At 57.9% G+C, this 113884-nt stretch carries 105 protein-coding genes and 1 pseudogene (2 of these 106 only partly in view); 60 read left to right on the top strand and 46 right to left on the bottom strand.

Annotated features, from left to right (window positions below; genetic code table 11):
• On the bottom strand, positions 1–1302 hold the 5' portion of the coding sequence (locus OXR61_RS11105; protein ID WP_021509084.1) for a VENN motif pre-toxin domain-containing protein. Its footprint begins 165 nt before the window's first position; the window shows 1302 of its 1467 coding nt (coding positions 1–1302); the start codon lies at positions 1300–1302; the stop codon falls past the left edge of the window.
• A 186-nt stretch (positions 1303–1488) separates the two neighbouring features.
• Between OXR61_RS11105 and OXR61_RS11100 the strand changes: the two genes are divergently transcribed.
• Genes OXR61_RS11100 through ugpC form a run of 6 tightly spaced genes read left to right on the top strand, consistent with a single transcriptional unit; the run spans position 1489 to position 7495 of the window.
• Positions 1489–2199, top strand: a complete 711-nt coding sequence (locus OXR61_RS11100) for a FadR/GntR family transcriptional regulator (RefSeq protein ID WP_021509083.1) — start codon at positions 1489–1491, stop codon at positions 2197–2199.
• Entirely contained in the window at positions 2186–3352 is a 1167-nt protein-coding gene (locus OXR61_RS11095) for a PLP-dependent transferase (protein WP_021509082.1), read from the top strand. Before OXR61_RS11100 ends, OXR61_RS11095 begins: the two co-directional genes overlap by 14 nt.
• A gap of 21 nt (positions 3353–3373) precedes the next feature.
• Positions 3374–4645, top strand: a complete 1272-nt coding sequence (locus tag OXR61_RS11090; RefSeq protein WP_021509081.1) for a sugar ABC transporter substrate-binding protein — start codon at positions 3374–3376, stop codon at positions 4643–4645.
• 24 nt (positions 4646–4669) lie between these two features.
• The gene (locus OXR61_RS11085; RefSeq protein WP_021509080.1) at positions 4670–5590 is read left to right on the top strand and encodes a sugar ABC transporter permease; all 921 of its coding nucleotides are present in this window, start codon (positions 4670–4672) and stop codon (positions 5588–5590) included.
• A gap of 9 nt (positions 5591–5599) precedes the next feature.
• Positions 5600–6424, top strand: a complete 825-nt coding sequence (locus OXR61_RS11080; RefSeq protein ID WP_021509079.1) for a carbohydrate ABC transporter permease — start codon at positions 5600–5602, stop codon at positions 6422–6424.
• A gap of 3 nt (positions 6425–6427) precedes the next feature.
• Positions 6428–7495, top strand: coding sequence for a sn-glycerol-3-phosphate ABC transporter ATP-binding protein UgpC (ugpC, locus tag OXR61_RS11075; RefSeq protein WP_021509078.1), 1068 nt, complete (start codon positions 6428–6430; stop codon positions 7493–7495).
• 16 nt (positions 7496–7511) lie between these two features.
• Here the strand turns inward: ugpC and OXR61_RS11070 are convergent, their stop codons facing one another.
• Positions 7512–13490 (bottom strand): autotransporter outer membrane beta-barrel domain-containing protein, encoded by a 5979-nt coding sequence (locus OXR61_RS11070; protein WP_267412127.1) that lies wholly within the window; start codon positions 13488–13490, stop codon positions 7512–7514.
• Positions 13491–13790: 300 nt separating this feature from the next.
• Positions 13791–14927, bottom strand: coding sequence for an acyltransferase family protein (locus OXR61_RS11065; protein WP_230857108.1), 1137 nt, complete (start codon positions 14925–14927; stop codon positions 13791–13793).
• Between the two features lie 561 nt (positions 14928–15488).
• On the opposite strand from OXR61_RS11065, the gene OXR61_RS11060 reads away from it, so the two are divergent.
• The 3 genes from OXR61_RS11060 to OXR61_RS11050 all read left to right on the top strand — a co-directional run bounded on the left by OXR61_RS11060 (position 15489) and on the right by OXR61_RS11050 (position 17249).
• Positions 15489–16289, top strand: a complete 801-nt coding sequence (locus OXR61_RS11060; protein WP_071813634.1) for an SGNH/GDSL hydrolase family protein — start codon at positions 15489–15491, stop codon at positions 16287–16289.
• A gap of 113 nt (positions 16290–16402) precedes the next feature.
• The gene (locus OXR61_RS11055) at positions 16403–16867 is read left to right on the top strand and encodes a GNAT family N-acetyltransferase (RefSeq protein WP_021509074.1); all 465 of its coding nucleotides are present in this window, start codon (positions 16403–16405) and stop codon (positions 16865–16867) included.
• Positions 16868–16877: 10 nt separating this feature from the next.
• Positions 16878–17249 carry a RidA family protein gene (locus OXR61_RS11050; protein WP_021509073.1) on the top strand — a complete coding sequence of 124 codons (372 nt, stop codon included), beginning with the start codon at positions 16878–16880 and terminating at the stop codon, positions 17247–17249.
• A gap of 234 nt (positions 17250–17483) precedes the next feature.
• On the opposite strand, the gene OXR61_RS11045 is transcribed toward OXR61_RS11050, so the two are convergent.
• A complete protein-coding gene (locus OXR61_RS11045) occupies positions 17484–18428 on the bottom strand; it encodes an AraC family transcriptional regulator (protein ID WP_021509072.1) in 945 nt (314 codons plus the stop codon).
• Positions 18429–18527: 99 nt separating this feature from the next.
• On the opposite strand from OXR61_RS11045, the gene OXR61_RS11040 reads away from it, so the two are divergent.
• Complete coding sequence (locus OXR61_RS11040) at positions 18528–19274, top strand: SDR family oxidoreductase (protein WP_021509071.1); 747 nt, start codon at positions 18528–18530, stop codon at positions 19272–19274.
• Here OXR61_RS11040 and OXR61_RS11035 read toward each other — a convergent pair.
• Together OXR61_RS11035 and OXR61_RS11030 are read right to left on the bottom strand one after the other, a co-directional pair.
• Positions 19271–19699: an NUDIX hydrolase gene (locus tag OXR61_RS11035; RefSeq protein WP_021509070.1), complete on the bottom strand. Its 429-nt coding sequence runs from the start codon at positions 19697–19699 to the stop codon at positions 19271–19273. The genes OXR61_RS11040 and OXR61_RS11035 overlap by 4 nt on opposite strands.
• Positions 19700–19779: 80 nt before the next feature.
• The gene (locus OXR61_RS11030) at positions 19780–20928 is read right to left on the bottom strand and encodes an MFS transporter (RefSeq protein WP_031280004.1); all 1149 of its coding nucleotides are present in this window, start codon (positions 20926–20928) and stop codon (positions 19780–19782) included.
• Positions 20929–21038: 110 nt separating this feature from the next.
• On the opposite strand from OXR61_RS11030, the gene OXR61_RS11025 reads away from it, so the two are divergent.
• Complete coding sequence (locus tag OXR61_RS11025) at positions 21039–21527, top strand: MarR family transcriptional regulator (RefSeq protein WP_021509068.1); 489 nt, start codon at positions 21039–21041, stop codon at positions 21525–21527.
• Positions 21528–21614: 87 nt separating this feature from the next.
• Positions 21615–22154, top strand: a complete 540-nt coding sequence (gene cybB, locus OXR61_RS11020; protein WP_031280003.1) for a cytochrome b561 — start codon at positions 21615–21617, stop codon at positions 22152–22154.
• A 72-nt stretch (positions 22155–22226) separates the two neighbouring features.
• On the opposite strand, the gene OXR61_RS11015 is transcribed toward cybB, so the two are convergent.
• From OXR61_RS11015 to OXR61_RS11000, 4 genes are all read right to left on the bottom strand, one after another.
• A complete protein-coding gene (locus OXR61_RS11015) occupies positions 22227–24167 on the bottom strand; it encodes a methyl-accepting chemotaxis protein (protein ID WP_021509066.1) in 1941 nt (646 codons plus the stop codon).
• Between the two features lie 463 nt (positions 24168–24630).
• Positions 24631–24960, bottom strand: a complete 330-nt coding sequence (locus tag OXR61_RS11010) for a YebG family protein (RefSeq protein ID WP_021509064.1) — start codon at positions 24958–24960, stop codon at positions 24631–24633.
• 76 nt (positions 24961–25036) lie between these two features.
• Positions 25037–25831 (bottom strand): SIR2 family protein, encoded by a 795-nt coding sequence (locus OXR61_RS11005; protein ID WP_010618046.1) that lies wholly within the window; start codon positions 25829–25831, stop codon positions 25037–25039.
• Complete coding sequence (locus OXR61_RS11000; RefSeq protein ID WP_010618047.1) at positions 25828–26388, bottom strand: non-canonical purine NTP pyrophosphatase; 561 nt, start codon at positions 26386–26388, stop codon at positions 25828–25830. The genes OXR61_RS11005 and OXR61_RS11000 overlap by 4 nt, the downstream gene beginning before the upstream one ends.
• A 372-nt stretch (positions 26389–26760) precedes the next feature.
• Here OXR61_RS11000 and OXR61_RS10995 point away from each other — a divergent pair, with 372 nt between their 5' ends.
• Positions 26761–28119, top strand: a complete 1359-nt coding sequence (locus OXR61_RS10995) for an EAL domain-containing protein (protein ID WP_267412120.1) — start codon at positions 26761–26763, stop codon at positions 28117–28119.
• 120 nt (positions 28120–28239) lie between these two features.
• Here the strand turns inward: OXR61_RS10995 and OXR61_RS10990 are convergent, their stop codons facing one another.
• The 8 genes from OXR61_RS10990 to OXR61_RS10955 form a co-directional block, all read right to left on the bottom strand.
• Entirely contained in the window at positions 28240–29151 is a 912-nt protein-coding gene (locus tag OXR61_RS10990; protein ID WP_021509062.1) for an ABC transporter substrate-binding protein, read from the bottom strand.
• Entirely contained in the window at positions 29151–29945 is a 795-nt protein-coding gene (locus OXR61_RS10985; RefSeq protein WP_021509061.1) for an amino acid ABC transporter ATP-binding protein, read from the bottom strand. The genes OXR61_RS10990 and OXR61_RS10985 overlap by 1 nt, the downstream gene beginning before the upstream one ends.
• On the bottom strand, positions 29929–30855 hold the full coding sequence (locus tag OXR61_RS10980) for an amino acid ABC transporter permease (protein ID WP_021509060.1): 927 nt from the start codon (positions 30853–30855) through the stop codon (positions 29929–29931). Before OXR61_RS10980 ends, OXR61_RS10985 begins: the two co-directional genes overlap by 17 nt.
• Positions 30856–30866: 11 nt before the next feature.
• Complete coding sequence (locus tag OXR61_RS10975; protein ID WP_021509059.1) at positions 30867–31379, bottom strand: GNAT family N-acetyltransferase; 513 nt, start codon at positions 31377–31379, stop codon at positions 30867–30869.
• Between the two features lie 9 nt (positions 31380–31388).
• Positions 31389–32321, bottom strand: a complete 933-nt coding sequence (locus OXR61_RS10970; protein ID WP_021509058.1) for an ABC transporter substrate-binding protein — start codon at positions 32319–32321, stop codon at positions 31389–31391.
• Positions 32322–32338: 17 nt separating this feature from the next.
• Positions 32339–33655, bottom strand: a complete 1317-nt coding sequence (locus OXR61_RS10965; protein WP_196368261.1) for an LLM class flavin-dependent oxidoreductase — start codon at positions 33653–33655, stop codon at positions 32339–32341.
• Between the two features lie 76 nt (positions 33656–33731).
• Positions 33732–34868 (bottom strand): amidohydrolase, encoded by a 1137-nt coding sequence (locus OXR61_RS10960; protein WP_021509056.1) that lies wholly within the window; start codon positions 34866–34868, stop codon positions 33732–33734.
• Between the two features lie 12 nt (positions 34869–34880).
• Complete coding sequence (locus OXR61_RS10955) at positions 34881–35876, bottom strand: MsnO8 family LLM class oxidoreductase (RefSeq protein ID WP_021509055.1); 996 nt, start codon at positions 35874–35876, stop codon at positions 34881–34883.
• A gap of 417 nt (positions 35877–36293) precedes the next feature.
• On the opposite strand from OXR61_RS10955, the gene OXR61_RS10950 reads away from it, so the two are divergent.
• Genes OXR61_RS10950 through OXR61_RS10915 form a run of 8 tightly spaced genes read left to right on the top strand, consistent with a single transcriptional unit; the run spans position 36294 to position 44701 of the window.
• Positions 36294–37916 carry a TIGR04028 family ABC transporter substrate-binding protein gene (locus OXR61_RS10950; protein WP_021509053.1) on the top strand — a complete coding sequence of 541 codons (1623 nt, stop codon included), beginning with the start codon at positions 36294–36296 and terminating at the stop codon, positions 37914–37916.
• Between the two features lie 10 nt (positions 37917–37926).
• Entirely contained in the window at positions 37927–38871 is a 945-nt protein-coding gene (locus OXR61_RS10945; protein WP_021509052.1) for an ABC transporter permease, read from the top strand.
• Entirely contained in the window at positions 38868–39725 is an 858-nt protein-coding gene (locus OXR61_RS10940) for an ABC transporter permease (protein ID WP_021509051.1), read from the top strand. Before OXR61_RS10945 ends, OXR61_RS10940 begins: the two co-directional genes overlap by 4 nt.
• Positions 39722–41332 carry an ABC transporter ATP-binding protein gene (locus OXR61_RS10935; RefSeq protein ID WP_021509050.1) on the top strand — a complete coding sequence of 537 codons (1611 nt, stop codon included), beginning with the start codon at positions 39722–39724 and terminating at the stop codon, positions 41330–41332. Before OXR61_RS10940 ends, OXR61_RS10935 begins: the two co-directional genes overlap by 4 nt.
• The gene (locus OXR61_RS10930; protein WP_021509049.1) at positions 41329–42333 is read left to right on the top strand and encodes a putative FMN-dependent luciferase-like monooxygenase; all 1005 of its coding nucleotides are present in this window, start codon (positions 41329–41331) and stop codon (positions 42331–42333) included. Before OXR61_RS10935 ends, OXR61_RS10930 begins: the two co-directional genes overlap by 4 nt.
• A 12-nt stretch (positions 42334–42345) precedes the next feature.
• A complete protein-coding gene (locus OXR61_RS10925) occupies positions 42346–43449 on the top strand; it encodes an alkylhydroperoxidase domain protein (protein ID WP_021509048.1) in 1104 nt (367 codons plus the stop codon).
• A gap of 2 nt (positions 43450–43451) precedes the next feature.
• Positions 43452–43829, top strand: coding sequence for a peptidase dimerization domain-containing protein (locus tag OXR61_RS10920; protein ID WP_031280000.1), 378 nt, complete (start codon positions 43452–43454; stop codon positions 43827–43829).
• Between the two features lie 23 nt (positions 43830–43852).
• Entirely contained in the window at positions 43853–44701 is an 849-nt protein-coding gene (locus OXR61_RS10915; RefSeq protein WP_021509046.1) for a VOC family protein, read from the top strand.
• Positions 44702–44855: 154 nt separating this feature from the next.
• Here OXR61_RS10915 and OXR61_RS10910 read toward each other — a convergent pair whose 3' ends face one another.
• Entirely contained in the window at positions 44856–45122 is a 267-nt protein-coding gene (locus OXR61_RS10910; protein ID WP_021312866.1) for a YdgH/BhsA/McbA-like domain containing protein, read from the bottom strand.
• 621 nt (positions 45123–45743) lie between these two features.
• Here OXR61_RS10910 and OXR61_RS10905 point away from each other — a divergent pair.
• The 10 genes from OXR61_RS10905 to OXR61_RS10860 are packed head-to-tail and all read left to right on the top strand — an operon-like array spanning position 45744 to position 55810.
• A complete protein-coding gene (locus OXR61_RS10905; RefSeq protein WP_267412104.1) occupies positions 45744–47327 on the top strand; it encodes an arylsulfatase in 1584 nt (527 codons plus the stop codon).
• A 48-nt stretch (positions 47328–47375) separates the two neighbouring features.
• Positions 47376–48671, top strand: a complete 1296-nt coding sequence (locus OXR61_RS10900) for an anaerobic sulfatase maturase (protein WP_166710413.1) — start codon at positions 47376–47378, stop codon at positions 48669–48671.
• A complete protein-coding gene (locus tag OXR61_RS10895; protein WP_021509043.1) occupies positions 48668–49669 on the top strand; it encodes a MoxR family ATPase in 1002 nt (333 codons plus the stop codon). The genes OXR61_RS10900 and OXR61_RS10895 overlap by 4 nt, the downstream gene beginning before the upstream one ends.
• Positions 49666–50595, top strand: a complete 930-nt coding sequence (locus OXR61_RS10890; protein ID WP_021509042.1) for a DUF58 domain-containing protein — start codon at positions 49666–49668, stop codon at positions 50593–50595. Before OXR61_RS10895 ends, OXR61_RS10890 begins: the two co-directional genes overlap by 4 nt.
• Complete coding sequence (locus tag OXR61_RS10885) at positions 50576–51013, top strand: DUF4381 family protein (RefSeq protein WP_267412101.1); 438 nt, start codon at positions 50576–50578, stop codon at positions 51011–51013. Before OXR61_RS10890 ends, OXR61_RS10885 begins: the two co-directional genes overlap by 20 nt.
• Entirely contained in the window at positions 51006–51983 is a 978-nt protein-coding gene (locus OXR61_RS10880) for a VWA domain-containing protein (protein WP_021509040.1), read from the top strand. The genes OXR61_RS10885 and OXR61_RS10880 overlap by 8 nt, the downstream gene beginning before the upstream one ends.
• A complete protein-coding gene (locus OXR61_RS10875) occupies positions 51980–53482 on the top strand; it encodes a VWA domain-containing protein (protein WP_267412100.1) in 1503 nt (500 codons plus the stop codon). Before OXR61_RS10880 ends, OXR61_RS10875 begins: the two co-directional genes overlap by 4 nt.
• A complete protein-coding gene (locus tag OXR61_RS10870) occupies positions 53479–54495 on the top strand; it encodes an oxygen tolerance domain protein (RefSeq protein WP_267412099.1) in 1017 nt (338 codons plus the stop codon). The genes OXR61_RS10875 and OXR61_RS10870 overlap by 4 nt, the downstream gene beginning before the upstream one ends.
• A complete protein-coding gene (locus tag OXR61_RS10865; protein WP_021509037.1) occupies positions 54492–55514 on the top strand; it encodes an HAD family hydrolase in 1023 nt (340 codons plus the stop codon). The genes OXR61_RS10870 and OXR61_RS10865 overlap by 4 nt, the downstream gene beginning before the upstream one ends.
• A complete protein-coding gene (locus OXR61_RS10860; protein WP_021509036.1) occupies positions 55511–55810 on the top strand; it encodes a YicS family protein in 300 nt (99 codons plus the stop codon). The genes OXR61_RS10865 and OXR61_RS10860 overlap by 4 nt, the downstream gene beginning before the upstream one ends.
• Positions 55811–55893: 83 nt before the next feature.
• Here the strand turns inward: OXR61_RS10860 and fetB are convergent, their stop codons facing one another.
• Both fetB and fetA read right to left on the bottom strand, forming a co-directional pair.
• Positions 55894–56655, bottom strand: coding sequence for an iron export ABC transporter permease subunit FetB (fetB, locus tag OXR61_RS10855; RefSeq protein WP_021509035.1), 762 nt, complete (start codon positions 56653–56655; stop codon positions 55894–55896).
• A complete protein-coding gene (fetA, locus tag OXR61_RS10850) occupies positions 56642–57310 on the bottom strand; it encodes an iron ABC transporter ATP-binding protein FetA (protein ID WP_021509034.1) in 669 nt (222 codons plus the stop codon). The genes fetB and fetA overlap by 14 nt, the downstream gene beginning before the upstream one ends.
• Before the next feature lie 160 nt (positions 57311–57470).
• On the opposite strand from fetA, the gene OXR61_RS10845 reads away from it, so the two are divergent.
• Positions 57471–58370: a nickel transporter gene (locus tag OXR61_RS10845; RefSeq protein WP_031279999.1), complete on the top strand. Its 900-nt coding sequence runs from the start codon at positions 57471–57473 to the stop codon at positions 58368–58370.
• 100 nt (positions 58371–58470) lie between these two features.
• Here OXR61_RS10845 and fhuE read toward each other — a convergent pair whose 3' ends face one another.
• Positions 58471–60669 carry a ferric-rhodotorulic acid/ferric-coprogen receptor FhuE gene (gene fhuE / locus OXR61_RS10840; RefSeq protein ID WP_267412098.1) on the bottom strand — a complete coding sequence of 733 codons (2199 nt, stop codon included), beginning with the start codon at positions 60667–60669 and terminating at the stop codon, positions 58471–58473.
• Positions 60670–61381: 712 nt separating this feature from the next.
• Between fhuE and OXR61_RS10835 the strand changes: the two genes are divergently transcribed.
• A complete protein-coding gene (locus OXR61_RS10835) occupies positions 61382–61783 on the top strand; it encodes an H-NS family nucleoid-associated regulatory protein (RefSeq protein WP_021509031.1) in 402 nt (133 codons plus the stop codon).
• A gap of 143 nt (positions 61784–61926) precedes the next feature.
• Here the strand turns inward: OXR61_RS10835 and OXR61_RS10830 are convergent, their stop codons facing one another.
• The 3 genes from OXR61_RS10830 to OXR61_RS10820 are packed head-to-tail and all read right to left on the bottom strand — an operon-like array spanning position 61927 to position 65546.
• The gene (locus OXR61_RS10830) at positions 61927–63126 is read right to left on the bottom strand and encodes an aminotransferase class I/II-fold pyridoxal phosphate-dependent enzyme (RefSeq protein WP_021509030.1); all 1200 of its coding nucleotides are present in this window, start codon (positions 63124–63126) and stop codon (positions 61927–61929) included.
• Positions 63127–63142: 16 nt separating this feature from the next.
• Positions 63143–64441: an LLM class flavin-dependent oxidoreductase gene (locus tag OXR61_RS10825; RefSeq protein WP_021509029.1), complete on the bottom strand. Its 1299-nt coding sequence runs from the start codon at positions 64439–64441 to the stop codon at positions 63143–63145.
• A 34-nt stretch (positions 64442–64475) separates the two neighbouring features.
• Positions 64476–65546 (bottom strand): iron-containing alcohol dehydrogenase family protein, encoded by a 1071-nt coding sequence (locus OXR61_RS10820; RefSeq protein WP_021509028.1) that lies wholly within the window; start codon positions 65544–65546, stop codon positions 64476–64478.
• Positions 65547–65798: 252 nt separating this feature from the next.
• Between OXR61_RS10820 and OXR61_RS10815 the strand changes: the two genes are divergently transcribed.
• The 9 genes from OXR61_RS10815 to OXR61_RS10775 all read left to right on the top strand — a co-directional run bounded on the left by OXR61_RS10815 (position 65799) and on the right by OXR61_RS10775 (position 73153).
• On the top strand, positions 65799–66344 hold the full coding sequence (locus OXR61_RS10815; protein WP_021509027.1) for a GNAT family N-acetyltransferase: 546 nt from the start codon (positions 65799–65801) through the stop codon (positions 66342–66344).
• On the top strand, positions 66341–67492 hold the full coding sequence (locus OXR61_RS10810; RefSeq protein ID WP_021509026.1) for an amidohydrolase: 1152 nt from the start codon (positions 66341–66343) through the stop codon (positions 67490–67492). Before OXR61_RS10815 ends, OXR61_RS10810 begins: the two co-directional genes overlap by 4 nt.
• Positions 67489–68805 (top strand): MmgE/PrpD family protein, encoded by a 1317-nt coding sequence (locus OXR61_RS10805; protein WP_021509025.1) that lies wholly within the window; start codon positions 67489–67491, stop codon positions 68803–68805. Before OXR61_RS10810 ends, OXR61_RS10805 begins: the two co-directional genes overlap by 4 nt.
• Positions 68806–68845: 40 nt before the next feature.
• Positions 68846–69550, top strand: a complete 705-nt coding sequence (locus OXR61_RS10800; protein ID WP_021509024.1) for a YafY family protein — start codon at positions 68846–68848, stop codon at positions 69548–69550.
• A gap of 117 nt (positions 69551–69667) precedes the next feature.
• Complete coding sequence (locus tag OXR61_RS10795; RefSeq protein ID WP_071813632.1) at positions 69668–69910, top strand: ParD-like family protein; 243 nt, start codon at positions 69668–69670, stop codon at positions 69908–69910.
• Positions 69873–70214, top strand: coding sequence for a type II toxin-antitoxin system RelE/ParE family toxin (locus OXR61_RS10790; protein WP_021313439.1), 342 nt, complete (start codon positions 69873–69875; stop codon positions 70212–70214). Before OXR61_RS10795 ends, OXR61_RS10790 begins: the two co-directional genes overlap by 38 nt.
• A 72-nt stretch (positions 70215–70286) precedes the next feature.
• Complete coding sequence (locus tag OXR61_RS10785; protein ID WP_021509023.1) at positions 70287–70670, top strand: VOC family protein; 384 nt, start codon at positions 70287–70289, stop codon at positions 70668–70670.
• A 499-nt stretch (positions 70671–71169) separates the two neighbouring features.
• Positions 71170–72324, top strand: a complete 1155-nt coding sequence (locus OXR61_RS10780; protein ID WP_021509022.1) for an MFS transporter — start codon at positions 71170–71172, stop codon at positions 72322–72324.
• 34 nt (positions 72325–72358) lie between these two features.
• The gene (locus OXR61_RS10775; protein WP_021509021.1) at positions 72359–73153 is read left to right on the top strand and encodes a hypothetical protein; all 795 of its coding nucleotides are present in this window, start codon (positions 72359–72361) and stop codon (positions 73151–73153) included.
• Positions 73154–73278: 125 nt separating this feature from the next.
• On the opposite strand, the gene OXR61_RS10770 is transcribed toward OXR61_RS10775, so the two are convergent.
• The 5 genes from OXR61_RS10770 to OXR61_RS10750 form a co-directional block, all read right to left on the bottom strand.
• Positions 73279–73986, bottom strand: a complete 708-nt coding sequence (locus OXR61_RS10770; protein WP_021509020.1) for an isochorismatase family cysteine hydrolase — start codon at positions 73984–73986, stop codon at positions 73279–73281.
• Positions 73979–75289 carry a cytosine permease gene (locus tag OXR61_RS10765; RefSeq protein WP_021509019.1) on the bottom strand — a complete coding sequence of 437 codons (1311 nt, stop codon included), beginning with the start codon at positions 75287–75289 and terminating at the stop codon, positions 73979–73981. The genes OXR61_RS10770 and OXR61_RS10765 overlap by 8 nt, the downstream gene beginning before the upstream one ends.
• Positions 75282–76730 (bottom strand): amidase, encoded by a 1449-nt coding sequence (locus tag OXR61_RS10760; protein WP_021509018.1) that lies wholly within the window; start codon positions 76728–76730, stop codon positions 75282–75284. Before OXR61_RS10760 ends, OXR61_RS10765 begins: the two co-directional genes overlap by 8 nt.
• 253 nt (positions 76731–76983) lie before the next feature.
• Positions 76984–77622: a leucine efflux protein LeuE gene (gene leuE, locus OXR61_RS10755; protein ID WP_021509017.1), complete on the bottom strand. Its 639-nt coding sequence runs from the start codon at positions 77620–77622 to the stop codon at positions 76984–76986.
• 201 nt (positions 77623–77823) lie between these two features.
• Positions 77824–78705, bottom strand: a complete 882-nt coding sequence (locus tag OXR61_RS10750; protein WP_021509016.1) for a LysR family transcriptional regulator — start codon at positions 78703–78705, stop codon at positions 77824–77826.
• Between the two features lie 123 nt (positions 78706–78828).
• Here OXR61_RS10750 and OXR61_RS10745 point away from each other — a divergent pair, with 123 nt between their 5' ends.
• Positions 78829–79683, top strand: a complete 855-nt coding sequence (locus OXR61_RS10745; RefSeq protein WP_021509015.1) for a Vmh family MBL fold metallo-hydrolase — start codon at positions 78829–78831, stop codon at positions 79681–79683.
• 48 nt (positions 79684–79731) lie between these two features.
• On the opposite strand, the gene OXR61_RS10740 is transcribed toward OXR61_RS10745, so the two are convergent.
• The gene (locus OXR61_RS10740; RefSeq protein ID WP_021509014.1) at positions 79732–80739 is read right to left on the bottom strand and encodes an alpha/beta hydrolase; all 1008 of its coding nucleotides are present in this window, start codon (positions 80737–80739) and stop codon (positions 79732–79734) included.
• A gap of 315 nt (positions 80740–81054) precedes the next feature.
• On the opposite strand from OXR61_RS10740, the gene yddG reads away from it, so the two are divergent.
• Complete coding sequence (gene yddG / locus OXR61_RS10735; protein WP_021509013.1) at positions 81055–81969, top strand: aromatic amino acid DMT transporter YddG; 915 nt, start codon at positions 81055–81057, stop codon at positions 81967–81969.
• 47 nt (positions 81970–82016) lie between these two features.
• Here the strand turns inward: yddG and OXR61_RS10730 are convergent, their stop codons facing one another.
• On the bottom strand, positions 82017–82985 hold the full coding sequence (locus OXR61_RS10730) for an AraC family transcriptional regulator (protein WP_031279996.1): 969 nt from the start codon (positions 82983–82985) through the stop codon (positions 82017–82019).
• 112 nt (positions 82986–83097) lie between these two features.
• Between OXR61_RS10730 and OXR61_RS10725 the strand changes: the two genes are divergently transcribed.
• From OXR61_RS10725 to OXR61_RS10715, 3 genes and pseudogenes are all read left to right on the top strand, one after another.
• Positions 83098–83739, top strand: coding sequence for an HD domain-containing protein (locus OXR61_RS10725; protein WP_021509011.1), 642 nt, complete (start codon positions 83098–83100; stop codon positions 83737–83739).
• Between the two features lie 556 nt (positions 83740–84295).
• Positions 84296–85972: a DUF4041 domain-containing protein gene (locus OXR61_RS10720; RefSeq protein WP_267412079.1), complete on the top strand. Its 1677-nt coding sequence runs from the start codon at positions 84296–84298 to the stop codon at positions 85970–85972.
• A 62-nt stretch (positions 85973–86034) separates the two neighbouring features.
• Positions 86035–86166, top strand: a pseudogene (locus OXR61_RS10715) (cytochrome c); the annotation flags it as partial.
• Between the two features lie 113 nt (positions 86167–86279).
• On the opposite strand, the gene OXR61_RS10710 reads toward OXR61_RS10715, so the two are convergent.
• From OXR61_RS10710 to OXR61_RS10700, 3 genes are all read right to left on the bottom strand, one after another.
• Positions 86280–87347, bottom strand: a complete 1068-nt coding sequence (locus OXR61_RS10710) for a mechanosensitive ion channel domain-containing protein (protein ID WP_031279995.1) — start codon at positions 87345–87347, stop codon at positions 86280–86282.
• A gap of 417 nt (positions 87348–87764) precedes the next feature.
• Positions 87765–88343, bottom strand: a complete 579-nt coding sequence (locus OXR61_RS10705) for a YceI family protein (protein ID WP_021509006.1) — start codon at positions 88341–88343, stop codon at positions 87765–87767.
• Between the two features lie 281 nt (positions 88344–88624).
• Positions 88625–89002: a helix-turn-helix domain-containing protein gene (locus OXR61_RS10700; protein WP_021509005.1), complete on the bottom strand. Its 378-nt coding sequence runs from the start codon at positions 89000–89002 to the stop codon at positions 88625–88627.
• 101 nt (positions 89003–89103) lie between these two features.
• Here OXR61_RS10700 and OXR61_RS10695 point away from each other — a divergent pair, with 101 nt between their 5' ends.
• A complete protein-coding gene (locus OXR61_RS10695; RefSeq protein ID WP_031279994.1) occupies positions 89104–89832 on the top strand; it encodes a 3-oxoacyl-ACP reductase family protein in 729 nt (242 codons plus the stop codon).
• A 58-nt stretch (positions 89833–89890) separates the two neighbouring features.
• Here OXR61_RS10695 and OXR61_RS10690 read toward each other — a convergent pair whose 3' ends face one another.
• Positions 89891–90670: a MipA/OmpV family protein gene (locus tag OXR61_RS10690; protein ID WP_267412063.1), complete on the bottom strand. Its 780-nt coding sequence runs from the start codon at positions 90668–90670 to the stop codon at positions 89891–89893.
• A 125-nt stretch (positions 90671–90795) separates the two neighbouring features.
• On the opposite strand from OXR61_RS10690, the gene OXR61_RS10685 reads away from it, so the two are divergent.
• The 4 genes from OXR61_RS10685 to OXR61_RS10670 all read left to right on the top strand — a co-directional run bounded on the left by OXR61_RS10685 (position 90796) and on the right by OXR61_RS10670 (position 96991).
• Positions 90796–91491 (top strand): response regulator transcription factor, encoded by a 696-nt coding sequence (locus tag OXR61_RS10685; RefSeq protein WP_021509002.1) that lies wholly within the window; start codon positions 90796–90798, stop codon positions 91489–91491.
• Positions 91488–92660, top strand: a complete 1173-nt coding sequence (locus OXR61_RS10680; RefSeq protein ID WP_021509001.1) for an ATP-binding protein — start codon at positions 91488–91490, stop codon at positions 92658–92660. Before OXR61_RS10685 ends, OXR61_RS10680 begins: the two co-directional genes overlap by 4 nt.
• Positions 92661–92757: 97 nt before the next feature.
• Complete coding sequence (locus tag OXR61_RS10675; protein ID WP_021509000.1) at positions 92758–93927, top strand: efflux RND transporter periplasmic adaptor subunit; 1170 nt, start codon at positions 92758–92760, stop codon at positions 93925–93927.
• Entirely contained in the window at positions 93911–96991 is a 3081-nt protein-coding gene (locus OXR61_RS10670; RefSeq protein WP_267412060.1) for an efflux RND transporter permease subunit, read from the top strand. Before OXR61_RS10675 ends, OXR61_RS10670 begins: the two co-directional genes overlap by 17 nt.
• A 131-nt stretch (positions 96992–97122) precedes the next feature.
• On the opposite strand, the gene OXR61_RS10665 is transcribed toward OXR61_RS10670, so the two are convergent.
• The 3 genes from OXR61_RS10665 to OXR61_RS10655 all read right to left on the bottom strand — a co-directional run bounded on the left by OXR61_RS10665 (position 97123) and on the right by OXR61_RS10655 (position 100989).
• On the bottom strand, positions 97123–98319 hold the full coding sequence (locus OXR61_RS10665) for a cupin domain-containing protein (RefSeq protein WP_031279991.1): 1197 nt from the start codon (positions 98317–98319) through the stop codon (positions 97123–97125).
• 336 nt (positions 98320–98655) lie between these two features.
• Positions 98656–99864, bottom strand: coding sequence for an FAD-dependent oxidoreductase (locus tag OXR61_RS10660; protein ID WP_021508997.1), 1209 nt, complete (start codon positions 99862–99864; stop codon positions 98656–98658).
• Between the two features lie 90 nt (positions 99865–99954).
• Entirely contained in the window at positions 99955–100989 is a 1035-nt protein-coding gene (locus OXR61_RS10655) for an aldehyde reductase (RefSeq protein ID WP_021508996.1), read from the bottom strand.
• A 108-nt stretch (positions 100990–101097) separates the two neighbouring features.
• Here OXR61_RS10655 and OXR61_RS10650 point away from each other — a divergent pair, with 108 nt between their 5' ends.
• On the top strand, positions 101098–102030 hold the full coding sequence (locus OXR61_RS10650) for an AraC family transcriptional regulator (protein ID WP_021508995.1): 933 nt from the start codon (positions 101098–101100) through the stop codon (positions 102028–102030).
• Positions 102031–102058: 28 nt separating this feature from the next.
• Here the strand turns inward: OXR61_RS10650 and mgrA are convergent, their stop codons facing one another.
• Positions 102059–103093 carry an L-glyceraldehyde 3-phosphate reductase gene (gene mgrA, locus OXR61_RS10645; RefSeq protein ID WP_021508994.1) on the bottom strand — a complete coding sequence of 345 codons (1035 nt, stop codon included), beginning with the start codon at positions 103091–103093 and terminating at the stop codon, positions 102059–102061.
• Positions 103094–103262: 169 nt separating this feature from the next.
• Here mgrA and OXR61_RS10640 point away from each other — a divergent pair, with 169 nt between their 5' ends.
• Positions 103263–104162 carry a LysR family transcriptional regulator gene (locus tag OXR61_RS10640; RefSeq protein ID WP_021508993.1) on the top strand — a complete coding sequence of 300 codons (900 nt, stop codon included), beginning with the start codon at positions 103263–103265 and terminating at the stop codon, positions 104160–104162.
• A 165-nt stretch (positions 104163–104327) separates the two neighbouring features.
• Here OXR61_RS10640 and OXR61_RS10635 read toward each other — a convergent pair whose 3' ends face one another.
• Positions 104328–104654, bottom strand: coding sequence for a helix-turn-helix domain-containing protein (locus OXR61_RS10635; RefSeq protein WP_021508992.1), 327 nt, complete (start codon positions 104652–104654; stop codon positions 104328–104330).
• Positions 104647–105030, bottom strand: a complete 384-nt coding sequence (locus OXR61_RS10630; RefSeq protein ID WP_021508991.1) for a type II toxin-antitoxin system RelE/ParE family toxin — start codon at positions 105028–105030, stop codon at positions 104647–104649. Before OXR61_RS10630 ends, OXR61_RS10635 begins: the two co-directional genes overlap by 8 nt.
• A gap of 305 nt (positions 105031–105335) precedes the next feature.
• Between OXR61_RS10630 and OXR61_RS10625 the strand changes: the two genes are divergently transcribed.
• Entirely contained in the window at positions 105336–105626 is a 291-nt protein-coding gene (locus tag OXR61_RS10625; RefSeq protein ID WP_021508990.1) for a hypothetical protein, read from the top strand.
• A gap of 24 nt (positions 105627–105650) precedes the next feature.
• Here the strand turns inward: OXR61_RS10625 and OXR61_RS10620 are convergent, their stop codons facing one another.
• Positions 105651–107078, bottom strand: a complete 1428-nt coding sequence (locus OXR61_RS10620) for a trehalose-6-phosphate synthase (protein WP_031279989.1) — start codon at positions 107076–107078, stop codon at positions 105651–105653.
• 172 nt (positions 107079–107250) lie between these two features.
• Entirely contained in the window at positions 107251–108114 is an 864-nt protein-coding gene (locus OXR61_RS10615) for a substrate-binding domain-containing protein (protein WP_021508988.1), read from the bottom strand.
• A gap of 234 nt (positions 108115–108348) precedes the next feature.
• Here OXR61_RS10615 and OXR61_RS10610 point away from each other — a divergent pair, with 234 nt between their 5' ends.
• The 3 genes from OXR61_RS10610 to OXR61_RS10600 all read left to right on the top strand — a co-directional run bounded on the left by OXR61_RS10610 (position 108349) and on the right by OXR61_RS10600 (position 110202).
• Positions 108349–109044: a hypothetical protein gene (locus OXR61_RS10610; RefSeq protein ID WP_021508987.1), complete on the top strand. Its 696-nt coding sequence runs from the start codon at positions 108349–108351 to the stop codon at positions 109042–109044.
• A gap of 98 nt (positions 109045–109142) precedes the next feature.
• Positions 109143–109673, top strand: a complete 531-nt coding sequence (blc, locus tag OXR61_RS10605; protein WP_021508986.1) for an outer membrane lipoprotein Blc — start codon at positions 109143–109145, stop codon at positions 109671–109673.
• 232 nt (positions 109674–109905) lie between these two features.
• Positions 109906–110202, top strand: coding sequence for a hypothetical protein (locus OXR61_RS10600; RefSeq protein ID WP_071813630.1), 297 nt, complete (start codon positions 109906–109908; stop codon positions 110200–110202).
• Positions 110203–110539: 337 nt separating this feature from the next.
• Here OXR61_RS10600 and OXR61_RS10595 read toward each other — a convergent pair whose 3' ends face one another.
• On the bottom strand, positions 110540–111328 hold the full coding sequence (locus OXR61_RS10595) for a sulfite exporter TauE/SafE family protein (protein WP_021508984.1): 789 nt from the start codon (positions 111326–111328) through the stop codon (positions 110540–110542).
• Between the two features lie 107 nt (positions 111329–111435).
• On the opposite strand from OXR61_RS10595, the gene OXR61_RS10590 reads away from it, so the two are divergent.
• Entirely contained in the window at positions 111436–112203 is a 768-nt protein-coding gene (locus tag OXR61_RS10590; protein WP_021508983.1) for a helix-turn-helix transcriptional regulator, read from the top strand.
• A gap of 199 nt (positions 112204–112402) precedes the next feature.
• On the opposite strand, the gene OXR61_RS10585 is transcribed toward OXR61_RS10590, so the two are convergent.
• A complete protein-coding gene (locus OXR61_RS10585) occupies positions 112403–113299 on the bottom strand; it encodes a LysR family transcriptional regulator (protein ID WP_021508982.1) in 897 nt (298 codons plus the stop codon).
• Positions 113300–113408: 109 nt separating this feature from the next.
• On the opposite strand from OXR61_RS10585, the gene OXR61_RS10580 reads away from it, so the two are divergent.
• Positions 113409–113884, top strand: partial view of an alpha/beta fold hydrolase gene (locus OXR61_RS10580; protein ID WP_021508981.1) — the 5' end (the start) only. The gene runs 688 nt beyond the window's last position; 476 of the gene's 1164 nt are visible here — the first part of the coding sequence; the start codon lies at positions 113409–113411; its stop codon lies off the right edge, out of view.

Raw genomic sequence — 113884 nt, 5'->3', positions numbered from 1 at the left:
TTTGGATATTCTGTAACCCGGCCCCACCCATGCTTCTCCTAATATATTGGCTTCATTAGTTGTTGCATTTCCTAAGCCAAAGTTTCCTTTATTTCCTTTAGCTGCATCACGTAACATCCCAATTTGTTCTGCAATATTTAATGTTTTGGAATTACTAGCTAATTGACTATTTTTCGCCGTATTAGCTGCTACAGCTTCAGCCTTCGCTGCCATCGCTTCTACCGCTGTCTTACCAACCCCGATGGCGCCAGCAACACCTACGCCCCCTGGTGTCACAGCTTCAGCAACCTGCAAACCAGCATTATTCAGGCATATCCTTGGAGCTACTTTACATCCTTCCAGTGCAGCCTTAGCGAGAGCAGCAATTTCAGGAGTGGCGGCAACAATCGTTGCCCCTCCTGCCACAGCACTTACGCCAGCAGAGACAACAAGGTTACCCTCTGCAACCCCTTTGGCTATCCCGGCCTTACACGCTGTATCACACTCTGGTGTTTTACCCAGCCAGAACCCAAGGTCTGAGCCAGCCATTGCACCCAGCGCATTATTCTCAACCGCATTCTTCCCTGCCTGAGCGCCAGCCAGCGCACTGGCGCTACTGCCGCCGGTCACGCCGCCTGCCAGACCTGCAGCCAGGGTACTCAGTGCACTGATGATCTGCTTATCCGACTCCTTCAGGTCACTGACCTGTTTACCCGGATACATCGAATGCATGATCAACTGACCCATCAGCTCTCCGCTGACCGCACCGGCCGCGCCTGCTGCCGCGCTGTTGCCTGCCGCCCACGATGTTACCGCACCTACCACTGCATGAGCCATCGCTTTTGCGGCCTGATTGTCGGCGGTATATTTGTGTATCTGCTCGGCCAGATACGGTGCCGCTGCGCCGCTGGCTGGCTGCGCCAGATTGCCACCCGCCAAACCCTGAATCGCCGCAGTCGCCGCCTGAATCCCCTTCTGAGTATCGCTGCCGGTGCCCCAGAGTGCCATGGCCTTCTTATAATCACTGCTGTTTTCCAGCGCTTCCTGATACGCTTTCTTTTCAGCCGCAGGAGCGTCGGCATCCGGCTGGTTTATGTTGTTTTTTGCCAGTTCCTTCTTACCTGCTTCCGTCGCCTCAATCTGCCCCTGCGTCCGGGCGATATCAGCAACCTGGCTGCCTGGTTCACCGATCAGCTGAGCCGTCTGCAGGCGTTTCTGCTCCTTCTCTTTGTCGAAAATCGGGCTGATGCTGTCATTAGCGTGCTCGGTGTCGCGGCTAAGTGCAGCAACATCCTGCTGCTGATTTGCCTGGTCGCGCACCACTATCGTTCCCTGGGCAACGGCTGAGTACCGCCACACCACGGTGCACCCTGGCGGTTTTTGCACCAGCAGATCTCATAATCTGCACTTATTACGGCATCAAATCTCCTGCTGAATCAAAGCTCCATGATTCTGGCATGCGGGTTGCTAAGCCTTTGGTAGAGATGTTGGACCAATTAAGGCAAAGCGATGCATGACCCGGCTGAACTCCATCCCATTATTCCGACGCGCAGCGATACGCTGATTCTTGATGCGCTCACGCGCTACATGGCGCATGCCGGCGCGCAGCCGGGCAGTCGCCTGCCGCCGGAGCGCGAGCTGGCGGAGAAACTGGGCGTCAGCCGTAATACGGTGCGCGAGGCGCTCAAGCGCTGGGAAGCACTCGGCATCATTGTGCGCAAAAAAGGCAGCGGCACTTTTCTGCAGGCAGAAGTCGGTCTGCATGACAGCTTTCTCTCTCTGCGCTTTAAAAACGACTCCGCCAACATGCTTCATGCGCTGGAAGTGCGCCGCATCATTGAGTCCGAATCCTGCGTGCTGGCCGCGCAGCGCGCCAGCGCCGACGACCTGCTGGAAATCGAACGGCGGCTGGAAGAGATGGAGCGTGTGCACCTGGCTATCGGTTCCGCCGGGCCGGAGGATTGGGCTTTCCACACCAGCATCTACCGCGCCGCCGGTAATCCGCTGCTGTTGCAGATGCTTAACGGCGTCTACGACACGCTGCACGCCTTTTTCGAATCCCCGCCGGAGCAGGCACTGTTTTCAGACTCGTTTCCCCTGCACCGTGAACTGTTTAACGCCATCCGCGCCCGCGACAGCCAGGCCGCGCGCGCCCTCTGCCACCAGATTCTTGATATTACCGAACGCGACATGAAGGACGTGATCCATGCCAAACGCTAAACCTATTGCGCAACAGACACTGCTGACCCACGACCAGCGCCATGAACAGGGCGCCGTAACGCCACCGATTTATCAGTCTTCGCTGTTTACCTTCAGCGATTACGACAGCATGATCGCCCGCTTTCGCGGCGAGAGCGACCAGCCGCTCTATTCCCGCGTTGATAACCCGACGGTCAAAGCGCTACAGGATAAAGTCGCCGCGCTGGAAGGCGGTGACGCCTGCCTCGCCTTTGCCAGCGGCATGGCCGCCATCAGCAACGCGATTTTGAGTGTGGTTCAGCCAGGCGCGAAAGTGGTCTGCGTCAATCATGTCTATCCCGATACTTACCGCTTTTTGCGCGGCTTTTGTCAGCGTTTCGGCATCACGACGCAGTTTGTTGATGGCGACGATGAAGCGGCGGTGGCCGCCGCGCTGTCCGGCGCCAGCCTGCTCTATCTGGAAAGTCCCTCCAGCTGGGTGATGAGTGAACAGAACCTGCGGCAGCTGGCCACGCTGGCGCGCGATGCGGGCGTCGTCACGTTGATTGATAACAGCTGGGCTTCGCCCATTTTCCAGCAGCCGCTGCTGTATGGTATCGACATCGTGGTGCACTCCGCCTCGAAGTACATCAGCGGCCACAGCGATGTGGTGGCCGGCCTGGTGATTGCCAGCCACCAGCACATCAACAACATTGCCCGTCACATTAGTCCGTTCCTTGGCGGCAAACTGTCTGCAAACGAAGCGTCTTTGCTGATGCGTGGCCTGCGCACGCTGCCGTTGCGCATGAAGCAACATCAGCAAAGCGCCCTGCAGCTGGCGGAAAAGCTGCGCGACCATCCGCAGGTCAGCGCGGTTTGCCACCCCGGGCTCAATCCCCCTGCATGGTCCACGCTGCGCGGTTACAGCGGGCTGTTTTCCTTTGCCGTGACCGAACAGGTCGACATACCGCAATTCTGCAACGCCCTGCAACTGTTCCACATGGGCGTCAGCTGGGGAGGTTTCGAGAGCCTGGTCATGCCGGCGATTTCGGTCATTAATCAGGCCAGTGAATTTAATTCAGCCCAGGATTTTGGTGTCTCGCCGCGCCTGATCCGTATCTCTGTTGGCCTCGAAGAGACCGACGATCTTTGGACCGATCTGAATCAGGCACTTGCTGCCGCCACTCACCGTTAATCACGCTCCGGAGAACCAGCCATGACAACACGTTTCGCCCTGAAAGCCCTGGTACTCGCCGTGGGTTTAGGCAGCGCCTTTTGCAGCCTCGCCGCCAAACTCACCGTGGTGGAAGTTATTACCAGCCCGCCACGTACCGCGCTTCTGCAAAAAATGCTCGACGAATACAAGACGCAGCATCCCGGTACCGAGATTGAGCTGATTTCGCTGCCGTGGGGTCAGGCATTTGAAAAACTGGGCACCATGTTACAGAGCGGACAGGTTCCGGATGTGGTGGAGATGCCCGATACCTGGCAAGGCTTATACGCCAGCAACAATATGCTGGAGGATCTTGAACCCCGCCTGAAAAGCTGGCCTGAAAGCGCCCAGCTGACGGACAAAACGCTGGCAATGGCGCGGGCCGCGAACGGCAAAGCCACCATGGTACCGTACGGTTTTTACCTGCGAGCACTGTTCTGGAATAAAAAGCTGTTTAAGCAGGCAGGACTGAGTGAGCCGCCGAAAACAATGGACGAGTTTGCCCGTGATGCGAAGCGTATTAGTCAGTCAGGTAACGGCATCAGCGGCTACTGTATGCGCGGCGGTGTCGGGGGAACCAATGCGTGGATGATGTTTATGGCGGCGATGAACGGTTCGCCTGCCTTCTTTGATAAAGACGGCAACAGTACTTTAACCCAGCCGGGGGCGATAAAGGGGGCACAACTGCTGGTCGATTTGTATCAGCAAGGTGGCGCGCCTAAAGACAGCGTGAACTGGGGCTTTAACGAGATTGTCTCGGGCTTTTATTCCGGCAAATGCGCCATGCTCGATCAGGATCCGGACGCGCTGATCGCGATTAAAAATAGCATGGCGGCTGAGGATTTTGCTGTGGCGCCCATGCCGGTCGGACCGTCCGGTAAAGCCTTCCCGACCATCGGCTATACCGGCTGGGCGATGTTCAAACAGGGTAAACAAAACGATGTCGCCTGGCCGCTGATTACCTTCCTCAGTAATAAAACCAACAACCTGGCGTGGGCGAAGTTTGTCGGCACCCTACCCATCTATAAAGGTGCGGAACAGGACCCGTTCTATCAGACGCCGCAGTTTGCCGGCTGGTTTAAGGAGCTGAACGATCCAAATTATGTGCCGCTCACCATGCCGACCCACCTCAAAGGCTGGGGCTATTTCAATTCAGTGATCGTGAAAGAGAGCAGCCAGGAGACGTTACTGGGCGAAAACGACACCAAAGATATGGTGCAGGACTGGGCCAGCTATCTGAGTAAAGAGCAAAAAGCCTGGCTCGCCAGCCAGTAATCCCGCGTAAACCGGAGCCCTGAAATGATGCCTGAGATCTCTCTTCCTGCCAGCCCGGCGCGCCGCCGCTGGCGCTGGACCCGGCTTGCTGAGCCATGGTGGTATCTGTCACCGGGCCTGTTGCTGATCGCCCTGTTCATCTTCGTGCCGATGGCGATCGGCATTTCTTACGCTTTTCAGAGCATGAACCTGCTCAATCCGCTGGAGAGCGGCTGGGTTGGCTGGGCGAACTTTGCGCAGATGCTCGACGATCGCCGCTTCTTTCGCGCGCTCGGCCATACCCTTAACTGGACGCTGAGTTCGCTACTGCTGCAGTTCTTTTTCGGCCTCGCGCTGGCGCTGCTGCTTAACCGCGAGTTTCGCTTTCGCCGCTGGGTGCAGGCGCTGGTGTTTTTACCGTGGGCGGTGCCGGCGTTTCTTTCCGGCCTGACCTGGTCCTGGCTGCTCAACCCGGTTGTGGGTCCGCTGCCACAGTGGCTCAGCGACGTGGGCATTCTCAGTGAACCTTACAATATTCTTTCCGATCCGCAACTGGCGATGTGGGGGGCGGTGATTGCTAACGTCTGGTTTGGCATCCCGTTTTTTGCCATCACTTTACTGGCGGCACTGCAGTCGATTCCCAAAGATTTGTATGAAGCAGCAGCCATTGACGGTGCCAGCGGCTGGCAGCAGTTTCGCCGTGTCACCCTGCCGTTTCTCGCCCCGATGATCGCCATTACCGTGATGCTGCGTACCATCTGGATCGCTAACTTTGCCGATTTGATCGTGGTGATGACCGACGGCGGTCCGGCCGGTTCAACCTCGATTCTTTCCAGTTACATCTTCACCACCGCTTATCGCAAACTGGATTTTGGTTATGCCTCGGCGATGGCGGTGTGTCTGTTACTGCTGATGACCTGCTATGCGCTGGTACTGCTGCGCATCCGCCATCAGTTACTCAAGTAAGGAGTCCACATGCGCCTGTTACCGTTGATCGGTCATCGTCTCAGCATCGCCGCCTATTTGCTGTTTGCGCTGTTTCCGTTGTACTGGATCATTAAAATTGCCGTCACGCCGGACAGGTTACTGTTCAGTCAGGGCGTGACGCTGTTACCTGGCGGTTTCACCCTGAGCCACTTTGCGAAGGTATTGACCGACAGTGATTTCCCCACGTTTTTTATTAACAGTCTCATTGTCTCCTGCAGCACTGCCGCGCTGACAACCTTGATTGCCGCGGCTGCCGGCTATGCCTTTTCCCGCTTTCAGTTTCGCGGCAAGATGGTGATGGCGGCCCTGCTGCTGTTTACGCAGATGTTTCCGCTGGTGATGATCATTGCGCCGATTTACCGGGTGATGGCCCCGCTGGGACTGACGAATAGTCTGCTGGGGCTGATTCTGATTTACAGCGCCTTCAATGTTCCGTTCGCCACCTTCCTGATGCAGTCATTTTTTGATGCCATCCCGAAAGATCTCGAAGAGTCCGCCATGCTGGAAGGCTGCACCCGCTTTCAGGCGCTGTACCGCGTGCTGATGCCGCTGACGCTGCCCGGCATGGCAGCGACGCTCGGCTTTGTTTTCACCGCCGCGTGGAGTGAGTTGCTGTTCTCACTGATGCTGATCAACAAAAACGAAGTCATGACCTTTCCGGTCGGGCTGCTCAGTTTCGTCTCCAAATTCGCCGTTTCGTGGGGCGAAATGATGGCTGCCGCCGTGCTGGCATTAATTCCAGCCTGTCTGTTCTTCGCTTTCATTCAACGCTACCTGGTTCAGGGACTCACCGCCGGTGCGGTTAAGGGGTAAATAATGGCTGAAATTACGCTGGCGCAAATTGAAAAGCGCTATGGCAACGTTGAGGTTCTGCGCGACATCAATCTGACCATTAAAGATGGTGAGTTCGTGGTGCTGGTCGGCCCGTCCGGCTGTGGTAAATCCACCCTGCTGCGCACCATTGCCGGCCTGGAGTTAGCGACGGGCGGTAATATCCATATCGGCAGTCAGCTGATGAACGAGGTGGCGCCGAAAGACCGCGATATTTCGATGGTGTTCCAGAGCTACGCGCTCTATCCGCATCTGACAGTCGCGCGCAACATGGGCTTCAGCCTTGAAATTCAGAAACGACCGCGTGCTGAGATTGAGGAGAAAGTCCGGCGAGCGGCGGAGATTCTCAGCCTGACACACCTGCTTGATCGCCGGCCAAAAGAGCTGTCGGGTGGACAACGGCAGCGCGTGGCGATGGGCCGCGCCATTGTGCGTCAGCCGCAGGTGTTTCTGTTTGATGAGCCACTTTCCAACCTCGATGCGCAACTGCGCGGCCAGATGCGCGTGGAGATCAAAAAGCTGCATCAGCAAATGCACAACACCATCGTTTATGTTACCCACGATCAGGTTGAGGCCATGACGCTGGCTGACCGCATCGTGGTGCTCAACCACGGCGTCATTCAGCAGGTGGGCACACCACTGGAGCTGTACGACACACCGGCCAATAAGTTCGTCGCCAGTTTTATCGGTTCACCGTCGATGAATTTTATCAACGGCGTGATGACCCCCAGCGGCGTGCGTATCAGCGACAGCGCTCAGTTGCCCCTGAATACGCACTGGGCGGCACAGGCCGCTGGCCGTGACGTCATTTACGGCATCCGTCCGGAAAACATCAGCCTGGCGCAGCCGGGTGAGCAGCATGCGCTGCCCCTTGAAGTGTCGCTGGTGGAGCCGACCGGCCTGTCCGAACTGATTCACGGTTCACTGTTTGGCCACCCGGTGATGCTGTTTACCACCCAGCGTTCCGGCGCGCGCGCCGGTGATATTTTGCCGGTCACGCTCGACAGCGAACGTGCGATGCTGTTCGACGCCGCATCACAGCGCCGCCTGTAATTGCACGTTTAAGCGATCAAAACGACCAGCGCACCCCGGCATTGTAGCGCCAGCCTTTGACGCCGTTGCCGGCAATCTCTTTGCGGTAATCCGCCTCGGCATACAGCGCCACGTTGTTGATAAGGGTCGCCGTGCCGCCGAGGCCGACGTCCCACATCTGGCCAAATTTGCCGCTGCTGAAGCTCTGGCTCAGGTCGCTGTCGCTGGTGCCGACCCTGACCTGCGCCGTACCGCCCCAGCCGCGATAGTAGTTAGCGCGCAGATACGGCGTGTACTGGTTCTGACTGCTGTCCTGCCAGCTGCGCGCCACACGCGCGCCGAGCCGGCCAATGGTTTGATCGTAATCGTTATAAGAGACGCGCGCGCCGTCAGCATCGGTAAAACTGTCCATGTTCATACGCAGCCAGCTAACCTGTGCCTGCGGTTCCAGGCGCACATCACCCGCCAGCATCAGCGGATAGCCAGACTCGACTGACGCCGTCCAGCCGTGCCCTTTGGGTTTGGCGACCGCTTTCTGCCGCGCAATGTCGGTTTCGCCACGGTAGTCGCTCCAGCTCAGCGAACCATCCACATACCAGCCACTGCTGCGCAGCCAGGTGCCATAAAGTGACAACGTATCGCTATCAAAGCTGGTGGAGCTGTAACCGTCAGCGGCATGCGGGCGAATGCGCGTGTTGCCGCGCGTATAGGCGACGCCGCCACGTACGCTATCTTCAGCGCCATCGGCGCGCAGCAAATTGCCGCCGAGCTGGACGGCGCTGTAGTTGAGGTCGAAATCATAACCCCAGGCGTCCAGCCCGCGATTGCTTCGATACTGCAAATCCGAACCGAGGTAGCGGATAAACATCTCTGCGCTGTCCGCCGGCTGCTGGCGCAGTTCGCCGAGACGCTTATGCAGATCGTCAGTGACTGCCAGCGAGTAGTACGCCAGCCCGACCGGTGCGGAGATCCAGGACGGCACCTGCGGCGTAACCGCCGGACGCACCGCCTTAACCGCACTGCCCGCCTGCGGCTGGCACAGCGAGCCATCGCTGCAGATGAAATTGTTTGCCAGACGATAGTCCCTTACGTTGCCGCCTGCGCTGCTGCCCGGTGCAAAGCTGTACAGACCATACTGCCACGGCCCGGCTGCCACATAGCCATTGCTCAGCCTGAAGCTGTCGGCGCTGGCGCTGCTGGTCACCTGCACCAGCGAGACGCCTTCGCTGGCCGCGATGACATTGTCGCGATTGCTGTCCAGCAGCCCGCCGCCCTGCAGGCGGTCATCTACCCAGGTGGTGCCGCTGGCGTTACCGTTAACACGCAGCACGTCGCTGTGGGTGGCTGTCGAATTGAGCTTCAGACGGCCCTGCGCAGAGGCCAGATTGCCGTCGATGGTCAGGGTATTCGCGGCCACGTTGCCACCGTTGGTCAGGTCGAGCGTGCCGGCATTATTCACCACCAGCGAATCATTGCTGGCCCCCTGCAGCCGCGCGTTGACGCCATCGCCGGCGAACAGCGTGGACCCGGCATCGATATTAATGGTGCTGTGCGCCAGTTTAATGTTGTCGCTCAGCGTCCACTGCGTATCGATGAAGTTCAGCGTGCTCCAGCCCGCGCCGAGGTTGGTGCCTTTGGTAAGGTCGTCCTGCCGGAACGAACCGCCGCGCGCAGTGAGCTGGCTGAGGTTCAGCGTGCTATCCGCGCCGCCGCTGGTGATATGACGGGTCTGGTTCAGGCTGATAGCCTGCACCGTCGCCTGATTCGCGCTGCCGTCACCCATACTCAGGCCGCCATCCAGCGTGCCGCCCGTAACCAGCAGCGTATCGCTGCCGTTGCCGGTGTTCACTTCGCCCGTGACTTTGCCCGCCAGCAGTGCCACCACATCACGGGTCGCGCCGCCCGCCACTACCACCTGATCGGCGTACGGCGCAACCAGCGTGCCCTGGTTGATAAACACCGTCTCGCCGCCGCGCAGATCAATAAGCGGTGCGACGCGGCTTTGTGAACGGATGGTGCCCTTGTTGATCACCTGGCTGGCGCTGCGGGTGACAATCGCCGAACCGCCATCGGCATCGCGGATATCAATCAGGCCCTGAGCGATCACCCGTCCACGGGTGTTGGCACGCACGCCGGTGCCGCGGCCATTAACTTCAATACGGTAGTCGCGCCCAATCACTAAATCGTTGCCCGTGGTCGATCCATCTGCGTTTTCAAAGCGATAGCCGGTACCGCCTGCGCCGACGTGAATCTGCGCGCTGCCCGCCGGATCGAATGAGGTGGCAGAGCGAATGCCGGTGCCACCATTGGCCTCGAAGCGCACATTACTCAGCGAAATATCACTGATGCCGGCGCGATTGTTCAGCGCAGTGCCGCTGCCGTAAGCACCGATGATGATGTCGTTGGCTTCAAAGCGCTGCGCACCGCTGTCGAGCAGCAAACCATCGGCTTTGCCGTAAGCCGCCAGCGTGCTGGCCCCCTGCCCGTCGCCGTAAATTTTCATCGCGCCGCCGGAGCCCACGCGCAGCGCGGCGGTGCCGTCATTCACACGTAAGGTACTGTCGACCGGTACATACTGGCCATAACCGCTGCTGACATCCACGCCGGTGCCGCTGGCGACGCTAACCGTGCCGCGGTTGATAAAGTTACCGCCATCGTGCACCCGGGCCCCGGTACTGTTGCGGCCACGCAAATCCACTACGCCCTGCTGCTGATTAAACAGGCGCGCGTCGCCGCTGACATCAAACGCCGTGGCGTTGCGCCCGGTGCCAGTGATAAGTGAGGCGGCGTAGACCTCGGTGCCATCGCCTGTCGCCTGCGCGCCGAGGGTGTTTTTGCCGTTCAGCGCGATTAGGCTGGTAATAATCCCCTGCGCGCGATCGCTGGCGCGCAGCACGGTGGCACCCTTACCGGTGACCTGATAAACATCGGTGCTGGATACCAGCGCATCCGTCCCGCTGACTACGATGCCGGTGCTGTCCCTGCCGCTCAGCGTGACGTTGCCAAAGCCCTGGTTGTACAGCCACGCGCCGTTGCGGATTTCATACAACGTCGAGTTGCGACTGCTGACATCAACCGGGCTGCCGTTGACGATCAGGCGTGAGCCGGGATCAAAAGCCTGATAGCCGATCTGCTGTGCATCGTGGAACACCACACGGCTGTTCGCGCCCAGCGTAATACGACCGCCGGCAAAGGCTTTCGCGCCGACCACGTTATCGCCGTACAGATTAATCGTACCGTTCTGGTTAATCCGCCCCAGTTGGTGATACGAGACCGCACCGAAGGTGGTGGTTTGCTGGGTGCTCTGACCGCTGTAGAGATTAAGCGTGCCGCTATTGTTAATCTCCGTCAGGGTTTTGCCGTCGCCGGCGCCCGGATAGCCATCGGCGAACAGCGCCCGGCCATTACGCAAAATGTTGATATCGCCGCGGTTGTCGACCGTGGCGCCATACTGCGCGTAGATACCCGTTACGCCTTCCCCCCGCAGGGAGATCGCGCCGCGATTCACCAGCCGCGCATGATTCATTACGGTAAACGGCTGCTGATTATTGGCGCGGCCGTCTATCGCTGCCTGATTGATCAGTAAAGTGTTCGGATCGAACTGCGTATTAGGGTTAACAACGTTACCCTGCAGCGTATAGCGATTACCGTCAGCGATGGCGACGCGCGCATCAGACCCGTTGAGGTGAATACGCGTTGCGGCATCAATGGTGGCGCGGGCGCCATCAGTGATAGTCAGTCCGCTGGCAAAGCTGGCGATGTTCAGCGTCGCGCCGTGGGTATCAATGTCGGTGCCGGCACCGCTGCCGTACACACCGGTCGCAAACGGGCTATTCATCGACAGGGTCAGGCCGCGCCCGTCAAAATCCGCGCCCTGCTCGACGCGAAAAATCGTGCCGTTCCACACGGAGGCGCTGTAGCGGCCGTTGGCCGGCAGATTAATGCGCGCATCCGGGCCGATACGGTAGAAACTGATCTGTCCGCTATCCAGCATACTGTCGCTGCCGCTGGAGGTGGGAATGGCGCGGGCGCTAACGTTGACCGTTGCCTGGCCTTCAGCACGAATCCCAATGCCCGCTTTACCGCTGAGCCGGATTGGGCCGGTGATATCTGCACTGGCGTGACCGCCCGGTTCGCCAGTTACCCACACCGCCGTATTGTTGGTGCCGCCAAAGCGGTCGGCGTCACCCGCCACGTTGATCGCCCCGCTGGAGAAGGCGTGCGCCTGATTGCCCGCCGTGGCGATCACTTTCAGGCCGGTGCTGTTATAGCCATTCAGATTGAGGGTACCGCGGTTGCCCACCTGGCCGCCGCTGCCGGAATCAATCGCCAGCATGGCGATATTTTCGCGCGGTAGCGCCTGCGCCATACCGTTGACGTTGATAACACCGTTATTCAGTGACACCGCGTTGGGCCCGGCCTCGATGCGCATGCCAACGGCGTTCTCGACTTTTGAGCCGATAACAATACGGCCATCATTGATGGCACGCGAGTCGAGCAGGCCGGAAATGGCGCTGATGCCACCGCCGAGGCTGACCGCGACATCCTGCGTGACGTCGCCCTTATGATTTTGCGGTGTGCGGCCGAGATAAATCGTGCCATCGCGCGCGTTGACGAAGCTGCCCTCGCCGCTGAAACTCACCGCCGCTGCTGAGGAGCCGTTCGCCACATCGTGAATGCCGATGTTAATATTGCCGTGGTTGACCGCACTGCTGCTGCCGAGGAATAAGCCGGCGGTGCCCCACGGCGCATCACCGATATGCACATTGAGCACGCCGTTATTGCGGAAGTCGCTGTCATAAATCGCTGACACCGCCGTGCCCGCATAGCCGAGAGAGTCTTCTGCCACGCCGCGCCCATTGGCGGCATTAAAAAAGCCACTGTTGATGACGCCATTATTGATACCGCGCGCGCCGCTGACCAGCTCCAGCGCGCCCGCTTCGGATGAGAGCGCGTTACTGGTCGCCAGTTTTCCGGCGATAATCGCCGTTGCACCGTTGCTGGCGCGCATCACGGCGCTGGCGCTGTTGGCCACTTCCAGCGTTTTGCCGCGATTGATTTTCACACTGGCTTTCGCGCCATCGGCACTCAGCACCACCTGATCGCCGAGTGCGGCAGCCACTTCATCATCGTAATTACCGGTGCTCATGCGGTAAACCACACGACCGTCGCGCAGGCTGAACGCCCGGTTCAGCGCGGCGTTATAACTTTCCGGGCTCAGGTTGCCGCCGCTAATCTGGTCAATCAGCCAGTCGTTATAGTTACGCAATTCATTGAGGTTACTGACGTAATAGGCGTTGCTGCTGCCATCCTTAAGCATGACATCAAACAGACCGGCGTAGGTCACCACACCTCCGGCATCAAATGCCAGCCGATCGCCACCGTACGGCGGCGTGGCGGCGGTAAAGCGGATGCGGTTATTACTGTCCCAGTTAATCTGGCCGTTATTACTGCTGGCAAATAACTGACTCTGTTTGGCCGCCATTGACCAGCGATTGGTGCTGGCGTTAGCGGTTGCGCCTTGCTGACCAATATTGATATTTAACCGGCCATTGGTGACTGTCGCCACGCGCGCATCAATATATTGTTTATCGTTCACATCATAATAATCTGGCACTACAGTAGCGCCATTAATTTCCGCTGGCGCAATCATTTCCGCACTATTATAAACCTGATAGACACGATAACTGCCTGTTTCTTCATCCGGAATACCAATAGCGTAATTTTGTGCGCCGAGTTGCAGGCGGGGCTCGCCGATTAAATTGTCATTAATAATACGCCCAATCTTTTGTAGTTCACCCAGCGTGACGCTGCTCATGCCACTTTCTCCAGCGGTAAAGCGCGGCACGCCGCTCAGCGTCTGGGTGGAACCATTACATAAGCAATAAGCGCCAACTTTATTGTCGTTACGTTCGGGAGTGAAAGGGTTTAATACCACCGCCGATACCGGTGTGGCAGACAGCATTAAGCCCTGCGCAGCAAGCAGGCTCAGTAACAAGGGATTTAATTTAAACACACTATTTTCCTCACCAGAGAAAAGACAAATGCCGCACAGCGAATGCGCAGTGCGGGGAAATAGCGAAGCGAAATATATTGTCGTAATAGCTTACGGCTGGAAATCCGTTGAAATGAGTATTACCGCGATCAGGTTAAAACGTCCAGTTTGACTTAAGGAATTGTGATGACGGCGATAAGCTTTAGGAATTGCGCTAACGGCCTGAGATAATTATCTGGAACTAAAAATGCGGAAAATGGCAAAAATCAGATGGCGGGAAATAATACCCGGCACGCCAGTGGCGGCCGGGCATGATGACAATTACAGTCGCGCTTCGACCGGCACCGCCACTTTTTTATCTTTCGGCTTGAGGCCAAACATGAACGAGGCGAAGCGTGAACGTTTGACGATGGCGTAACACACCGCGCTCAGCGCAATGCCGAGGGCAAAATCGATCAGGACATACAGGACTGACAGGTTATCCGGTAACCAGACATCCAGCAGCCATGAGAAAATGATCACCACCGGATAGTGCAGCAAATAGATGATCAGCGCGGAATCCACAATCGCCGTCAGAATGCGACTCTCTTTCACGTTGATGCGTTCGAAGCTAAATACCAGCCAGTAGGACAGCATCACCGACAGCACGCTGCCCAGCATCACCGGCACATATTTCATCACCCCGGTGATGTGGTTGTGCGCGACAATATAGCAGGCGGCCCACACCGCCAGCACCAGCGCGGCCACCAGCCAGCCATTCATCAGTTTACTGTTGGCGTACCGGGCAATTTTCTCGCGGTTGACGTATAACGCAAAACCAGCGGTGTAGTAGACGAGGAAGCGTGCGGTCACCGGGATGAGCTCGACAAATTCACCGCGGCCTTTCACCAGGAACTTCAGCACGAAGCAGGCGTTACCCAGAATCACCAGCGTGGCGATCAGCATTGGCAACGACATTTTGCCCAGCTGACGGGCGCTCCACTGATAAAACGCGCCGGGTACCAGCAGCGACATCACCGACAGCGACACGAGGAACCACAGGTGGTGCATCATGGTATAGCTGTTTAGCCAGCCTTCGAGGCTCAGCGGGGTGTTATTTATCTGTCCCGCGATAAAATACATCAGCGGCGGAATAAACAGATAGGCTGATATCAGCGGAATCAGGACGCGCTTACGGCGATTATCCGTAAAGAATTTCTGCCCTTTTCGCAAAATAATCAGCGCGGAGAACATGCCCGAAAGAAAGAAGAACACTTCCATCCTGAAGGTGTGCACCATGCTCAGCAGTGCCGTGAATATTTCCGAGGGATCGCGCTGCGCGACATAATACCAGCCATTCTCTCCCGGCAAACTCCGTGAGGCGTGTAATAACACCCCTTCCAGAATTAGGCCGGCACGCAGCAGATCCAGGCCAATATTACGGCTGGATAAAAAGGATTCTGTTTTCACATTGCACATCCTGAAATGAGTTGTAACGCAATCATAATGATTCAGTCAGAATGCTAACACCGGATTAATCTGTATACATTATGTTTAGAAACGTTTCGGAATTTCGCCATAGTGTAAAGAATGTCACTGTGCAATGGCTATAAAGCTTAAGCCAGAATGTTCTGATGGTAAAAGTTATCGTCAGGCAGTGCTTATTCGCAGCTAACTGCCGGATAAATAGCGAAAACCCAATTTTTTACAACAGGTTGTGGATTATCCGACTCGACTCGCAGTGCGAAAATTCGCTAATCAAACCGCGTTATGTCCTGAAGCAACCATGATGTTTTAAGCCGGCGACAATGCGGGATTTTCTGGCTGAAGGGAAGCTATTAGGCAGGGATGTTTTTTACCTGATTGAATTTAAATAACTTTTATTCAGCAAGCGGTTTTTTTCTCAGAGTTGACCTAATTTTCACCCGACAACCGTGCTTTCGGATTGTTGACCCGCAATCTCCCCTGTTAAGGTAATTCGCTTACGGTAAACAACCGATTCTCCATGTAACCTTGAGTATCAAAAGGCGGAAATTTGTTATGCAACGAGCGCTATCTGGCATCGTCACTTTGCTGATTACCACAGCCTGTCTGTGCAATACCGCATTCGCCGAAAGCGGCAAGCCCGATAATAACTTTATTATTGAAGCCTATGGCGGTTCAAGCACGCGTGGCGCTATGGCGATAAAGGAAAATGGCAAATTGCGCGCAATCTATATTAAAGACAATGAGATTGCTCTGATTAACCAGTGGTTACAGGAGAAGTATGGCGATGGTATTCGCGTCGTGAATAAAGGCGCGTCCTCATCGCAGGCCATGGACCTGTTAAATGGCAAATATTTCTACAAGAATAATAAAAGCTGGCGCGAAGAGATGAAGAAATCGCCGGCAAAAATCATTTTGCTGAATTTTGCCACCAACGATGCACGCCATTTCCATTTCCGCGATATAGAAAAGGATTACCAGGTTAGCCCGGACAAATATACCCAGGTGATGACACAGCTGATTACTATTGCCCGTGAAGAGGGTAAGCAGGTGATATTACAGGAGCCGCACCCGATTTGTGGCCGCGCGGAGAAATGGCACGTTGCACCTTACGTCACCAAACTGGACGCGCTGGCTAAAGCAGAATCGGTGCCGCTGGCGCGTCAGTATCAGCGCATCCTGCAGATGAAAGACTGGCAGTCGCTGATGTCACCCGATTGTATTCATCCGTCCGAACAGCTGTACCGCATGAAAGCAGAGGAAACTTTTTCGGTGCTGGTCTCCCACTTTAATACCGAGCTGGCTGCTGCCGGGCATGGCAAAACCCCGGATGGCGAGCAGGTGGCGAAACGCTAAGCCGGTGATTGGCTGACCGGTGAAACGGCTTAACGCGATAGTGTAGCGGCATATTAACGGTAGTCTTTACCACCACGCTGTGTTATCCCTCGGGTTGTCGCGGAGGGATAACAATGAATATCAGTTTACTGAGCCAGTGTCCGCAGTTGCTGGATACGGTGGCAACTATGCTTCATCAGGAGTGGTCCGGGTTTTCTCACTGGCGCGACCGGAGCGCCATTCGTCAGCGCCTGCTGATGCGCAACGCGCAGCCGGCAAAAACGTTTACGCTGGTCGCGTTGAATGCAGAAAATGAAGTGCTTGCCACCGCCAGCACGATTCTTCACGAGCTTGATGACATCCATGAACGCCAGTTCTGGATGGGCGAAATACTGACTGTCGCGGCACACCGCGGTAAAGGCGTGGCCTCTGCTCTGGTATTGCGTTTAATTGAAGAAGCTCGCCAGCGCGATATGGCAGAGTTGTGGCTTTATACGCCGGATCAGCAGGCGTTTTACCGTCGCTATGGCTGGCAGGAAATCGAGCAGCGCATCGTGTCGTCAGAACAGGTTAGCGTGATGCGAAGGGAAATCTTTTAAGGAAAAGAAGATGTTGGTACGTAAAAACTATCCAGAACTGGGCGAAGTAAAAGCGCCTTACGTGCACGCCGTGAAGCATGGCGACACGCTTTACGTTTCGGGTCTGACTGCCTTCGCAACAACGGCGCAGCAGGCGGATATTGCTGCGCAGGCAGAAGTGATTTTTCAGCAGCTACATACACTGGCTGCGCAGGAAAACACATCACTGAAAAACCTGATAAAAGTGACAATCTTTGTCACCTCCTTCACCGATATAAATGCATTGCGCGACGTGCTTTACCGGCATTATGGCGAACACCTGCCCGCCAGTTCACTGGTGCAGATTAGCCAGCTGTTTTGCCCCGATCTGAAAATCGAAATTGAAGCAATTATTGCTCTGTGATGAAGTTGTAATTCTTTGTTTTAACGATGCTTTGATTTAAAACGATTCTTGTATGGTCGTCTGTTGCCTACACAAGTATTCCCTGGTCGCCATAAATGGCAACCCTACGGGGTACAGCACTGTTTTGTAGGGTGCGCATTGATGCGCACCGGCATTAACAGGGTATTTTTGAACTGAACGGCATTGCACGCTTTATGGCGGTCCGTCTTACGCTGGCCGCCACTGCGGGCGTGATTAACTTACCTGGGCGATTGCTGGCTCAGCTTCTGCGGTGCCGCTGCGCCGTTCCGCGCCAGCGAAGCCGGTCGGCGTCTGGCCGGTGAAGCGGGTGAAAGCAATGCTGAAGGCGCTGGCAGAGCGGTAACCCACCCGTTCAGCCACGTCGGCTACTGACAGGCGGCTGCTGCGCAGCAGATTTTTCGCCAGCGCCATGCGCCACGTCAGCAGATACGCCATCGGTGCCATGCCCACTGCATCGCGAAAACGTACGAAAAACGCCGAGCGCGATAGCGCCGCGTGTTTCGCCAGCTGGGGCACCGTCCAGCCATGGGCAGGCCTGGCGTGGATGGCGCGAATCGCCCCGGCCAGCCGCTCATCGGCCAGTCCCCGCATCACGCCAGGCGATGCATTCGCCGCTGGCATTGCGCGCAGCGCTTCGATCAGCAGTAATTCCAGCAAACGTTCCAGCACGATCTGCCGTGCCGGACGCTGTGCACGGCACTCATCCCTGACCAGCTGCACCAGCGTGGTCAGGCGCGATGCGCCACGCACATGAATAAACTGTGGCAGTAACGAGACAATCAATCCCGCGTCGGGTGCGGCAAACTGGCAGTAACCAATCAGCGTCTGTACCTCAGCTGGCTGCTGCCGATCGCCAAGCCACACTTCGCCCGGCGCAAGCATCTCCGGCATAGAATCAGGCGCATCTGCGGCCGGTGGCTGCTCGCTGGTCATGCAAAACTCCCACGCAGCCGGAATCAGGACAAAATCCCCCTGCTCAAGCGCAACCGGAGGATGACCTTTCATTTCCAGCCGGGTGCGCCCCTCCAGCACCACGCAGTAAAACGGCTGGCCGGTCTCACTGCGCTGCACACGCCATAATCCATTGGCACGCGCGCGTTTGGAATAAGCCGCCCCGGGCTGTAACAGTGACACCATTTCGGCGAGCGGATCGATCATAATGGACTCCTGCAAATGAAACCAGGACTGTACGTTGTAGTGAGTCCGGTAGTGGCACTCTATAGTGAGCTCTTACCCAACGCAATGCAGGAGTGAACCATGAAAACCATTTTAATCACCGGCTGCTCTTCTGGTTTTGGTCATGCTACCGCGCTCTGGTTTCTGGAGCGCGGCTGGAAAGTCATCGCCACCATGCGCACCCCGCGCGCCGAACTGTTTCCCGAATCCGCCCATCTGCGCCTGCTGCCACTGGATGTCACCGATGCCGCCAGCATCAGGCAAACGCTGGCTGAAGCAGGAGAGATTGATGTGCTGGTCAACAATGCCGGCATCGGATTATTAACTTCGCTGGAAGGCGCGCCGATGTCCTCGGTGCGGGAAGTGTTCGAAACCAACACGCTGGGCACCATCGCCATGACGCAGGCGGTCATCCCGCAGTTCCGTGCGAAAAACAGTGGCATGGTGATCAATGTGACCTCGACGGTGACGCTGAAATCCCTGCCGCTGCTGGCGGTTTATACCGGCAGCAAAGCGGCAGTCAACGCCTTTACCGAGTCGCTGGCGCTGGAACTGCAACCCTTTAATGTTCAGGTGAGATTGGTATTGCCCGGGCTGGCACCCACCACCGACTTTGGCAAAAACGCCCGGCCGCGCATGGAAAACACCTTGCTTGAGCCTTACCAGCCGATGTTTGATGGCATCATCGCCGGCATGCAGCAGCCCCAGCCAACCACTAAAGCACAGGACGTTGCCGCTGCCGTGTGGCGTGCCGCGACCGATCCCGCCGCACCGATGCGCATCCCGGCCGGAGAAGATGCCGAAGCCTCGATGAAGCAATACGGTTAGCGATCTTTACGCTGGGCCAGCGCCTGCAGTGCCGCCAGACCGTCGCGCGCCAGCCAGCTTTGCAATGGGGCAAACAACGGTTCAGGCAGCGCCTCAGGCGCGAACCAGTGCCAGCCTGCGCACTTATCCGGTTCCCGCAGCTGCGGCTCGCCGCTGGCGTCCGGCGCTACCATCAGCAGCGTAATATAGTGCCGGTTGACCGCCGGAAACACATCGCTGACGAAGGCGCCGTTGTGTACGCTGTGCAGCTGTAAACCGGTCTCCTCCAGCACTTCCCGCCGTGCACAGGCTTCCGGTGATTCACCAAACTCCAGATGGCCGCCCGGCGCCGACCAGTCACCGGCACCGTGGCTGCCTTTACGCTGGCCGAGCAACAGCTTGCCATCGCGGAAAATTAATACGCCAACACCGACCTGCGGGGACATCATTGCTCCTGATTTATCGATCCTCTCACTCTGCACGGTTTATAAAACAGCGCACCCCGCCTGACAATGGTTTCCTGCCGTTATCGCTGGGGTTTGAGTCGCAGCGCCATCAGCATCAGTAGCAGCACGCCCGCCGCCATGATCTGCCACGCACTGTCGAGTGATGCCGCGCGATCGCGCACAATGCCAGCCATCAGCGGCATCAGCGCGGCCAGCATATAGCCGCCGCCCTGCACAAACGACAGCAGCGCAGTGGCTTCTTCTGGCGTACGGGCATGATCAAGCGTGACGATCAGCGATAGCGGAAACAGCGCACCAATCCCCAAACCCAGCAGCAGCGTCGGCAACCAGGCGCGTTCGCCGCCCAGCCACAGCAGTGCGATCAGCCCCAGCAGGATGGAAGCCAGCACCAGCAGCAGCGGCCAGCGGCGATCGCGGCAGCGATGAATCAGCGCGGAGAGCATAAATCCGGCGGCGACTTCGGTCAGGGTTAATGCGCCCAGCACGTAGCCACTCTGCGCCGGCAGCCAGCCGTGTTGCATGTAAAATGGCGGCAGCCACGCCAGCACCAGCGTGTAAGCACCGGTGCCGATGCCAAAAAACAGCATCAACAGCCAGGCGCGCCGCGTGCGGTGTACGCCGCCGGCCGGTGGCGTGTTTACCCTCGTGGTCACAGGCTGCAGGCGCAGCCACAGTATCAATGCGATCAGCGCCGGTAGCGACGGCAGCATCAGGGCGATCGTCAGTCCGGCATGGCTGGCGAGCGGTGCGGCGCTGGCTGCGGCCACTGCAGCTCCGGCCATAATACCGGTGGTGAACAGTGCCATTAACGTACCGGCACGCGAGGCGAAGTGACGTTTGATGAGCGCGGGCATCAGCGCCTGGATCAGCCCGATGCCGCAGCCGGCCAGCAGCGCGCTGGCGGTTAGCATGGTGGCACTGTGATCAACGCCACGCGCGCCACCCGCGAGCACCAGCACTATCAGGCCAGCGGTAATGCCGCGCGCTTCACCCAGCCTGCGCAGCAGCAGCGGCCCGGCCAGCGCCGCCAGCCCCATCATAATGACCGGCAGCGTCGTCAGCAGGCTCAGCTGTGTGGCACTGAGCCCTGCATCGTGTTGCAGTTGCAGGAACAGCGGTCCGATGGCCGCCATCACCGGACGCAAATTCAGCGCCACCACAAAAACCAGTAAAGCAAACATGCCAATAGCAGGTAAGGTACGATTCACATTCTGTCTCCATACGCCAAAGTATCTTAACGTTAAGATACTTTGCGGAAGAACGATAGCGGGTGCGCACAAAGCGACACATTGCCCGCCGTGAACTGATGAGAATTAACATGACTGACCACGTAGATTTTGTCGTTGCGCAATGGGCCAGCGCCATGCCGGAGCTGGACGCCTCTTCCATGGCGATTTTTGGCCGCATGCTGCGCCTGATGAAGCATCTGGCGAAAAAGCGCGCTGAGGCGCTGGCGCCCTTTGGTTTTCGCGACGGCGAATTTGATGTGCTGGCGACGCTGCGGCGTGCCGGCGCACCTTACCGGCTGTCGCCCACGCAGCTCTACAAATCGCTGCTGGTCACCTCCGGTGCCATGACCAACCGGCTTAACCGGCTGGAAGAAGAGGGATTGATTGCGCGTGTTGCCGATGCCGATGATAAGCGCAGTACGCTGGTGATGCTGACGCCGGCCGGGCTGGCGAAGATTGAGCAGGCGCTGCAGGTGCATACGCAAACGCAGAACGCACTGCTGGCCACGCTGGACGATCGGCAGCAGCAGCAGCTTGCCGCTCTGCTGCGTCAGCTGTTGCAGGCAGCCGAACAGTAAGCCGAACGGGATGTGGCAAAAAATGAATTAATTCAGCGCGTTTTTCGCTATGTTAAGCATCCCACACCGCTTATTTTCGGACTGGCTATGCGTAACAAATATGCCCCTGCGCAAATCTTTATTCACTGGCTGACGCTGGTACTGGTGGCCACCGCTTACTGCACCATGGAGTTTCGCGGCTTATTCACGCGCGGATCCTGGCAAGGCTACACCATGATCGTCGGACATTTCAGCGCCGGCAGTTGTGTGTTGTTGCTGATGCTGTCACGCATTGTGCTGCGTTTTCGCCATCGCAGCCCGAAAATCGAACCCCAGCCGCCGCACTGGCAAACCGGACTGGCGCATCTGATGCATCTGGCGATCTATCTGTTCTTTATCGTGCTGCCGATTCTCGGCATCCTTTCGCGCTTCTACATGGGCCGTAACTGGTGGATTTTCGCGATTCCGATGCCGGTCAGCGCCAGCCCGGATCCCGATTTTGCCGATATGCTGAGCGACTGGCACGAAACCCTCGCGCCCTACGGCTACTGGCTGATTGGTCTGCACGCGGCGGCCGCGCTGGTGCATCATTATCTGATTAAAGACAATACGTTGCTGCGCATGATGCCGTCACGGCGAAACGGATGAAAGGAATAAGGCGGTCACCTGATGTGGCGACCGTCCTGATTTACGCCGCGTGCCGGCGATTGGTCACCGACCTCAGCTGAGGTGAAAACGTCCCACGGTATGCGCCAGCTGTGCCGCCTGGTCTTCCAGCGAACTGGCGGCGGCTGACATCTGCTGGACCAGCGCGGCGTTCTGCTGGGTGGTGCCATCCATCTCGTTCACCGCGATCGTTACCTGGCTGATGCCGCGCGCCTGCTCGTCTGACGCGGTAACAATCTCGCCGATAATAGTGCGCACCGAGTTTACCGCCTGCGTCATCTCCTGCATGGTTTTACCGGCATCCTGCACCAGCTGCACACCGCTGCCGACGCGCTGCCCGGACTCTTCAATCAGCGCAGCGATGTCCTTCACCGCATTGGCGCTGCGCTGTGCCAGATTACGCACTTCTGACGCCACCACGGCAAAACCGCGTCCCTGTTCCCCGGCGCGCGCCGCTTCAACCGCGGCGTTGAGCGCCAGAATGTTGGTCTGGAAGGCGATGCTGTTGATAATGGCGGTGATGTCGCCGATTTTCTTCGCGCTGTCGTCGATTTGCGCCATGGTCTGCACCACCTGGCCCACCAGTGACTCACCGCGGCTGGCGATGTGCGTGGCGTTATCGGTCAGCGTCGTCGCCTGATGCGCGTTAGCAGCGTTGTGTTTCACCGTCGCGGTAATCTGCTCCATGCTGGCGGCAGTTTGTTCCAGCGCGGCCGCCTGCTCTTCGGTACGTGACGCGAGGTTGAGGTTGCCGCTGGCGATTTCACCCGCGCCCTGGCGCACCGACGCGCTGGCATCCTGAATCTGCCCGACAATCTCGCGCAGCTGATTTTGCATAGTGTGCAAGGCGAAGAACAGACTGCTGCTGTCGCGCGCTTTCAGCGGGATAGCGTTATCCAGTTTGCCATCGGCTACCGCCAGCGCAATGGTGGCTGCGGTCAGTGGCTCACCGCCAATCGGCTTCAGCACTTTGCGACTAAATACCAGCCCAAGCAGTGCGCACACCACCAGGATGCTGATCACCATTAAAATCACCGCGTTAATCAGCTGACGGTGCGCCGCTTCCATCACCTTGCTCACCGGGGCCACCACGCCGAGATACCATTTCTGATCGCTGTTACCGATCACCACCGGCCGCCAGGCCACCAGCGCATCCTCGCCCAGAATAGCGTCATGCTGTTCGGTGACCGTGCTGCTGAAATTATGTGTGTCGCCCTTCCAGGCTTTGCTGGTCTGGCTTTTGTCCGGATAAGACACTACATTGCCCGCGCTTGAGAGCAGCATGGCGTAACCGCTGCCTTCCCACGGTTTGATGCTGTTCACTTTTTCCTGCAGTGACGCCAGTGAGATATCGGACGTCACCACGCCCCACAGTTTGCCCTGGCTGATAATTGGCGCGGCCACCGAGGTCAGCAGCGTTGGCACACCGTTATAGGCATAGCTATAAGGTTCGATCAGCGTATCTTTCTGGCTTTTCTGCGGCAGCAGATAGTAATCGCCTTGGCCTGGCGTAAAGATTGAGGTCAGCGGATGCAGGGCAAAATTGCCGCCCTGGTCGCGATCGACGAAATAGGCGTAACGCCCTTTAGGTGCCGCGCCAGCCTGAGAGGCAAACTCAGCATCGCGTCCGTCAAACGCGTTTTCTTCGAAGATGACCGAAATAGAGAGATAGTCCGGATTATCACGCAGTGCAGAGACCAGCAGCTTATCGGCCACTTTACGGTCCTGCACGCCGGCAGCCGGCAGGGCAATCAGACTGTGGCCGAGGTTGTGTGCGACATCGCGTGCGTAACTCAGCTCCTGCTGGATTTGCAGCGCCTGACTCTGCGCAATCTGCTGTAAGTAACTTTCCGCCAGCGATTTTTGCTCATTGCTGGACTGCCAGCTGAGCACGCCGATAGTCACGGCGAAGCCGAGGGTGATGGTTAAGGCGCCCGTCAGCAGCATTTGTGTGCGGGTGCTCATTTTTTTCTTATTAGATACGGTTGTGGCCATGTCGGCGCTCCTGGTGTTGACACTTTATTACTGAAAAAGAATCACGCCCTGTGCACCTGCATCCCTGTAATCACTCTATCGGCGCACAATCCGGGAACTTGATGGCCTGGCAGGTCCGATCAGAAAACCATCAACCGCCGTTGTGGCGTTGAGTCGCCATTAAAAACGCTAAGACGATGCAGTAAAAAAGAGGGAATTTGATCTGGCGCAAGATCGCCACTTCGTTGTGCTGTCAGGTTATTGCGTACGGGCGCAACGCGCCGTATAACAAGAGGAATGCAACATGGCAGGTAAATTGAGTCTGGCAGGGTTAATGGTGGTCTGGCTGGTGTATGTGGCGTGGATGGTCAGTTACTACTCAGGCACCTTCTCTCTTTTCACGCACTGATCCTTAGCACGGTTCCCAGGCCAGCACAGAGGCTGGCCCGGATTCAGCAGCAGTACAAAGCGAACGCGCGGTTCCTCAGGCGGCTTTGACCGCACGCACCTTCTTCTCTTTTTCCGGCACAGCCGTATCGCTGTCGTCAGCAGCGGTTTCGCCGCTGTCTTTCACCGCGTCCGGCAGTTTGCTGGTGCGCAGAATGTGTTGCACCGCGTCTTTCTGTTCGGCCAGCAGCATACCCAGCGCTTCGGCCTGGGCCTCATCCATCGCTGGCTGATGTTGCTGCAGCCAGTCGGTGAACGCGTCGGCCATATCGAGCATTTTGTCCCATGCATCTGCGTCTTTTTTATTGGCAAACGTCATCTTCTCTTCACCCTTTCTGACCACAACATATTTGGTTTCGACTGCCATGATGCACCTCATTTACTGTGTTTATATACAGTATATTTCATTCAGCTTTTTTAGCCAACGATTTTCTGCTTGCCGTTTAAGCCAGCAGCTCTTCGAGGAAGGTTGCCAGCGCTTTGCGCGGATCGTCCTCTTCAGACACGATCATCTCAATGCCCCACTGCCCCAGTACCTCTTTCGCCACCGGATTATTGCGGTTGGTGAACAGGTAGGATTTAGGCCGTGCGGTCGCCAGCCCGGTGCGGCCCCACATCTTGGTCAGGCGATAAAACAGCAGGCGGATATTGAAATCGCTGATGCTGTAGCCAACAAACAGCACGGAGTTACCCATGACATCATGGGTCAGTTTGATATCCAGCGGCGAGTCAAAATAGAGCCGCTCAAAGTAGCTGCTCTCATCCAGCACGATGGAGGTATCATCGTCAAAATCACCATGAAGTTTAATAATATGGCGCTTATCCTCGGTCAGCGACACCAGATCGGCGGCGTTAGCGACTTTGCTGTACGGCACGTTGTGCGCTTCATGCGCCATCTCCAGCCAGCGGTCGTAATTGGTGGTATAGATGCGCGAGAAATTGCCCTGGGTGATCATGGTGTGGATTTCAGAGCTGCGCACGTCGATATCCGGACGGTGCCACTCGCGATCCATCCAGCTGCGCAGCGGGCCGAGCGAGCCTTTGCGCTGTTTGTAATACTCCGCCAGCGACAAATGGGTGCCGTAGGTATTGAAGATCTTCGGATCGTAGCCCAGCTCATTAGCCAGATGTGCAATCAGCTCGTGCCACTCCGGCAGTCCGAGATTGCGTGAGATGCCCGCACCGGCGAACAGAATCAGTTTGCCGGCATCGTAAGCACGTTTGAGTTCCGGTTTCATGCCAGTCCCCGCGAAGTTTTCAGAAAGGTGGCAAAGCGATCCAGCGCCAGGCGGCGCATCGAGATTTCGTTTTTCAGTTCGCCCATTTCAGCGAATGTCTGGGTGTGCCCTTCCGGGATAAACACGCAGTCCCACTGAAATTCGCGTGGCCCCGCCGGCTCCCGGGCAATGGTGCCGCGCAGCTGGCCTTCAAACTGGTACATTTTGCGCCCGTCACAGTAGCCGAGGACGGTTTTGGCGGTCACGCCCGGGCTGTCCAGCCCGTTCACCAGTTTGGTAAAGCGTTCCGCGTTCAGCCGGCTCCAGAAAATGCGCGTCAGACCGGCGGGCAGGCCATTGAGCCCATCCAGATACAGACCGGTATGCTCGACAAACAGCGGGCGGCCAATGATTGAAAAGGCTTTAGTCAGTTTGTCACGAACCAGCTCCACCTCATTTTCGGTCTGAATCTCTTCAATACGGCGCGCAATGGGCACCACTTCGACACCCACCGGCTCAAGGATGGTACGCACCTCGGCCAGCTTGAGTTCATTAGCAGATAAGAAACGAATTTTCATTGCAATCAGTATGTTGAAAGTGGGTTAGTCCAACCTGGTGACGCGTATCCGGCTGCGGTTCCGGCTGTTATTGTCCGGCACGCTGTCGCCGTGCCGCGTGGTCATTCTACTCTGCGGCGACGCCACTGGCGAGGAACAATCGGGTCGCGCTGCGCGCGCCTTCGCCGGTATAGCGCATCGCTTATCGCTGACGGCGTTAAATATTGCACCTGAATGCGTTAATAGCGCTATTTGACGCCGCTTATGTCAAATATAAAAATTCGCGCTTAACGCGCAAATAATCTGAAAACAATTATGACAGTCGTCTCGCTTAAATATATTATGTGGCGTTTACACCTTCACGCGTCATGACAATAAAACCCGGAACCGTTTATGAACCCTTTGTTGAGTTCAGCCTGGTCGCGCATCCGTAATCTGCCCTTCATTCTGCAGGGTGATAGCCCGGAAAAAAAGCTCCGCCTGACGCTGCTGATTGCCGGCGTCGCCAGTATCGTGGCCGGTATCTTTATGGCAACACTGAATTTCAGTCGCGGTCATCATGACATTGGCTGTCTGTATATCGCCAGTATAGCGCTGGGGGGCTACATCATCATCGGCGCCTTCAGCGACCGGCTGGAGCGGCATCTGGCGATCATTACCCATGCGTTATTATTCACCATCATCGTGCTGTTGCTGGTGGATAATCATCACGCTGCCGGCAAGCGTTCAGAATATAACTATCTGGTGGCCTTGATCATCGGTTCGGCACTGGTGTTGCGCCAGCAATCCTTTTATCTGAGTAAAATATTTCCGCTGCTGTGCCTGCTGTGTTATCTGTTTTTTGTCACCACCGGTCTGATCTGGGAAAATAATCGTTTTCATCTCAATATTCCGCAGGAAGCCGTTTTTACCGTTTTCAATTGTGCAGTGCCGGTGACGGCACTGCTGTCGACGGTGTTTACCTATGGCGGCAATTATTCCGCCACCGATCTTATCAAGCGCGAGCTCGCGTCCGCCATCGAGCGCCAGCAGCTGGAGCTCTATTATCAGCCGCAGGTCGATGGCGACAAAAATCTCATCGGTTTTGAAGCGCTGCTGCGCTGGAAGCACCCGGAGAAAGGCTTTATCTCGCCGGAGGTGTTTATCCCGGTAGCCGAAAAAAGCGGGCTGATCATTGATATTGGCAAGTGGGTGCTGGAGCGCATGCTGCAGCAAATCGTCGAGTGGGATCGTGTGCTGCGGCTGCCTCCGCTGGTGTTTTCCATCAATATCAGCCCGCTGCAGTTGATGCACCGCGACTTCACCCATGACACGCTGCTGACGCTGTCGCATTACAAAATCCGTCCCGAGCGGCTGAAGTTTGAAATTACCGAGACCACCTTTATTTACGATCAGCAGCGCATTGGGGATGTCATCAACCACTTCAGCCAGTTTGGGATTAAATGGGCGATCGACGATTTCGGCGTCGGCTACTCTTCGCTTAAGTCGCTGAGTGATTTCGCTATTGATGATATTAAGATTGATAAGTCCCTGATTATGCACATTTTTGAAAACGAATCGGCGGCGATTGTGGTGCAAAAGACCATTGAGTTGTCGCGCGCGATGGGGCTGAACGTGCTGGCGGAAGGGATTGAGAGCGAGGAGTATTTCGAGCACCTGCGCAATAAGGGCTGCCATTTATTCCAGGGTTACCATTTTGCCCGCCCGCTGCCCGCCGCCGAAGCCTTACAGTGGATAAAAAAGGCAGGGTAAACCGGGCGAGCATTCATGTTTTAAACCGGTGCGCATCAATGCGCACCCTACGAAAAGCGCGCGCGGCCTGTAGGGTCACCATTTATGGTGACCACATCGCGCGCGCCTGATCACCCCGCCCTAATTCTCCTGATAAACAATCCCGGGCGGATTAACCTGCGAAATCTCCACCGCCTCGCCCTCTTCACCCCATCTTGCCAGCACCTGGTGATACTGGCCGCCAGCGATAGCGCCGTTGATCGCCTGCTGCAGCGCGACGTCCAGGCCATTGCCCTTCTTCGTGGTGACCGCCACCCAGGCGCGAAACGGTCCGTGCCCGACAATTTTGGTTTGCCCGCGCGAAGCCACTTTCCACGCCGCCATGGCCTGCGGCCCGAATGACGCATCGGCCCGGCCAGAGAGCAGCGCCAGCGTGGCGGAGGCATCATCGTTGAGATAAATCGGCTGCACCGGGGCCAGGCCCTGCGCCCGATTCTTCTCATCCCAGCTCAGTAAGATTCGCTCCTGATTGGTGCCGGAGCCCACGATAATCCGTTTGCCGGCCACGTCTTCCCGGCGACGAATTGCGCTGATTTTACTGTCCGCTTTCACCGCGAAGGCGTGGTTATCCGCGCGATAGGTGGCGAAATCAAACTTCTGCTTGCGCTCCTCGGTCACCGCGATATTAAACATCGCCACATCATAGCGCCCTGCCGTGATGCCCAGCGGCCAGTCCTCCCACGACGCCGGCACCAGCCTGAGTTTCAGACCGAGGCTGTCGGCCAGCAGGCGCGCAATGTCCGGGTCGCTGCCGATCAGCGTTTTATTATCGGACGCCCAGAGACCAATCGGCGGTGAATTATTGGCTGAAGTGGCGACGGTTAAATAGCCGGGGTGAACAAAATGAAATCCGGCGGGGATCTTCGCGATCGCCTGCGGATTGGCCGCCATGGTGATCGGCGTTTCGTTGTGACTGGCGTCCAGCTGTTGCGCACCTGTCGCGGGTGCCGCCAGCACCGCACCCGTCAGCGCGAGTATAATCACCGGCTTCATTACAGCACCCTGGCGAGGAAACGTTTGGTGCGCTCATGACGCGGCTGATTTAGCACCTGCTGGCTGCTGCCCTGCTCAACCACGCGCCCGTCAACCATAAACACCACGTTATCCGCCACTTCGCGCGCAAAGCCGATCTCGTGCGTGACAATCACCAGCGTGGTGCCGGATCGCGCCAGTTTTTTAATCACATCCAGCACTTCGCCCACCAGTTCCGGGTCGAGCGCCGAAGTCGGCTCATCAAACAGCATCACGCGCGGGTTAAGCATCAGCGCACGCGCAATCGCAATGCGCTGCTGCTGACCGCCAGAGAGATGCCGCGGCCAGGCATCGGCTTTGTGCCGCAGGCCGACCACATCCAGCAGCTCACCGGCGCGATCGATCGCTGCCCGGCGCGACAGCTGACGATGGGCAATCGGCGCTTCAATCAGATTTTCCAGCACCGTCAGGTGCGGAAACAGATTGAAGTTCTGGAACACATAGCCAACGTTGATGCGCTGCCGCAAAATCGCCTTCTCTTTCAGCTCATAGAGTTTATCGCCGCGCCGCTGATAACCGATGTAATCGCCATCGATCTGAATAAAGCCTTCATCCACGCGCTCCAGATGATTGATGGTGCGCAGCAGCGTCGATTTGCCAGAACCGGACGGTCCGAGGATCACCGTCACCGAACCGGGAGCCAGCTCAAGCGACACCTCATCCAGCGCTTTATGCCGGCCAAACGTCTTGCTGACGCCGGTAATACTGATGGCGCCGGTGGTATGCAGATAGCGGTAATCAATGGCTTCGGACATGAGACAGCTCCTCGTTGACGGCAGGGTTCACGCTGCGGTTGCGCCACTGGCGCCAGCGCGAAGGTTGCGGTTCACGCGTGACGCTGCGTGCCAGCCAGCGCTCGACGCTGTGCTGCAGCAGCGACAGCACGGTGGTGATGATCAGATACCAGGCGGCTCCGACCATCAGCAGCGGGATCACCTGCTGGGTGCGGTTGTAGATCATCTGGATGGTGTAAAACAGCTCGGGCATCGCCAGCACATACACCATCGAGGTGCCCTTGGCGAGGCTGATGATCTCATTAAAGGTGGTGGGAATAATCGCGCGCAGCGCCTGCGGCAGAATGATGCGAAACGTGCGGCGCGACGACGATAATCCCAGCGCCGAAGCGGCTTCAAACTGGCCGTGATCGACGCCGAGAAACCCGCCGCGAATAATCTCCGCGCTGTACGCGCTCTGCACCAGCGTCAGGCCAATCACCGCCGCCGGGAACTGGCCGAGCACGTTGATGGTCTGGAAGTGCCCCCAAGACAGGGCGGTGAACGGAATACCGAACGACAGCGTGTCGTACAGGTACGAGAAGTTATACAGAATGATCAGCACCACAATCAGCGGCAGCGAGCGAAACAGCCAGATATAGCCAAACGCCAGCGTGCTCAGCAGCCACGATGACGAGAGCCGCGCCAGGGCCAGCAGGCCGCCGAATATCAGGCTCAGCAGCGTGCCGCACAGCGTCAGCAGCAGCGTTTGTCCCAGGCCATTAAGAATCACCGGATCGAAAAACCAGCGGGCAAACACGCTCCACTCCCAGCGCGGATTAAAAGCCACGGAATCGATCACCGCCGCAAGGATAAACAGCGCGATGATGGCACCGACGGTACGCGCCGGATAGCGTGCGGGCACCACGGTCAAAGGTTGTTGCTTACTCATGGTGGCTCTCCTTAGCTGGCCTGCGCCACGTTGTGCACATCAATCACTTTGAGAAAACGCAGCCGGCCATCGTGCGGCGGCTGGCCGTAAATCTCCATATCTTCGCGCAGCTCAAACTGCGGCTGATAGCCGTGGCCGATATATAGCTGCACCGCTTCCGGCTGACGGAAACCGGTGGTGAGAAACACGCGCTGATAGCCTGCGCGTAGCGCCCGGCGCTCCAGCTCCTGCAGAATCAGCAGTGCCAGTCCCTGACGGCGCAGGTCACGCCGCGTCCAGATGCGCTTCAGTTCGGCGGTGGTAGCATCCCACGGTTTGTAGGCGCCCATGGCGATGATCTCACCGTCGCGCTCCAGCACGATGAACAGCCCGCGCGGCGGCAGATACCACTCGGTCAGCTCAACTTCATTGTGTTTCCTGAAGAAATCGCCGTAGCGTGCTGCATATTCACCAAACAGACCGTCAAGAATCGGCTGCAGCTCCGGCGCTTCCGGTGACACTTCGCGGAAAAATTGCTGGCTCATGCCTCCTCCTTAATCGCCCAGTCCGGGCGGATTGATCTCGGAACGATCCAGACGCTCCACGCCTTCACCCCAGCGGTTCAGCACCTTGTCGTAGTCACCGTTTTTGATCACGCCGTTGAGTGCGGTGTTGATTGGCTGCACCAGCCCGTTGTCTTTCTTCACGGTCACCGCGATGTGCGCCGCCTTCGGCCAGCCGCCGTCCACGCTACCCACCAGCCGGGTCTTTTTGGTCAGCGCCGCTTTCCACGCGCCAATCACGTTAGGGCCGAAGTAAGCGTCGGCGCGCCCGGCCTGTAGCGCCAGCGTCTGCGCAGCGTCATCTTTGGTATAAACCGGTGTGAAAGGCTTCAGTCCCTTAGCCTGATTCTCTTTATCCCAGGCCAGCAGGATGGCCTCCTGATTGGTGCCGGAGCCGACGATGATGCGCAGGCCGGCAATATCTTCTGCCTTGCTCAGCGAGGTAATCGGGCTGCTGGTTTTCACATAGAAGCCCAGCGAATCTTTACGGTAGGTGGCAAAATCAAAACGCTGTTTACGATCTTTGGTCACCGTCACGTTGGTAATCGCCGCGTCATATTTGCCCGATGCCACGCCCAGCGGCCAGTCTTCCCACGAGGTGGGCACGATGTTGAGCTTCAGCCCGAGGCTGTCGGCCACCAGACGCGCGATATCCACCTCACTGCCCAGCAGCGTTTTATTGTCGTCGCTGAATACCGTGAGCGGCGGCGAGTTGAGTGCCGCCACCGCCACGGTGAACGATCCCGGCACAGCAAATTTGTGGCCCGCCGGAATTTGCGCCACGGCGGCAGGATTCTCTGGCGTGTTGATGGGCGTTTTATTGGCGGCAAGGCTCACCTGCTGACCATTGACGGCCACGTCCTCGGCCAGTGCAGCACTGCTCAGGCTCAGTAACAGCAGCGCAATCAGGGATTTTTTCTGCATAGCGTGTTTTCTCATCGTTATTGTGGTGTGAACTGGTTGAGCGGCTGTTTCAGACCAAAGCTGGCGCGCAGCGTGCTGCCCGGGTATTCGCGACGCGTCAGGCCGCGCGCCTGGAGAACCGGAATCACCTGATCAACAAAACGCTCGAAGGTGTCCGGCGTGCCGCCCTGAATAATGAAACCGTCAGTGGCTTCGGTTTCGAACCACAGCTGCAGACCATCCGCCACCTGCTGTGGCGTACCGTGAAACAGCGGACGCGGCGTCGCGGCTTCCAGCGCGGCCTGGCGGAGCGTATGGCCGTGTTCACGCGCTTTGCGTTTGATTTCGTCGGTGGTGCTACGGAAGCTGTTCTGGCCAATATCGCCAATGTCCGGGAACGGCTGGTCGAGCGGATACTGCGAGAAGTCGTGATGGTCAAAGAAGCGACCGAGATAGTTGAGTGCATCCTCAATCGAGACCAGCGCCGCGGTGGTCTGGTACTGACGCTCGACGTCTGCGTCATCCTCCCCCACGATCACACTGACGCCCTGGAAAATGTGCAGATCGCCCGGTTCACGCCCGTTCGCCACCAGCTGCTGCTTCACATCCCGGTAGAACGCCTGCGCTTCTTCGCGCGTTGGCTGATGGGTGAAGATGGCATCGGCATGACGCGCCGCCAGCTTGCGGCCATCTTCCGATGCGCCCGCCTGAAAGATAATCGGCCGGCCCTGCGGCGTGCGCTCAATGTTCAGCGGCCCCTGTACCTGGAAAAAATCACCGTGATGATTCAGCGTGTGCAGTTTGTCAGGCGCATAGAACTGACCGCTGGCTTTATTGCGCACAAACGCGCCTTCTTCCCAGGAATCCCACAACCCTTTCACCACCTGCAGGTACTCGTCGGCGATGCGGTAGCGCAGCGCATGCTCGGGATGCTGCTGACGCGAAAAGTTTTTTGCCGAGCCCTCCAGCGGCGATGTCACCACATTCCAGCCCGCGCGCCCGCCGCTGAGATGGTCGAGACTGGCGAACTGGCGGGCAATGGTGAACGGCTCACTGTAGGAAGTGGACACCGTACCGACCAGGCCGAGATGCTCGGTGACGCCGGCCAGCGCCGACAGCAGCGTCAGCGGTTCAAAGCGGTTAAGAAAGTGCGGGATCGATTTCTCATTGATGAACAGGCCATCGGCGACAAACAGGAAATCCAGTTTGCCAGCCTCGGCTTTACGGGCGATACGGCGGGCGTAATCAAAACTGATGCTGGCATCCGCCTGCGCCGCCGGATGACGCCAGGCGGACATGTTGCCGGATGCGCCGTGCAGAATGGTGCCGAGGCGCAGTTGTCTTGCAGTCATAATCGTCTCTCTTTGCTCATGGCGCAGCCTGCCGGCGATAGCCTTATCGCCGTACAGCGCTGCCAGAAATGGAAGGAAATCAGTTAAGGATGACGTCGCGACATCGCGCGTTTAGCTGCTGCAATGCCTGTTGCGCCAGCTGACTGAAGTAGTGTGCCGCCGGGGCGATCAGCGCTTCATCGGGGTTGAAGCCACCGTGATGCAGGCCAAATTCACTGGCGCTGCCAATGCTGACAAACGCGCCCGGTAGCTGCTGCAGGTAATAAGCGAAATCTTCGCCGCCAAGGTGCAGCTCAGCCTGTTGCACCTGATAACCCACCTGCTGCGCCACCTGACTGGCAAACTGTGCCCAGTGGGCGTCGTTCTCCAGCACCGGCGGCCCCGGATGCCAGCTAAAAGTGGCCGTGGCACCGCTGGCGGCGGCGATATTGACCACCACCTCGCGTGCACGCTGCTCCAGCTGCGCGCGCACCTGTTTATCGTGCGTGCGCACCGTGCCGCCAAATTCCGCTTCAGCCGTCTGCTGACCGTCGTGCCTGTGTGCATCAATCCGCGTGACGCTCAGCACCAGACTGTCCAGCGTATTAAAGCTGCGGCTGGTGAGGGATTGCAGCGCCTGAATAATCTGGCTGGCGACCAGGATGCTGTTCACGTCCGCGCGGGTGCTGTGCACGCGCACCACAAATTTATCGGCGTTGGCATAAAACGCACCGCTGCGCGTGGCAAAGGTGCCCGTGGGCAAACCCGGTTCGTTGTGCATGCCAAAAATCGCCTGTACCTGATCCAGCACCCCCGCATCGATGAACTGCCGCGCGCCCTGGGCAATCTCTTCCGCCGGCTGGAACAGGATGCGCACCCGCCCCGCTAGCTGAGCTTCCCGTGTTTTCAGCTGCAGCGTGGCACCCAGTATCACTGCACTGTGCACATCGTGACCGCAGGCGTGCATGACGCCGGCTTGCCGTGAACGAAAAGGCAGCCCGGTGGCTTCATGGATCGGTAATGCATCGATATCGGCACGCAGGGCAATCAGGGGCGCGCCCTGACCCACTTCCGCCACCACGCCGGTGTGCAGCGGATAATCCAGCAGGCGCACGTCAGCCTGCTGCAGCCAGCGGCGCAGCCGCGCGCTGGTTTCCACTTCATGACCGGAGAGTTCCGGCCAGCTGTGCAGCTCGCGCCGCCAGTCAATCAGCTGCTGTTCGCTTACTATCGTCACAGGACCTCCCGGTCAGGCGCTAACCAGACGATGCGTCGCCAGCAGTTCGAGGGATTTCACCCGCGCCTGCTCCTTCGCCACCGGCGTATCGATAACAAACTCTTCAATGCCGTAGCGCTGGTGCAGCGCATCAAGCTGCGCGTGCACCTGTGCCGCGGTCCCTTTCAGCAGCGACGGCGTGCGTGGCTCAATCACGTAGTCACTGAACCCGCCCTGACGCACATAGCGCTCAGCCTGTTCAATGCTGCCGACGTTAACGCTCTGTCCGCCCGTCACGCTGACGTGATAAATGCGCAGTGTGTCGACCAGCAGGTCAGCTTCTGCCGGCGAATCCGCCACCACCACCTGTACCGCCACCAGCGCACGCTGACCCTGACTGTGCTGGCGATAGCTGTTCAGCACCTGCGCCATCAGTTGAGGATCGCCGTTGTGGTGTGCGGCGAACACCAGTTGCCAGCCGAGCTCTGCCGCCAGTCGGGCGCTCGCTTCGCTGGCCCCGAGCAGAAAGCGATTGGCCGGACGCGGCGGCTGCGGCGTGGCGCGCAGGATCTCCTCATCCCCCACCGGCGGCACACTGAGCCAGCTATCCAGCAGCGCCAGCTGTTCGGCAAAGCTGCCTTTCTCCTGCTGGCGCACCCCCAGTTGCAGCGCGCGGGTAGAAAGCGGCAGTCCGCCGGGCGCTTTACCCACGCCCAGGTCGATACGTCCAGGTGCCAGCGCAGCCAGCAGGTTGAAGTTTTCCGCCACTTTATAAGGGCTGTAGTGCTGCAACATCACGCCGCCGGAACCCACGCGGATATGCCGGGTCTGGCCAATGATCCAGGCAATCAACAATTCCGGCGAAGGACTCGCCAGCTGGTCGCTGTTGTGGTGTTCCGCCAGCCAGAAGCGGTGATAACCCCAGGCTTCCGCGCGCTGAGCCAGCTGCAGTGTGCGATGCAGGGCCTGCGTGGCGCTCTCACCGGCTGCAATCGGTGATTTGTCGAGCAAACTCAGTCGGTATGACATGCGCCTGTTCCTTATTTCGATGAATAGGGTTGCGATGAATATGGCGCTTAGTGTGGCGGGGAGATTTATATTTCGTAAAACAACTAAATCGGCAAAGCGATTCAGGAAATGAGAAATAGTCATAATACTGGTGGATGAAAGCCTGATTTTTCGTAAAGCGGATTTCGCTTTCTGTCGGGTTAACATTACGCGCGGAGGTAATGATCCGCAGAAGCAATAACATCAGCGCAGGTTTTCAGGTTGAGAAAAAACAATTTTATCGGGCCAGGAAAACAACCCGGTAATTGCGGCATACAATTAATTCTCCGCTTTTGTTATTTTCGCAAAAGCTTAGTGCAATTCATTGGTTCAACTCACGGGTTGCACATTTGATGATGATTTCAGCCCACCGGGCACTTGATAACAAAGGAAATCATCATGAAGACGCATTTTCACTTGCGGGCGCTGAGCTTAGCCCTGCTGACAGGGATATTTAGCGCCCACGCGGCGGAGACGCCGGTCAAAGGCGGCACGCTGATTTATCTGGAACAGCAGGCACATACCAATCTTTATCCGCCGGCCGGGGGTTTTTATCCCAACGGCGGCATTCTCAATCAGATCACCGACAAACTAACGTGGCAAAATCCGAAAACGCTGCAGGTGGAACCGTGGATTGCCGAAAGCTGGAGCAGCAACGCGGATAAAACGGAATACACCTTTAAAATTCGTCCTGGCGTCACCTTTTCCGATGGCACGCCGCTGGATGCGAATGCCGTAGCGAAAAACTTTGATACTTACGGACTCGGTAATAAAGCCCAGCGCCTGCCGGTATCTGAAGTGATTAATAATTACGAACGCAGCGAAGTGATTGATCCCCAGACGGTGAAGTTTTATTTCAAACAGCCCTCACCTGGATTTTTACAGGGCACGGCCACCATTGGCTCCGGGCTGGTTTCTCTCAGCACGCTGCAACGCAGTTTCGACCAGCTCGGCGATGCGCGCCATATTATTGGCTCCGGGCCGTTTGTGGTCAGCGATGAAAAGCTCGGGCGGGAAGTGGATTTAACCGCGCGCAAAGATTACCAGTGGGGACCGAAAAACAGCACCCAGCAGGGACCGGCGAATCTGGCTGGCATCAAATTTATCGTCACACCGGAAGATAGCGTGCGCATCGGCGCACTGCTGGCCGGCCAGGCCGATTTTATTCGCCAGGTGCAGGCGTATGACGAAAAACAGGCGCAGCAGCAGGCGTTCCCGGTTTACGCAGCGCCGACGCGTGGCGTCAACGACAGCATCAGCTTCCGCCCGGATAACCCGCTGGTCAGCGATCTGCGCGTACGTCAGGCGCTGTTGCACGCGACCAACGCGCAGCAGGTGGTGCAAACGCTGTTTTCACCTAACTATCCGCAGGCCACCTCGGTACTCGCCGCCTCGGCCGCCGGGTATATCAACCTCGCGGACAAACTGAAATACGATCCCGCCCGCGCCAGGCAACTGCTTGATGAGGCTGGCTGGCAGCCCGGCAGCGACGGCATCCGCGCTAAAGCGGGGCAAAAGCTGGCCCTGACCGTGTATGAATCGCTGCCGCAGCCGCAGAACAAAGAAGTGCTGCAGCTGGTGGCTCAGCAGTGGCGTCAGGTTGGCGTCCAGCTCACGGTGAAAGCCGGTGACGCCGGCAGCCGCACGCTGGACAACCTCGATCCGCTAAAAACCCCGCTCACGGTCTCGGAAGTGGGCCGCGCCGACCCGGACGTGGTGAAGAGCATGTTTTATCCCGCCAACCGCGATGCGCTGCTGCAAAAAGGCGGCTCCAGCGACAAAGTCCGGCATTTCCGTGACGACCAACTCAACAAGCTTTTGGTGGCGATCTCGGCCGAAGTCGATCCGACGAAACGTCTGGCGCTCACCGGAGACGCCCAGCGTTATCTGCTGGATCAGGCTTATGTGATCCCGATCTTTGAAGAGCCGCAGGTGTTTGCCGGCGCGCCGTGGCTGAAGGGCGTGAGCTTTGAAGCCGTAGGCCGACCGTCGTTCTACGGCGCATGGCTGGAAAAACATTGAGAGGATAATTATGCGACACGCACTGCTGCATAGAGCGGGACAAAGCCTGCTGGTGTTATGGGCGGCGTTTACCCTGTCGTTTCTGCTGCTGCAGGTGCTGCCGGGCGATGCGGTGCTGATCAAGTTCCAGAATCCGGATCTGGGTCTCAGCCCGCAGCAAATTGCAGAGATGCGGCAGGCCTACGGTGCCGATAGCCCGATCTGGCAGCAGTATCTGCATACGCTGCTGGCGATGCTGCGCGGTGACTTTGGCTACTCGGTGCAGGCAGGTGTGCCGGTCAGCGATCTGCTGCGCAGCAATCTGCCCGCCACGCTGCAGCTGGCGCTGGCCGGATTTGCCGTTGCCTGCGTGGTGGCCTTCGCACTGGCGGCGCTGGCGCGGCTGCCGGCGCTGCGCCTGCTACGCGCGCTATTGCAGTCGCTGCCGGCGCTGTTTATTTCGCTGCCGACGTTCTGGCTTGGTATCGCGCTGATTCAGCTGTTCTCCTTTCAACTGCGCTGGATCCCGGTGATCAACCCATCGCCCCTGCAGGGGCTGATTCTGCCGGTGCTGACCGTCGCCGTGCCCATCTCCGCCCCGCTGGCCCAGATTCTGTTGCGCAGCATCGATCAGGTTGCTATTCAGCCGTTTGTCGCCGTGGCCCGCGCCAAAGGTGCCAGCGCACAACACGTGCTGTGGCGCCATATCATGCGTAACGCGCTACTGCCGGTGCTCAATGTGGCCGGTTTGCTGCTGGGGGAACTGATCGCGGGCGCGCTGATTACCGAAACCGTGTTCGGCTTAAGCGGCATCGGCCAGCTGACCCAGCAGGCGGTCAACAATCAGGATGTGGCGGTGTTACAGGCGGTGGTGATGATCTCCGCACTGGCGTTTGTACTGATCAACCTGCTGGTCGATCTGCTGATGCCGCTGTTCGACCCACGTCTGCAAACTGTAGCCGGAGGAAATTCATGAGTCTGGTCGATTACTCTACCGCGCGTCAGGGACAGCCGGCCTTGCGGCGCGATCGTGCCCGCCGCCTGCAGCCCGGCTTGTGGCTGGCATGGACGGTGCTGGCGCTGGCGTTTGTGGCGGCCGTGGCACCGCAGCTGTTTACCCACTATAGCCCGACCGAAGGCATTGCCGGCGCGCAGCGCTTAGCGCCGCACAGTGCGCACTGGCTCGGCACCGATCAACTGGGACGCGACCTGCTGGCGCGCATCGTCTATGGCGCCTCGCAGTCGCTCTCTGCGGCGGTCGCAGCGGTGGCGATGGGGCTCACTGGCGGGACCGCGCTGGGCGTCCTGGCCGGGGCCGTGGGCGGCCGCACTGAACAGGCACTGATGCGACTGGTTGATGTGCTGCTTTCAATCCCGGCGCTGCTGCTGTCATTAAGCCTGCTGATCCTGCTGGGTTTTGGCACCGTGCACGCTGCGCTGGCGGTGGGCATCGCCTCGATTGCCAGTTTTGCCCGGCTGGCGCGCGGCGAAGTGGTGCGGGTACGCCGCAGTGAATATGTGGAAGCGGCTTATGGCAGTGGCGGCCGTTTCTGGCAGGTACTGTGGCGCCACATTGTCCCCAACTCGCTGACCGCGGTGATTGCCTTCGCCGCACTGCAGTTTGGTCAGGCCATTCTGGCGCTCTCAACCCTCAGCTTTCTCGGCTATGGCACGCCGCCACCGACCCCCGAATGGGGTTTGCTGATCGCCGAAGGCCGCAACTATCTGGCTACCGCGTGGTGGCTAACTACCTTTCCCGGCGTGGTGGTGGTCGCCGTGGTGCTGGCGGCGAATCGCGTCAGCCGTCAGCTGGCAGGAGGTGACGCATGACAGCGCTATTAAGCGTGGAAAACCTCAGCCTCAGCTATCGCCAGCGCGGTGTGTGGCGTGAAGTGGTACATAACGTGAGCTTTTCCCTGCAGCCGGGCGAAATGGTGGCGCTGGTCGGTGAATCCGGCTCAGGCAAAACCACCACGGCCCAGGCGATTATCGGTCTGCTGGCGGACAATGCCCGGCGCGATAGCGGTAAAATTTTGCTGAACGGCACCGATATCGCCGGCTGGTCATCCCGGCGCATGGACAGCGTGCGCGGCGTGCATATCAGTCTGGTGCCGCAGGATCCCGGTAATTCGCTTAATCCAGTGAAGACCATTGGCGATCAGGTTGGCGAGATCCTGCAGCTGCATCAGAAGCTTAGCCGGACCGCGCGCCAGCAGCGCGTACTGGAACTGCTGCAAAAAGTTGGGCTGAGCCATCCGGAGCAGCGCCTGCATCAATATCCGCATCAGCTCTCTGGCGGGATGAAGCAGCGCGTGCTGATTGCTATCGCTCTCGCCCTGCAACCACAGTTGATCATCGCCGATGAGCCGACCAGTGCGCTGGATGTCACGGTGCAAAAGCGCATTCTCGATCTGCTCGACCAGCTACGCCGTGAGTTCGCCACCGCCGTGCTGTTTGTCACCCACGACCTGGCGCTGGCCGCGGAACGCGCGGACCGTCTGCTGGTGTTTCGTCACGGCGAGATCCAGGAACAGGGAAGCGCAGCGACGCTGGTCAGCGCGCCACAGCATCCTTATACCCGCCAGCTGTTACAGGACGCGGTGCCCGATGCTGCCGCTCTGCCTTATCCGTCCGCAGCCCGTTTTTCCACACCGGCGATTCAGCTCAACGCCATCGATAAACAGTTTGCGCTTGGCAGGCAGCAGACGCTGACGGTGGCGAAAGCGGTCAGCCTGACGGTGCCACGCGGCACGACGCACGCGCTGGTGGGTGAATCCGGCTCCGGCAAAACCACGCTGGCGCGCATTCTGCTTGGCTTTGAACGCGCCGATCGCGGCAAAGTGGTGATTGACGGCATTGATGCCAGCAGCCTGCGCGGCGAAGCGCTGCGCCAGCTACGGCGCAAAATACAGTTTGTTTACCAGAATCCGTTCGCCTCGCTCGATCCGCGCCAGACGCTGTTTAACATCATTGAAGAACCGCTGCGCAACTTTGGCTCGCTCAGCGCCGCCGCGCGCCAGCAGCGGGTGCACGAGGTAGCGCAGCGGGTGGCACTGCCGCTGGATCTGCTGACGCGCAAGCCGCGCGAGCTGTCCGGCGGCCAGCGTCAGCGCGTCGCCATCGCACGGGCGTTGATCCCGCAACCGGCGATCCTGGTGCTGGATGAGGCAACGTCGGCGCTGGACGTCACGGTGCAGGCGCAGATTCTGCAATTGCTGCAACAGTTACAGCGCGAGCTGGGCCTCACCTATCTGTTTATCACCCACGATTTAGCCACCGTACGACGGCTGGCACACAGCGTTACCGTGCTGCGTGCCGGCGAAGTGGTTGAACAAGGTGACACCGTCACACTGTTCAATGCGCCGCAGCACCCTTACACCCGCGCGTTGATTGACGCCATTCCGGTTTTCCGTCCGCTGATTAAGGAGTCTGCATGACGCGCAAACGCATCGGTTTTTTTACCCGCCTGCTCGACGACACCACGGCGCAACAGCGCTACCGGCTGGCGACGGAACAAATTCAGCACGCTGAACGCTGCGGATTTGACAGTGCCTGGATCGCGCAGCACCACTTTCATGAAAAAGAAGGCGGGCTGCCCTCACCGCTGGTGTTTCTTGCCCACGTGGCCGCGCACACCCGTCATATCCGCCTCGGCACCGGCATCATCACCCTGCCGCTGGAAAATGCCCTGCGCGTGGCCGAAGACGCGGCGGTGCTGGACCTGCTGAGCGACGGACGACTGGAGGTGGGGCTCGGCTCCGGCGGCACGCCAACCTCATTTTTGCCGTTTGGCCTGACCAGCGAACAGCGCGCCGGCGTGTTTGCCGACCAGTTGCATACGCTGCTCAGCGCGTGGCGCGGCGACACGCTGGCCCATCCGGACAATCATCTCTATCCGCCGGCTCCCACGCTGGCGCAGCGTGTGTGGATCGCCACCTTTTCCGTTGCAGGCGCGACGCGTGCCGGCCAGGCCGGTCACGGGCTGATGTTATCGCGCACCCAGCCGCGGCCGGCGGGTCAGCCGGACCTGTCGCTGCAGCAGCTGCAAAACCCGATGATCGATGCTTATCTCGCGGCGCTGCCGTCGGGCGTTGCGCCCCGCATCCTGGCCTCACGCACCGCGTTTGTTGCCGACTCGAACGACTACGCGCGCCGCCTTGCCGCGCCCGGTCTGCAGCGCCAGGCGGAGCAGTTTCGCAAGGCGGGCCACGACATCACCGGCAGCACGCTGGAGAGTCATGCGCGCCAGCTCGATGCGCATATCGGCGATGCGGACGCGGTGCTGGCTTCGCTGCTGGCCGACAGCACGCTGACGCGCGCCACCGACATCACCTTCCAGGTGCACTCTATCGATCCGCCGCACGCCGATACGCTGCGTTCGGTGGCGTTAATTGCTGAACATATTGCCCCCACGCTGCGTGCGCTGGGTACCGCTTAACAGGAGAAAACCATGTCTCAGGCTACAGATTTACTGGCGGCGCTGGCCGATATCGACCCGGCGGCGCAACTGGCAGAGGCGCGCAACGTGCGTCAGGCCGCGACCCGACACGCCCAGGGCAGCTATGAGGTGCTGTTTGGCGAGGATGACGACGATTTCCCGCTGGCGCAGCGCTACGCGCTCGCCGGGCAGGTCGCCGGCTGGCACGGCGTCACGTCATTGCAGGCACACTATCAGCAGCAATCCAGCGAAAGCCCGGCAGATGCGCGCTTTGCCGCCGGTCGCGCCTTTGCTGAACTGCTGAGCCTGCATCCGGTCGACGCCACACCGCAACAACTGACCACGCTGCACCATGCCGGCTGGACGCCGCGCGGCATCGTCACGCTGGCGCAGCTGGTGGGATTTGTCAGCTTTCAAAGTCGCCTGCTGACCGGCCTGCGCCTGCTGAGCGGTGAAGCATCGCGCGCCCAGCCCCATGCGGTGGCCGGCAAATGGCATAGCGCCCCGCTCACGGCCAGCGGTCAGACTGCGCTCACCGCGTTTACCCAGCAGGAGCTGGGCTGGGAGCCGTGGCTGGCAGCCAAACCGCTCAGCGAGTTTACGGCGGAAGAACAGGCGACGCTGGCAAAAAACGGTCATAGCGAGTCCGACTATTTCCGTCTGCTGGCGCGCAATCTGCCGCTGCTGGAACAACGCACGCTGACGGATAAAGGCATTTTTTATACGCCGGGCGGTTTACCTCGCGCCGAGCGTGAACTGGCGGCCACGGTGGTGAGTAAAGTCAACGGCTGCATTTACTGCGCGTCCGTGCATGCCCGCAAAGCCAGTCAGCTGTCAAAAGATGAGACTGCGGTGCAAAAACTCCTGAATGTCGCGCCAAGCGCCGAGCTGGCACACGGCCAGTCCGCGCGCTGGGCGGCGATTATCGATTTTGTCGCCACCTTATCGCTAACCCCGGTCGCCAGCAGCCAGACCCAGCTGCAGGCGCTGCGCGAGCACGGACTGGATACGCTGCAGCTGCTGGACCTGATCCAGTCCGCCGCGTTTTTTGCCTGGGCCAACCGCCTGATGCTAACGCTGGGCGAACCTTTCTTACCCGAACAGCCGCAGGGATGACCATGACACACACGTTATCTGCCACACCGGCAGCGTTTACTGACCATTTTCATATCACCATTCACGGCAAAGGCGCTCACGCTGCACGTCCGCATGAGGGTATCGACAGTATCGTTACCGGCAGCCACATCGTCAGCGCGCTGGCGGCCGCCGGCCTGGATGTCACCCGCTTTCAGGGTGGCAACAGCTGGAACGTGCTGCCGCCAGAGGTCGTCGTGGAAGGCGTGCTGCACAGCGAGGATGCCAGCGCGCGCCAGCGATCATCGGCGCAGGCCGCGACGCTGGTCAGCCATATTGCCCGGGCGTTCGGCGCCGAAGCGCAGCTCGCCTGGCAACCGCAACGCGAAGCCGAACGCAGCGCGACACCGCGGTCATCGTAATGATGCGAACCAGGAGGCAGATAATGGCGATACCGGTACCCGTTCCACAGCTCGATCATGCAGTGATCAATGTTGCCGATCGGCTGGATGACGCCAGCGCGCTGTATCGCCGGCTCGGTTTCCAGCTCACGCCACGCGGCCATCATTCGCTGGGCTCCAGTAATCATCTGGCGGTGTTTGGTGATAATTATCTGGAACTGCTGGGCTATGAAGCCGGGCGTGCGCACCGGCGTCAGGATATCTGGCAGGCACCGGCGGGCCTGAGCGGTCTGGTATGGAAAACCGGCGATGCCGATGCGGTGTGGCGATATCTGGAAAGTCAGGATATTGATGGCGATCCCGCCGCCAGTTTTTACCGGCCGGTGCAGTTGCCGGATGGTAGCGCACAGCAGGCGCGTTTTCGCACCGTTCGCCTGCGCCCCGCACTGGTGCCAAACGGACGCAGTTTTTTCTGCCAGCATGAGACACCGCAGGCGGTCTGGCAACCAGTGTGGCAGCAGCATCCCAACGCGGTGACCGATATTATTGAGTTTGTAGTAGTGGCTCAGGATCCGGCAGCCGCCGCGCTGCCCTACAGTCGTTTATTTGGTGCCGATAAGCTCACCGCCTGTCAGCAGGGCGCGTTTGTGCTGAAAGCGGGCGTGGCCACCGTGCGCTTTGCCGCTGCGCACTATGTGACGCAGCGCTTTACCGGCCTGCCGCCCGATTATGACGGCAGTGCGCGTATGGCCGCGCTGACGCTGCGCAGCAGCGACTTACGCAGGGTGAAAGCCAGCCTGCTGCTGGGCGATGTGCCTTTCCGCGAAGAGCCGGATGCCATCGTGGTCAGCGCGGAACAAGCCAGCGGCGTGGCGCTAAGGTTTCAGCTATGAAAGCATTGTCGGAGTAGATTGCCTGCTGACGACCTGGCAAGCGAACCAGATCTTAATCTCATCGCTTACTGTAGAAATGGAAACACGACAACAGGCCGTTATTAAAACGGCCTGTTGTCGTGGCTATAACGCCTGATTATCAGCGTATAATTTATTATTTATACACTGTTGCCGTACCCTGTATTTTCTTGCCTTCTTTGCCGGAGGTGATCACAAAATATTTACCCCCCATCTCATCAGCCTTTTTCGAGATTTCAGCCATGGCCTCTGCCGGTGAACTGTATTCATTATTGGTACTAACCTTACCAACTTCCTGATACTGCTTAGCCTCTTCTTTAGTAATCTCCTGCGCTGCCAGAGCCGATAAAGAGAAAGTTGACACCACCAGCAATGACATTATTGCTACCGTAATTTTTTTCATAAATCACCCCAGATTAATTGATTCCATCCCGTTCCGGATGGCCTTTTAAGGCTTAGGTGAGTCATAAAAATAACGCAAACCTGAACGATGAAAAATATGACCCGCCTCGTAAAAAATAACCAGCCACTTTCAACTCACAGAAAAATAATTCATATATTACAATAAATTAAGTTATTTTAAGACTATTCAAAATAAGAAATACCTTAGCCGAAATGCGGAGCAGAGCGATACGGCAGAAAAAAATCACTCTGCTGCTCACATTTTTAAAATAGCACTTGGCATTCCAGTTATGAGCCGCTATGGTTGCTACATAACCAGATACACAGCCTGCTCATTTTTTGCATTTTTATACCTTGGTTACTTATATCCTCTCGCACACCGCATATTTTTCGCCTGCACGCAGCCTGCGTGCAGCGGGCCACGCTTTAATAAAAACTATTTAAAATCACAGATAATCAGACTGACTGAGCACCGCCATTCCGCACCGGGAAATAGCTATCAAAAAGATGCGTTTATTCATCTGCCGTCCTTTCAGGGTAAGGAGGAAATAACCGTCTTCGCAGCACTTATTCGGTCGGAAAAATTCTGACCTGGTCGGAATACAATTATCGGAGTGCAGAAATGTCCAGATTACCTTTTAGCAAGTCACTATTAGCGTCCATGCTATCTGTGGCCTGCTGTTCCTGGAGCGCCCATGCGGCTCCTCAATCCCCGACGCCCTCTACCGCGCCCGAGCAAAATTCGGGCAAGCCTAACATCGTGGTGATTTTTGGCGATGACATTGGCTACTGGAACATCAGTTCCTATAACCAGGGCACCATGGGATACAAAACGCCCAACATCGACAGTATTGCCGCCGAGGGCGCCAAATTCACCTCGTATTACGCGGAGCAAAGCTCCACCGCCGGACGCTCGTCGTTTATCACCGGGCAGATGCCGTTCCGCACCGGCATGAGTAAAGTCGGTATGCCAGGTGCGCCGCAGGGCCTGCAGAAAGAAGATCCGACCATTGCCTCGATCCTGAAACAGCTCGGCTATGCCACCGGTCAGTTTGGTAAAAACCATCTGGGCGATCGCAATGAATTCCTGCCTACCGCACACGGTTTCGACGAGTTCTTTGGCAATCTGTATCACCTGAACGCCGAAGAAGAACCGGAGAACCCGGACTATCCGAAAGATCCTGAGTACCGTAAACAGTTCGGTCCGCGCGGCGTCATTAAAGCCAGCGCGGATGGCAAGGTTGAAGATACCGGGCCACTGAACGTGAAACGTATGGGCACGGTGGATGAAGAGTTCCTCGCCGCCAACAACGATTTCATGGAGCGTCAGGTCAAAGCGGGCAAACCGTTTTTTACCTGGTTCAACACCACGCGCATGCACAACAAAACGCACATTAAACCGCAGGATCAGGGCGTGACCGGCCTCGGCGACTACGCGGACGGCATGGTTGAGCACGATAAAATGATCGGCGAGGTGCTGAAGAAAATTAAAGACCTGGGTATCGAAGATAACACCATCGTGATTTACACCACCGACAACGGTCCGATGATCGCCACCTGGCCTGATGCCGGCATGACGCCATTCCGCGGTGAGAAAAATACCGGCTGGGAGGGCGGGTTCCGCGTCCCCGCGATGATCAAATGGCCGGGGCATATTAAGCCCGGCACGATGATCAACGATATTTTCGGCAGCAACGACTGGTTCCCGACGCTGGTTGCCGCAGCGGGGGTGCCGGATATCAAACAGCAGCTGCTGAAAGGCTATAAGACCAGCGCCATGACCTACAAAGTGCATCTGGACGGTTACAACCAGCTGGATTTCCTGCAGGGCAAAGGGCCCGACCAGCGTAATGAGTTCTTCTACTGGAGCGATGACGGCGATCTGTTAGCGATGCGCTACGGTCGCTGGAAAGCCCATTTCATGATTCAGGAACACACCGGCCTCGACCTGTGGAAATATCCGTTCGTTAAACTGCGCACGCCACTGATCTTCGACCTGGAGATCGACCCGCTGGAGCGCGGTGACAGCGGTATGGATTACAACCACTGGTTCTATGACCGTCTGTTCCTGCTGGGTGGCGCGCAGAAATATGCCGCAGAAATGCTGCAAAGCTTCAAAGTGTTCCCGCCTCGTCAGAAACCCGGCTCCTTTACCGTTTCGGATGTGCAGAAACTGATTGACGAAGGCAGCCCGGCCACTAACTGAGTTAAGATTCACAGCCGGGCACGCCGTGCCCGGTATTCGGAGGCATTGATGAAATACAGCACCACACTGCCGGTTCGCCCGTTGCCCTCGGCGGAAAAATACAACGGCATCGGTCCGGCGTATAAACGCCGCTTTCACGTGATGGCCAAGCCCACCGGCTCGCGCTGCAATATCGACTGCAACTACTGTTTTTACCTGCATAAAGAGCAACTGCTGCAGCAGGATCATCACAGCGGCATGTCTGATGAGGTGCTGGAAAACTATATTCGCCAGTACATTGATAGTCAGGATGGCGATCAGGTGGTGTTCTCCTGGCAAGGCGGTGAACCGACGCTGATGGGGTTGCCGTGGTTCGAAAAGGTGGTGGCGCTGCAGCAAAAGTATCAGAAGCCAGGACAACGCATCGAGAATGATCTGCAAACCAATGGCATCCTGCTGAACGATAGCTGGGCGCGCTTTCTGAAGCAGCATCACTTTCTGGTCGGGCTGTCGATTGATGGCCCGCGCGAGCTGCACGATCGCTATCGCGTAACGCGCAGCGGTAAACCGACTTTCGACAAAGTGATGGCGGGTGTGGCGGCGCTGCAACGCCACGGCGTGCCGTTCAACGCGCTGGTCACGGTCAACCGGACCAATGCACGCTTTCCGCTGCAGGTGTACCGCTTTCTCACGCGCGAACTGGGCGCGACCTATCTGCAATTCAATCCCTGCGTCGAGCCGGTCGATTTTACCCAAACCGCGCCGCAGTTCTGGCGCGATGACAGCATCCCGGTGAGCGGTTCCCGCCGCGCGCGGCCGGGCGATCTCGACTCGGTGGTGACCGACTGGTCGGTCGATCCCGATGACTGGGGACGCTTTCTCATCGCCGTGTTTGAAGAGTGGGTAAACAATGATTTAGGGCGCGTACAGGTTAACCTGTTTGAAACGGCAGTGGCGCAAACCCTGGGCCTGCCGGGCCAGATCTGCGTGACCTCAGAGTTCTGCGGCAAAGGCCTCGCCATTGAAAAAAACGGTGATATCTATGCCTGCGATCACTACGTCTATCCGGAGTATCAGCTGGGCAATATTGCCAACACTAAACTGGCGCACCTGGCGTTTTCCGAACGGCAAAAAGCGTTTGGCCTCGGGAAACGCGACACCCTGCCCGCCGTCTGCAAACGCTGTCCTTACCTCAAATTATGCTGGGGCGAATGCCCGAAAAACCGCATCGTGCGCAGCGCAGAGGGTGAACCCGGCCTTAACTATCTCTGTCCCGGCATCAAAGCGTTTTTTTCCTATGCTCAGCCGATCCTGGTAGGTATCGCCACGCTGCTTGAGCGGGAAAAACAGGGAGTGACGCAATGACCCTGCGGCAACGGTTTCTCGACCTGGAAGCGAGCATAAACCAGCAGGTGCTGGGTCAGCCAGAGCTGGTGCGCATGCTGATTATCGCGCTGCTGTGCGACGGCCACGTTCTGCTGGAAGGACTGCCCGGACTGGCCAAAACCCGTGCGGTGCGTGAGCTGGCGCGCCACATTGAAGGCGACTTCAGCCGTATTCAGTTCACACCGGATCTGCTGCCCTCGGATATCACCGGCAGCGAAATTTATCAGCAACACGCCACGCGTGAAGAGGAGCAGTTTCGTTTCCGGCCAGGCCCGGTGTTCGGCAACCTGATTCTGGCCGATGAGATCAACCGCGCCTCGGCCCGCGTGCAGTCGGCGTTGCTGGAAGCCATGGAGGAGCGTCATGTCACGGTGGCGGGCAACAGCTGGCCGCTGCCCGGCGTGTTTATGGTGCTGGCGACGCAGAACCCGGTCGATCAGGAAGGCACCTGGCCTCTGCCGGAAGCGCAGCTGGATCGCTTCCTGATGAAAGTGCTGGTGCACTATCCCTCGAAAGAGAATGAACAGCGCGTGATGCAGCTGGTGCGCGCCGAACAGCAGGCAAAATATCGCGAACAGGACACCCCTGCCGTCAGCGCCGCTGCGCCGCCGCAGGTGAGTATCAGCCAGGCGGATATGGGTCGCTGCTGGGAGGCCATCTCCGACATTTACGTCGCGCCCACGGTGGAAAATTACATCGTCTCGCTGGTGGAAATGACGCGCCAGCCGCAGCAGGTCAGCGACACCTTTGCCAGCTATGTGGCGCTGGGTATCAGCCCGCGCGGCACGCTGGCACTGGACCGCGCCGGGCGCGCGCAGGCGTGGCTCGAAGGGCGTGATGCGGTGTTGCCGGACGATATTCAGCGCATTGCCCCGGCCGTGCTGCGGCATCGTCTGCTGCTGAGTTATCAGGCCAGCGCCGACCAGGTGACCGCCGATGACGTGGTGCGCATGCTGCTGGATGCGGTGGTCGCATGACGGATACCGCACTGGCCGTCACCCTGCCCGGCCTGCTGGCGCTGGCGGGTGCAGCGCAGCAGCTGCGCAATCCGCCGGCTCAGCTGCCACCCGGCGCGATGGCCGGCGAGCGCGTGTCGCGTCAGCAGGGACGCGGACTCAATTTTGACAGCCTGCGCCGCTATCAGCCGGGCGATGATGTGCGGCTGATCGACTGGCAGGCCACCGCGCGTCTGCGCACACCCTGGGTGCGCTTGTATAACGAAGAGCGCGAGCGGCCGGTATTTCTGCTGGTCGATCAGCGCCTGGATATGTATTTCGCCACACGCGGGCACACCAAATCGGTCGCCGCCGCCCATCTGGCAGCGCTGCTGGCGTGGCGTAGCTGGCACGATGGCGATCGTCTCGGGGCCGCCGTGTTCAGCGATGATTCCCTGAGATTGCAGCGCTGCCGCTCGCCGAAACTCGCCCTGGCGCCGTGCCTGAACGACCTGCATCAAATGAATAATCAGCTGCCGGCGCGCTATCCGCAGGAGCCCGCCAGCAGTCTGCCACTCCATCAGGTGCTGCAACGTATCCGGGCACAGGTGCCTGCCGGAAGCTGGCTGGCACTGATCAGCGATTTCCACGATCTTGACGCTCAGAGTGACGCGCTGCTGGCGGCGCTGGCGCGCCGGTGTGATATCACCGCCTTTGTGCTGCTCGACGATCTGCATCTGCGGCTTCCGCATCAGGGCTATCTCGCCGCGCATTACCAGCATCAGCACGTTACGCTGCCACTTTCGCCCGCGTTGCGTCAGCAGATTAGCGAGCGGGTCACCGCCCGGCTGGCACAGCAGCAGACGCGACTGCTGCGGCTCGGCATCCGCGTGCAGCACATTGTGGTGAGTGAACCGTTGTTGCGTCAGCTGACGCAGGGAGACGAGCATGCTGGAAAAAGGCTTTAGCGTTCCGCCACTGCTGCAGCCTGACCTGCCGCCCGCGGTCTCCTGGCTGCCGCTGCCTGCGGGCTGGTGGTGGCTGGCAGGCGCGTTAGCGGCCCTGCTTGTGCTGTTGGCGCTTTGGCGCACAGCGCGCTGGCGGCGCAACCGCTGGCGGCGTGAAGCGCGTCAGGTTTTACGTCACGACAACAGCATTGATAGCTGGCTGCGGCTGATTAAACGGGTGCGGCTGGTGCACCAGCCGCGCGCTCAGGTGAGTGAACTGAGCCTCAGCCAGTTACTGCAGGAGCTACCGCTGGATGCCGCGACCTATCAGCGGCTGCTTGACGGTTACTGCCAGCCGGACAATAGCCTGTCGCCTGATGAAATGCAGCGCCTGCGCAGCCAGCTGCGACGCTGGCTGGAGGCACTGCCCAATGTCTGAACTGCTTACCCGCTTCGATTTTGCCTGGCCGTGGATCTGGCTCCTGCTGCCGCTGCCGCTGCTGACGCGCTTTCTGCTACCGCCACGCCAGCCGGTCAGCGAAGAGGTGCGCGTGCCGTTCCTGCCGGAACTGGTGAGGGAGTTGCGTCTGGAGAATGCCCCACCGGCCAGCCGCAGGCCTCAAACGCTGCTGTTCTGGCTGGTGTGGCTGCTATTACTGGCCGCGCTGGCGCGCCCTGAGCTGCTGTTGCCACCGCAGCTACAGCATAAGCCGATGCGCAATGTGGTGCTGGTGCTGGATGTTTCCGGTTCGATGGCGAAAAACGACGCCGGCGCGGGCACCACTCGCCTGCAGGCGGTGCAGCGCTCGGTACACAATTTTGTGCTGCAGCGAACCCGCGATCGCATCGGGCTGGTGATTTTTGCCAGTCAGGCTTGGCCGTTTGCGCCGATCAGTGCCGATAAGCAGGCACTGCTGGCGCGCATCAACCAGCTGGCACCCGGCATGGTGGGCCAGCAAACCGCCATCGGCGATGCGCTGGGGGTGGCGGTCAAACTGCTGGACAGCAGCCTGGAACAGGACGCCAGCCGCATGGTGATTTTACTTACCGACGGCAACGATACCGCTTCACAGCTGCCGCCCGCCCTCGCTGCGCAGCTGGCAGCAGAGCATCAGGTGCAGGTTGATACCATCGCCTTTGGCGATATTAACGCCAGCGGCGAGGACAAAGTCGATAGCGCGCTGATGCAGGATATTGCCCGCATCACAGGCGGTAGCGCGTTTCAGGCGGCTACCTCAGGCAGCGCACTGCAACGTGTCTGGCAAACCATTGACGCCCAAACGCCCGCGCAGGTGGCGACGCTCGGTCTGTCGTTTACGCGACCGCTGTTTGCCTGGCCGCTCGGCGCGGCGCTGGCGCTGTTAACCGCGGCGTTGTTGCTGGCGCGCCTGCGGGAGCGTGCAGCATGAATGGCTTTCATTTTATGCACCCGTGGTGGCTGTCCGGGCTGCTGGTTTGTCTGGCACTGGCGTGGCTATTGCGCGCGCCGCGCAGCGCCTGGCAGCGCATTATGACAGCGCCGTTTCACGCCCTGATTACCGGTAAGCGACTGCAGCGGCTGTCACCCGTACCGTGGCTGCTGGCGCTCGGCGTGCTGGCGCTGGCAGGGCCGTCATGGCAGAAGGCGTTGCCGGGCGGCGTTACGCCGCAAAGTAACGTGATGGTGATTTTGCAACAGGATCTCAGCATGCTGGCGCAGGATCTCCCGCCCGACCGGCATCAGCGCATGCAGCATAAGATCGCTCAGCTGATGCAGCAGATGCCGGGTAGCCACTTTGGCCTGGTGGTGTATCGCGGCGGTGCCTGGCTGACCACGCCGCTGACCAACGATCCGGCCTTTTACTCGCTGTTCTTGCAGGCGCAGCAGCCAACGTTACTGCCGGACGGTCAGGGCAATGGCCTGGCGGCAGCTCTCCGGCTGGCCGATGATAATCTGCCGGACACGCCGCGCAGCATTGTGCTGGTGGCCGATACGTTGCGCCAGGATGATGCCCGGTTGCTCAGCCAGACCTCGCTGCCGCTGCAGCTGTGGGTGCCCGGCACTGCGCCAGGCGGCCCCTTGCCGCCCGCTTTCTCCAGTCAGGCTATTGATACCCGCCTCAACGTGGCGCGCTTCCAGCAGCTACGCGCCGACGGCGTGGCGGTTACGCTCGCCACCCCCGATGACAGCGATCTGCCTGCCATCAGACGCCATATTCAGCAAAGCCTCAGCGCCCAGCAAAACAGTCGCGAGGATCTGCCGTGGCACAACAGCGGCTACTGGCTGATTGCGCCGATGTTGTTGCTGCTGCTGTGGTGGCGTCGTCAGATATTGATCGTGCTGATTGTGTTGCCGCTCAGTGGGATAACGCCGCCGGCGGCCGCCGCGCTGCTGGATGCGTTTATCCCGCCCGACCTGCAAGGGCAACATGCCTTTCAACGGCAGGATTACGCGCGCGCGGCGCAGCACTATGTCGATCCGCTGCGCCGCGGCATTGCGCTCTACTATGCCGGTGATTTTTCCGCCGCCAGCGGCGCTTTTCGCCAGGCCCCCGTGACGCCTGAATCGCTGTTGTGGCTGGGCAACAGCCTGGCGCAGCAGAAACAGTGGCAGCAGGCGCTGCAGCATTACGATCAGGCGTTAAGCCTGCGTCCCGACTGGCGTATGGCACAACAAAATCGCGCCAGTATCGCGCGCATTGTGATGCAGCTTCGTCAGCAGGAGCGCGATCGCCAGGCGGCACAGGGAAAAGAGCAGGATTACGATCCTGACGGCAGCAAAAAAGACCTGCACAAACAGCAGGGCGTCGCGCAGCAGGTCATGCAGCCTGCAGGTCACGCGGCACCGCAGGTCAGTCAGTGGTACGACAATCTCAGCCTGTCGCCCGGTGGCCTGCTGGAAAATCTCTATCGTCAGGAGTCACCATGAGAACGCTGCTGATTTGCCTGCTGCTGCTGACCGGGCCCGCGCGCGCCGCAATGGACATCACGCGCGAGCTGGTTGGCGATGACCGTTTGGTGCCGGGTCAGCCGCTGCGCGTCGCGGTAACCTACTGGACCGATAGCTGGTTTAACCCGCCGCCACAGTGGCCTGACTTCCCGGTCAGCAACGGCACGCTGTTGCCGGCGGCCATTCCCAATCAGCTGGTATCGCGTCAGCGTGACGGTGTCAGCTGGAGCGGCATCCGCATGGAGCGCCAGCTGATGGCCTGGGATCAGGGCAAACTGCAGCTGCCGGCGCTGGACATCACCCTGCAATCCGCAGGCCAGCCGCCGCAGACCGTTACGCTGCCAGCGCTGGAAAAAAATGTGCGCTGGCCGCCGGGTGTGCAGCAGCCGGATCGCTTCCTGCCCGCCGCCACGCTGCATCTGCAGGAAAAAGTGACACTGTATCGTGCCGCGCAGGGCGACGCGCTGCATGTCGGCGACGTGGTGGAACGGCAGATAACGCTGCAGGCCAGCGGTGTGGTCGCCGGACAGATTCCACCGGTGCTGATCGACCTGCCCGGCGTCAGTACCCAGCTGCTGACGCCCGAGGTCAGCGCCCTGACCAGCGGACGCGGTGAAATCACCGGCAGCCAGCGACGCGAGCGGCTGCGCTATCTGCCGGACAGCGCCGGCAGCCTGACGCTGCCTCCAGTGCAGCTGCGCTGGTGGGATACCCGACAACAGACATGGCAGCTCGCCACGCTGCCCGCCCATCACTATGACATTCTGCCTGCGCGCGCGGCCGGCAGTGAACAGTCGCTGCGCGCCGGACCTGCACGCCCGTGGTGGCAGTGGCTGCTGCTCGCCGCAACCGTGGTTCTCATCGCCGCGGGGCTGTGGGCTGGCCGCCGTTTACTGCGCCAGGCGCTAATGTTTGCCGGCCATGCGTGGAGCCGCCTGTGGCGTATTCATGCGCTGCCCGATCTCGTTCCACATCACAGGAGTCGCCGATGAAAACTGTTTCTATACTGGCGGGCCTCACGCTGTGCCTCGCTAGCGTCAGTCAGGCTGACGATCTCTCCGCCTGGCGTGACGGTGCGGCAAAGCGTGCCATTACACAGTGGGTGGATGACACCACCCGCGCCGGCAGCGCTGACTTTATTCCTCTTAACCAGCGCTACGTGGTGTTCGATAATGACGGCACGCTATGGCCGGAAGCACCGCTCACCTTTCAGCTGCAGTTTGCGCTCGATGAAGTGAAACGGCTGGCGCCGCAGCATCCGCAGTGGCAGCAGGATGCGCTGGTACAGGCGGTGCTCAGCAACAACACGGCCGCTATTGCCGCCAGCGGGAAAAAGGGGCTGATGCATTTGCTGACGCTGACTCACAGCGGTATCACCACCGATGAGTTTGCACAACGCGTGCAGAACTGGGTGGCGACGCAGCGGGATACGCGTTTTGGCTGCCGCTACGATCGCATGGGCTATCTGCCGATGCGCCAGCTGCTGGATTATCTGCGCGCTCACGGTTTCCGCACCTGGATTATCTCCGGCGGCGGCATCGATTTTATGCGCGTGCTGGCGGAACAGATGTACGGCATTCCACCCGAGCAGGTGGTTGGCTCGTTTTCCCTTGCGGAATTTTCACTCAGCGACAACGGCACGCAGTTGCGGAAAACCATGAATGGTGCATTTTATGATGATGAAGCGGCCAAACCGGTGGCCATCCATCTGTTCATGGGCCATCGGCCGGTAGCAGCGTTCGGCAACAGCGACGGCGATGTGCCGATGCTGCAATACACCTCGGGGAATCCTGCCGCCAGCACCTTCGGCCTGCTGGTGCATCACACCGATGCACAGCGGGAATACGCCTACGATGCGCATCCGCCGGCCAGCGGCAAACTGGTTAGCGGTCTCAGGCTGGCCGCGCACTATGGCTGGACCGTTGTCGATATGAAACAGGACTGGGGTACGGTGTTCGATCCCGCCCAGTGCCCGGCCGCCGTTTCCGTTCATCAAGGAGAAGCAAAATGAAAACATTACCTTTCACTGCCATGATCGCCCTGCTCACCCTGAGTGCCACGTCTGCGCTGGCGGTATCGCCGTATGAGAATCTGGCGCTGGCGCTGCGGCAGCAGACCATGATCAACGATCTGCGCACTCACTGCCGCGTGCCGGTCTCCATCGCCGACGAAAAAATCAAGCAGACCTTTCTGGCGGATAAGAGCAATCACAACGCGCTGTTGCAGGCGGCTGATGCGCTGAAGATGGGCAAGCATCAGCATTATCAGCAGCTGATGTCGCAGATAACCTGCCCGGATTTTAGCTGATCGTCGCTGACAGGAAACGCCAGACACCATCGTGGTCAGCGCGGAACAGGCCAGCGGCGTGGCGCTAAGGTTTCAGGCGTGATCTACGGTTTGAGCTGCGCCCGCGCGGTGTAAAAGCGACGGTAGGACAGATACGCCGCGATGATGGTCGACAGGCTGGCGGTGGCAATCAGCATAAACGTCACCATGATCTGGTACTTGATCGCCTTTACCGGATCGATCCCGGCAAAAATCAACCCGGACATCATGCCTGGCAGACTCACAAGCCCCACCGTTTTCGCGCCGTCAACGGTGGGGATCATCGCGGCACGAATACTGTCACGCATCAGCCCGGCGGATGCGCGTTTGATCGGCGCGCCCAGGCTGAGCATCTCCATGATTTTCTGCTGGTTGTCGCTAAAGCGCTGATTGAGGTTGGTGAAACACAGTCCGACCGCCACCATGGCGTTACCGGCAATCATGCCGGAAATGGGGATTACCTGCATGGGAACAAAGGCAATGGCGCCGCTCAGCAGCAGCACCGTTAGTGTCAGTGCCGTACCGCTGGTAATCGCCACCAGCGCGATGATAAAACCATGATCGATCCGCCGGCTGCGTTTGCGCGCATTCAGCGCTGCATTGACGCAGATAAACAGCACCATCAGCAGCGTCAGCCAGTCATTATTGACATCGAAAATTGACTTCAGCACATAACCGACGATCACCAACTGGATAATAGCGCGCGTGACACTCCACAAAATGTCTTTGCTCATCCCCAGCTTCTCTTTCTGGCTAATCAGCAGCGCCACCAGCACCAGCATGAGTGAAAGCAGCAGCGAGCTGTCGCTGATATTATGCTGATTCATGCTGTTCTCCCGCTGCGGGTGGGGTCAGCCGCAGAATACGCTCAGCGGCATCAATCTCCTGTACGTCATGGCTGATACGGATCACCGCCAGCCCTTTTTCCGCCACCAGCGCGGCAATCAGCTGGTTAACCCGTTGTTTATTGGGCTCGTCCAGTGCGCTGGTCACTTCGTCCAGCAACAATACCTGTGGCAGAAACTGCAGATTGCGCAGCAAAGCCACCCGCTGTTTTTCACCGCCAGAGAGTCCGGCAACGTTTTTGTCCAGCATGTCGGCGGATAAATGCAGACTGCGCAACGCCGCCACCAGCTGCTCGCGCGACGGTTGTTGCTGACGCAGCTGCCACGGCAGCGCCAGGTTATCATAGACCGTGTCACCAAACAGTTGCGGTGTCTGGAAACAGTAGGAGACCTGCTGGCGATAGTGTTCGACTTTCAGCGTGTGAATATCCCGCTGCTGAAACAGGATCTGGCCGCTATCGGGCTCCAGCAGTGAGGCAATAATTTTCAGCAACGTGCTTTTGCCGCTGCCGGACGGGCCGGTGAGCAACAGCGTTTCACCTGCGTACAGCTGCAGTGATACCGGCGCCAGCAAGGTGCGCCCCTGCACGGCCAGCGTGACGTCTTGTACCGCCAGCAAAGGAGAATCAGCAGACATAAAAGGCATCCGTGAGAAATTGTCGGCAGATTATAGACAGCTGCACAAGGCAGGGGAATGCGTCACGATGCGGAGAGCGGCTGCCGTTTAACCGCCGTGGCTTTACAACGCGGCAGAAATCCGCATGCTGGTGGCATTCAGGACCACTTTTTTCATTACTATGACCGCCACCAAAACCGGATTTCTCTGCGCGAGCGTGCTGCTGCTGAGCGCGCTGACACTGCTGTCGTTGCACTGGAGCGCGTTTCAGGCATGGGCACTGCAAAGTCAGATTCAGCTGCACCGGCTGCTGGTTACCCATTTACTGCAAATCAATAGCGGCCAGTACAGTGCCGGACTGTGGCTGCTGGCCGTGACCTTCATTTACGGCATTCTGCACGCGGTGGGTCCCGGCCACGGTAAATTTATCGTTACCACCTGGCTGACCACCCATCAGCCCCCGCGCGGCGTAGCGCTGAGCGTGCCGCTGCTGGGCAGCCTGGTGCAGGGCCTGAGCGCGATTGCCTTTGTCTTTATCCTCGCGGTTGGTTTTAACCTGACCACCGGCGATCTCAGCCTGAGCCGCTGGTATCTGGAGAAAGCCAGCGCTGTGTTCATTGCCGGGCTGGGCGTGATGCTGCTGCTGCAAGCCTGGCGCAGGCCGCCAGCGGAGCATCATCATGATCATTGCGGCCACGCGCATGGCGTCGCGGCTGGGCACGGCAGCGACTGGAAAAGCTGGGCGGGTATTATTATTGCCACCGGCGTGCGGCCGTGCAGCGGTGCGCTGACGGTGCTGCTGTTCGCCAGCGTCATCGGCATTACGCGCTGGGGCATGCTGGCGGTGATGAGTATGGCGCTCGGTACCGGCATGGCGCTGGTGGCGCTGGCACTGTTTGTGCAGCATTACCGTCAGCGCGCCGGACAGCTGTGGCTGGCAGAACGCTCGCCGCAGGCGGCATCGCTGCTGAGAGCGGTACGGATCGCCGGTGGGATATTGCTGGTGATGTTTGCGCTGGTGCTGTTTTTTACCGTGGTGCCGGTGAGTGCCAACGGGGATTATATTGCGGCGGGATGCTGAGGTGCATGGTTTGGGAGGGTGCGGTTTTCCCCTCACCCTAACCCTCTCCCGCACGCGGGAGAGGGAACGTTAAGTGCCGCTTTGGGCACGGGCTTAATGATCAGAAACGGTATTTCGCGGACAGCATAAAATTACGCGGTTCGCCGTAGACGATGCCGGTGCTGTCGACGTTCTCGTCGTACTCTTTGTCGAACAGGTTATTCAGGTTGGCCTGCAGGCTGAGGTTTTTAGTCACGTCGTAGCGCGCGAACAGATCCACCAGCGCATAGCTGCCCTGACGGGTGCGCCAGGTGCCATTGCCATCCGGGCCACTGATATCCGCGTAAGTTCCCGCCTGCCAGTTCACCCCGCCACCCAGCGTCAGCTGGTCCAGCATCGGCAGGCGATAGCTGGTGAACAGGTTGAACGACGTGCGCGGCAGCTGTGAATTGTAGCGATCGCCGTTGGCGTCTTCCGCCACATACGAAGTCCCGCCAAAGGTCATCTGCCAGTTATCGGTCAGCGCCCCATTCACCTCAAACTCGACGCCACGACTTACCACGCCCTTTTTCGCCACGTAAATGGTGTTACCGGTCTGCGCATTGGTCTGTCCGGTGCTCTGACCGACGTTATCCAGTTCGGTGCGGAAGATCGATACCGAGGTGGTCAGACGGCTGTTGAACCAGTCAGACTTCACGCCGGCTTCGTAGTTTTTGCCAATCACCGGCGAGAGATAAGCGCCTGACGCATCCTGATAATCCTGCGGCTGGAACACCGAAGTGTAGCTGGCGTAGGCAGACCAGTTATCGTAGAAGTCCCAAATCACCCCACCGTACGGCGTGATGTTGTTTTTCTCCATCTCTGCCGTCAGCGTCTGGCGGTTCCAGTTGGTGTAGCGCGCCCCGACAATCAGGTGCAGCGGATCGGCCAGATTGATGCGCGTCGCGAGATACGCTGACTTCTGCCGCACCAGTTGGGTGTCGGCCGCGGGTTCACGCGGATTCCAGTCGGTTTCCGGGAAATCACCGTTGAACTGATTAAAGTTGCCCAGCTCGGCTGACGAAATGTTGGCCCAGGCGCTGTAATATTTGTTGTCCTGACGGCTGTAGTTCACCCCGACCATCAGCTCATGCTGGCGGCCCAGCAGTTCATAAGGACCGCTGGCGAAGGCATCGACCGCATCCACCTTACGTTTGCCGGTGTTGAAGCCGGTTCCGCCTACTACCGGATAGCCGGCATAACCAGAGACGCCTGCGCCAGTGGTTTTGTCGAAGTAACCGTCGAGATACAGCTGCTTGCTGTCGAGGAACATCTCGTTATGCGTGCCGTTAAGGGTGATGTTCCAGCCGTTATCAAAGTTCTGCTGCAGGTTAACAAAGACCTTTTTATTTTCTTTGTTGTTGTAAGCCCATTCTGGCGCGGTGTTATAGCCACGACGGGAGTGGATCTGCGTGCCGTCGGTGTACCAGCGCGGCGCACCGCCCCACATCGGTGAATCCGTGTTCACCTGGCTGAATTCATAACCAACAGACAGTCTGGTGGCGTCCGTCACATCAGCGTCGACCACGCCGTAGATAAACTTCTTATCGGCGCCGTAGCGTTCAATGAAGCTGTTTTTGTCTTCATAGCCGGCCACCAGGCGACCGCGCACGTTGCCTTCCGGTGACAGCGGTGCAGAAAGATCGGCGACGTAACGCTGCTTATTCCAGCTGCCATAGCCCGCTTCAAGGCTACCGGTAAACTCTTTGCTGTCGGCATGTTTACGCACCATGTTGATGGCGGCGGAAGGATTGCCCGGTCCGGTCAGCAGGCCCGTTGCGCCGCGCACCACTTCGACGCGCTCGTACAGCGCGGTATCGGTCTGCGCATCACCGAGGTTCCAGCGCTGGGCAAACGCGGTCGGAATGCCGTCGGTCATGTAATTATCGATCAGGAAACCGCGCGAATAGTAATTGATGCGGTCCATATCGGCGGCCACACCGTGGATGCCGGTGGTGTTGCTCAGTACGTCGTTCAGCGACTGCAGCTGTTGATCCTGCATGCGCTGCTTGCTGACGATAGTGACCGACTGGGGAATATCACGTGCGGTCAGTGCCATTTTAGTGCCGGCCAGCGTCACCGGTACGCTGTAATCCGCTGCGGCCTGCGTCTGCTGCGCTTCCGCGCTGGCGCTGGCATCAACGGTCAGGGTGGCCTCACTGTTTTGCGTATCGGCCGCCTGAGCGACACCCGAGACAACCAGCACTGCCAGCAGTGACAGGCGCAGCGCGCGCTGCGGCGCAAGACCTGCGTCCCTGACGCGCATCTCTTTGCAAGACATAATATTCCTCAATCGGCTTATCGTTATTTTGTGGCGAGCATATAGTTAAGAAAGCAAATGAGAAATATACGCATTAAGATTAACATTGCAAGAAATTGTTACGGCCTTTCTGACGCCTTTACACTGTGAAAAAATCTTATGCTTCAGGGAGTAACGGCCCTGAGGCTGCTTTACAGGAAACTATCACGCCTGAAATCATCCTTTATCTCAGTCAACCGGTGCGTGACCTACGGCCTCCCCGCCTAACGGCTGTGCCTGCATCCTGCTATGGCATCTGAACACCACGCATGTACCAGCTTCGTACCCGGTCACCGCCATTGATTTATAATTACGCTGCCAATAGGAAAGGTGTTTATAAAGTTTCCTTTTCTGCGCTAAGGTGGACCAGTTACGCTTTTAATCCCTGCAGCAATCGCTGCGTTGTTTACATGACGCCATTTATTAAGCTGTAAATCGCCGTGACGTATATTGTGTGAGATGCTGTGATGTTAAATGAACGGCTTAACGTAGGTGGCTGGCAATATTAAATCAGTCGCTAACATGTTTATGCGTAATCAATGAATAGACAAAAATCTTTACGCCCAATCAAAAACTGTACAGGTCGGGGCATATTTCCGGACAAATCTGTCGGCGGGTGAATATTTCCATTTGAATAAAATTGCCGTAGAATGCACGCTTTCAAATCAGTGGTATCAGTAATAAGGGTTTATACATGAGCGATGCACTCAAGGCATTGAACAATCTTCGTACGCTGCGTGCTGAAGCACGTAATATTGAGGTTGCGGTATTAAACGAAATGCTGGAGAAGTTTGCCGTGGTGGTCGCCGAACGCCGCGAAGAGACGGCGGCAGAGAGTGCTGCACAGCGCGAAAAAGAAGAGAAGCTGGCGTTATATAAAGAGATGCTGCGCAAAGACGGCATTACAATTAATGAACTGGCGCAATTAAACCAGGGTGAAACGAAGAGCAAAGCAAAACGTGCACCGCGTCCGGCGAAGTATAAATTTACCGACGAACAGGGTAATGAGAAATTCTGGACCGGTCAGGGTCGTACTCCCTCGCCGATAAAGTCAGCGATTGACGCTGGCGGTTCGCTGGATGATTTTCTGATTTAATCCAGTCGCAGGAAATCGGGGCGGAACCGGCTAATTGCCGCATCACCGCCCCTGTATCGAGGCACCCTAAATGCTTTCATGCAATCCTTTCATGAAGTGTGCTGCGAGGTGATTAGGCCATTACGCCCTCCCACACCCGCCCGTCAGATTAACGCTGCACAGGCGCGCGCAATACGTTTACCCGCCTCCTCAACGCTATCGATATCCGTGGCGATCGACAAACGGAAATACGGCGACAGGCCGTAAGCGCTGCCCGCCACGCCGGACACACCGCTCTCCAGCAGATAATTCAGCACATCCTGTTCGTCATGCAGTACGGCACCGTCAGGCCGGGTTTTGCCCAGCAGGCCAGCACAGCGACAAAAGACAAAAAATGCGCCCTGAGGTTGCAGCACTTCAATGCCGGCCACCTGCTGCAACTGCTGCACAATGACATCGCGTCGCGCCTGATACGCGGCGCGCTGCGGGGGCAGAAAATCGAGCCCACCGTTAAAGGCCGCAACCGCCGCCGCCTGGCTGATGGCGCTGGCGCCAGAGCTGTTCTGCGACTGCACCACCACCATGGCATCAATCAGCGGCTGCGGTCCGGCAGCAAAGCCAATGCGCCAGCCGGTCATGGCATAGGTTTTCGACGCGCCTCCCACCAGCAAAACGCGTTCAGCCAGATCCGGCGCCACCTGCAGCAGGCTAACGTGCTGACGATCGTCAAACAGGATATGTTCGTACAGCTCATCCAGCATAATCAGCACATTGGGATGATCGCGCAGCACCGTCGCCAGGACCTGCAACTCCTGTGCGCTGTACACCATGCCAGAGGGATTGCCGGGATTGTTCAGCACCAGCCAGCGGGTTTTCTCAGTGATCGCCTGCGCCAGCTGCGCCGGCTGCAGCTTGTACTGCTGCTCAAGCGGACAAGGCAGCAGCACCGCCTCGCCACCGTTGAAACGCACACTGTCCGGAAAAGTTGGCCAGTATGGCGTGGGCACAATCACCTCGTCGCCGTCGTTTAGCGTCGCGGCAAACGCGTTGAAGATGATTTGCTTTGCGCCGTTGGCGATACAGATTTGACCCAGCGCGTACTGCAGCTGGTTCTCGCGCGCCAGTTTGGCCTGCACCGCTTTACGCAGCGCGGTGGTGCCATTGGTCGGCGTATAACGGGTTTCACCGCCATCCATCGCGGCGCTGGCGGCGGCACGGATGTGCGCGGGCGTATCAAAATCCGGCTCACCGGTGGTGAGGTCAAGAATATCCACGCCCTGCTCTTTTAGCTGGCGCGTCAGCTGACGTGCCGCCGCGTTAGCCGAGAGCGACACAGACTGTACGCGCTTCGATAGGGTGATCATGTTTCGCTCCTGTCTCTCACACCACCGGCAGGCCGAGGTTTTCACGCAGCGTGGCGAACTCGTACTCTTCCCGGAACAGACCGCGACGGCGCAGTTCCGGAATCACCAGCTCCACAAACAAATCCAGCTGCTCGGACATGATCGCCGGCATGATGTTGAAACCATCGGCGCCGCCCTCGTTGAGCCACAGCTCAAAGTCATCGGCAATATCCTGCGCGGTACCGACGATTACCCGGTGACCACGCGATCCGGCGGCTACCGCGGCCAGTTCGCGCAGCGTCAGATTTTCACGTTTCGCCATGTCGGTCATCAGTTTCACGCGGCTCTGGTTACCTTCACCCAGCGGCACTTCCGGCACCGGACCGTCGAGCGGATACTGGCTCAGATCCATATTGAAGCGCAGCGAGAGCTGACGCAGACCGTTGTCGATATCAACCAGCGTGTTGAGCTCTTTCCACAGCGCTTTGGCCTCTTCGCGCGTGCGGCCAATAATCGGCATCACGCCAGGCATGATCACCACGTGATCAGGATTGCGTCCGGCGGCAATCACCTGATCTTTCTGCGAACGGTAGAAGCTCTGTGCTTCTTCCAGGCTGGCCGAGGCGGTGAAAATCACCTCGGCGGTCTCTGCCGCCAGCTTCTGCCCATCGCTGGAAGAACCGGCTTCGATAATCACTGGACGCCCCTGCGGTGAGCGGGTAATGTTCAGCGGGCCCTGCACCTGGAAATGCTCGCCGACGTGGTTAATCGGCTGAATTTTGTCATCAATGAAGTACTGACCGGTCTCTTTGTTGGGCTGCACCGCCCCCGCCTGCCAGCCGTCCCACAGCTTATAGGTGACATCAAGGAATTCACGGGCGCGCGCGTAGCGCTCCGCATGATTAGGCATATCGCTGCGGCTGAAGTTACGCGCCACATCGGTAGAGAACGACGTCACCACGTTCCAGGCGGCGCGGCCGCGGCTAATGTGGTCCAGCGACGAGAAGCTGCGTGCCATGGTGAACGGGTCGCTGAAGGTAGTCGAGGCGGTCGCCGCCAGGCCAATGCGTTTGGTGTTGACCGCCAGCGCCGACAGCAGCGTTAACGGCTCCAGACGCGCCATGGTGGAAGGCAGACGATACATGCTGGTCGCCAGTGCATCACCCACGAAGAACAGATCAAACTTACCGGCTTCGGCTTTTTTCGCGATGGTGATCAGCCAGTCAATATCCGTCGGATCGCCCAGATTTTCCGTCAGCCGCCAGCCGCTCACGTGCTGTCCTACCGGTTGCACAAACAGCCCTAAACGGATGCGGCGTGAAGATGAAGTAGCCATATTTTTTCCTGGTCAATAAAAGGGTCAATAACAATTAAAAGGCGTTCTCGGTCGCCAGCAGCGCCTGCTCTAAGGCATCTGCGCTGATGCGGAACGGCAGACGTTCGGCGCTGGCCGCCGGGAATTTGATCTGTTCAGCAATGCTTCTGATGGCTGCGCGACGATCGCCGTGCAGCGGCGCTAAGGTCAGCGGCATATCATACTGTCGCAGCAGCGCCAGCAGCGCGGCGTCCGGCTCACCATCGTGCTCAATCAGCGACTGCACCAGCAGGCTGTAACCGACTTTTTCACCGTGCAGCCAGTGGTGCAGCTCCGGCTGATGGGTCAGACGGTTATGAATGGCGTGGGCAAAGCCTGGCGTTGGCAGCACGTCACGCACGCTGTTGGCCAGGCCGGCCAGCACAATACTGGCATCGATCACCTTCACCAGTTCCGGCGTTACCTGCTGTTGCTGGTTGGCCAGCACGGCGGCGGCACCGTGCTGGCGATAGACATCCAGCGCGCGCTGCGCGGTCATCACTTTAAGATCGAGGGCGAGATCGTGGGGGTTGTGCCGCAGATAAGGATAGAACTCGTAGTATTTAGCCAGCCCGTCGACAATGCCCGCTTTGAGGTAACGCACATCGCTTTGCGCGATCACTTCGCTGTCTACCAGCACCAGTTCAGGCATTTTGCCCAGCGGCTGGCTGCGCACGTGGCCGCCCTGCGCGTCATAAATAATCGCCACCGGCGACCAGGCGGCACAGGTCGCCGCGACGGTGGCGAAATTGACGACGGTGATTTCCGGTAACTGGCTGCCGACCGCTTTAGCCGCATCCAGTACGCGCCCGCCGCCAATTGCCAGCAGCAGTTCAGCCTGCTGCTGTTGCAGATTGCTTTTCAGCGTATCAATGGCCGCATCGGTGCATTCGCCGTGCAAATACTCGATTTCCCAGCGAATACCACAGGTTTCCAGACTTTGCGTTAATTGCGGATTAACCGCCTGCCAGGCGCGCGGAGAGGTGAAAATACGGATATGCGTAGCATAAGGTTTAATGAATTCCCCGGTGCGCGCACGCAGTCCCGGTTCGTGTGCGTAGGCACGCGGAGATTTAATCGCTAACACGTTGTCACCCTGATTAGGAAAAACGCCATAACAAAATTGTTATATTTCAGAGGATTAATGCGAAATAGTTATAGCGCTATGTATTTTATGCATACTACGGTAAATGGCGATTTGTGCAATGAAAAAGCCGCCATTTCATTTTCACAAATTTGCATTAGCTTATCCGGATTTCACATATAGCCCGTCAGCGCTTTACTGCTACTCTGAGCCTTCTTTCTTTATCGCCCGCCGGGCGGTTTTCCGGGGATAGCTATGACACTTGAGTTTCGTCAGGTCACAGAAGACGAAGTGGACACTTATCAGGCGCTGATGCATGCCGCCTATGCGCCCACGCTGGCGCTGGGGATCAAATTTGATGCGGCCACCGCCGACCGCGAGAAAACGCTGCGGCATCTGCAAAGCCACGGCGTGTACGCGCTGTATGCTCAGGGCGTGATGGTCTCCTCGGTCACCGTGCGTTATCCATGGGGCCCGCTGCCGGGCCCGTTCGGCCTGCCGCATATCGGCTGGTTTGGCGCTCACCCGGACTACGCGGGGCAGCAGTTTGGCCGCCAGGTTCAGGATCGCCTGGAGCAGGAAATTTTACGCGGCCAGTTACGCGCACCGGCGGTTTCGCTCGGTACCGCCATCAGCCATCCGTGGCTGATTGATATGTATCGCAAGCGCGGATTTGTGCTCATGCACACCACCGATCTCGGCAAAGGCCACATCACGCAATATATGAAAAAAGTGCTGGATGAAACCGCGCACGATGCCTGGCTGACGCGCCAGGCGGCATCACAAGGAAGCCAGGCATGAGCCAACTGAATGAAACAGCGCTGGGCGAGCAGCTGATCGCCTTTCGCCACGAACTGCACCGTTTTCCGGAACTCTCTAATCAGGAGTTTGAAACCACCGCCCGCCTGCGCCAGCAGCTGGAACAGCACCAGATTCGCATCGTTGATTTGCCACTGAAAACCGGTCTGGTGGCGGAGGTCGGCCCGGCACAGGGACCGCTGATTGTGCTGCGTTCGGATATTGATGCGTTGCCGATTGAAGAGCAGTCGGACGTTGCTTTTCGCTCGGAGCGTCCCGGCGTGATGCATGCCTGCGGCCACGATTTTCACGCTTCCGCTGCACTCGGCGCGGCGATTCTGCTTAAGCAGCAGGAGGCAACGCTGCCCGGCCGCGTGCGGATTCTGTTCCAGGCCGCCGAAGAGACCGGCCAGGGCGCGCCGGATGTCATCGCCACCGGCGCGCTGGAGGAGGCGGTGGCGATTTTCGGCATTCATAACGATCCGTCGCTGCCGCCTGGCGTGGTGGGCAGCAAAGCCGGCGCGCTGACCGCGGCGGTGGATCGCTTCGATATCCGCATCACCGGCACCGGCAGCCATGCCGCCAAACCGCATCAGGGCAACGATCCGATCGTTATCGCGGCGCAGATTGTCTCCGCGGCGCAAACGCTGATTAGCCGTAACGCCCCCTCCGCTGACAACGCGGTGGTGTCGATCACCCAGCTGCACAGCGGCAGCACCTGGAACGTCATTCCGGACAGCGCCTGGCTGGAAGGCACGGTGCGCACCTTCTCTCAGTCCACGCGTGAGCGACTGGAGCAGCGCTTCCGCGAAATCGTGCTCGGCCTTGGTGCGGCTTTTGCCGCAGAGGTTGAGTTTAACTGGCACGCCGGTCCGCCTGCGGTGGTGAATGATGCGCACTGGGCGGATTTTGCTCTGCAGCAGGCCACCGCCAGCGGACTTGAGGCGCGCGTGGTTGAAGCCAGCCCGATCGGCGAAGATTTTGCTTTTTATCAGCAACAGCTGCCCGGTGCCTTTGTGATGATCGGCACTGGTGAACCTTATGCGCTGCACCATCCGGCTTTTCGCATCAATGATGCGGTGTTACTGCCCACCTCACGCTACCTCGCGCAGCTTGCCGTGGCGGCGCTGCGCAGTCTGGAGCGGGCATGAACCTGAGCCACGCGCTGGCTGAGCGCATCCTGCAAAGCCAGCCGGATGCGGCGGCACGTGATGCCGCGCGCACTGGCATACAGGATTTTCTCGCCGTGAGCTGGCCGGTGTTACAGCAGCAGGTGCCGGACAGCGGCTTACCGGCGCTGCGACAGGTTTATGGCGACGGCAGCGTACGCTCACAGGCGTTGCTACTGGGCTATGCCGGGCATGCGCTGGATTACGATGATTTCCATGCTGATTTTCGCGGCCATCCCAGCGTGGCGATTCTGCCTGCGCTGTTTGCCTGGCAGCAGCAGCAGCCCGCCACTGCCGAAGCGTTCCTTGATGCCTATGTCATCGGCGTGGAAGTGGCTGGCCGGCTGGGACTGGCCGCCAGCCAGCAGCACTATGCGCTGGGTTATCACAACACGGCCACGCTGGGCACGCTGGCGGCGGCGGCCGCGCTGGCACGTCTGCTGCAGCTTAATGCAACCGACTGCGCCACGCTGATCGGCATCGCGGCGACCCAGGCCAGCGGACTGCGCGCTCAGTTTGGTTCAGCGGTGAAGCCGCTGCACGCCGGACTGGCGGCAGAGCGTGCGGTGATGGCGGCGCAGCTGACGCTGGCGAAATTCGATGGCCGGCATGAAGGCGTGCTCGACGCGTTTCTCGCCGCCAGCAGTAATGGCGAGGCGCAACCGCAACGACTGGTGGAAAACTGGGGCGCGCCGTGGCGCATCAGTACCCCCGGTCTGGAGTTCAAACCCTTCCCCACCTGCGCCGGAACTCACAGCGCTGCCGAAGCGGCACGTCTGCTGCGGCGCGCCTGGCTGGCGGAAGGCCACTCGCTGAACTCGCTGCTGGAAAATATTGATGACATCACGGTCGCCTTCCCGCCGGGTGGTGACATCGCGGCGGCAGTTCGCGTGCCGGCTAACGGCATCGAAGCACGCTTTAGCCTGGAGTACGTGATTGCCGCCATGCTGATGTATGACGATTTGCGGCTGGAAGATTTTGCCGAAGGTGCGCTTAATCCGGCGGTGATGCCGCTGGCGGCCAAAGTGCGTCGCACACCGGATGCGTCCGCGCCGCCCGATGCGCTCAACCCGGCGCGGCGTTTTCATCTCGTCACGCTGACGCTGAAAGAGGGTCGTCAGCTGCAGCAGCGCCGCACGCGGCAGCAGTCGCTGGCGGATGGCGTAGATGTGGCGGCCAAACTGCGTCAGGCGCTGCGCCATGAAGTGCCGGCGCGCCAGCAGCAGTTACTGGCTATCAGCGAGCTGCAAAGCACGGCGGATTTGGCTACATTAAGCCAACTGTTGCGCGCCTGAATCCTGGCGGCGCGCGTTCTTCGCTTAAGGCTGGCGTATCATGTCTAAAACTCAGCGGCTTCCTGAACTGCTGCAATTGCTGCGCTGTCATCGCTATCCGCTGACCGCGCAGCGTATCGCCGAGCAGCTGCATATCAGCGTGCGCACCGTCTATCGTGACATTCTTAGTTTGCAGCTGCAGGGCGTAGAGATTGAGGGCAGCGCGGGCGTTGGTTATTTACTGAAATCCGACGGCCATTTGCCGCCGCTGATGTTTTCCCGTCAGGAGATTGATGCGCTGGTGCTTGGGCTCAACTGGGTCACCCGACACACCGACGATGAGCTTAAGTCCGCCGCGCGCCATGCGCTGGCTAAAGTCCAGGCTGTGATTCCGCCGCATCTCACGCAGAGTATCGATCACCAGTCGCTGCTGATCGCCTCCCAGGGCGAAGCGTTGTTCGAAACCCATCTGCCGCAGATTCGCCAGGCGATCCATCAGCGCAGCAAGATCAACCTGCGCTACAAAGATCTGCAGGATAACCTCTCCACGCGCACCATCTGGCCGGTGGTGATTGGCTACTTTGAACGCGTGCGCCTGCTGTGCGGCTGGTGCGAACTGCGCCAGGAGTTCCGCAATTTCCGCGTCGATCGCATTGAAGCGATCAGCGTCACCAGCGAACTCTATCCCGGCACGCGTCATCAGTTGCTGAAACGCTGGCGGGATTATCACCATTTGCGTCACCCGGCGGACAGCGCGACACGCTAGCGACATAAAGTTGCCATAAGCGACAAAATGTCGCATACTTAGCCGCGTGCAGCAGTAATCGCAACTCAACATTACAACAGTCAGTCCATCACCGCTTTCATCCGCGAGGTAATATTCATGGCCACAAGTATTCGTTTAGACGATGACTTCGTGAGCGACGTAAAAATTCACGCTGAAGCCGCCAGCCGCAGCATTCCAAAGCAGATTGAGCATTGGGCGAAGATCGGCCGGATTGCTGAGGATAATCCGGACTTACCGTATAGCTTCATCGCTGAAGTATTGATCGCCCAGGCTGAAGTCGATAATCAGAAGGTTTCGCCGTATGTCCGCCGAACACCCCGATCCAAAACCACAAAATAGCATCGAGGTTTATCAAACACGCCGCTTTGAAAAAACGCTCGATAAATTGCCCGATACACAGCGTGCCATCGTCGAGGATGAGATCGACAGGATTGTTGATGCGCCTGAAATCGGTGAGCTCAAGAGAGGTGACTTAAACTTTTTACGCGTGCACAAATTTCAGCTGAATAACCGCCTGACGCTGTTGGGTTATAGCTGGGTGGAAAATAAACTGGAACTGTATCTGCTGGATATCGGACCCCATGAGAATTTCTATCAGGAACAGAAAAAGCACCGTAAAGCCGATCTGAAAATTATCAGTTAACCCATCGACTCCTGACAAAATCTGTCACAGCCTCCCCCTACTATGCAGCGGTAAACACACAAGGAGATCACCATGCTTACCGCTAACATGACCATTATTTATGTGCCCAACGTCGTGAAAAGTGCTGACTTTTATGCCGCGCTGTTCGACATCAAACCCGCAGAACTCAGCCCGACCTTTGCCATGTTTGTGTTTGAGAACGGCTTTAAACTGGGTATCTGGTCGCAGTATACCGTTGAACCCGCACTCTCCCTGCCCGCCAGTGCGGCGCGTAGCGAAATTGTGTTTAAAACCGCGCGCAAAGACGATGTCGATTTTCTTTATCACGAATGGGGCGTGCTGCGCGAAATCACCATCATTCAGTCACCGGTGCGCATGGACTTTGGCTACACCTTTACCGCGCTGGACCCGGACGGGCACCGCCTGCGTGTCTGCTATTTACAGCTGGATGAGTAAGTGAAGAGACCTGGCGCTGACGGTTGCAGGTTGTTAAATGTGCTGAGAAATCATTAACTATATTTATATTCTTAATTGCCGGTTAATGACATTAACGCTGCTGTTCAGATAAGCAACGTGCAGGTAATTCAACCTGGTGGATAGCGGTGCGATTTATCGCGCAATAAGTTGCACCGCTGCACAGTGCGCGCAATGCTTGTATCACCTCTGGTTAATTTCTATATATTACAGCGCATTAAAATAATATTGTCATCGTTGACTTTATCCGTCATTACCGTCCCCCTCCCACATCGCGCTTTTTTAAAATGCCTTCCGTATATGAAATAAATAAAATCTACTGAATACAGCCACCTGAACACGCTACGTCATTTCCAGGACAAGTCTTGTTACTGTTAAATATTAATTACGTTTTTATGGGCCTCTGCACAGGCTGCAGTGTACCTGTAGCCCGACCATGGATAAGGCCAGGCGATTAAACGCCGTACTACACCGGGATGTGATGATGAACAGTAATCTGCTTAACCTGCGCCAGCAGCGCGCGACGCGCACGCTATTTTTTATCGCCGGACTGGGCATGGCCGCCTGGGCGCCGCTTATTCCCTTCGCCAAAGCGCAACTGGCGATCAATGACGGCATGCTGGGGCTGCTGCTGTTCTGTATCGCCGCAGGCTCCATGTCAGTTATGCCCTTTACCGGCGCGCTGATTGCCCATTTTGGCTGTCGCACGCTGCTGCTGCTGTGCGGTGCCGGACTGGCCCTGGATCTGCCGCTGCTGATGCTGCTGAACTCACCGCTGCCAATGGCGGGCGCGCTGTTGCTCTTCGGCGCGATCAACGGACTGATGGATGTCAGCATGAATTATCAGGCGGTGATCGTGGAGCGCGAGGCCGGGGTCAGCAAGATGTCGGGCTTTCACGGCTTTTACAGTCTTGGCAGCATTGCTGGCGCCGGCGCGGTGAGTCTGCTGCTGTGGCTGCAGGTTGCGCCCCTGCTGGCGCTGCTGCCGCTGTGTGCATTGATTTTATTGCTGCTGCTGATGAGCCATACCGCCCTGTTGCCCCGTCGCCGCACGGATGCAAAACCAACGCGCGGTACGCTGCGCGCCCTGACGCACCGTAACGTGGTGCTGATTGCCCTGCTGTGTTTTCTGCTGTTCCTCACCGAAGGCGCCATGCTCGACTGGTCAGCGGTGTTTATGAACAGTGAACGCGCCATGTCGATGCAGCTGGCCGGTTTCAGCTTCACACTGTACGCCACGGCTGTCGCTACGCTGCGCCTGTTTGGCGATCGACTGATTAATCACTATGGCAGTCGCCGCGTGCTCACCTGGGGCGGTCTCGTCGCCAGCGGAGGGCTGGCATTAGCGATTTTCTCCGTCTGGCTGTGGAGCGCCCTGCTCGGCTTTGTGCTGGTGGGTATCGGTCTGGCCAATATCGTGCCGATTTTATTCAACGCGGCGGGTAACCAGCGCAATGTCGCCGCGCATTACGCCATACCGGCCGTCACGCTATGCGGTTACTCCGGGCTACTGCTGGGCCCGGCGCTGATTGGCTTTAGCGCCCAGCTTACGTCCCTGACAACCACGCTCAGCGCCGGCATCGTGATGTTGCTGCTGGTGACTTTCGCGGCGCGTTTCGCTCTGGCAGCGAAATAGCGCCTCTGCCCTGTCATATTCACAAGGAGTTTCTATGACAACCTCAACGCAACCGGTGTTCAGCCTGCACTACGTCGGGCTCAATCTGAAGAAAGGCGTTAATGCCGCGACCTTCGAAGCCTTTCTCAAGGCGCGCGGCACGCAGATTCCTGCTTATCCGGGCTGGCAATGGTCGCTGTTAAAAGGCCTGCGTGGCGAACGCCAGGAACAATACCTGATGCTGTATCAGGCTCCCAGCCAGGCAGACTATGACCGCTATATCACACCGGCTGGCGAACTCACGGCTGAGGCCATCGCCTTCTGGCAACAACGGCCCGAGGCGTGCGCGCTGCTTGAAGAGTGGAAAAACTTTGCCACCTATGGGGAGTTACCAACACTCTTCTCCACCTTCTCGCTGCTGGCAGAAAACCGCCACAGTTCACTGCCGCCAGGCCCGAACTTTCAGCCCGATGCTCAACCTGCGGTGGCACGCGTGGTCGGTTTTCATCATCTGGCGCTACGCGCTGGCGTGACGGCTGCCGACTTTGATCGCTTTATGATGGAGAACGTCGCGCGCATTGATGACTATCCCGGCTGGAAGTTTCACATGCTGAAGGGCACCGGCGGTAATCGAAGTGAGCAGTATGCCGTGATGCTGGTGATCGAAAGTCTCGACTCGCTTAACAGCTTCCATCCGGCGATGGACGTCTCAACCGAAAAATCGCTGACGTTTGTGAAAAACCATCATGAGAGCGAGCGTATGTATGATGAATGGCGCACCATGGCCTCGTTCTCCGGCGCACCGCAAATGTATACCGACTATCTGACGATTGCTGGCAACGTTGGCTGAAGTTGGCCATGACCGGCGGAGGCCGGTCAGACTGCATCATCACGCCCGCGCAGGGTTGGTGTTCGGTTGTGGCTGGCCCGGCGCCTCAACGCCTGGCCAGCCCGCTGTTCGCGTCCGTTGCCGGATTAGCTCACGCGCGCCGCTGCCGGGCTGTTCAGCGCGGCCAGCAGCGTTGCCGAGTCCGCCACTGCGCCGAATATACCGCCCTGCATATGAATCATGCTGAGCGCCGCCTCATGATGCTTCAACTCCGTCGCCGCGCAGCAGTCGCTCAGCACCAGACATTCAAAACCGCGATCGTTGGCTTCGCGCAGTGTGGTATGCACGCAAACGTCGGTGGTGATGCCGCTGATGATTAAGTTGCGGATACCGCGACTGTGCAGAATCAGCTCAAGGTCGGTGGCGTAAAAAGAGCCTTTGCCGGGTTTATCAATAATCACTTCATCCGGTAGCGGCGCCAGCTCGGGAATGATTTCCCAGCCTGGCTCACCGCGTACCAGAATGCGACCACAGGGCCCTGGTGCACCAATCTCCGCCTGCATCCGCCGCGATCGCCAGCGCTTGTTGGCCGGCAGATCGCTCAGGTCCGGACGATGGCCTTCACGGGTATGGATGATCGGGAAGCCGGATTCGCGCATGCGCGCTAACACCTGCTGCAGCGGTTTGATGGGGGCACGCGTCAGGGAGATATCGTAACCCATAGTGTCAACATAGCCGCCCTTGCCGCAGAAGTCGGTTTGCATATCAATCACCAGCAGCGCGGTGTTTTGCACTGTGCAGTTGCCGTCAAACGGCCACGGATAGGGGGTTGAATCAACGATATAATCAGGCATTGCTTTTCTCCATTACCGCCGTGCTGCTTTCCGGTTTCCATTTCACGATCAGCGTATAGCTCAGTGCCGCGGTGACCAGCCCGATAACCGCTTCACCAAACTGCGGGAATTCGAGGTGGGCCATCACCGCACACAGGCTGCCGATGGCCCAGGCGGCGAACGCGCTGCCGCGCAGGCGCCGGGTTTGACGCTGTTCGCTGATTTTTGCCATAAAGATCAAATCAACAATCATCACTGCGCCAAACGGCGGCACCACCATGCCAAGCAGGCTGAGCCATTCGAGGAACCAGGACCACACGCCGGCCAGCGCCAGCACGCCACCGATGGCCCCGAGGATCAGCGTCCACAGGCGCATTTTGCTGCTGAACAGATGGCTGAAACCGACCGCGCCGTTATACAGGCAGTGCGTGCACACCGAACCGAGGTTGATAAACACAAACAGAAAGGCGATGACGGAGAGCAGCATGCCGTGCCCCATCAGCAGCGGCAGGAAGTTACCGCCGTTGCTGAGCGGGTCGACCGCCGCGCCGACGGCGACAATCACCACGCCAAACAGATAGGAAATCACATTCGCCAGCGGGAACGCGGAAAACGCGGCGATCACCGCTGATTTGCCGTCCTTCGACCAGCGGGTGAAATCCGCTGTCATGGTGCCGGAATCCGCAAAGCCGGCAATCACCATGGTGACCGCCGTGCCCATGCTCATGGCACCAGCGGCTGCCGGACTGCCCTGCCACTGGGTCAGCGTGGTGAAATCATGATCCTTGCTCACCAGCCACAGCGCAACCAGCCCCAGCACCACAAACAGCGGAGCTGCAATCATTCCCAGCACCGAAAGCGCCCGCACCCCGAGAAAGGTGACGCCGGTATACAGCACCATGGCAAACGCGGTGACCGCCAGCGCATTCCAGCCAAAAGTCTGGTTGATCACCGTCCCGGTCAGGCCGGTCTGGAAGGCGTACCAGCCTATCACCACGGTAGAAAGAAAGCCGGACACCAGAATATAGCCTTTGGTGCCGAAGGTCCGCTTCGCCTGCAGCGCGAAGTTCATACCGGTATGTCCGGCGAACCAGCTAAGTGCGCCGACATAGGCAAACAGCACCAGGTTACCCAGCAAAATCGCCAGCAGTGCCGGCCAGAAGCCAAGATGCCAGGTGATAATGCCGCCGAACAGCGCATTGGTGAGGATCATCGGAAAGCCAAACCACACCGCCGACACCGAACCCGTCGAGTGGCGATGGCTAAGCGGCACCGGCTCATGCTCGAACTCCTGCTCCAGCGCAGGGGAAGATTTGTTACTCATGGAGAACTCCAATAGCAGCAGGATAGTGATGATTCCATGGTTGGATGCGCTCAAAAGCGGCACTGGCCGCCAGCACCAGGCCATCGTCCAGATGACGACCCACAATTTGCATACCGATCGGCAGACCACTGGCCGTGAAGCCGGCAGGCACCGAGGCGGCAGGCTGACCGGTAAAATTGAACGGGAAGCAGAACGACAGCCAGTGATCGCTGCGCACCATGCGGCCATCAATGATTTCCGGGCCCTGCATGTGCAGCGCAAACGGCGGCACCGCCAGCGTAGGTGACAGCAGCAGGTCGTAGCGCTGCATAAAGCGCCACAGCTGGTTGCAGAGCTTTTTGCGCGTGGTATTGGCGTCGGTGAAATGCTCCGCGCGCCAGTCGCGCTGCAGCATGGCACTCAGGTGCGGTGACATCGCTGTTCCCAGCTGGTTCTGCATCTGGCGCATGCCGCTCAGATCGCTTTCGAACGCCACCAGCGCAGCAAAGCTGGCGCTTTCGTCAGCGATGCCGGGATCCACCTCCTCCAGCTCTGCGCCCAGCGCTGCAGCGAAACGACGCGCGGCCGCGGTGACCACGGCGCGCACTTCCGCATCGACGGCGATATAGCCAAAGTCGGCGCTGAAAGCGATGCGCAACCCCTGCAGTGGCCGATCCAGACTGGCCAGCCAGTCAACATCGCTGCATGGGATGGAGTGCCGATCGCGCATGTCCGGACCGGCCATCACCGACATCATCAGCGCGCTGTCGCGCACGCTACGCGTCATCGGACCGATATGTTCAAGCGATTCCCAGCTGGAAACGCCAGGATAACGCTCATCGCGGCAGCCCGGCCAGAGCGGTACCCGCCCCATCGAGGCCTTGAGTCCATAGACACCGCAGTGGGCCGCCGGGATACGTACCGATCCTCCGCCATCACTGCCGAGCGCAATCGGACACAGCCGCGCCGCCAGCGCCGCGCCGGAACCCGCGCTCGATCCACCCGGCGTTTTGCTCACATCCCAGGGATTACGCGGTGAGGGAAACAGGGGATTATGGCCGACACCGCTGTAGCCAAATTCCGGCGCGGTGGTCTTGCCCAGCAGGATGGCATCCGCCGCCAGCAGGCGCTCAACGGTGATGTCATCTTCTTCGGGAATAAAATCGGCGTAGGCGGCCGATCCTGACGTGGTTCGCACACCGGCGGTACAGATCAAATCTTTTACCGCCAGCGGCACACCCGCCAGTGCGCCCAGCGGCTCGCCGCGCGCACGACGGCGGTCGATCTGCTCTGCCTGTGCCAGCGCCCGCTCCGGCGTCAGGGTACAAAACGCCTGAATCAGCGGCTCCCGCTGTTCCAGGCGATCCAGCGTCGCCTGGGTTAACTCGCGCGCGGAAACCTCGCCGTCGCGCACCCGCGCCGCCAGCTGGGTGGCATCTTCATCCAGCAGTGCATCAAACATGATCGTTCTCCCGGGTTAATTGGCTACCGGGAGGAGTGCAGTTTGCGTGCCAGAATAGTGTGGTGTGCGCGGCCGTTATGCACCGGGCCAGATGGGATACGGTCTGGGATACAAGATGGAATACTTATGGATGCGGCAGTCATACCGATGCAGGCAATACGCACAAACTGTGCGCACCGCTGCATCATGGCGTTGCCATTTTAGGGTGCAGCCGGCGGAGGCGGCGTTGCTGCCGTGGCGTGCGTCAGAAGGGTTAGCTTTGCGCGCTGACTAACCGCACGGCGAAGCCAAAAAACAGCATGCCGGTCAGCATGTTCGCCAGCTTGACCAGGCGGGTGCGGCTGCGCAGATAGCGCACCATCACCGCGCCAGCCACCAGCAACAGGGAATAGTAGCTGAAACTGATCACCTGAATCAGCGCACCCAGCGTGGCAAACGCCGGCGCGGTATGGGTTACGCGCGGATCGATAAACTGAATGAAGAACGAAACGTAAAACAGAATCGCCTTGGGATTGGTTACGCCAAGCAGCAGCGCACGCAGGAAATAGTTTTCCTCTTTTACCGCTTCAGCCGGTTGATCGCCGCTGCGTTTGCGCAGCGCGCCGATGATAATCTTCACGCCGAGATACAGCAGGAACATGGCACCAAGATAACGCACCACCATAAAAATATGCGGACTGGTACGGATCAGCGTCGCGACGCCCGCCCAGGCGAGAAAAATCAAAATCAAATCGCCCGCCATCACCCCGGCTATCGCCTGACAGGCCGGCTTTGCCCCACGACTCATCCCGGTGCGCAGCACATACAGGCTGTTGGGTCCGGGTAATAGAATGATCACCAGCGCGCCCGCCAGGAAAGTCCAGAGATTGATGATGCCTAAATCGTGAAACATTACGGTGCTACCCCATGCCGTTAAGCAGGTAAAAATGAGTGAAAGTGGAACCCGGCGCGCTGCTCAACTGCCGCGGCGCGGCGCATAGTAGCAGTTGTGCGGTGGATTTGTCGCTTAACGCCACGGTTCAGTATGTTGAAACGGTGTTACGTAACACATACAGCGCGTGACAGGCACCAGTGACGTTGTCACTCTGGTGATTCAAAGCGTTTGCAACTGCTGCATCACCGCATCCAGAAATACCCGTAATACCGCAGGCTGGCGTTCGCGCGACATATACAGGCCATAAATGCCTAAGGTGCGCGGTTGAAAGCCGGGCAGCACGCAACGTAACTGACCGCTGGCCAGCGCAGTCTGTGCCTCCATTGCCGGCACCATGGCAACACCACAGCCGGCGATAGCGGCATCACATAACACGGATGAAATACCGGCGCTGAAATTGCCGCTCACCACTACGGAAACCGCCTCGCCTTGCGCATCGTGAAACTGCCAGCGCTGCCCGGCGAAGCGGCTGTAGTGCAGGCAATTATGTTGTGCCAGATCCGCTGGCGTCTGAGGCTCGCCCCGTTGCGTTAAATAGGCCGGCGCGGCGCAGACTACCGAGGCACATTCACCCAGCCTGCGGGCAATCGCGCCGGGCTCCGGATCGTCGGTAATGCGAATGGCCACATCGATGCGCTCACCCACCAGGCTAACCGGCTGATTATTGATCTCCAGCTCAATACGCACCGCCGGGTAACGCGCGAGGAACGCCGGAATCATCGGTCCAAGAATGTGGGTGGCGGTTGAATGTGCACAGGCCACGCGCAACGTGCCCTGCGGTTTGCCCTCATCGCCCTGCTGTTCAATCTCGTCGGCCAGCCGGGCCAGTGCGCGTGTCTTATGTAAAATCTGCTCACCCGCCGGGGTAATGGTCAGCCGCCGTGAAGAACGGTGCAGCAGGCGTGCGCCTGCCCACTTCTCCATTTCATCAAGATAGCGACTGACCATCGGGCGCGAAATATCCAGCGCGCGCGCCGCCGCGCTCAGGCTTCCCAGTTCACAAATCCGGTTAAACACCCGCGCTGCCGTCACTCTGTCCATGCAGGCTCCATCTGATCGTTTTATGCAACTGATCATATCTGATTGCGGGAATTCTGCCAGCTGGCGATTTGCTTACAATAGCGTCTTTCAGTGACGGCACGTTGCCGTAAAAAGGAAGATGCCATGAAGATGAAATCACTCGCGCTGCTGGTCACCTTAGCCGCCGCGCCGGCTTTTGCCGCTCCGTTGCAGTTAGACGTGTATAACCCACAGGAACAGGGAATTTTTCCGGTCTCGTCGACGCTGGTCTCCGGTCCGCATGAAGCGATTCTGTTTGATGCGCAGTTCAGCCCCAAAGATGGTGAAAAGCTGGTGGAACTGATTAAAGCGCGCGGCAAGCAGTTGACCCACATCGTGATCACCTCGGGCGATCCGGATTTCTACTTCGGTCTTGAGCCGCTGGTGCAGGCGTTTCCGCAGGCCAAAATAGTCGCCTCGCCGCTGGTAGTGGAACATATCGAAGCGACCAAAGATGCCAAGCTGCAGTACTGGGGACCGCAGATGAACGGCGCTGCGCCACACCAGCTGTATGTACCGCAGATTACCCACCAGACGCGGTTTAGCGTCGATGGTGAGCGCATCGAGCTGCGCCACGCGGCAGAAAAATCAGCCTACGTGTGGATTCCCTCCAGTAAGGCAATACTCGGTGGCACAGTGGTGGATTCCGGCATTCACGTCTGGACCGCGGACACCCAAACCGCAGCCAGCCGCGCAGAGTGGCGTCAGGTATTGCGAGAAATGCAGCAGTTGAAGCCGCAGGTGGTGATCCCCGGCCACTATCTGGGTGCGCGTCCGGCGGGCGATAAAGCGGTCACCTTTACGCTGGATTATCTGCAAAGTTTTGAGCGGGCGCTGCAACAGCACAAAGGCTCCGCGGCGGTGATTCAGGCGATGAAACAGGCGTGGCCAACCTTAGCGGACGTCAGCTCGCTGGAGCTGAGCGCGAAGGTGAATACCGGTGAGATGACGTGGAAGTGAGGCGAGGATAAATGAACGGGCCAGACGCCGCCGCGCCTGGCCTGAAGCTTACTGCAGATGGGTTTTCAGCTCTTCCGCCGCCTGGCGAATCGCAGTGCGGACTGCCGGCACCTCGCTCAGCGGATTGAGCAGACCGTAGTCATGAATCAGACCGTTATAGCGCGTCACGGTGACATCCACACCGGCGGCATCCAGTTTGCGACCAAAGGCTTCACCCTCATCACGCAGCACATCCAGTTCTGCCGTCTGAATCAGCGTTGGCGGTAAGCCCTGCAGCTGCTCTTTTGTGGCGCGCAGCGGCGAAGCGAGAATATTGTCGCGCTCGCTCTGTTTGGTGGTGTAGGCGTCCCAGAACCATTTCATCATGTTCCGCGACAGGAAATATCCGTTGGCAAACTGGTGATACGAAGCGGTATCAAAGCGCGCATCGGTTACCGGCCACAGCATGATGTCATAACGAATTGCTGGCGTTTGCTGCTGTTTAGCCTGCAGCGCGACCGCCGCTACCATGTTACCGCCGACGCTGTTACCAACCAGCGCCAGGCGCTTGCCATCGACACCAATCTCGCTACCGTGTTCCGCCACCCAGCGTGTCGCCGCATAAGCCTGATTGATGGCCAGCGGATAATGCGCTTCGGGTGACGGCGTATAGTTCACAAACACAGCCGCTGCGCCAGATTCCACCACCAGATCGCGCACCAGACGTTCGTGGGTCGGGAAATCACCGAGGATCCAGCCGCCGCCGTGGAAGAACATAAATACCGGCAGCGTACCCTGTGCGCCCTGCGGTTTTACGATATTCAGCTTAATGGGCTGGCCGTTTACCTGAATGGTTTTTTCAGTGACGTCGGCCGGCGGCAGCGTTACGCCCTTCTGCGCATCAATCAGCACCTGGCGCGCCGCCTGCGGTGACAGTTGCTCAATCGGTTTGCCGCCGCTGCTGTTCAGCGCCTGTAAAAACTGCTGCACGTGACGTTCAGGTTGTGGTGCGTCAGCAAAGCTATTTACAGATGCAGTAGCCATCGCCATGGCAAGCAGAGAGTGTTGTAATTTCATGGTGTTACTCCTTTAATATTTTTTGCGATTATATCGCACACTATTTAAATGATAATGACTCGATGGTCGTGTTCTGAACTGAGACTGAATTTATATAGCGCGCTATTTAATAGCAAGATATTTTTTAGCGAAGATTTACATCACTACTCTATTGCACTGATTTTAATCAGGATATTTTTTTAACTTTTTGTCTGCAGACGGGTTCGTTTTCCGGCCAGTCACATTGGCAACCTGCAGATTCATCTTGTCTGCGTCCCCGCCAGCCGCCACACTGGCGAGCAAGCCGCGATTTTTCACACATTGAGGTAACGGGTAATGCCACAGAGTAAAGCTACCCTGACTGGTCTGCTGGCCATTCTGCTGTGGAGCACGATTGTAGGATTAATAAAAAGCGTCAGTGAAAGTTTTGGTCCGGTAACCGGTGCCGCGCTGATTTACAGCGCCAGCGCCCTGCTGTTGCTGCTCACCGTGGGTTTTCCTGACCTGCGCCAGTTTCCCCGCCGCTATTTGCTGATCGGCAGCCTGCTGTTTGTGTGCTATGAGCTCTGCCTGTCGCTGTCGCTGGGTTTTACTCATAGCGGCCATCAGGCGATTGAAGTCGGCATGGTTAATTACCTGTGGCCGGCGATGACCATCGTTTTAACGGTGATGGTTAACCGGCAAAAGACCAGCCCGTTGATTATTCCCGGCCTCCTGCTGGCCGTCGCCGGTATTTGTCGAGTACTGAGCGGCGATCGGGGATTTTCATTGGGCGAAATGATCGACAATGTGATGGATAATCCGCTCAGTTATGGTCTGGCATTTGGCGGTGCGATGATTTGGGCGGTTTATTGTGTGGTGACAAAAAATAGCGCGAAAGGCAGTAACGGCATCACGCTGTTTTTCATCTTAACTGCGCTGACCCTGTGGCTGAAATCGCTGCTATCACCGCAGCCGCCCGTGGTGTTTTCGCTGCAGGCGTGCATCAGCCTGGCGCTGGCAGCGATGGCGATGGGGCTCGGCTATGCGGTGTGGAACGTCGGCATTCTGCACGGCAATGTCACGCTGTTAGCCGCAGCTTCCTACTTTATCCCTATCATTTCGTCGCTGATAGCCGCTTTTATCCTTAACTCCAGCCTGACCTTCTCCTTCTGGCAAGGCACGGCGATGGTTTGCCTCGGTTCGCTGCTCTGCTGGTGGTCAACGCGCGGGACTGCAACGCGTAAGCTGGAAAGCAACACGCTGGAATAACCGGCTAAATGGCGCAGCCGGACGAGAATGCAGACAGTGGTGCAGACTCAACGCGGCGGCGGGAACATTTTGCGATACAGCGACGGCGTCATGCCGGTCACTTTGACAAACGCGCGGCGCATCACATCGGCACTGTGATAACCGCAGGCCGCCGGGATCGCTTTGAGCGGCAGCTCACCGGCATCCAGCAAAGCCCGCGCGTGGCTGATGCGTGCCTGTTCCAGCCATGCGCCAGGCTGGATCTGCATCTCCTGCTGAAACAGACGCGCTAGATGCCGCGTACTGAGGTGCATGTGCGCCGCCAGGTCTTCCAGCCCGCGAATCTGTGCCAGATGCGCGATTGCCCAGCGCTGCATCTCCTGAAAGGCGCTGCGTCCGGCCAGGGACACCTGCTGTTTACGCACAAAATGTCCCTGTGTGACCGGGCGCTGGAAGAACATCACCAGGCTGGCGGCCACCTCCTGCGCCAGCTCGCGCCCGAGATCCTCTTCCACCAGCCGCAGCGCCAGATCCAGTCCGGACGTCACCCCCGCTGCCGTGCGTAATGCACCATCCGCCACATACAGCGCATCGGCTTCGACCTGTGCATCGGGTAGCAGTAATGCCAGCCGTTCCGCACACGCCCAGTGAGTAGTGACTTTCCTGCCGTTCAGCAAACCCGTTTGCGCCAGCAGCAGCGCCCCGGTACACACCGAGCCGTAACGCTGGCTGCGCTGACAGAGCGCGATAATCTGCTGGCGCTCACTGGCGGAAAGCTGCATCTGGCTGGCGTCAGGTGCTCCGGCGACCAGAAAGGTATCGGCGCGATGCTGTGTCGCCGCAGTTAGCGCAACGTCGGCTTCCAGCCGGACACCAGACGAGCAGCGGATGCTGGTGTGCTGCAGCGACATCACGCTGAGCTGATACACCTGACGATGCAGCAGCCGATTTGCCTCGGCAAACACATCCAGCGGCCCGGAAATATCCAGCAACTGGGCGCCGGGAACGGCCAAGAGGGTAATGTGATGGTGAGTCATTGTCTGGCTGTCCGCTTAAATCGCAATGTCTGGAATCATCGTTAAACATGGATTCATGACATTGTCGCGCGGCTTTATGCTGAACGCAACTTCACTAAGCGGAGACATCACCATGAGTTTTACTATTAACGGCATTCGTATTCCGGAAAGCAAAATGGCGCGCGATGCTACCGCGCTGGTACGTGACATCGAATCGGATCTGTTATTTCATCACTCCAGCCGCGTTTTTTACTGGGGCGCTTTGGCAGGTCAGCGACTGGGGGTCAAAGTGGATGCCGAGCTGCTTTACGTTGGCTGCATGTTTCATGATGTGGGCCTGACGCAACAGCATTGCAGCTGCGATAAGCGCTTTGAAGTCGATGGCGCCAATGCGGCGCGCGATTTTCTGCAACATTATGGGGTTGCCCAGGCGGATATTGATAAAGTGTGGACGGCGATTGCCCTGCACACGACGCCCGGCATTCCGCAATTTATGGCCGGGGAAATCGCCCTGGTGACGGCCGGCGTTGAGATGGATGTGCTGGGTATTGACTATGACCACTTCAGCGATGAGCAACGTGAAGCCGTGGTGCAGCAGCATCCCCGTCCGGCACAGTTTAAAGAAGAAATTATCCAGGCATTTTATGATGGCATTCAACACAAACCGGCGACGACTTTCGGCAACGTGAAAGCTGACGTCATCGCTGATAAGCAACCGGCATTTCGCCCGATGAATTTTTGCCGGATTATCCGCCAGTCGCGCTGGGCGGGTTAACATGGACAGCGGAGATAGCTCATCGCGAACGGGAGAAATGGCGACAGAAGCGTGCGCTGTGAATCCCGGCAACAAAATTAACTCATCGAACATTGTCAGCAGGAGAGAATTTTCGTTGCTACTATAGTGACGCAACACACAGCTCAAGCGTTGCGACGAGAATTTTTCCTGTAGTTTTTTGTTATGCCCGCTCTGCGGGCATTTTTTTCCGAAAAATGCACCATCGCGCTGCTGCCAAACCTCTTACGCCGCAGGTTTCAAACGGCTTGATTCCCCTGCTTCCAGCAATACCTTTGCGGTCGTCCTTGTACGTTCAGCTAACAGAGGGTCATGCACGGACACGGTGTTAACCAAAGCAATCAATTCATAACAATTCGACCATGCTATAGGTATTTCTTCATTACAATTTCATGAGACTTATCACCCGGGCGCCCAGAGGCAGGTTCAAACTTTCCACTGTAAATGATATTTTTGAATGTGCTTTTTCAGATATAGAAGTGATAACATAGTTAGGAAGCACAGCTGTTACAAATTGATAGAGTAAAAGGACTTTGAAATGGAATTATTTTTAGTAGTAGTACTCTTATTAGCACTTCTGGCTCCGGTTTTATCTGTCGTACTTTTCAAAAAAAGCAAAAAATACCGAGAGGAAATAGCTCTTTTAATCTCCGGCAAAAATACGCTTGGCGAAGAATTAGGTGAAACGCAGAAAAAATTAGCTCAGGCTGTACGTGACCACGCAGAACTTGAAGGAAAAGCCACTCCTTTGTGGCAGTATCAGGAATTACACGATGCAGTATTAGATGCGGAAAAAAAGATTAAAACCGCTGACGCTATTGCCAGAGAAAAGCTGGATGACGCGCAAAAACAAGCGGCAAGAGCGGTAAGCGAAGCTTACGATCAGGCTGCATTAACAATAAGCAACGCCAATAGCGAAGCTGTCGCTATCACCCAGGATGCGCGTGATGCACGCCTGAAAGCCAAAGAACGACTCGATAACGCGAATAGTAAAGCGGATGAGCTGATCTCCAACGCAAATGATAATGCGATGAAAATAATCGCGGATGCAGAGATACGTGCAATGGAAATAGCTGGCTCCGCATATGAAGCGAAAGAGTTTGCAGAGACCTATCAGGCTGTCGCCAGGTCAATGAAAAATAAAATTGAAGGGTACGGCGATGAATGGATAGTGCCAAACCGAAGCGTTTTGGACGAACTGGCAGAGAATTATGAATTTACGGATGCAGGAAAAGAACTGCAAAAAGCCAGAGAGTTAACTAAGTCTCTTATCAAAACGAACAAAGCGGCAAGCTGTGATTACGTCGAACCAAACAGAAGAAACACCGCCATCAAATTTGTACTGGATGCTTTCAATGGAAAAGTCGACAGTACCCTCTCAAAAATTAAACACAACAATTACGGCAAATTATCCCAGGAAATAAAAGATGCCTTTGAGCTTGTTAATTTTAACGGTTCAGCCTTTAGGTCAGCCAGGATCACTGATATCTGCTTGCAGGCCCGACTCAACGAGCTTAAATGGGGAGTAGCTGTAAATGAAATTATGCTCGAAGAAAGAGAAGAACAAAGACGAATCAAAGAACAGTTGCGTGAAGAAGAAAAGGCGCGTCGCGAGTATGAAAAAGCGATAAAAGAAGCTGAAAAAGAAGAAAAAACAATTCAGCAGGCGATTGATAAAGCGACTAAAGAACTGATGCTCGCAGGCGAAGAACAACGTATAGCCCTCGAACAAAGACTGGCTGAGCTACAAATTAAATACGAAGAAGCTGAAGCCAAAAACCAACGAGCCATTTCGATGGCACAGCAAACACGTTCAGGTCATGTGTATGTGATCAGTAATATCGGCTCGTTTGGAGAAAACGTGTATAAAATTGGGATGACACGCAGGCTCGAACCGCTCGACCGGGTTCGTGAACTTGGCGATGCCAGCGTCCCGTTTTCATTCGATGTACATGCAATGATCTACAGTGATGATGCTCCTTCGCTTGAAAATCACCTTCACAAGGTGTTTAACGATAAACAGGTAAACAAAGTTAACTCCCGCAAAGAGTTCTTTAATGTAGGTATTAAAGAAATCAAATCCACGATTCAGGAAATGAGCATTGATGTGCATTGGACAATTGCTGCAGAAGCTAAAGAGTACAGAGAGTCTTTAGCCATCGAAAATGAACGCAACACAGCGTTAAAAGAAAGCGAAGAGTTGATTGTTGCATAATGTTTTGTAGCCATGATATGACCTGATGATGATACGTCAGGTCATTGTGAATGTAAGAATAAGTGGCGGATCTGGTGACATTCATTCGTAACGGCTGGGGCAATCAGGCACCTGCGGTAAGCGCGGATCAGGTGGCAAAACTGCGTAAAGATCTGCCGAAGGGAGCGGAGGCGGATAAGGAAAAGAGTCAGTAAAAACGGACGGAGAAAATGTCCTGTTCAGGGCCCCGATAAGGGCCCTGATAATAACGCCGGATAGCAATGGCAACCTGAGCAGTTACCGCGCAATGCCCCATCGCCAGCCTGAACTATGCTTTGTCGGCTTCGGTCAGGGTGGCTCTCACCTGAGGCAGACTCTGCGGGTAATTCTGCTGAATGAATTCAATCATTTTCTCGCGTACATAGCAGCGTAGATCCCATGCCGTGGGTGAGTTCTGCGCGGTCATCAGTAAACGGATGGTCATGGTTTTTTCCGTGGTATCGGTCACCTGCAGTACCTGAGTTTCACGATCCCAGAGCCGGGTCTCATTGAGGATTTTTTCAAAATGCTCGCGCAGCGGCGCCAGCGGCATCGAGTAATCAACATAGAGAAACACAGACCCCAATATTTGCGCATTATTTCGCGTCCAGTTCTGAAATGCATTCTCGGTAAAATAGGTTATGGGCAGCACCAGACGGCGTAAATCCCAGATGCGCACCACAACATAAGTCAGATTGATTTCCTCAATCCAGCCCCACTCCTTTTCGACCACCACCGCATCGTCAATTTTTATCGGTTGGGTGAAAGCAATCTGAATGCCGGCAAACAGATTCACCAGCGACTTTTGCAAAGCGAAACCAATAATGATACCGGCGACCCCGGCACCCGCGAGGATGGTGGTGCCGAATTTACGTACACCAGGGAAGTTGAGCAGAATTAAACTCAGGCAAAACAGTACCAGGATGACGATAGCCACTTTTTTAACATAGATTAATTGCGTACGAATTTTACGCGCACGCAGGTTGTTCGACAGGTTGATATCGTAGCGAATAAACAACATATCCTGCGCTACGTTAATCAGACGAATCAAAATGGAACAGAACGATAAGATGATAAAGATATTAAGCGTGGTGGCGATAAAGCTCAGTGAGCCAGGATCGAGATGCACATAACTCATCCCCATATTGATCAGCAGTAATGGAATGAATAAAAATAACGATCCCCGCAGATGCTTTTCCAGCGATTTAAACAGCTTGCGATCGCGGCTTTGCCAGTAGCGGATAAACCTCAGAAGAATAAAGCGGGCCAGAAAACCCAGCAGTAGCGAGAGTGTGACGAGCAATACAGCAGGTACCCATGTCGGCGCACCAGATAACTCACCAAGCAGTAATGGCATGATATTCCCTTCTGTTCAGCTAACAACCGCGGTTGTCAGATAAGTCACCAAAATCAGTAACCGTTATCGTGCCGGTTATCTGCTAAACCCATGATTTCGCACTTCAGTGGGTAAAAATATAGTTCACTGGCCGCTGTTAGCAGGGTAAAAACCCATCAGGTAATCAGGTGCAGTGCTGGCGGTCATCGCAAGGGTATGAATTGGTGGTTTTTTTCGGCTTTATTGCTAAAGGTCTGAAATTGCAGGCAGGTGATGAGGCAAAGCGTCAGAGGGTGCTCACGAGAAATGCGCTGGCAGGCAGTGATGCTGCACCCAGGGAAGAAGTACAGACAACCTGTTGCGCCAGCTCGCGCTGAACACGCGCATAGCGCAGCAGGTTGATGCAGAGAAAAAGCGCGCGATTAAGCGCGCAATGCATTATTTGGCGTACGCCTCGGTAGAGAGCGTAATCGTCACTTCGTCGCCCACGGCCGGAACATATTTATCGATTTTAAAGTCCGAGCGTTTGATGACGCCGGTGGCATCAAAACCGATCGCCTGCTTTTTAACCATAGGGTGCATATCCTGCTTGTTCAGCGTGGCATGCAGCACAACCGGCTTAGTAATACCTTTAACGGTTAAATTACCCTGCACATCATATTTATTATCGCCTTTGCTTTCCACATGGGTGCTGTGGAAGGTGGCCTGAGGATATTTTTTAACGTCAAAATACTCATTACCCAAAAACTCTTTGGTCAGCGCTGGCACATGCGTGTCAATCGTTTTTAACGGCAGGGTCACATTAACCTGTGACTTTTCCGGGTTTTCTTTGTCAAAAGCCAGCTGACCGGAAACATCAGAAATATCAGCAGTCGGATGAGAGAAACCAAAGTGATTCCATGCGATCACCACGGAAGTATGTTGCGGGTCAAGGTTATATTCCGTCGCTGCAGCATGTGACAGGGGAACATATAATGCCACCAGAGAAAGCAGCGCCGTTTTTTTCAATAATTTCATGGAAACATCCTCAAATAATCAAGTGCTAATACTGTAGCGCAAACCTGCAGAGGTGTTATTGAAATCATTTGCTTTACCCATTCAAAATTTTTAACCGTTTTTTTCCGCAAGCAAATAATAACGCAACGTGAATTTTACTGAAATGACGTAATTAAATTCCGGCGAGTCGAATTTAATAATTCCGTTTTTATGTAGACTAATTTAGCGGCGAGGAGAAGAACGGCAAACCATGTTGAGCATGCGATTAACAGACCGCCTGAATAGCCGGCGGCCGCCACGCTTTATTCTTCGCTGGCACGACGTTGATCATAGACAACCTGTGCCTTTTCAATCGCGTCGCCCTGCTCTCTGGCCCACTTCACCAGCGCAACAAACGGATCCTGCAACGTCTGGCCCAGCGGCGTTATGGCATATTCCACCGCCACCGGGGACGAGGCGATTACACGGCGGCTGATCAGGCCGTTACGCTCCAGCCGGCGCAACGCCTCCGTCAGTGCCTTGTGGGTAATCGGATCAAGACGGCGCTTGATCGCGTTAAAGCGCGCGGGTTCAGTGCACAGCACGGTCAGAATTAATACCGACCACTTATTGGCGACCTGTTCCAGGATCGGACGGGTGCTGTTGATCTCTGCCAGCAGCGCCGCGATATCAGTCGGCATGAGGTTTCCTTATGTATATCTAATGTAGATAAGGTGCGTAATTGACACTAAATATACGAAATGTATCATCAGCCGTCCACCCCTCTCATTCTGGAGCAGCCATAATGAAACTCGAAGGAAAAGTCGCGCTGGTGACCGGCGGCGGCAGTGGTATCGGCCTCGCCATCGCGCGCCGTTTTGTGCAGGAAGGTGCCCACGTTTTCATCACCGGGCGACGTGAAGCGCTGCTGGCCGAAGCCGTCACGCTGACTGGCGGCCGCATTGAGGCGATAGCAGGCGACCTCACCAGCGCAGACGATGTTGCCCGTCTGTTTGACACCGTGCAGGCCCGCGCCGGACGTCTCGATATTCTGGTGAACTCCTCTGGCGTGGCTGAACCCGCCAGCCTCGAAGAGACCAGCGCAGAGCACTTTGACCGCACGTTCGGCCTCAACGTGCGTGCCATGGTATTCACCGTACAGCATGCGGTGAAGCACATGACGGAAGGCGGTGCCATCGTGCTGGTGGGCTCGATTGCGGGCAGCATGGCCAATCCCGGCTATGGCGCTTACTCGGCCAGCAAAGCCGCGGTGCGCGCCTATGCCCGCACCTGGAGCAGCGAACTGGCACCGCGCGGCATTCGCGTCAACACGCTTAGTCCTGGCCCGACGGACACGCCGATGTTTGACCAGGTCAGCGACGAGGTACGACAGACATTCAGCGCGCAGATACCGGCCAAACGCCTCGGCCATCCTGACGAAGTTGCGGCGGCCGCCCTGTTCCTCGCATCGGACGAAAGCGTTTATGTCACCGGCAGCGAACTGGTGATTGATGGCGGTATGTCCGCGTAATGGTTGTCGTGCTGCACAGCGCGCCGGCCGGGCGTTGTGCAGCCACCGTTGACGTTTCTCAGAAGGTATAGCTAAAGCCGACCGTGCCGGTGACCTGATCGCGCCGGGACACGATCGGGCTGTCCGCGGCGCGATCGCCCAGCCAGCTGTAACCCGCGCTGACCAGCGTGCCCCAGTGGGCATCAAACTGGTGGCTCCAGGTGAGCGTAGTCGCAACACCATAAAAGCCGCCGCCGGCATCGTAGCGTGAAAACCGGCTGCGGCTGCTCTGGACATCGCTCACGCCATACCAGGTATTCATATAACGCGCATCGCCAAACAGCGCCGCCGTCTGCAGTGCAACGGTATCGCTGTCGCGCTGGAGGGGCACCAGCGTAACGGATGCCTGATAGTTCATGCCCTGATCATCGCTGAGCGGCAGCACCGCTTTGCCCTCTGCGCTCAGCCACGGTGTGAGCTGCCAGCCCAGCGCCAGTGCAGTGTTCACCGTCGCACTGATGTTTCCCATGCCTTGCAGCCGGCTGGCGCCGTCCCGCCACGTCGAATCTTTATCGCTTCGGCCCAGGCCATAACCCAGCGTGTGTTCCAGATAAACCCCGCTGTCGCTCTGCAGGTCATAACCAATGCCTTTCTGGGCATCAGCAAAAAATGCGCCGTCTCTGGCCTGGAAAATCGGTACCGGCTGCACCCGTGTTTTATTCGATCCGCTGTAGCGTGGCGCGAATTGCGCCCCCGCGCCGAGCGTCAGGCTGGTCTGTGCGTCGCCATCCGCCCTGGCGGCAGTGGAAATCATGAGTAGCAGATGGGTCATGTACATCAGCGTTTTTCTGGTTATCATCGTGTCACCTCTTTATCGGTCCGTTTACCGCCCCTTGCCCGGGCAGCCGCAGCGCGAAGCCGAAGTATCCCGGGGCTGTGTCAACAAACAGCCAGGGATTTATGAAGAAACTGTCAAGGTGAGTTATGCAGACCAAAAATATCCTGATTATTGAGGACGATGCTGACGCGGCTGAGGTGCTGGAGGCCTATCTGCTACGGGAAAATTATGCGGTGCGTGTTGCCGCGGATGGCCTGAGCGGACTTGAGCTGGCCCTGCGCTGGCAGCCCGATCTGATTTTGCTTGATGTGATGCTGCCCGGCCTGAACGGCACCGAGGTGCTGGCAAAACTCCGGCGCAGCAGCGAGGTGCCGGTGATTATGGTCACGGCCATGGGCGATACGCCCGATCGCATCGGTGCCCTGCGCTACGGCGCGGATGATTATGTGGTCAAGCCTTATCATCCCGGCGAAGTAGTGGCACGCGTGCAGGCAGTGCTGCGGCGCAGCGCGGTAAAAACGCCGCAGGAAGAGATCCTGCGCTGGCAGGGGCTGGAGGTGAACAGCGGCGCGATGACGGTTACCGTCACGCAGGCCTCGGGTAACGTGCTTTGCGTTGATACCACGCCAACCGAATTCACGCTGCTGGTCACGCTGATGCGCGCACCGGTGCGCGCGCTGAGCCGCCCGTTTTTGCTGGAGCAATGTATGCCGGACAGCGACGCGCTGGAGCGGGTGATTGATACCCACGTGTATAACCTGCGCAAAAAGCTGGAAGCGGCCGGTATGGCGGGCGTGCTGCTCAACGTGCGCGGCGTAGGCTATCGGTTCCGCCAGCCATGACAGAAAAATCCCCACAGACGCTCTGGCGCTGGCTTTGTCTGCGCATTCTGACGCTGGCTATCGGTACCGTGGTACTGATAGCTTTGTGTATGTGGCTGCGCTTCACGGTGCAGTACCTGTGGATCACGCACCATATGCCGCCGGCGGTTCTGCGTGAATTTCTCGCCCTGCGTGCGCATCCGGAACGCGATCCCGCGCGCTTTCACCAGATCATCGATAGCTGGTGGGGCATACGCTACTCCGACCCGTCCATTGCTTCCTCGGATTGGATTACCGTCGGCATCCTGGTGCTGGTGACCATTCCGTTTATTGCCTATTTCGGGCTGCGCCACGCGCGCCCGCTTTCTGCGCAGTTCAGCCAGCTCAGACGAGCGGCAGACCAGGTGACCGCAGGCGACTTCGGTGCGCAGGCGGCGTTGACACCGGATGCGCCCGCCGAACTGGTGCAGTTCGCGCACAACTTCAACGCCATGACGCGCCAGCTGGCGCGTTACGACAAAGAGCTGCGTACGTCGCATGTCGCCATGGCGCATGAGCTGCGGTCGCCGCTCAACGCCGCCATGGTGCGTCTGCAGGCGCTGCTTGATGGCGTATTCAGCGCTGACTCACGTCAGCTCGCCCTGATCATGGCGCAGCTCAGTTGTCTGCACCGGCTGATCGATGAGCTGCATCTGCTGTCACTGGCGGATGCCGGCCAGCTCACGCTGGAGAAAGTCCGATGTAACCCGGCCGATATCCTGCGCGAGCGCCTGCAGTGGATCAAACCGCAGCTGGATGAAGCGCGCATCAGCACCGGGGTAGCGCTGGCTGAAGAGACATTGCTGCCGGTCGATCCGTTCCGTCTCGGGCAGGTTTTCACCATCCTGCTGGAAAACGCCCTGCGCTATGCCGGAAGCGGCAGCCAGCTGCAGCTGCGCACGCGCAACACCGTTGATCATTACGAAATCATCGTGCAGGACAGCGGCCCGGGCGTTCCTGCGGCGTTTCTGGCGTTGATGTTTGAGCGCTTTGCGCGCGGTGAGGCGTCACGCGCCCGCCACTCGGGCGGCAGCGGGCTGGGCCTGTCGATTGCGCGGGCGATTTGCCAGGCGCACGGCGGCACGATTAATGCCACGCTGCCGGCAACGGGAGGCTTGCAGGTACAGATTTTGTTGCCGCGCAACGCCTGACGTTGTTGCCCTTCTTGACACGCTCTTGATGGAACATCGCCGGATTCTTGATAATCGCACGGTGTAATGGCGCAAATACTGATAAAGGAATTGCGCCATGACCGACGAGCTTCCCTGCCTGATCAAACAGGGTGTGCGCCACCTGCTTAATCCGCGCCACCTGGTTTCCCTGCTGCCGCTGCTGCCCTGTCTGCTGCTGACGGCCCTGCTGCTGACCGGCTGTGACCGCAAGCGTTCACCCACGCCGCCGCCACCGCGTCCGGTAAAGTTCATCACGGTTGGCCCGCCCGTGCCCGCCGGGCAGCAAACCCTGACCGGCGAGATCCGCGCGCACGATGAAACCTCGCTCAGTTTCAGGCTGGAGGGGCGGATTCTGACGCGCAGCGCCGATGTCGGCAGCCGCTTCAGGCAGGGAGAGACGCTCGCCGTGCTTGACAGTCCCGGCGCGCTGAATCAGCTGGCGAGCGCACAGGCGGAGCTGAACAGCAGCCGCGCGGCCGAAAAGGTGGCGGCCCTAAATCTGCACCGCATGCGCCTGCTGATGCCGTCCGGGGCAATTGCCCGTGCTCAGCTCGATAGCGCCAGCGCCGACTGGCAGGCTGCGCTGGCGCGGCGGCAGAGCAGTGAAGCGGCATTGAAAAATGCGCAGGATAGCCTGCGCTGGACCCACCTTACCGCGCCTGACGATGGCGTGGTGACGGGCGTCAGCGCCGCAGCCGGTCAGGTGGTCAGCGCCGGGCAGACGGTGTTTACCGTTGCGACCGGCACAGGCCGTGACGTGGTATTTGACGTTGCCACACCTGAAACCCTCGATCGCCGGGCCAGTGCCCGCTTCCGCGTTGCGCTATTGCAGAATCCGTCCGTGATGGCCGAAGCGCACCTGCGTGACGTCAGTCCGCAGGCCGACGCCCAGACACGCAGCTGGCGGGTGCGCATCACACTGGACAATCCTCCCGCGGAGATGGTGCTGGGTGCCAGCGTCGCCGTCACCCTGCCGCTGATTGACACGACAGCGGATGCGGTGATGGCGATTCCGGCCACCGCGCTCACCCGCCAGGCCGGCCAGCCGGCGGTATTTATTCTCGACCCGGTGAAAAACTGCGTTATCCGGCGCACGGTCGCGATTGCCGGCTACACGGCAGATGCGATATGGATTCGCGCCGGCATCATGCCGGGCGATCGGGTGATCACGGCGGGCGTCAGAAGCCTGCGTGACGGTGAACGCGTTGCCGGCAGCCAGGAGGATCAGCATGAAACCGGCGTTTAATCTTTCTGCCTGGGCGCTGAAGCAGCAGCAGCTGATGGCCTTTCTCATGCTGCTAATCATGGCCGCCGGGATCGTCAGCTATGAAAAACTCTCGCGCAACGAAGATCCGGCGTTCACCATCAAAACTGCGGTGGTGTCTGCGCAGTGGCCAGGTGCCGACATCAACGATACGGTCAGACTGGTCACCGATCCGCTGGAGAAAAAGCTGCAGGAAATTCCCTGGCTGGATTATGTGCAGAGTGAAACGCACGCTGGCCGCACAGTCATTTTCGTCAATCTGCGTGACGACACCCCGCCCGCGCAGGTGGCCGGGATCTGGTACCAGGTGCGTAAAAAAATGCAGGATGTGACCCCGGCTTTGCCGCAGGGCGTGCAGGGCCCGGCGGTCAACGATGAGTTTGACGATACCTTTGGCACGATTTACAGCTTCACTGCTGACGGTTTTTCCCCGCGCGAGCTGCGGGACCGGGTGGACGACATTCGCCGCGATCTGATGAGTCTGCCGGATGTGGGTAAGATCCAGCTACTGGGCGAGCAGGAAGAGCAACTGGTGGTGGCTTTTTCCCCGCGCCAGCTGTCCGCCATGGGGCTGGATTTGCAGCAGGTAGCTGAGGCGCTACGGGCGCAGAACGTCGTCGAGCCGGCAGGCAGCGTGCGCACCGCCACCGATAACATCGCCCTGCGCGTGAGCGGCGCGTTCAACAGCGAGGCGAGCCTGCGGGCGGTTACGCTGCGCGTTAACGATCGCTATGTTCCGCTGACGGCGATCGCCACCATCACGCGCCGCCCCGCCGAGCCGCCTGCCCCGCTTTTTCGCGTTAACGGCCAGCCGGCCATCGGACTGGCCGTGTCGATGGCCGCCACCGGCAACATGCTGGAGTTTGGCCAGGCACTGCGGGCGCGCATGGAGAGCGAAGCCAGCCAGCTGCCGCACGGCATTGAGATGACGCGCATCGCCGATCAGTCAGCGGTAGTGCAACAGGCGGTGAGCGGATTTGTCGATGTGCTGGGCGAGGCAGTGATCATTGTGCTGGCGGTTTCGTTTGTCTCGCTGGGACTGCGCGCCGGCCTGGTGGTCGCGGCGGCGATCCCGCTGGTGCTCGCCATGACGTTTATCGGCATGCATCTGGCCGGTATCGGCCTGCAGCGCATCTCGCTGGGCGCACTGATCGTGGCGCTGGGCCTGCTGGTGGACGATGCGATGATCACGGTGGAAACCATGGTGGCGCGGCTGGAGGCCGGCGATTCCCGCACCGGCGCAGCGACCTGGGCGTTCAGTACCACCGCCTTCCCGATGCTGACCGGTACGCTGGTGATGATTGCCGGTTTTATTCCGGTCGGCTTTGCCGCCTCCAGCGCGGGAGAATATTGCTATACCCTGTTTGCGGTGGTGCTGATGGCGCTCATCAGCTCATGGCTGGTGGCGGTGCTGTTTTCACCGCTGACCGGCAGCTGGCTGTTGCCGGCCACGCTAAAGCAGCACCGCGCCGGAAACGGGCGCCTCAGCCAGTTCTATCGCCGCCTGCTGAGCAGCGTGCTGCGCCACCGCATGCTGACGCTGGCGATGGCGTTGCTGGCGCTATTGCTGGCCGGCGTCGGCACCACGTATATGCAGGGCGAGTTTTTCCCGGCCTCCGATCGGCCGGAGCTGCTGGTGAGCCTGGCGCTACCTGCCAGCGCGTCGCAGCAGGCCACCCTGCGTCAGGTGCAGCGCCTTGAGCGGATTGTCTCCGCCAGCCGGGATGTTGACCACTATTCGTCTTACGTCGGCACCGGTGCGATACGCTTCTACCTGCCCATGGATGTGCTGCTGGACGATGAAAACAGCGCTCAGCTGGTGGTCGTGGCCAAAAGCCTGGCTGCCCGTGAACGACTGCAGCGCTCGCTGGATGCGGTGCTTGCCCGGGACTTCAGCGACATCACCACGCGCGTCGCGCCGCTCGAGCTCGGTCCGCCGGTAGGCTGGCCGATTCGTTATCGCATCAGCGGGCCGGATTATCGCCAGGTGCAGCAGCTGGCAGAGCGGCTGGCCGCCGCGCTCGGCAGCTCAGCGCTGACGCGTGACGTCAATCAAACCGCCGGTGAGCCCGAACGCGTTATCACCTTGCAGGTGAATCAGACGGCAGCGCGCGCAGCCGGCCTCTCTTCTGACCTGATTGCTCAGTATCTGCATACGCTCTGGTCAGGAACGCTGATCACCACGGTACGCGATCGCAACCGGCTGATTGATGTGGTGCTGCAGGGCAACGCTGCAGCGCGCCATGATCTGAGCAGCCTGTCCGGACTGCTGCTAACCGCGCCGTCGGGCGCAAAAATTCCGCTGACGCAGGTCGCAACACCGCAGTGGGGGCTGGAGGATCCCGTTATCTGGCGACGCCAGCGCCTGCCGTTTATCACCGTCCAGACCGATACGGCGCCGGGTTTGCGCGCGGAAGCCGTCTCCGCCGGCCTCACGCCGCTGATTGCCACCTTCAGAGCCAGCTTGCCGGCCGGTTACCGCCTGAGCGAGGACGGGGCGGTAGCAGAGTCTGACAAGGGCAACCAGTCGGTGATCGCTATCCTGCCGGTCACGCTGCTCTGCATGCTGGTATTGCTGATGTTACAACTGCGGCGGATTTCCCGCCTGCTGCTGGCCCTGCTGATGGCGCCCTTTGGTCTGCCGGGCATTGTGCTGGCCATGCTGCCGACCGGCACGCCGATGGGCTTTGTGGCGCTGCTGGGTGTTATTGCTCTGGCTGGCATGATCATCCGCAACGCGGTGATTCTGATCAGCGAGGCAGATAACAACGTTGATGCAGGTATGCCGCCGGATGCGGCCATTGCGGCTGCGGCAGAACACCGCGCCCGGCCGATCGTGCTCACCGCCAGCGCCGCGATTCTCGGTATGATCCCCATCTCGCGTCAGGTTTTCTGGGGACCGATGGCGCTGGCGATTATCGGTGGGCTGTTAGTGGCGACGCTGGTGACGCTCACGGTTTTACCCGCGGCGATGAGTCTGGTGATGCAGGCAGCAGCCCGTCGTGACAAACTGAAATCGCTGCGCTGGCGGCCGTTCAGAAAATAACCGCCTGCTGGTCAGCTCAGCTGGCACGGGGCAACGAAAGGTTTATCCACAGGGTTCCGGGCAGGATATGCACGCCAGATGTGGACAGTATCAGGAGAGAACGCGCAGCACCGGCTGCGCGTGGTCACGGGCTATTTCACTACCGGATGCTTCTCCTGCTGTAGCGCCTTCATGAAGGTGTCGCTGAGATGCAGATGCTGACGCACCAGCGCCGGTGGCGTGCTGGCCAGCCACTGGTTGAGCGAAATATCCGCGTAATAATCGCTTTTAAACAGTTCCAGAAAGCGCAGCGGCTTGTCACCCGTGTTTTCGATATAGTGCCCCATGGCAAAGGGCACATAGCCGACATCACCGGCGCGGAAGTCAAACGTACGCGCCTGACCCGACGAGGCAAACACGCCCATCCGCCCCTGACCTTCCAGATAGTATTGCCATTCATCGTTATTGGGATGCCAGTGCAGTTCGCGCATCGCACCGGGAGCCAGTTCCACCAGCGCGGCGGCGATGGTTTTCGATACCGTAAAATTACTGGAATCAGTAATGCGTACCGTGCCGCCCGGCAGCGTCAACGGCTTCTGCGCCAGCATTTTATGCGAGAAGACCTGTTTCGATTTCACCCCGCCGCTCACCGCCGAAGCCGCCGCGCCGTCCGGTGCCTGCCCGGCAAAGATGTACTCCTCTTCCGGCGAGGGCAGCGTGTTAAACACCTCAGCCGGCACGCCAAAGTTTTTTGCCAGCACTTCGGGCGGGATATGTTTGAACCAGTCGCTGAGCAGAAAGGTACTGTCTTCATCGAAATTGCCGTTGTCGAAGGCCAGCAGGAATTCGCAGCCGTCCGGCCCGAGGCCCTGAATTGAGTGCGGCACGCCCGGCGGGAAATACCATAAATCGCCCACGCCGACGTCATCGACAAACCAGCCACCTGCGGTATCCAGCGCGGTGATGCGCGCATTGCCGTACAGCATGTAGGCCCACTCGCCCTCTTTATGCCAGTGCAGTTCGCGGATGCCCCCCTTATCCAGCCGCATATCGACGCCAGCAATGGTGGTGGAAATGCCCAGTTCGCGCTGCGTCACCTGGCGCGTCCAGCCGCCGCTGCCCTTGCGCACATGCGCATCGCTAAACGAAAAACGCAGGTTGGGTAATGTGCCGCTGTCGGTTGCTGGCGGATCGACCAGATCCGGATTCAGTGCTTCGCGCACCGGATCGTGCGGACCAGGGTCGCGCGGATGGTTGGGATCATTGACCGGATAAGTCGCCACCTTGCCGTCGTGGGCATGGACCTTGCCGGCCGCCAGCGCCACGGTGCCACCAGCCGCGAAGGCCATAAAGCTTCTGCGAGATAAGTTTTCCAGTTTCATACCTGCTGTCTTCCTCAGTTTCTTATGGTTTATGTCATGCCCCTTAACCATAATCAAACTGTGGCTTCCGCCAACCTTGTGTCACCGCTGAAATCAATAGAAAACCTTTATCATCGCATAATCCCGCTATTCACCCGCCTCACGCCATTTACGCTTCGTTGAGATCGCGTTGACGTTCAGGTTATATCAGCCGACAAATAAGGCACAAAGTGATTAAATCCCCCCTCCGATTAAGCAATTTTTTTAATGATAGCCCGCCGCAAAAGTTAATTTAATGTTACAAAAGCATCGCAATTGCAATAATTACCCGGCTACGTTTTTTTCTCCGGCGAGACGTGGCCGTTCCGGGCGGAAGCCCATGCCAATCAACCGGCCAAACAGATGGCGTAAAAACGGATAGCGGCTGATGAGCTGCGGAACCTTACTGGGCGTGGTACGCGGGCGCTTGCCGCTGCTCATTTTGATCTGCAGGAATTGCGTCGCCACCGTCGGAAACTGCCGCCGCCGCTGCACGTTCTCCAAATCGCGCAGCGTGAGCGTGCCGTTTTGCAGGGGCCGCGTCAGATAATTGGCGCTGGCCACCGCGTCCTGAATCGCCAGGTTCACGCCCACGCCGCCAATCGGTGACATCGCATGCGCAGCATCACCAATGCACAGCACGCCGGGCTTCATCCATTTGTCCAGCCGATCGATACGGATGGATAACAGACTCAGCTGCTGCCACTCCTGCAGCTGCGCCATGCGCGCCACGCTGAACGGCGCAACCTCTGCCATGCGGTTTTTCAGCGCGTCGAGCCCGGCCTGCTTCAGCGCCTCGAATTCGCCTTTCTGAATGGTAAATCCGCACTGCCAGTATTCGCCGCGGTCAATGACAATGAAGTTTTGCTTCGGCCCCTTGTGGCCCATCCCCAGCTCGGGGTCGTCCGGCTGTTTATCCAGCCGGAACCACACCACATCGCGTGGAGCACCAAAGCTTTTACCCACCAGCCCGGCTTTCTGCCGCACCGCCGAGCTACGGCCATCAGCGCCTATCACCAGCGGCGCGTGAATTTCGTGACCTTGTAACGTTTTCACGCCTGCGATTACGCCATCCTGATGAAGAAAATCGTCAAAACCGGTGGATTGCAGCAGCGTGAAACCGGGATAGTGCGCCGCCTGGGCGGCGAGGAAAGTGAGGAAGTCCCACTGCGGCATGAAGGCGATAAAACGGCAGCGCAACGGCAGACGGGAGAAATCGGCCATGGTGATCTCCTGCCCGCCCACTTCCGCCTGTAACTTTTCCGCGCGCTGATGCGGCAGCGCCAGCAGCGCGTCGAGCAGACCCAGCTGGTGCATGATCTCCAGGGTTGAGGGATGAATGGTGTCGCCGCGAAAATCGCGCAGAAAATCGGCGTGCTTCTCAATCACGACCGCGCGCAGGCCGGCGCGCGTCAGTAAATAGGCCAGCATTAAGCCGGCCGGACCGCCGCCGACGATACAGCAGTCGGCGTTTATCACCTGTGGAGACGGCATGATATCCTCATCAATCGCTATATATGATAATTGTTATCATTTATATAGCATCTGCGCGTCACCAGGGTGATGATAAATGCCGCAGTCAGACTAGTGGTTTGCTACCAGCCCCAGCGCAATCAGGCTGCGCGCGGTGGCAAGAATGGCCTCCTGCGGACTGCGCGGGTGCCAGTTCAGCAGCCAGCCAGCTTTAGCGGCGCTGACGTTCATATCAACGCCCAGCAGTTTTACCATTCCCGTCATCAGCGGATTTTGCGCTGCCGCCGCTCGCACCATGGCGTCACTCATTGGCTGCAGCGAAACCTTCTCTGCTTCTGCTGCCAGATGGGTTTTGAGCGTGCGCGCCACCTCAATAAGCGGCAGGCTGTGCCCCGAACTGGCGAGGAAGCGCTGCCCCTGCGCGGCGGCGTGGGTCATCGCCAGCACGTGCAGACTGGCCACGTCACGCACGTCAACAAAACATGAGTTGATGTCAGGACAGCCTGGCTGCCCCTCCAGTAGCTCCTTCACAATGCGAATCGAATGTGAATAGTCGGCACCCAGCACCGGTCCCAGCACCGACACCGGGTTCACCGTGGCCAGTTCCAGACCGTTACCCTGCTCAGCGATAAACTGCCAGGCGGCGCGTTCCGCCAGGGTTTTCGATTTCTGATACGGCCACACATCGCCGCTGACATCACTCCAGTCGCGCTCGGTAAAGGGGCGCGGATAGTCCGCTGGATGTCCGATACCGACCGCGCCGAACGCCGAGGTCAGCACCACACGTTTAACGCCTGCATCGCGCGCGGCGCGCAATACGCGCAGATTTCCTTCAATCGCCGGATTCACCCAGTCAGCTTCGCTTACCTGGCTGCCGGTTGGGGTGGGTGAAGCGCCATGCAGCACGAAGCGACAGCCTGCCACCGCGTCTTCCCAGCCCGCGTCTGCCGTTAAATCGGCAACGACAAATTGCAGCGCCTCGTCTGCGGCCACCCCGGCCTGCAACAGATGCGCCCTGACTTCAGCTTCACGTTCGGCATCACGTAAGGTGGTTCGCACCTGATAGCCCTGCTGCAGCAGCGCAATAATGCAGTACTGGGCGATAAACCCGCTGCCGCCGGTAACCAGAACCTTTTCATTACTCATTTTACTTCCTCATCACAAGCATCGTTCATTCGACGCGCTCTACGTTAAGCGGCGGAGGGCGGATTTTGAATGCTTGTAAATGCACTTTACTTGCGTGATAGTACAGAAATGAGCCTTGATCCCTTTTCCGACATTCTGCGATTCGTTCGCGCTGAATCATTGCTGACCGGCGGTTTTACCGCAGGCGGACGCTGGGCGCTGCGTTTCCCTGCGCCCGATAAAATTAAATTCTTCGCCATTATCAAAGGCAGTTGCTGGGTCATACTGGAGGGCGAACCTGAACCATTCCACTTTGCCACCGGCGACGTCGGCTTGCTGAGCGCTAAACGCGCCTTCGTGCTGGCCAGCCATCCGGACGAGCCGCCGGTTGACGCCATGAGCGTGTTTTATGGCGCAGGAAAAGGCCATGCGCCGATTGGCAGCGGTGATGATTTTGTCCATATCGGTGGCCATGTACTGCTTGATCCTGCCAGTGGTCGTTTACTGACCCACGTATTACCTCCCTGGATTCAGGTACCGGCGGCGTCACCGCAGGCGGCGTCATTCCGCTGGGTGCTGGATCAACTGGTGCAGGAAGGCCAGCATGTCCAGCCGGGATCGCAGCTGGCAACGGCCCAGCTGGCACAACTGCTGTTCATCCAGATTCTGCGGGCGCATTTGCAAACCAGCAGCGCACTGCCCGCCAGCTGGCTGCGGGCGCTGAACGATGCGCGATTGGCACCGGCGTTACAGCGGCTGCATGGCGATCCTGCGCGCAACTGGCATCTGGACGAACTGGCGCGTGCCTGTGCCATGTCGCGCACCCGTTTTGCCCAGTATTTTCGCCAGGTGGTCGGCATCACGCCGATAGCCTATCTGACGGCGTGGCGCATGCGGCTGGCAGAGCGTGCGTTGCAGGAGGAAAATGAGGCGGTGGCCGTGGTAGCGCAGACGCTGGGTTACGCCTCAGAGAGCGCCTTCAGCCATGCTTTTAAGCGTGAAACGGGTCAGTCACCCAATGCATTTCGCCGCGCCGTGCGGTTACAGCAGGCGCAGCGATAAAACGCGCCGCGTTGCGCGGCGCCGGGCATTATTTAAGTTGAGAAGAGACGCGCCACATATCCACCCCGCCTTCGGTGGCGTAGCGATCAATGTCCGCCAGCTCCTGTGCCGTGAAGGTCAGGTTGTCCAGCGCGCGCAGGGAATCGCTTAACTGATCAACCGTGCGGGCACCAATCAGCGCAGAAGTGACCCGCTCATCACGCAGCGCCCAGGCGATCGCCATCTGCGCCAGCGTCTGACCGCGCGCTTCAGCAATCGCGTTAAGCGCACGAATTTTTGCCAGGTTCTCTTCGCTGAGCATGGCAGAAAGACGCGGATCGCTGCCGCCGGCGCGCGCGCCCTGCGGTACGCCGTTGAGGTATTTACTGGTCAGCATGCCCTGTGCCAGCGGTGAAAAAGCAATGCAACCGCTGCCGAGCTCCGCCAGCGTATCGAGCAGCCCGTGCTCAATAGTGCGGTTTAGCATCGAGTAATTGGGCTGATGAATAAACAGCGGCACTTTCTCATCGGCCAGAATCGCAGCGGCCTGACGCGTCAGCTCTGGCGAATGGGAAGAGATGCCGACATACAGCGCCTTGCCCTGACGATGCAGCTGTACCAGCGCGCCCATGGTTTCTTCCAGCGGTGTATTCGGATCGACGCGATGGCTGTAGAAGATATCGACATAATCCAGCCCCATGCGGCGCAGGCTGTTATCACAGCTGGCAATCAGATGCTTACGGGTGCCGGTCGGGCCACCATACGGACCCGGCCACATATCCCAGCCGGCTTTGCTGGAGATGATCAGTTCATCACGATACGGGGCAAAATCCTGCGCCAGCCAGCGACCAAAGTTCTCTTCAGCCGATCCCGCTGGCGGACCGTAGTTATTCGCCAGGTCGAAATGGGTAATGCCGTTATCAAACGCGTGGCGCAGGATCGCTCTGCCGGTCTCAAACACGTCAACGCCGCCAAAATTCTGCCATAGCCCCAGCGAGATCAGCGGCAGCACCAGGCCACTTTTGCCGGTTTTACGGTACTGCATGTTGGTCTGATAACGCGCTGGCGATGCAACATAACTCATAACAGATTCCTCTCATTAAATGCCGCCGTACAGGTGCACAGAAGACATTGTTCTGCCTTCCTGCAAAACCGCGCGGCGAACAGGCGATTGCCGGACAAATTTTTACCGCGTATCGTTAATCTGTAAAATTCATTATTGTGATTAAATTCATCTTTTATGGAGATAACTGATGGAATTGCGCCAGATGCGGCACTTCATCGCCGTGGCGGAACATGAAAATTTCACCCGCGCCGCACAGAGTATGCATATTGTGCAATCGGCCTTGTCCACCTCGATCAAACAGCTGGAGGAGGAACTTGGCACGCCGCTTTTTATCCGCTCCACTCGCCAGGTGCGCCTGACCATGGCCGGGAAAGTGTTTCTCGATTACGCCAGAACCATCGGCGCCTTTGTCGAAAAAGCGTCGCAGGAAGTGGCAGCGATCGTGGCGCTTAAGACTGGAACCCTGTCGATTGGCACGGTGCAAAGCGTGCCGCCGTTTATCGATCTGCCGCAATTACTGGAAACCTTTATTCGTCGCTTTCCGGATTTTGACGTCAAGCTGTGCCAGGGATCATCGGCGAAGCTCAATGCAAAAGTGCACGATCAGCAAATCGATCTGGCGATTATGCCGGTGGAGGAAGTCTCCGACCGGCTGTCGTCGCGCATCATCGCCTGCGATGAAATCGTGGTAGCGTTCGCCGGCGATTATGCCGGATTCACCGCGATGCAGTCGGACGTCACCATGGCACACCTGGCGCAGCAGTCGTTTATCGATTTCGAAGCCGGCCAGGGCACGCGCAAGGTGAATGACAACAGTTTTGCCCTGCAGGGGCTGAGCCGCAAAGTGACGTTTGAAGTCAGCGATCTGGAAACCCTGCTGAGTCTGGTTGAGCGTAATATGGGAATTGCCCTGCTGCCCGAACAGGTAGTGAAAGCGCGCAGCACGACGCTGCATTATTGCCGCATCAGCGACGTTGATGTGTGCTGGGAACTGGCTGTAGCCTGGCTCAGCGATCGTCCCGGCAGTATGAACGTCTACGACCGGCCAGTGCAGGAGTTTATGGATATTCTGGGCAGCAGCGATTAGCGCCGGGGCGGGTAACGGCGGGATAGATACTAACAGGCATAAGATCTATGCCTGTTTTTCATCACTTCAACCCGGCGTCACAGCGTGATTTTGGCTGCGGCGTCACGACAAATTCGTTGTGTCACGCAATGTCAGGCCACGTTTTCCTGTGGCCGCAAAAAATGTTTAACGCAATACCTCAAGACCCTTTCTATCAATGAGGTTAAGCAGGCGCAGCGCAGCGCCATTTGGCTTTTTCTCCTCGCGCTCCCATTTCACCACGGTGGCCGGAGACAGGCCAATATAGGCGGCTAACATGGCCTGACTCAGACCATGACGCTCACGTAACTGACGGATAGCCTCGCCTGACATCAGTTGTAAAACCGGCAGAGAAGTACGCAGCTCACGTAATCTGACACGTGAATCGATTTTTTCGGTAAGCTCATCGCTAATCACCCCCAGCGGGTTAAAATCATGCGCGATTTCCTGCAGATCTTTTAGATGATCAACCATCGCATATTACCTCTCGCATTTTTCTCGCCTTTATCGCTGCTCTTTCCTGCTCAGTCGTCATGGCAAACAGTTGACTGGCTACCTGCCTGTAGAGATTAAGCTCATCCTCTTTAATCTCACGAATGCCACTCTTCGTGGTCGATTTAGCGTAACCGTTCACAAAAAACAGGTGTTTTTGCGATTTGAACGCGACAATGGCTCTGGCTCCGCCGCTTTTGCCGGCGCCGAGCGGAATACGTTTTTTATAAACACCACCCCCCAGGCTGGCCTCATACTGTCCGGCAATCAATTCGCGGGCAGCCAGACAGAGCTTGATGTCCGCAATCATGTCACCTTTGAAATTTCGGTCGAAGGGCTTCAATACATAAATGGCCATGCTGTTTCCCTGCTTTATGAAGAAGAGGACTGTCCTTGTCCTTGCCTGAACCACCTATGCTACTAAGTACAATAGCAACCTGCAACGCCAGCGCGCATTAAAGCGCTAAATAGTGAAAGGGATGACACTCCCGCCTGTACAGAAGCACTTTTGTTGTATAAGTTTAAGGGTGCTGTCGGGGAAAAATTTCGCTCAGCAGGTCACACATTTCCGACAGAGGAAGAGCGACACTATCAGTCGTTGATTAGGCTTTGGTTTACCTGCACCAGGCAATGCTAAACGCAACGCGGATACTGAGAGCTTTTATGTATAGAAGTGAAGATGAAAAACTGGCCGACATTGTCATGGGCGATGCCGTGCTGCAATTGTTAAAACAAGCCGGACCGGTAACCACCCTCGCACTGCTGGAAAAACTGCGCGCGATGGCGGCCTCAGAAACTGATCCGGCACGCCAGCGGGCGTTTCGCTATGCGATTGCTGAAGTGCAGAACAGCAAAAGTGCGCCTCAGGGCGAAGCGGTGGCGTTAAAAGGTAGCGATAACGTGACCCATATTTTTCGCAACCGTGATAATACGGGCAAAAACACCCGACATTAGCCCCGCTCTGCCCCAGTCTGCTTATCAATAACGTAACCGCCCGCTTATGCCTGCGCCCGACAGGTGACGGCTAGACAGCTGCACACTCTCCGGCTGCGGCTCATCCATTAACAGGGCGAGGAAGCTGTCGGCCCACCAGTGACAATCATAGCGGTGCAGATTATTCAGCAAGCGCGCATGACGGTTCTGACGGTCGCTGAGCGGCAGCCGCAACGCCGTATGGATGGCATCCGCCATTGCATCCGGATCGTAAGGATTAACGATCAGCGCGCCATCCATCTGTTCGGCCGCACCCGCGAACTGCGACAGAATCAGCACGCCGGGATTCGCCGGATCCTGCAGCGCAGCATACATTTTCGCCATCAGGCTCATGCCCGCCATCAGTGGCGTCACCAGCGCCACCCGCGCCGCGCGATACAGTCCGGCCAGCTCCTCACGGCGATAATCGTGGTTGAGATAGCTGACCGGATACCAGTTGAGCATACCGTGCACGCCATTAACCTCACCGCACAGATTTTCCAGATTGTGGCTGATTGCCTGCTGCCGGTGCGGGTGACCGCTGGCAGCAGAAGCCAGCTGCAATAACATCATGTTGCCCGCATAGTCGGGATGATGGCGCAGCAGCACTTCCAGCGCGCTGATGCGATACGGCAGACCTGCGCTGTCGTCGAGATGACCGCCGCTCAGCACCGTATTGGCCGGCAAATGTTCGCGGCTCTGCTGTTCCATGTACTGGCAGCTGTTGCTCTCAAGTAACGCCTGAACCTCAGCCAGATCGATCCCGACCGGAAACACGCCGGTGGTGATGATGTGACCGTGCACACGCAGACGGTTCCTGCCTAAGCGTTCAGCGCGAAACCCGCTCTCCAGCCAAAGCAGAAAGTTATTCATATCCTGCCCGGTCTGGAAGCCAATCAGGTCACAGCACAGCAGCGAGTCTGCCAGGCTGCGCCAGTCAGGGATCGCTTCAAACAGCTGACCGGATGGAAACGGCTGATGTAAAAACAAACCGATGCGGTTAGTTAAGCCGGTATCACGCAGCATTTTCACCGTTGGGATGAAGTGATAATCCTGCAGCCAGATCACATCGTCCGGCATGGCATATTCAGCGATGGCGTGAGCATAAGCCGCATTCAGCTGGCGATAGGCCTGGAAGCTGGCGCTGGTGAAACGTGCCAGGTCCGGACGCTGGTGAAACACCGGCCACAACCCCTTATGGACGTAGCCGTGATAGCCCTCTTCGTATTCTGCGCGCGTCAGCGCAAACTGCAGCCTGTCGTATTCATTACCCTGCTGAAAGCTAAGCGTGCGCGCCGCTTCCTGCGCAGCGACGGTACGTTGTCCATCCCAGCAGACCCACAGGCCACCGCGTCGCGCCATCAGGCGATCGTAAATGGCTGCCAGCGTGGAAGACTGATGCTGATTATGTGTGACCAGAATAGTGCCGGGCATGATATTTCCCTTTGAGGTTAAGGCGCGCCACAGTGCCGCCTGCTGCGCTGATTTAACCGCCGGCAATATAAAAAAGGCGTAAAGAAAACCTGCGCGGATATAAAAATCCGGCAAAGATCAGCGCCAGTGTGTGGAAATCAGCCCGGCGCCAAAGGGGAAAGGCTTGCAGCGATCAGTGACGGATGGCGCAGCCGCACTGCGACATTTCGCCAGGCACATATTTGCCGTGATGCGAATGGCGCACCTGCAACTCACCCTGCTGCCAGGCGCGGCTGTGGTCCGGACGCTGATCCAGCAGCCGGTTCAGGGCTTCCGTCACCAGTAAATCACGGCGCGGTGCCCAGCTGCTCAGGTGCCATGTGGAGCCGCGCGCCTCGTCAGCATCATCAAAGCCCACTACGGCGATATGCGCGCCCTGACCGAAGTCGCGCACGGCCTGCAGTGCGCCAAAGGCCAGCTCGTCGTATTCGCACATCAATGCATTGATGCGTTCTGCCGCACGGGTTTTCTTCAGGTAAGCCATCATCGCCTGATAAGCCTGCTCACGGTGAAGGGCACCGGCGTGCAGTGCTGCGTGCAGCGTCTTATCTTCCGCCTGCAGGCTGGCAATAAACCCCTGCACCTGGCGCGGCGGCGTGTCACTTGCCTGCACCTGCATAGCGCCCAAACGCTGGTGTCCCTGCGACAGCAGCAGTGCGCCAAGCTGCTGCCCGGCGTGATACGCATCCGCAATCACCACATCAGCGCCCGCGCTGTCGCTCGGGCAAAGATGCACCGCGCGCAGCGATGGCAGCAGGTGCGCGGCGATCTCCTGCGCATCCCGACACGGCGAGCTCAGGAACAACAGTCCACCCAGCGGCAACGACGCCGCGTTCCGCAGCGCGGCCTGAAAATCCTCGCGCGTGGCGGCGCACAGCAGCACCGGCAGCCGATCACGCGCACTGAGCTGACGCGTGACTTCTTTGAGCATGTGTATACTGTGCGGATGGCTGACATCATCGCTGACGATGCCGATGAGCGGCGAATGGACGGACATAACTGACCTCTCCTGCTACGTAGGGTACGGGAATAATCTTGACGTATTAGTATGAAATTCCACGTTACCCGAATAATCAGATATCGCCAATCGATGGATGCGAAGGATTGCTGCGCTCCCCCTTCACCCGGTGCGTGTTGACGGCGGCAAAATGCGCAGCCGCTGCACCGGACGCCCGGTGAGCTTCGTTTTACGTTACACTGACGCCACGAATATTTTGCTAGCGGAAAATTTATGCGCATCACCCTCGATCAGGCCGATCAGCCTTTTATTCACCGTTTACTGGGCGAGGAGATCGCCAGTATTGATTCCCCGTCTGACGAACAACTGCGCCTGCGACAGGCGTTGCAGGATGCGCGGTTACAGAGAAATCATGAAGCAGAGCTCGACTGGAAACGCAACGCGCTCTATCTGCTGCTGTTTGTGTTCCTGTATGGCGCACTGGGCTGCTCGCTAACGCTGGATTTGAGCGCGGTCGCGCAAGCGTCAAGCCATAAAAGCATTGCCTATGCGCTGGAAGCGGTACCGGTCCTGATCGCCTTCTCTGGTCTGTTCCTGTCGCTGCTGTTTCTGTTCACCGCGCGCGGCAGCGCACGCCGCCTGCACAACTGGGATCACACTATCGTGCTGCTGGAAAAATACAGCGGCTGCAACCTGAGTCTGCAGATTAATGAAATGGGGGCGCGTACCACGCATTACTCGCAGTCGGCGATTACCGTGGCGCTGGCGATGTTTATCTGCCTCACCTGGGTGGTGATGTACAACTACTTCACCTTTACCACCAGCGGCGTGATTGGCAGTGTCATCTCGCTGTTTATTACCACTATGACCTACGTGATTCTGGATATTCAGCTGCTGAAATCCGGCAAATCGATCGCTATCGATGAGCCGGTGATTCCGCCAGAAGATGAGGTTGAGAAACGCCGGTAATCGACAGACCGGCAGCGGCGTAAGGTTTTGCGCCGCACCGGTTTCGCTATCCTTATCTATACTTCAGACAGGATTTTGAGAGATATAAAGGAGTTGCGATGAAAATCTGGCCGTTAGTCGCCATTACGGCGCTGTCTGTTACCCTGGTCGCCTGTAAATCCCCGACGCCACCTAAAGGGGTGCAGCCCATCACCCACTTCAATGCCGATCGCTATCTCGGCACCTGGTATGAAATTGCCCGCCTCGATCACCGTTTCGAACGCGGTAAAGATCATGTGACCGCCACCTACGGCAAACGCAGCGACGGCGGTATCAGCGTGCTGAATCGCGGTTACGATCCGGAGAAAAAAGCGTGGAGCGAGAGCGAAGGCAAAGCTTACTTCACCGGCAAACCTGACGTCGCCGCGCTGAAGGTCTCGTTCTTCGGACCTTTTTATGGCGGTTATAACGTGATTGCGCTGGATGAAGATTATCAGTATGCACTGGTCGCCGGGCCGAACCGGGGGTATCTGTGGATTCTGTCGCGTCAGCCCACCATTCCGGCTGAAGTCAAACAGCGTTATCTCGCCTATGCCCAGCGACTGGGCTTCGCAACCGATCAACTGATTTGGGTTAATCAGTCACGATAAGAAGGTGCAGCGCCAGTGACGCCCGCGCGGGCGTCAGTGATTACCCTGGCAGTAATCAGAGTAAGGCCAGCAGCAGGCACTGCGTAAATTGACGGCCTTAGTTTCTTATTGAAAAACGGGTGTTGATGATCTGTTAAGTCAGCAGAGATAAAACGGATGGTAGTGTATCTCTTCGTGAGTATTACCCGCCGCGGCAGCCTGAGCTGCCCGTTACGAATCGAGAGGCTAACCAATGAGTAAGTATTTTCTGGCCTGCTTTTTGGCACTGTTCGCATGCTCTGTCAGCGCTGGACAGGGAGGAGCCGGAGGTCAGGGAGGAAATGGCGGCTATGCGGGAGAATCCGGCGCTGACGGTGGAAACGGTTCAGATGGGGGTAATACTGATGGCTCTGCCGGCAGGCCGGGATGTCCCGGCGGCACCGATCCTGATGCGGACGGAAAATTTTATCTTCCCGGTACCACCCAGGAGTGCAATCCAGGCAAGCATGATTCGATGAAGGTACATCAGCCGACGGTAACCGGTGCTTAATTCGCTAGCCTGTTGCCAGGTTAAGTGCATGTTCGGGCCAGGGTGTCAGTTACTTCCCCGTCATGTACGGTTTAAGTCACTCTCTAAGCGTCAGCAGCAGGCTGGCGCCGCCAAAGGCCAGTAGCAAACCTATTCTCTAATGCGCCGCCGCCGGTAAGTATGCTCAACCTACGCATTCCAATACATGGCACACAATGTACTGGCTGCATACTGCCTGTCAGTGTCAAATGCCTCTGGACAGCTGGAAGTGCTGTGAACGTCCGCTTTGTGCCAGTGACGGATGTTCATACAATTATTGCTTCTGTAACAGCAGCCAAATCAGCAAAACAAGGTTTGTCTAAAGCACTATTACTACCAGAACCATGCACAGCAGCATCACGTAGATTCGCGCGTGCCAGACATCGGGGACGGCGGGGATAGCCCGGCGGCTGAAAGCAATACCCGCCCAGCCGGTCACCAGGAGCAAGCCCAATATTTTCAGGCTGATAAATCCCAAAAATCCGCCTGCCTGAATTTTATGCCAGCCGCTTATCGCATATGTCATCGCACCGCACAGCGCTACCGGCAGGGAAAGCGGGTTGGCCGCACTAATACACGCGCGCATTGCATGGCCGTGTCGTCGTAACAGTGGCACCGTCATTACGCTGCCGCCAACGCCCAGCAGTGCAGCAATCATGCCGATTAGCATACCGCCACCGGCAACCGTCAAAAGTGATAAACGACGCGGCGCGCTGCCGCTGAAGAAGCCTTTGCGTAACAGACAATCCCCAATCGTCGACAGCATATAAAGGATAAAAAGCGCGCGAATCAGCGCCTCGCTCATCATTCCCGCTAACCACGAACCGACTACCGCGCCTGTGGCGATAAACCACAGCAGCGGAAACAAGACGGTTGAAGAAAGCCTGCCCGCTTGCCAGTTTTGGTAACTAACCCAGCCTGCGTTGAAAATCATCACCGCTGTCGAGGTGGCCACGGCAATATGCATCGCATTTCCTGCCAGCAGCGGCTGCCGCATCAGCAACTGATAAATAAATGGCACGACAACAAAGCCGCCGCCGAAGCCAAAAAGGACCGTGGTTATGCCGGTAGTAAAGCCGGCAAGTACTATTATCAGCAATTCGTTCAAGGAGGTGTCCCGTTTACAAGTGAGGCAGCAGCATATCGCGCCAGCGGCCCGCTTCCCATTTGCGCAGCGCTCAATTACCCTTGCAAACTGGTCAGATGGGGACGGATATGCGAAACGAGAAAATTGACGGCTTCGATCGGCTGAATCGCGATGTTGTAGCGCTCGGCAACGACTATGCGCAGGGATTTTTCCTGCCGCAACATCAGCACCGCCGTGCGCAGCTTCTGTATGGCGCAACCGGCCTGATGCACGTTTCAACCCGTGACGGGGAATGGGTGGTGCCGCCCCAGCATGCGGTATGGATCCCCCCCGAAATCCTGCATGCCGTCAAGTTTACAGGCGTAACGACGCGTAGCCTGTATATCGAACCCGCATGCGCGTCCAGATTGCGTAACATCAGCCGCTGCGAAGTGATTGCCGTATCGCCGCTGTTGCGGCAGCTACTACTGGAGGCGGTGGATTTGCCGCCGTGCTATGACAGCGTACGCGATCGGGCGCTGATAGATTTAATGCTGCTTGAAGTGGCGGCAATGCCAGTGTGCGCGCTCGAGATCCCTTTGCCGCAGCAGCCCGCGCTGTTGAGGCTATGTCAGGCTTTTTTACTTGCGCCAGCCATTCACGATCCGGCAGAACGCTGGGCCAGCGCGCTGTTTATGAGCGGCAGCACATTTCGTCGCCATTTTCAGCAGCAAACCGGCATGTCGTTTTCAGCCTGGCGTCAGCGAGCCTGTGTGGTCAGCGCGCTGGCAATGCTGCTAACGGGAACACCGGTAAACGAAGTCGCGTTGTCGCTCGGCTATGACAATGGTTCATCCTTCGCGACGATGTTCCGTCGGATTACCGGCCAGCCACCTTCATTTTATCACCCGACTTAACAGGGGGGCTTTGTCCACTGCTACCAGCTCAGGTCTGATAGCTTTCCTGCGCCATTGACTGAACAGACGCATGGCAGTTGCTATTTTGAAGGTAGAATAAGCTTTGTAAAGCCAAGGTAAAGACGTAATGTTGGAACAATAACGTTCGCGTTGTGCTAAAAGCGGGCATCATTCTATGTTTGTTCAAGTACCCGCACTCTTAAAGCGGCTTCGCTTTCAAAGCATCAGCAATAAAATCAACGAAAGTGCGAACCTTAAATGGAATGCGCATCGCACTCGGGTACACTGCCTGAATGGTAAGCTCTGATGTCCGGTAATCTGGCAGCAGCTCAATCAGTTGGCCCTGCCTTATGTGCTCTCGAAAAACAAAACAGGGGCCATATACAATCCCTGTACCGCCCAAGGCCGCTTCCATTAACAAATGGATATTGTTTGATGTGAGCCGGCAACGGCTTTCAATAGTGTGTGGCCTGTTATCTGTGTCATAGATTGTCCAGTCTCCGGCAGAAATTGCCTGGCTGAAAGCCATGCGCGGCATACGCGAGAGATCATCTGGCGTTTCAGGCATGCCGTATTTTTTCAGAAAGTCTGTTGATGCGCATAAAACCATTTTACAGGGTGCCAGACGTCGGGTGACAAGCGTCGGATCGTCCAGATGTCCTATGCGTATGGCTACATCTATCCGTTCCTCAAGCAAATCAATATACTTATCCTCAAGGACAACACCTGCACTGACTTCCGGAAATTGCTCAAGGTAGCGTGACACAATCTTCCCCAGATGCATTTCGCCGAAGGCAAGAGGGGCGGCGATGCGTAACAATCCCCGGGGAGTGGCCTGAATGTCACTGGCTTCCCTGTCTGCGTCATCCAGAGCCTCGATAATCACTTTGCAGCGGTCATAATATCGCTGACCAACATCCGTAAGGCTCAGTCGGCGTGTAGAGCGCTGAATAAGCCGCACGTGTAAATCGGATTCTAAAGCACTGACATGTTTTCCTGCCATGGCTGATGAAAGTTTAAAACGTCTTGCGGCCGCAGCAAAACTGCCTTCCTCAACTGCCGCAATAAAAATTCGCATACTGGTAAACTTGTCCATTACGCACACCATTCGATAATATGGTTATCGACTGTAAACACTATTCAGCCAATTATCATTTATAAGAACTGTAATTAACATTATTTTAAACCATGAGGAGAATGAAATAATGAAAATTACAGTGAACAATACAGGTATTAATGTACAGCAACATGGTCGCGGTGAGCTTGCACTGGTGTTCCTGCATTACTATGGCGGATCATCCCGAACGTGGCAGAGCGTGATATCACAGTTACCTGATCACTATCGCACGGTAGCTATCGATCACCGTGGCTGGGGATTATCAGATGCGCCGAAGTCCGGATACCGGATTGCGGACCTTGCAAGTGATGCTGAAGGCGTCATTGCCGCGCTCAAGCTAAAGCGATATATCCTGATTGGCCACTCAATGGGAGGAAAAGTTGCCCAATTGATGGCATCCCGTCGGCCTCAAGGCCTTGAAGGGCTAATGCTGATTGCACCCTCTCCTCCTTCGCCCATGATGCTTTCTAAAGAAGATCGCGACAGGCTTACCAGTGCATATAGCAGCCGTGAATCAGTCGAGTTTGTTATCGACAATGTTCTGACGTCGAGGCCGCTTAGCCC

The organism is Pantoea sp. GM_Pan_4 (assembly GCF_026541005.1).
Classification (GTDB): Bacteria; Pseudomonadota; Gammaproteobacteria; order Enterobacterales; family Enterobacteriaceae; genus Pantoea; species Pantoea dispersa.
Note: the sequence above shows the minus strand (reverse complement) of the source record. Positions and strands in the feature narration are given on the sequence as shown.

What these genes read in the sequence shown, in the direction of transcription:
- OXR61_RS11040 (WP_021509071.1), top strand. Translation starts at nt 18,528, where the DNA reads ATGAAAACCATTTTAATCACCGGCTGCTCTTCTGGTTTTGGTCATGCT.
- OXR61_RS10660 (WP_021508997.1), bottom strand. Translation starts at nt 99,864, where the DNA reads ATGCCGTCTCCACAGGTGATAAACGCCGACTGCTGTATCGTCGGCGGC.
- OXR61_RS10990 (WP_021509062.1), bottom strand. Translation starts at nt 29,151, where the DNA reads ATGAAGCCGGTGATTATACTCGCGCTGACGGGTGCGGTGCTGGCGGCA.
- OXR61_RS10640 (WP_021508993.1), top strand. Translation starts at nt 103,263, where the DNA reads ATGGAATTGCGCCAGATGCGGCACTTCATCGCCGTGGCGGAACATGAA.
- OXR61_RS10620 (WP_031279989.1), bottom strand. Translation starts at nt 107,078, where the DNA reads ATGCCCGGCACTATTCTGGTCACACATAATCAGCATCAGTCTTCCACG.
- OXR61_RS10985 (WP_021509061.1), bottom strand. Translation starts at nt 29,945, where the DNA reads ATGTCCGAAGCCATTGATTACCGCTATCTGCATACCACCGGCGCCATC.
- OXR61_RS10590 (WP_021508983.1), top strand. Translation starts at nt 111,436, where the DNA reads ATGCGAAACGAGAAAATTGACGGCTTCGATCGGCTGAATCGCGATGTT.
- OXR61_RS10835 (WP_021509031.1), top strand. Translation starts at nt 61,382, where the DNA reads ATGAGCGATGCACTCAAGGCATTGAACAATCTTCGTACGCTGCGTGCT.
- OXR61_RS10675 (WP_021509000.1), top strand. Translation starts at nt 92,758, where the DNA reads ATGACCGACGAGCTTCCCTGCCTGATCAAACAGGGTGTGCGCCACCTG.
- OXR61_RS10895 (WP_021509043.1), top strand. Translation starts at nt 48,668, where the DNA reads ATGACCCTGCGGCAACGGTTTCTCGACCTGGAAGCGAGCATAAACCAG.
- OXR61_RS10670 (WP_267412060.1), top strand. Translation starts at nt 93,911, where the DNA reads ATGAAACCGGCGTTTAATCTTTCTGCCTGGGCGCTGAAGCAGCAGCAG.
- OXR61_RS10830 (WP_021509030.1), bottom strand. Translation starts at nt 63,126, where the DNA reads ATGATCACCCTATCGAAGCGCGTACAGTCTGTGTCGCTCTCGGCTAAC.
- OXR61_RS11100 (WP_021509083.1), top strand. Translation starts at nt 1,489, where the DNA reads ATGCATGACCCGGCTGAACTCCATCCCATTATTCCGACGCGCAGCGAT.
- OXR61_RS10900 (WP_166710413.1), top strand. Translation starts at nt 47,376, where the DNA reads ATGAAATACAGCACCACACTGCCGGTTCGCCCGTTGCCCTCGGCGGAA.
- OXR61_RS10780 (WP_021509022.1), top strand. Translation starts at nt 71,170, where the DNA reads ATGATGAACAGTAATCTGCTTAACCTGCGCCAGCAGCGCGCGACGCGC.
- OXR61_RS10800 (WP_021509024.1), top strand. Translation starts at nt 68,846, where the DNA reads ATGTCTAAAACTCAGCGGCTTCCTGAACTGCTGCAATTGCTGCGCTGT.
- OXR61_RS10995 (WP_267412120.1), top strand. Translation starts at nt 26,761, where the DNA reads ATGAACCCTTTGTTGAGTTCAGCCTGGTCGCGCATCCGTAATCTGCCC.
- OXR61_RS10655 (WP_021508996.1), bottom strand. Translation starts at nt 100,989, where the DNA reads ATGAGTAATGAAAAGGTTCTGGTTACCGGCGGCAGCGGGTTTATCGCC.
- OXR61_RS10665 (WP_031279991.1), bottom strand. Translation starts at nt 98,319, where the DNA reads ATGGCCTTCGCGGCTGGTGGCACCGTGGCGCTGGCGGCCGGCAAGGTC.
- OXR61_RS10950 (WP_021509053.1), top strand. Translation starts at nt 36,294, where the DNA reads ATGAAGACGCATTTTCACTTGCGGGCGCTGAGCTTAGCCCTGCTGACA.
- OXR61_RS11065 (WP_230857108.1), bottom strand. Translation starts at nt 14,927, where the DNA reads ATGTGCAATGTGAAAACAGAATCCTTTTTATCCAGCCGTAATATTGGC.
- OXR61_RS10650 (WP_021508995.1), top strand. Translation starts at nt 101,098, where the DNA reads ATGAGCCTTGATCCCTTTTCCGACATTCTGCGATTCGTTCGCGCTGAA.
- OXR61_RS10710 (WP_031279995.1), bottom strand. Translation starts at nt 87,347, where the DNA reads ATGCCATTACTGCTTGGTGAGTTATCTGGTGCGCCGACATGGGTACCT.
- OXR61_RS10750 (WP_021509016.1), bottom strand. Translation starts at nt 78,705, where the DNA reads ATGGACAGAGTGACGGCAGCGCGGGTGTTTAACCGGATTTGTGAACTG.
- OXR61_RS10760 (WP_021509018.1), bottom strand. Translation starts at nt 76,730, where the DNA reads ATGTTTGATGCACTGCTGGATGAAGATGCCACCCAGCTGGCGGCGCGG.
- OXR61_RS10910 (WP_021312866.1), bottom strand. Translation starts at nt 45,122, where the DNA reads ATGAAAAAAATTACGGTAGCAATAATGTCATTGCTGGTGGTGTCAACT.
- OXR61_RS10940 (WP_021509051.1), top strand. Translation starts at nt 38,868, where the DNA reads ATGAGTCTGGTCGATTACTCTACCGCGCGTCAGGGACAGCCGGCCTTG.
- OXR61_RS11025 (WP_021509068.1), top strand. Translation starts at nt 21,039, where the DNA reads ATGACTGACCACGTAGATTTTGTCGTTGCGCAATGGGCCAGCGCCATG.
- OXR61_RS10980 (WP_021509060.1), bottom strand. Translation starts at nt 30,855, where the DNA reads ATGAGTAAGCAACAACCTTTGACCGTGGTGCCCGCACGCTATCCGGCG.
- OXR61_RS11085 (WP_021509080.1), top strand. Translation starts at nt 4,670, where the DNA reads ATGATGCCTGAGATCTCTCTTCCTGCCAGCCCGGCGCGCCGCCGCTGG.
- OXR61_RS10725 (WP_021509011.1), top strand. Translation starts at nt 83,098, where the DNA reads ATGAGTTTTACTATTAACGGCATTCGTATTCCGGAAAGCAAAATGGCG.
- OXR61_RS10885 (WP_267412101.1), top strand. Translation starts at nt 50,576, where the DNA reads ATGCTGGAAAAAGGCTTTAGCGTTCCGCCACTGCTGCAGCCTGACCTG.
- OXR61_RS10810 (WP_021509026.1), top strand. Translation starts at nt 66,341, where the DNA reads ATGAGCCAACTGAATGAAACAGCGCTGGGCGAGCAGCTGATCGCCTTT.
- OXR61_RS10845 (WP_031279999.1), top strand. Translation starts at nt 57,471, where the DNA reads ATGACCGCCACCAAAACCGGATTTCTCTGCGCGAGCGTGCTGCTGCTG.
- OXR61_RS10745 (WP_021509015.1), top strand. Translation starts at nt 78,829, where the DNA reads ATGAAGATGAAATCACTCGCGCTGCTGGTCACCTTAGCCGCCGCGCCG.
- OXR61_RS11005 (WP_010618046.1), bottom strand. Translation starts at nt 25,831, where the DNA reads ATGAAACCGGAACTCAAACGTGCTTACGATGCCGGCAAACTGATTCTG.
- OXR61_RS10935 (WP_021509050.1), top strand. Translation starts at nt 39,722, where the DNA reads ATGACAGCGCTATTAAGCGTGGAAAACCTCAGCCTCAGCTATCGCCAG.
- ugpC (WP_021509078.1), top strand. Translation starts at nt 6,428, where the DNA reads ATGGCTGAAATTACGCTGGCGCAAATTGAAAAGCGCTATGGCAACGTT.
- OXR61_RS10740 (WP_021509014.1), bottom strand. Translation starts at nt 80,739, where the DNA reads ATGAAATTACAACACTCTCTGCTTGCCATGGCGATGGCTACTGCATCT.
- OXR61_RS11055 (WP_021509074.1), top strand. Translation starts at nt 16,403, where the DNA reads ATGAATATCAGTTTACTGAGCCAGTGTCCGCAGTTGCTGGATACGGTG.
- OXR61_RS10625 (WP_021508990.1), top strand. Translation starts at nt 105,336, where the DNA reads ATGTATAGAAGTGAAGATGAAAAACTGGCCGACATTGTCATGGGCGAT.
- OXR61_RS10685 (WP_021509002.1), top strand. Translation starts at nt 90,796, where the DNA reads ATGCAGACCAAAAATATCCTGATTATTGAGGACGATGCTGACGCGGCT.
- OXR61_RS10825 (WP_021509029.1), bottom strand. Translation starts at nt 64,441, where the DNA reads ATGGCTACTTCATCTTCACGCCGCATCCGTTTAGGGCTGTTTGTGCAA.
- OXR61_RS10790 (WP_021313439.1), top strand. Translation starts at nt 69,873, where the DNA reads ATGTCCGCCGAACACCCCGATCCAAAACCACAAAATAGCATCGAGGTT.
- OXR61_RS11095 (WP_021509082.1), top strand. Translation starts at nt 2,186, where the DNA reads ATGCCAAACGCTAAACCTATTGCGCAACAGACACTGCTGACCCACGAC.
- OXR61_RS10705 (WP_021509006.1), bottom strand. Translation starts at nt 88,343, where the DNA reads ATGAAATTATTGAAAAAAACGGCGCTGCTTTCTCTGGTGGCATTATAT.
- OXR61_RS10920 (WP_031280000.1), top strand. Translation starts at nt 43,452, where the DNA reads ATGACACACACGTTATCTGCCACACCGGCAGCGTTTACTGACCATTTT.
- OXR61_RS11015 (WP_021509066.1), bottom strand. Translation starts at nt 24,167, where the DNA reads ATGGCCACAACCGTATCTAATAAGAAAAAAATGAGCACCCGCACACAA.
- OXR61_RS10615 (WP_021508988.1), bottom strand. Translation starts at nt 108,114, where the DNA reads ATGTCCGTCCATTCGCCGCTCATCGGCATCGTCAGCGATGATGTCAGC.
- OXR61_RS11035 (WP_021509070.1), bottom strand. Translation starts at nt 19,699, where the DNA reads ATGTCCCCGCAGGTCGGTGTTGGCGTATTAATTTTCCGCGATGGCAAG.
- OXR61_RS11010 (WP_021509064.1), bottom strand. Translation starts at nt 24,960, where the DNA reads ATGGCAGTCGAAACCAAATATGTTGTGGTCAGAAAGGGTGAAGAGAAG.
- OXR61_RS10775 (WP_021509021.1), top strand. Translation starts at nt 72,359, where the DNA reads ATGACAACCTCAACGCAACCGGTGTTCAGCCTGCACTACGTCGGGCTC.
- OXR61_RS10635 (WP_021508992.1), bottom strand. Translation starts at nt 104,654, where the DNA reads ATGGTTGATCATCTAAAAGATCTGCAGGAAATCGCGCATGATTTTAAC.
- OXR61_RS10945 (WP_021509052.1), top strand. Translation starts at nt 37,927, where the DNA reads ATGCGACACGCACTGCTGCATAGAGCGGGACAAAGCCTGCTGGTGTTA.
- OXR61_RS10875 (WP_267412100.1), top strand. Translation starts at nt 51,980, where the DNA reads ATGAATGGCTTTCATTTTATGCACCCGTGGTGGCTGTCCGGGCTGCTG.
- OXR61_RS10880 (WP_021509040.1), top strand. Translation starts at nt 51,006, where the DNA reads ATGTCTGAACTGCTTACCCGCTTCGATTTTGCCTGGCCGTGGATCTGG.
- OXR61_RS11000 (WP_010618047.1), bottom strand. Translation starts at nt 26,388, where the DNA reads ATGAAAATTCGTTTCTTATCTGCTAATGAACTCAAGCTGGCCGAGGTG.
- OXR61_RS10630 (WP_021508991.1), bottom strand. Translation starts at nt 105,030, where the DNA reads ATGGCCATTTATGTATTGAAGCCCTTCGACCGAAATTTCAAAGGTGAC.
- mgrA (WP_021508994.1), bottom strand. Translation starts at nt 103,093, where the DNA reads ATGAGTTATGTTGCATCGCCAGCGCGTTATCAGACCAACATGCAGTAC.
- blc (WP_021508986.1), top strand. Translation starts at nt 109,143, where the DNA reads ATGAAAATCTGGCCGTTAGTCGCCATTACGGCGCTGTCTGTTACCCTG.
- OXR61_RS10860 (WP_021509036.1), top strand. Translation starts at nt 55,511, where the DNA reads ATGAAAACATTACCTTTCACTGCCATGATCGCCCTGCTCACCCTGAGT.
- OXR61_RS10730 (WP_031279996.1), bottom strand. Translation starts at nt 82,985, where the DNA reads ATGACTCACCATCACATTACCCTCTTGGCCGTTCCCGGCGCCCAGTTG.
- OXR61_RS10610 (WP_021508987.1), top strand. Translation starts at nt 108,349, where the DNA reads ATGCGCATCACCCTCGATCAGGCCGATCAGCCTTTTATTCACCGTTTA.
- OXR61_RS11080 (WP_021509079.1), top strand. Translation starts at nt 5,600, where the DNA reads ATGCGCCTGTTACCGTTGATCGGTCATCGTCTCAGCATCGCCGCCTAT.
- OXR61_RS11045 (WP_021509072.1), bottom strand. Translation starts at nt 18,428, where the DNA reads ATGATCGATCCGCTCGCCGAAATGGTGTCACTGTTACAGCCCGGGGCG.
- OXR61_RS10770 (WP_021509020.1), bottom strand. Translation starts at nt 73,986, where the DNA reads ATGCCTGATTATATCGTTGATTCAACCCCCTATCCGTGGCCGTTTGAC.
- OXR61_RS11090 (WP_021509081.1), top strand. Translation starts at nt 3,374, where the DNA reads ATGACAACACGTTTCGCCCTGAAAGCCCTGGTACTCGCCGTGGGTTTA.
- yddG (WP_021509013.1), top strand. Translation starts at nt 81,055, where the DNA reads ATGCCACAGAGTAAAGCTACCCTGACTGGTCTGCTGGCCATTCTGCTG.
- OXR61_RS10600 (WP_071813630.1), top strand. Translation starts at nt 109,906, where the DNA reads ATGAGTAAGTATTTTCTGGCCTGCTTTTTGGCACTGTTCGCATGCTCT.
- OXR61_RS10890 (WP_021509042.1), top strand. Translation starts at nt 49,666, where the DNA reads ATGACGGATACCGCACTGGCCGTCACCCTGCCCGGCCTGCTGGCGCTG.
- OXR61_RS10925 (WP_021509048.1), top strand. Translation starts at nt 42,346, where the DNA reads ATGTCTCAGGCTACAGATTTACTGGCGGCGCTGGCCGATATCGACCCG.
- OXR61_RS10930 (WP_021509049.1), top strand. Translation starts at nt 41,329, where the DNA reads ATGACGCGCAAACGCATCGGTTTTTTTACCCGCCTGCTCGACGACACC.
- OXR61_RS10815 (WP_021509027.1), top strand. Translation starts at nt 65,799, where the DNA reads ATGACACTTGAGTTTCGTCAGGTCACAGAAGACGAAGTGGACACTTAT.
- fhuE (WP_267412098.1), bottom strand. Translation starts at nt 60,669, where the DNA reads ATGTCTTGCAAAGAGATGCGCGTCAGGGACGCAGGTCTTGCGCCGCAG.
- OXR61_RS10865 (WP_021509037.1), top strand. Translation starts at nt 54,492, where the DNA reads ATGAAAACTGTTTCTATACTGGCGGGCCTCACGCTGTGCCTCGCTAGC.
- OXR61_RS10975 (WP_021509059.1), bottom strand. Translation starts at nt 31,379, where the DNA reads ATGAGCCAGCAATTTTTCCGCGAAGTGTCACCGGAAGCGCCGGAGCTG.
- OXR61_RS10795 (WP_071813632.1), top strand. Translation starts at nt 69,668, where the DNA reads ATGGCCACAAGTATTCGTTTAGACGATGACTTCGTGAGCGACGTAAAA.
- OXR61_RS10915 (WP_021509046.1), top strand. Translation starts at nt 43,853, where the DNA reads ATGGCGATACCGGTACCCGTTCCACAGCTCGATCATGCAGTGATCAAT.
- OXR61_RS10955 (WP_021509055.1), bottom strand. Translation starts at nt 35,876, where the DNA reads ATGTCATACCGACTGAGTTTGCTCGACAAATCACCGATTGCAGCCGGT.
- OXR61_RS10720 (WP_267412079.1), top strand. Translation starts at nt 84,296, where the DNA reads ATGGAATTATTTTTAGTAGTAGTACTCTTATTAGCACTTCTGGCTCCG.
- OXR61_RS10765 (WP_021509019.1), bottom strand. Translation starts at nt 75,289, where the DNA reads ATGAGTAACAAATCTTCCCCTGCGCTGGAGCAGGAGTTCGAGCATGAG.
- OXR61_RS10970 (WP_021509058.1), bottom strand. Translation starts at nt 32,321, where the DNA reads ATGCAGAAAAAATCCCTGATTGCGCTGCTGTTACTGAGCCTGAGCAGT.
- OXR61_RS10785 (WP_021509023.1), top strand. Translation starts at nt 70,287, where the DNA reads ATGCTTACCGCTAACATGACCATTATTTATGTGCCCAACGTCGTGAAA.
- OXR61_RS11050 (WP_021509073.1), top strand. Translation starts at nt 16,878, where the DNA reads ATGTTGGTACGTAAAAACTATCCAGAACTGGGCGAAGTAAAAGCGCCT.
- fetB (WP_021509035.1), bottom strand. Translation starts at nt 56,655, where the DNA reads ATGAATCAGCATAATATCAGCGACAGCTCGCTGCTGCTTTCACTCATG.
- fetA (WP_021509034.1), bottom strand. Translation starts at nt 57,310, where the DNA reads ATGTCTGCTGATTCTCCTTTGCTGGCGGTACAAGACGTCACGCTGGCC.
- cybB (WP_031280003.1), top strand. Translation starts at nt 21,615, where the DNA reads ATGCGTAACAAATATGCCCCTGCGCAAATCTTTATTCACTGGCTGACG.
- OXR61_RS10680 (WP_021509001.1), top strand. Translation starts at nt 91,488, where the DNA reads ATGACAGAAAAATCCCCACAGACGCTCTGGCGCTGGCTTTGTCTGCGC.
- OXR61_RS11060 (WP_071813634.1), top strand. Translation starts at nt 15,489, where the DNA reads ATGCAACGAGCGCTATCTGGCATCGTCACTTTGCTGATTACCACAGCC.
- OXR61_RS10870 (WP_267412099.1), top strand. Translation starts at nt 53,479, where the DNA reads ATGAGAACGCTGCTGATTTGCCTGCTGCTGCTGACCGGGCCCGCGCGC.
- OXR61_RS10805 (WP_021509025.1), top strand. Translation starts at nt 67,489, where the DNA reads ATGAACCTGAGCCACGCGCTGGCTGAGCGCATCCTGCAAAGCCAGCCG.
- OXR61_RS10905 (WP_267412104.1), top strand. Translation starts at nt 45,744, where the DNA reads ATGTCCAGATTACCTTTTAGCAAGTCACTATTAGCGTCCATGCTATCT.
- leuE (WP_021509017.1), bottom strand. Translation starts at nt 77,622, where the DNA reads ATGTTTCACGATTTAGGCATCATCAATCTCTGGACTTTCCTGGCGGGC.
- OXR61_RS10585 (WP_021508982.1), bottom strand. Translation starts at nt 113,299, where the DNA reads ATGGACAAGTTTACCAGTATGCGAATTTTTATTGCGGCAGTTGAGGAA.
- OXR61_RS10700 (WP_021509005.1), bottom strand. Translation starts at nt 89,002, where the DNA reads ATGCCGACTGATATCGCGGCGCTGCTGGCAGAGATCAACAGCACCCGT.
- OXR61_RS10690 (WP_267412063.1), bottom strand. Translation starts at nt 90,670, where the DNA reads ATGATAACCAGAAAAACGCTGATGTACATGACCCATCTGCTACTCATG.